Source organism: Pacificoceanicola algae, from assembly GCF_049341065.1.
GTDB lineage: Bacteria > Pseudomonadota > Alphaproteobacteria > Rhodobacterales > Rhodobacteraceae > Pacificoceanicola.
On record NZ_JBMPIX010000003.1, the window covers coordinates 374,669 to 467,882 of the forward strand.

General features: G+C 58.7%; 73 protein-coding genes, 2 tRNA genes, 3 pseudogenes and 1 other annotated feature (1 of these 79 only partly in view). Of the genes and pseudogenes, 41 read left to right on the forward strand and 37 right to left on the reverse strand.

The features are described 5' to 3' along the window. From ACOYQJ_RS06730 to ACOYQJ_RS06750, 5 genes are all read left to right on the forward strand, one after another. Positions 1–1,960: the 3' portion of a baseplate J/gp47 family protein gene (locus tag ACOYQJ_RS06730; protein ID WP_422905237.1), read on the forward strand. Its footprint begins 551 nt before the window's first position; the window shows 1,960 of its 2,511 coding nt (coding positions 552–2,511); its start codon lies off the left edge, out of view; its stop codon occupies positions 1,958–1,960. A gap of 1 nt (position 1,961) precedes the next feature. Continuing rightward, positions 1,962–4,997: a putative baseplate assembly protein gene (locus ACOYQJ_RS06735; protein WP_422905238.1), complete on the forward strand. Its 3,036-nt coding sequence runs from the start codon at positions 1,962–1,964 to the stop codon at positions 4,995–4,997. Continuing rightward, positions 4,990–7,209, forward strand: a complete 2,220-nt coding sequence (locus ACOYQJ_RS06740; RefSeq protein ID WP_422905239.1) for a hypothetical protein — start codon at positions 4,990–4,992, stop codon at positions 7,207–7,209. Before ACOYQJ_RS06735 ends, ACOYQJ_RS06740 begins: the two co-directional genes overlap by 8 nt. Further along, positions 7,206–10,907: a DUF6519 domain-containing protein gene (locus ACOYQJ_RS06745; RefSeq protein WP_422905240.1), complete on the forward strand. Its 3,702-nt coding sequence runs from the start codon at positions 7,206–7,208 to the stop codon at positions 10,905–10,907. Before ACOYQJ_RS06740 ends, ACOYQJ_RS06745 begins: the two co-directional genes overlap by 4 nt. A 435-nt stretch (positions 10,908–11,342) precedes the next feature. Further along, the gene (locus ACOYQJ_RS06750; RefSeq protein WP_422905241.1) at positions 11,343–12,107 is read left to right on the forward strand and encodes a LuxR family transcriptional regulator; all 765 of its coding nucleotides are present in this window, start codon (positions 11,343–11,345) and stop codon (positions 12,105–12,107) included. Positions 12,108–12,540: 433 nt separating this feature from the next. Here ACOYQJ_RS06750 and tsf read toward each other — a convergent pair whose 3' ends face one another. The 6 genes from tsf to purM form a co-directional block, all read right to left on the reverse strand. Next, positions 12,541–13,416: a translation elongation factor Ts gene (gene tsf / locus ACOYQJ_RS06755; RefSeq protein ID WP_422905242.1), complete on the reverse strand. Its 876-nt coding sequence runs from the start codon at positions 13,414–13,416 to the stop codon at positions 12,541–12,543. Between the two features lie 100 nt (positions 13,417–13,516). Continuing rightward, entirely contained in the window at positions 13,517–14,293 is a 777-nt protein-coding gene (rpsB, locus tag ACOYQJ_RS06760) for a 30S ribosomal protein S2 (protein ID WP_422905243.1), read from the reverse strand. A 177-nt stretch (positions 14,294–14,470) separates the two neighbouring features. Further along, entirely contained in the window at positions 14,471–15,769 is a 1,299-nt protein-coding gene (locus ACOYQJ_RS06765; RefSeq protein ID WP_422905244.1) for a HupE/UreJ family protein, read from the reverse strand. 74 nt (positions 15,770–15,843) lie between these two features. Continuing rightward, on the reverse strand, positions 15,844–17,001 hold the full coding sequence (gene rnd / locus ACOYQJ_RS06770; protein ID WP_422905245.1) for a ribonuclease D: 1,158 nt from the start codon (positions 16,999–17,001) through the stop codon (positions 15,844–15,846). Between the two features lie 80 nt (positions 17,002–17,081). Continuing rightward, on the reverse strand, positions 17,082–17,678 hold the full coding sequence (gene purN / locus ACOYQJ_RS06775) for a phosphoribosylglycinamide formyltransferase (RefSeq protein WP_422905246.1): 597 nt from the start codon (positions 17,676–17,678) through the stop codon (positions 17,082–17,084). Further along, the gene (gene purM / locus ACOYQJ_RS06780; RefSeq protein ID WP_422905247.1) at positions 17,675–18,721 is read right to left on the reverse strand and encodes a phosphoribosylformylglycinamidine cyclo-ligase; all 1,047 of its coding nucleotides are present in this window, start codon (positions 18,719–18,721) and stop codon (positions 17,675–17,677) included. The genes purN and purM overlap by 4 nt, the downstream gene beginning before the upstream one ends. Positions 18,722–18,825: 104 nt before the next feature. Between purM and ACOYQJ_RS06785 the strand changes: the two genes are divergently transcribed. The 3 genes from ACOYQJ_RS06785 (at position 18,826) to ACOYQJ_RS06795 (ending at position 20,540) form a co-directional block, all read left to right on the forward strand. Further along, positions 18,826–18,902: transfer RNA gene (locus ACOYQJ_RS06785), tRNA-Ile, on the forward strand. Positions 18,903–19,348: 446 nt separating this feature from the next. Further along, positions 19,349–19,759 carry a hypothetical protein gene (locus ACOYQJ_RS06790; RefSeq protein ID WP_422905248.1) on the forward strand — a complete coding sequence of 137 codons (411 nt, stop codon included), beginning with the start codon at positions 19,349–19,351 and terminating at the stop codon, positions 19,757–19,759. 238 nt (positions 19,760–19,997) lie between these two features. Continuing rightward, a complete protein-coding gene (locus tag ACOYQJ_RS06795; protein ID WP_422905249.1) occupies positions 19,998–20,540 on the forward strand; it encodes a uracil-DNA glycosylase family protein in 543 nt (180 codons plus the stop codon). Between the two features lie 263 nt (positions 20,541–20,803). On the opposite strand, the gene ACOYQJ_RS06800 is transcribed toward ACOYQJ_RS06795, so the two are convergent. Then, entirely contained in the window at positions 20,804–20,989 is a 186-nt protein-coding gene (locus ACOYQJ_RS06800; protein ID WP_422905250.1) for a hypothetical protein, read from the reverse strand. 423 nt (positions 20,990–21,412) lie between these two features. Between ACOYQJ_RS06800 and ACOYQJ_RS06805 the strand changes: the two genes are divergently transcribed. After that, a complete protein-coding gene (locus tag ACOYQJ_RS06805; RefSeq protein WP_422905251.1) occupies positions 21,413–22,300 on the forward strand; it encodes a viperin family antiviral radical SAM protein in 888 nt (295 codons plus the stop codon). Positions 22,301–22,502: 202 nt separating this feature from the next. Here ACOYQJ_RS06805 and ACOYQJ_RS06810 read toward each other — a convergent pair whose 3' ends face one another. From ACOYQJ_RS06810 to ACOYQJ_RS06825, 4 genes are all read right to left on the reverse strand, one after another. Further along, on the reverse strand, positions 22,503–23,534 hold the full coding sequence (locus ACOYQJ_RS06810; RefSeq protein WP_422905252.1) for a hypothetical protein: 1,032 nt from the start codon (positions 23,532–23,534) through the stop codon (positions 22,503–22,505). A 366-nt stretch (positions 23,535–23,900) separates the two neighbouring features. Beyond that, complete coding sequence (locus ACOYQJ_RS06815; RefSeq protein ID WP_422905253.1) at positions 23,901–24,767, reverse strand: SUMF1/EgtB/PvdO family nonheme iron enzyme; 867 nt, start codon at positions 24,765–24,767, stop codon at positions 23,901–23,903. Between the two features lie 13 nt (positions 24,768–24,780). Beyond that, positions 24,781–25,704 carry a LysR family transcriptional regulator gene (locus ACOYQJ_RS06820; protein WP_422905254.1) on the reverse strand — a complete coding sequence of 308 codons (924 nt, stop codon included), beginning with the start codon at positions 25,702–25,704 and terminating at the stop codon, positions 24,781–24,783. A gap of 98 nt (positions 25,705–25,802) precedes the next feature. Continuing rightward, positions 25,803–27,386: a sulfatase gene (locus ACOYQJ_RS06825; RefSeq protein WP_422905255.1), complete on the reverse strand. Its 1,584-nt coding sequence runs from the start codon at positions 27,384–27,386 to the stop codon at positions 25,803–25,805. A gap of 319 nt (positions 27,387–27,705) precedes the next feature. Between ACOYQJ_RS06825 and ACOYQJ_RS06830 the strand changes: the two genes are divergently transcribed. The 3 genes from ACOYQJ_RS06830 (at position 27,706) to ACOYQJ_RS06840 (ending at position 30,895) form a co-directional block, all read left to right on the forward strand. Continuing rightward, a complete protein-coding gene (locus ACOYQJ_RS06830) occupies positions 27,706–28,704 on the forward strand; it encodes a Bug family tripartite tricarboxylate transporter substrate binding protein (protein WP_422905256.1) in 999 nt (332 codons plus the stop codon). A gap of 138 nt (positions 28,705–28,842) precedes the next feature. Then, a complete protein-coding gene (locus tag ACOYQJ_RS06835) occupies positions 28,843–29,373 on the forward strand; it encodes a tripartite tricarboxylate transporter TctB family protein (RefSeq protein ID WP_422905257.1) in 531 nt (176 codons plus the stop codon). 13 nt (positions 29,374–29,386) lie between these two features. Beyond that, entirely contained in the window at positions 29,387–30,895 is a 1,509-nt protein-coding gene (locus ACOYQJ_RS06840) for a tripartite tricarboxylate transporter permease (RefSeq protein WP_422905258.1), read from the forward strand. 514 nt (positions 30,896–31,409) lie between these two features. Here the strand turns inward: ACOYQJ_RS06840 and ACOYQJ_RS06845 are convergent. From ACOYQJ_RS06845 to ACOYQJ_RS06855, 3 genes are read right to left on the reverse strand one after another with little or no spacing between them, the layout of a single operon-like run. After that, entirely contained in the window at positions 31,410–31,820 is a 411-nt protein-coding gene (locus ACOYQJ_RS06845) for a response regulator (protein ID WP_422905259.1), read from the reverse strand. 44 nt (positions 31,821–31,864) lie between these two features. Then, entirely contained in the window at positions 31,865–34,201 is a 2,337-nt protein-coding gene (locus tag ACOYQJ_RS06850; RefSeq protein ID WP_422905260.1) for an ATP-binding protein, read from the reverse strand. Further along, a complete protein-coding gene (locus tag ACOYQJ_RS06855) occupies positions 34,198–35,166 on the reverse strand; it encodes an ABC transporter substrate-binding protein (protein ID WP_422905261.1) in 969 nt (322 codons plus the stop codon). The genes ACOYQJ_RS06850 and ACOYQJ_RS06855 overlap by 4 nt, the downstream gene beginning before the upstream one ends. A gap of 197 nt (positions 35,167–35,363) precedes the next feature. Between ACOYQJ_RS06855 and ACOYQJ_RS06860 the strand changes: the two are divergent. After that, positions 35,364–35,756, forward strand: a pseudogene (locus ACOYQJ_RS06860) (IS5/IS1182 family transposase); the annotation flags it as partial. A gap of 11 nt (positions 35,757–35,767) precedes the next feature. Continuing rightward, positions 35,768–35,980, forward strand: a pseudogene (locus ACOYQJ_RS06865) (tyrosine-type recombinase/integrase); the annotation flags it as partial. 212 nt (positions 35,981–36,192) lie between these two features. On the opposite strand, the gene ACOYQJ_RS06870 reads toward ACOYQJ_RS06865, so the two are convergent. The 4 genes from ACOYQJ_RS06870 to ACOYQJ_RS06885 all read right to left on the reverse strand — a co-directional run bounded on the left by ACOYQJ_RS06870 (position 36,193) and on the right by ACOYQJ_RS06885 (position 41,044). Next, a complete protein-coding gene (locus ACOYQJ_RS06870; protein WP_422905262.1) occupies positions 36,193–37,050 on the reverse strand; it encodes a universal stress protein in 858 nt (285 codons plus the stop codon). 13 nt (positions 37,051–37,063) lie between these two features. Then, a complete protein-coding gene (locus tag ACOYQJ_RS06875; RefSeq protein ID WP_422905263.1) occupies positions 37,064–38,554 on the reverse strand; it encodes a SulP family inorganic anion transporter in 1,491 nt (496 codons plus the stop codon). A 66-nt stretch (positions 38,555–38,620) separates the two neighbouring features. Continuing rightward, positions 38,621–38,678: a sequence feature (sul1 is cis-regulatory element that is thought to sense ions involved in sulfur or methionine metabolism; They are found in Alphaproteobacteria), on the reverse strand. A 498-nt stretch (positions 38,679–39,176) separates the two neighbouring features. Then, positions 39,177–40,217 carry a hypothetical protein gene (locus ACOYQJ_RS06880; protein ID WP_422905264.1) on the reverse strand — a complete coding sequence of 347 codons (1,041 nt, stop codon included), beginning with the start codon at positions 40,215–40,217 and terminating at the stop codon, positions 39,177–39,179. Then, a complete protein-coding gene (locus tag ACOYQJ_RS06885; protein ID WP_422905265.1) occupies positions 40,214–41,044 on the reverse strand; it encodes a protein NO VEIN domain-containing protein in 831 nt (276 codons plus the stop codon). Before ACOYQJ_RS06885 ends, ACOYQJ_RS06880 begins: the two co-directional genes overlap by 4 nt. 173 nt (positions 41,045–41,217) lie before the next feature. On the opposite strand from ACOYQJ_RS06885, the gene hsdR reads away from it, so the two are divergent. The 8 genes from hsdR (at position 41,218) to ACOYQJ_RS06925 (ending at position 51,066) form a co-directional block, all read left to right on the forward strand. Next, positions 41,218–43,671 (forward strand): EcoAI/FtnUII family type I restriction enzme subunit R, encoded by a 2,454-nt coding sequence (gene hsdR, locus ACOYQJ_RS06890; RefSeq protein WP_422905266.1) that lies wholly within the window; start codon positions 41,218–41,220, stop codon positions 43,669–43,671. A gap of 2 nt (positions 43,672–43,673) precedes the next feature. Beyond that, the gene (locus tag ACOYQJ_RS06895) at positions 43,674–45,122 is read left to right on the forward strand and encodes a type I restriction-modification system subunit M (protein ID WP_422905267.1); all 1,449 of its coding nucleotides are present in this window, start codon (positions 43,674–43,676) and stop codon (positions 45,120–45,122) included. Then, positions 45,119–46,912, forward strand: a complete 1,794-nt coding sequence (locus ACOYQJ_RS06900) for a restriction endonuclease subunit S (RefSeq protein ID WP_422905268.1) — start codon at positions 45,119–45,121, stop codon at positions 46,910–46,912. The genes ACOYQJ_RS06895 and ACOYQJ_RS06900 overlap by 4 nt, the downstream gene beginning before the upstream one ends. Further along, the gene (locus ACOYQJ_RS06905) at positions 46,909–47,865 is read left to right on the forward strand and encodes a GIY-YIG nuclease family protein (protein ID WP_422905269.1); all 957 of its coding nucleotides are present in this window, start codon (positions 46,909–46,911) and stop codon (positions 47,863–47,865) included. The genes ACOYQJ_RS06900 and ACOYQJ_RS06905 overlap by 4 nt, the downstream gene beginning before the upstream one ends. Before the next feature lie 376 nt (positions 47,866–48,241). Continuing rightward, complete coding sequence (locus ACOYQJ_RS06910) at positions 48,242–48,604, forward strand: hypothetical protein (protein ID WP_422905270.1); 363 nt, start codon at positions 48,242–48,244, stop codon at positions 48,602–48,604. Between the two features lie 47 nt (positions 48,605–48,651). Continuing rightward, positions 48,652–49,062 (forward strand): hypothetical protein, encoded by a 411-nt coding sequence (locus tag ACOYQJ_RS06915; protein ID WP_422905271.1) that lies wholly within the window; start codon positions 48,652–48,654, stop codon positions 49,060–49,062. Between the two features lie 439 nt (positions 49,063–49,501). Further along, complete coding sequence (locus ACOYQJ_RS06920) at positions 49,502–49,681, forward strand: helix-turn-helix domain-containing protein (protein ID WP_422905272.1); 180 nt, start codon at positions 49,502–49,504, stop codon at positions 49,679–49,681. Between the two features lie 194 nt (positions 49,682–49,875). Continuing rightward, a complete protein-coding gene (locus ACOYQJ_RS06925) occupies positions 49,876–51,066 on the forward strand; it encodes a tyrosine-type recombinase/integrase (RefSeq protein ID WP_422905273.1) in 1,191 nt (396 codons plus the stop codon). Positions 51,067–51,429: 363 nt separating this feature from the next. Here ACOYQJ_RS06925 and ACOYQJ_RS06930 read toward each other — a convergent pair whose 3' ends face one another. The 10 genes from ACOYQJ_RS06930 to ACOYQJ_RS06975 all read right to left on the reverse strand — a co-directional run bounded on the left by ACOYQJ_RS06930 (position 51,430) and on the right by ACOYQJ_RS06975 (position 65,393). Next, the gene (locus ACOYQJ_RS06930) at positions 51,430–52,290 is read right to left on the reverse strand and encodes a HEAT repeat domain-containing protein (RefSeq protein WP_422905274.1); all 861 of its coding nucleotides are present in this window, start codon (positions 52,288–52,290) and stop codon (positions 51,430–51,432) included. Then, positions 52,290–53,753 (reverse strand): M28 family peptidase, encoded by a 1,464-nt coding sequence (locus ACOYQJ_RS06935; protein WP_422905275.1) that lies wholly within the window; start codon positions 53,751–53,753, stop codon positions 52,290–52,292. Before ACOYQJ_RS06935 ends, ACOYQJ_RS06930 begins: the two co-directional genes overlap by 1 nt. A 245-nt stretch (positions 53,754–53,998) precedes the next feature. Beyond that, positions 53,999–55,108 carry a trypsin-like serine peptidase gene (locus ACOYQJ_RS06940; protein WP_422905276.1) on the reverse strand — a complete coding sequence of 370 codons (1,110 nt, stop codon included), beginning with the start codon at positions 55,106–55,108 and terminating at the stop codon, positions 53,999–54,001. Beyond that, on the reverse strand, positions 55,105–57,348 hold the full coding sequence (locus ACOYQJ_RS06945; RefSeq protein WP_422905277.1) for a S8 family peptidase: 2,244 nt from the start codon (positions 57,346–57,348) through the stop codon (positions 55,105–55,107). Before ACOYQJ_RS06945 ends, ACOYQJ_RS06940 begins: the two co-directional genes overlap by 4 nt. 26 nt (positions 57,349–57,374) lie before the next feature. Next, a complete protein-coding gene (locus ACOYQJ_RS06950; protein WP_422905278.1) occupies positions 57,375–58,604 on the reverse strand; it encodes a matrixin family metalloprotease in 1,230 nt (409 codons plus the stop codon). 22 nt (positions 58,605–58,626) lie between these two features. Next, the gene (locus ACOYQJ_RS06955) at positions 58,627–60,246 is read right to left on the reverse strand and encodes an amidohydrolase family protein (protein WP_422905279.1); all 1,620 of its coding nucleotides are present in this window, start codon (positions 60,244–60,246) and stop codon (positions 58,627–58,629) included. Positions 60,247–60,591: 345 nt separating this feature from the next. After that, complete coding sequence (locus ACOYQJ_RS06960; protein WP_422905280.1) at positions 60,592–61,026, reverse strand: S8 family serine peptidase; 435 nt, start codon at positions 61,024–61,026, stop codon at positions 60,592–60,594. A gap of 108 nt (positions 61,027–61,134) precedes the next feature. Beyond that, positions 61,135–62,967 (reverse strand): S8 family peptidase, encoded by a 1,833-nt coding sequence (locus ACOYQJ_RS06965; protein ID WP_422905281.1) that lies wholly within the window; start codon positions 62,965–62,967, stop codon positions 61,135–61,137. 72 nt (positions 62,968–63,039) lie between these two features. Then, complete coding sequence (locus ACOYQJ_RS06970; protein ID WP_422905282.1) at positions 63,040–64,095, reverse strand: trypsin-like serine peptidase; 1,056 nt, start codon at positions 64,093–64,095, stop codon at positions 63,040–63,042. Between the two features lie 539 nt (positions 64,096–64,634). Continuing rightward, entirely contained in the window at positions 64,635–65,393 is a 759-nt protein-coding gene (locus ACOYQJ_RS06975; RefSeq protein ID WP_422905283.1) for an ABC transporter permease, read from the reverse strand. A gap of 101 nt (positions 65,394–65,494) precedes the next feature. Between ACOYQJ_RS06975 and ACOYQJ_RS06980 the strand changes: the two genes are divergently transcribed. The 5 genes from ACOYQJ_RS06980 (at position 65,495) to ACOYQJ_RS07000 (ending at position 71,167) form a co-directional block, all read left to right on the forward strand. Beyond that, positions 65,495–67,606 carry a 4Fe-4S binding protein gene (locus tag ACOYQJ_RS06980; RefSeq protein WP_422905284.1) on the forward strand — a complete coding sequence of 704 codons (2,112 nt, stop codon included), beginning with the start codon at positions 65,495–65,497 and terminating at the stop codon, positions 67,604–67,606. Continuing rightward, a complete protein-coding gene (locus tag ACOYQJ_RS06985) occupies positions 67,603–68,475 on the forward strand; it encodes an FAD:protein FMN transferase (RefSeq protein WP_422905285.1) in 873 nt (290 codons plus the stop codon). Before ACOYQJ_RS06980 ends, ACOYQJ_RS06985 begins: the two co-directional genes overlap by 4 nt. Positions 68,476–68,580: 105 nt before the next feature. Continuing rightward, positions 68,581–69,471 carry a PfkB family carbohydrate kinase gene (locus tag ACOYQJ_RS06990; protein ID WP_422905286.1) on the forward strand — a complete coding sequence of 297 codons (891 nt, stop codon included), beginning with the start codon at positions 68,581–68,583 and terminating at the stop codon, positions 69,469–69,471. Then, the gene (locus ACOYQJ_RS06995) at positions 69,471–70,394 is read left to right on the forward strand and encodes a pseudouridine-5'-phosphate glycosidase (protein WP_422905287.1); all 924 of its coding nucleotides are present in this window, start codon (positions 69,471–69,473) and stop codon (positions 70,392–70,394) included. Before ACOYQJ_RS06990 ends, ACOYQJ_RS06995 begins: the two co-directional genes overlap by 1 nt. Before the next feature lie 77 nt (positions 70,395–70,471). Further along, entirely contained in the window at positions 70,472–71,167 is a 696-nt protein-coding gene (locus ACOYQJ_RS07000) for a DUF502 domain-containing protein (RefSeq protein ID WP_422905288.1), read from the forward strand. A 69-nt stretch (positions 71,168–71,236) separates the two neighbouring features. Here ACOYQJ_RS07000 and ACOYQJ_RS07005 read toward each other — a convergent pair whose 3' ends face one another. From ACOYQJ_RS07005 to ACOYQJ_RS07015, 3 genes are read right to left on the reverse strand one after another with little or no spacing between them, the layout of a single operon-like run. Continuing rightward, positions 71,237–72,277 carry a patatin-like phospholipase family protein gene (locus ACOYQJ_RS07005; RefSeq protein ID WP_422905289.1) on the reverse strand — a complete coding sequence of 347 codons (1,041 nt, stop codon included), beginning with the start codon at positions 72,275–72,277 and terminating at the stop codon, positions 71,237–71,239. Continuing rightward, positions 72,270–72,608, reverse strand: coding sequence for a pentapeptide repeat-containing protein (locus ACOYQJ_RS07010; protein WP_422905290.1), 339 nt, complete (start codon positions 72,606–72,608; stop codon positions 72,270–72,272). Before ACOYQJ_RS07010 ends, ACOYQJ_RS07005 begins: the two co-directional genes overlap by 8 nt. Further along, positions 72,605–73,378 (reverse strand): 3-hydroxybutyrate dehydrogenase, encoded by a 774-nt coding sequence (locus ACOYQJ_RS07015; RefSeq protein ID WP_422905291.1) that lies wholly within the window; start codon positions 73,376–73,378, stop codon positions 72,605–72,607. The genes ACOYQJ_RS07010 and ACOYQJ_RS07015 overlap by 4 nt, the downstream gene beginning before the upstream one ends. Positions 73,379–73,715: 337 nt before the next feature. Here ACOYQJ_RS07015 and ACOYQJ_RS07020 point away from each other — a divergent pair, with 337 nt between their 5' ends. The 5 genes from ACOYQJ_RS07020 (at position 73,716) to ACOYQJ_RS07040 (ending at position 79,937) form a co-directional block, all read left to right on the forward strand. Next, on the forward strand, positions 73,716–75,536 hold the full coding sequence (locus ACOYQJ_RS07020) for an extracellular solute-binding protein (protein ID WP_422905292.1): 1,821 nt from the start codon (positions 73,716–73,718) through the stop codon (positions 75,534–75,536). Between the two features lie 31 nt (positions 75,537–75,567). Further along, complete coding sequence (locus ACOYQJ_RS07025; RefSeq protein ID WP_422905293.1) at positions 75,568–75,684, forward strand: putative periplasmic lipoprotein; 117 nt, start codon at positions 75,568–75,570, stop codon at positions 75,682–75,684. A gap of 124 nt (positions 75,685–75,808) precedes the next feature. Further along, a complete protein-coding gene (locus tag ACOYQJ_RS07030; RefSeq protein ID WP_422905294.1) occupies positions 75,809–76,501 on the forward strand; it encodes a response regulator in 693 nt (230 codons plus the stop codon). A gap of 45 nt (positions 76,502–76,546) precedes the next feature. Continuing rightward, the gene (locus tag ACOYQJ_RS07035; protein WP_422905295.1) at positions 76,547–77,722 is read left to right on the forward strand and encodes an FIST N-terminal domain-containing protein; all 1,176 of its coding nucleotides are present in this window, start codon (positions 76,547–76,549) and stop codon (positions 77,720–77,722) included. Between the two features lies 1 nt (position 77,723). Further along, positions 77,724–79,937 carry a hybrid sensor histidine kinase/response regulator gene (locus ACOYQJ_RS07040; protein ID WP_422905296.1) on the forward strand — a complete coding sequence of 738 codons (2,214 nt, stop codon included), beginning with the start codon at positions 77,724–77,726 and terminating at the stop codon, positions 79,935–79,937. A gap of 16 nt (positions 79,938–79,953) precedes the next feature. Here the strand turns inward: ACOYQJ_RS07040 and ACOYQJ_RS07045 are convergent, their stop codons facing one another. Continuing rightward, the gene (locus tag ACOYQJ_RS07045; RefSeq protein ID WP_422905297.1) at positions 79,954–80,232 is read right to left on the reverse strand and encodes a hypothetical protein; all 279 of its coding nucleotides are present in this window, start codon (positions 80,230–80,232) and stop codon (positions 79,954–79,956) included. A 249-nt stretch (positions 80,233–80,481) separates the two neighbouring features. Next, positions 80,482–81,774: an ATP-binding protein gene (locus ACOYQJ_RS07050; protein ID WP_422905298.1), complete on the reverse strand. Its 1,293-nt coding sequence runs from the start codon at positions 81,772–81,774 to the stop codon at positions 80,482–80,484. A gap of 58 nt (positions 81,775–81,832) precedes the next feature. Here ACOYQJ_RS07050 and ACOYQJ_RS07055 point away from each other — a divergent pair, with 58 nt between their 5' ends. The 4 genes from ACOYQJ_RS07055 (at position 81,833) to ACOYQJ_RS07070 (ending at position 85,618) form a co-directional block, all read left to right on the forward strand. After that, on the forward strand, positions 81,833–82,744 hold the full coding sequence (locus ACOYQJ_RS07055) for an MBL fold metallo-hydrolase (protein WP_422905323.1): 912 nt from the start codon (positions 81,833–81,835) through the stop codon (positions 82,742–82,744). Between the two features lie 80 nt (positions 82,745–82,824). Then, positions 82,825–82,899, forward strand: a tRNA-Asn gene (locus ACOYQJ_RS07060). 129 nt (positions 82,900–83,028) lie between these two features. Then, a complete protein-coding gene (locus ACOYQJ_RS07065) occupies positions 83,029–84,339 on the forward strand; it encodes a tyrosine-type recombinase/integrase (RefSeq protein ID WP_422905299.1) in 1,311 nt (436 codons plus the stop codon). Continuing rightward, positions 84,326–85,618 carry a hypothetical protein gene (locus tag ACOYQJ_RS07070; RefSeq protein WP_422905300.1) on the forward strand — a complete coding sequence of 431 codons (1,293 nt, stop codon included), beginning with the start codon at positions 84,326–84,328 and terminating at the stop codon, positions 85,616–85,618. Before ACOYQJ_RS07065 ends, ACOYQJ_RS07070 begins: the two co-directional genes overlap by 14 nt. A gap of 273 nt (positions 85,619–85,891) precedes the next feature. On the opposite strand, the gene ACOYQJ_RS07075 is transcribed toward ACOYQJ_RS07070, so the two are convergent. The 3 genes from ACOYQJ_RS07075 to ACOYQJ_RS07085 form a co-directional block, all read right to left on the reverse strand. Then, positions 85,892–86,923, reverse strand: a complete 1,032-nt coding sequence (locus tag ACOYQJ_RS07075; RefSeq protein WP_422905301.1) for a hypothetical protein — start codon at positions 86,921–86,923, stop codon at positions 85,892–85,894. A 524-nt stretch (positions 86,924–87,447) separates the two neighbouring features. Continuing rightward, entirely contained in the window at positions 87,448–88,290 is an 843-nt protein-coding gene (locus ACOYQJ_RS07080; protein WP_422905302.1) for an HNH endonuclease, read from the reverse strand. Positions 88,291–88,642: 352 nt separating this feature from the next. Next, positions 88,643–89,227 carry a hypothetical protein gene (locus tag ACOYQJ_RS07085; protein WP_422905303.1) on the reverse strand — a complete coding sequence of 195 codons (585 nt, stop codon included), beginning with the start codon at positions 89,225–89,227 and terminating at the stop codon, positions 88,643–88,645. A 425-nt stretch (positions 89,228–89,652) separates the two neighbouring features. Here ACOYQJ_RS07085 and ACOYQJ_RS07090 point away from each other — a divergent pair, with 425 nt between their 5' ends. From ACOYQJ_RS07090 to ACOYQJ_RS07110, 5 genes are all read left to right on the forward strand, one after another. Then, the gene (locus ACOYQJ_RS07090) at positions 89,653–89,883 is read left to right on the forward strand and encodes a hypothetical protein (protein ID WP_422905304.1); all 231 of its coding nucleotides are present in this window, start codon (positions 89,653–89,655) and stop codon (positions 89,881–89,883) included. Between the two features lie 2 nt (positions 89,884–89,885). Beyond that, positions 89,886–90,077, forward strand: coding sequence for a hypothetical protein (locus ACOYQJ_RS07095; RefSeq protein ID WP_422905305.1), 192 nt, complete (start codon positions 89,886–89,888; stop codon positions 90,075–90,077). A gap of 108 nt (positions 90,078–90,185) precedes the next feature. Beyond that, positions 90,186–91,418: a DUF6538 domain-containing protein gene (locus tag ACOYQJ_RS07100; protein ID WP_422905306.1), complete on the forward strand. Its 1,233-nt coding sequence runs from the start codon at positions 90,186–90,188 to the stop codon at positions 91,416–91,418. After that, positions 91,415–91,600, forward strand: coding sequence for a hypothetical protein (locus tag ACOYQJ_RS07105; protein WP_422905307.1), 186 nt, complete (start codon positions 91,415–91,417; stop codon positions 91,598–91,600). Before ACOYQJ_RS07100 ends, ACOYQJ_RS07105 begins: the two co-directional genes overlap by 4 nt. A gap of 318 nt (positions 91,601–91,918) precedes the next feature. After that, entirely contained in the window at positions 91,919–93,082 is a 1,164-nt protein-coding gene (locus ACOYQJ_RS07110) for a restriction endonuclease (RefSeq protein WP_422905308.1), read from the forward strand. Here ACOYQJ_RS07110 and ACOYQJ_RS07115 read toward each other — a convergent pair. Next, positions 93,074–93,214: pseudogene (locus ACOYQJ_RS07115) on the reverse strand (IS5/IS1182 family transposase); the annotation flags it as partial. The gene ACOYQJ_RS07110 and the pseudogene ACOYQJ_RS07115 sit on opposite strands and share 9 nt — an antisense overlap.

Below are 93,214 nucleotides of genomic sequence, written 5' to 3' on the forward strand. Positions count from 1 at the left end.
GCCCGGCTGGTCTGAGCGTAACCCGGCGGATCTGGGGGTGACGCTGGTAGAACTGCTGGCCGATGCAGCCGACAAGGTCAGCTGGATGCAGGACGCCATCGGCACCGAGGCGTTCTTTGAAAAGACCCGGTTCCGGCAATCTCTGGTGCGTCACGCGCGCTTGCTGGGCTATCGTCCGAATGAAGGCCGCAATGCCCGCTGTGCGGTGGCCGTGTCCGCGCATGAAGGTGTCGTTGCGCCGGTTCCGGCGATTGCCCGAGGCACCCGCTTTCTGACAGCACCAACGCAACCCGGGCCACCGCAGCCCGTGGTCCTTCCCCGCGATCCCGGGCTCTTCGAAGACTTGCTGGCGCGCGGCGCCATGATCTTTGAGGCGATGGAGGATTTGCCCACCCTGAACCACGCGCTCAACGGTGTTGCCCTGCATGATTGGGGCGACGAAGGATGTTGTCTGCCCATTGGCTCCACGCAGGCGCATCTGCGCAAGGCCCCCGGCGATCTTGGCCTGTCCAAAGGCGATTTGCTGATCCTTGAAGAGCGCATTCCCTTTGGTGGATCGCAGGATGACCCGCCCGATCCGACGCATCGGCAATTGGTGCGCCTGTCCACTGATCCGGTCGAACTCAAAGACCCGGTCTTTGATCTGGTTCTGACCGAGATCACCTGGTACGGCGCCGACGCGTTGCATTTTGCCCTGCCATTGGGGGAGGTGGATGGCCTGCCGCGCGCGGTCGCGCGGGGCAATATCCTTTTGGCAGACGAAGGTCGCACCGTCGATTATGCCCTCAAGGGCGGAGCAGCGGGCGAAGACGAATATGCCTCGGGCGGCGAAGACAAAAACGGGCTCTTGCCCGATGACGGCCCGGGCGCGGCGAAACGCTATCGGCTGGATGCCGCAAGCGTTGTCCGCGCGGCGCCGTTCCATCCCGAAAACGCCCGCATGGCGGGCGCCAGCACCGCGTTGCTTGATCCGGCGCCCGCCGTCGCGGCCGTGGCCTTGGCGGGCGAGGGCGAGTCTTGGGAAACGGTGCCCGACCTTCTGGCCTCCGACCGCTTTGCCGCCCATGTCGCGGTTGAGCCGGGGACGGCGGATGGCGCGGCCTATGTACGCTTTGGCGACGGGGTTCTGGGCCGGGCGCCAAGCACCGAGGACTTTACCGCCCGAATCCGTCACGGCGGCGGCCCGCGCGGCAACATTGGCGCCGAGGCGATTGCCCATGTGGTGACGGCGAATGGTGATGCAATCAAGGCGGTCAGCAACCCCTTGCCAGCCGTCGGCGGCACCGCGATGGAAAGCCGCCAGTCGGTGCAGATCGCGGCGCCGCAAGCCTTCCGTACGCTCAAGCGCGCCGTCACCGTTGAGGATTACGAAGAAGTTGCCGCGCGTCATCCTTGGGTCGCCCGCGCCTATGGCCGTCGGACATGGACCGGCAGTTGGTATACGATCACGCTGGCCGTGGATCTGGTTGGCGGCGGCAAGGTGGATCAAAGCTTTGAGGACGACCTGCGCGGTTTTATCGAAAGCCACCGTCTGGCGGGCCATGATCTCAATATCGTCTCGCCGGTCTTCGTGCCGCTGGACCTGATCTTTTTCGTCTGCGCGCAGCCCGATCATTACGCCGCCGATGTCACCGCTGATCTGCTTCAGTTGTTTTCCGATCGCCCCTTGGCCAATGGCCAGCTTGGGCTGTTCCACCCTGATCTGCTGAGCTTTGGCGGCGATGTAGCGCTGTCACCATTGATCGCGCGGGCGATGCGCGTCCCGGGCGTCGGCTGGATCAGCCTGCGCAACGAAGCGGGCGAAATCGTCGGGCGGTTTGCCCGCATGGACCAGCCCAGGGTCGACTATGGCGATGCCGCTGCGATCCCCATCGCTGCGGGTGAAATTGCGCGGCTCGACAACGATCCCAGCCGCCCCGAGATGGGCCGCATCCGCTTTGTCACCGAAGGAGGGCGCTGATATGGCCGACAAAGGCAGCCCGTCACCCTGCGGCGTGACCGACCACGACCCCAAGCGCCCTGACAACCGCCCCGGTCTGGATCAGATCGCCAATCGCATCACGCGGCACGGTCAAAGCTTTGACCGGATGACGTGGAACATTCCGCGTCAGAAGGGTCCCGGGGACCCTGCGAGCTATCCTCTGACCGCGCTGCGCACCCGCGATCTGGACGATCCGACGATCAGCCTGATCGATGCCTGGGCCATGGCCGCCGATGTGCTGTCGTTCTACTCGGAGCGTGTGGCCAACGAAGGCTATTTCGCCACCGCTACCCAGCGACGCAGCGTTCTCGAACTGGCGCGAATGATCGGCTATGAACTGTCGCCCGGCGTCGCCGCCTCGACCCATCTGGCCTTTCACGTCGAGGATGCGGATGACCCGTATCGCACCGTGGCCGTAGCCCCCGGCGTGCAGGCCATGTCGATCCCCGCGAAAAAGGACGAGCTGCCGCAGATTTTCGAAACGCTGGAAGAAATCACCGCGCGGGCGGAATGGAACGCCATCCATGCGCGCACGGAGCGCCCCCAGAACCTTGTGCTTTACACCAATCCGGACGATCCCGAGGATGCCCGCAACGGCACGCTTTATCTGTTTGATCTTGATGGCAGTTTCGGCCCCAATACGCTGGTCGATCCGGATCTTCTGACCTTGGAAGAAGGCGCCGATCTGACGGGCTATCACCCTTTGTCGCGGCGCATTGATCTGGCGGACGCGCTGGCGGATCGTATCGCCGACAGCCAGACAAATGACCAGATCTCCCCGGCAATCTACGCCTTGCCGGTGGACGAAATCTGCCTGACCGGGCTTGGTCTGAACCTCAAACCCGGCACCCGCGTGCTGGCTGTCGGGCAGGGCACAGGGGAAGTCACAGCCCTGCCTTTGCGCGTCGTTTCGGCCGAAGAAGACCGGCCCTTTGGTCTGACGCGCGTGGTTCTGACCAAGAATGGCAAACCGCCCGAAAAGGTGCGCAAATCGCCGTTCTTTACCTTCGCCTTTTTGCTGCCGGGGATCATGCCGGACAAAAAGGTGCCGCTGGACACCGCCCAGCTGCAAACCACGGTGCGCGGCAAAAGCTGGACGGGAGACGGGCTGTCGGCGCTGGTGCAATCGCAAAACTGGCAGCGCACCAAGGTGATGACGCTGCTTGCTGTTCTGCTGTTTCCCAAGCAGCCCAAGGACGACACGGACCTTGGCTTTTTCGCGATGCGCGACAGTGCCGGGTTCTTTGGAAATACCGCGCCGCTTTGGGATACGCTGGACTATGGCGAAGGCTCGAAAGGCCCGTACAAGAACAAGAATTGGGACAATGTTCTGGGCACCAACACGATCTGGATGGACGGTTTGCAGAACCTCTATTCCGGCGAGGCGCAGGCCTATCTTGAGCGCGAGATCAAGGAAATCCAGCCCGGTGGCTGGGCCATTCTGGAAAGCCCGAAGGGCGACACACTGGGGTTGCGCGTCACCCATGCCGCCGCTGAATCGCGGGCTGACTATGCCATCACCGGAAAGGCCATGGGCCTTGGCTTTGAAACCGCTGCGGGAAAGGAATTGGAGCTTGGCGACAGCAGCGATGCGACCATCTACAACAACTTCCGTTTTCGCGGCGCGCAGCTGTTCGCAGTCAGTCAGCACCTGCCACAGTCCGGTGTGCCGCTGTCGAAGGAACTGGAGCAGGCGAGCACCTCGGTCGAATTGGACGGGCTTTATCTCGATCTGGAACGCGGGCGCCCTGTCTCGATTTTCGGTGCCCGGCTGGACGCCGAGGGGATCAACGGGCGCGAAACCCAGATCATCCGGGAGATCCAGCATGTGGACGGTGTCACAAGGCTGCTTTTCGAGGGCGAAACGGCCTATCGCTATGACCGCACAACCGTGCGCATCAACGCCAACGTCGCCGCGGCAAGCCACGGCGAGCGCGTGCAAGAAGATCTCGGCTCGGGCGATGCGCGTCTGAGTTTCCAGACCTTCACCCTGTCCAAACCGCCCCTGACCTATGTCTCGGCGGTCAATGCCTCGGGGCGGGCCTCGACGCTGGAGATCCGCGTTGACGGCATCTTGTGGAGCGAGATCCCGGCGCTGGGGCAGGCGGGGCCAGAGGATGCGGTTTATGAGCTGCGCCAAAGCAATGACGGCAAGAGCCATGTCCGCTTTGGCGATGGGCGCACCGGGCGACGCCTGCCCACAGGTGAGCTGAACGTGACTGCCAGCTATCGCAGCGGGCTGGGTATCAGCGGCGAGGTCGGGGCCGAAGCGATCAGCCAGCTCAAGACCCGGCCGCTGGGCATCAAATCGGTGGTCAATCCATCGCCTGCTACCGGGTCAGGCGATCCTGAAACCCTTGAAAACGCACGCGTCAACGCTCCGGCGGCGGTCAAGACGCTGGGCAGGATCGTCTCGCTGACCGATTATCAGGACTTTGCCTTGAACTTTGCCGGGATCGGCAAGGCGCAGGTCCGGCAGCTTTGGTCTTTGCAGGACAAGGTCGTGCATCTGACCGTTGCCCCGGAAAACGACAGCGAACTCAGCGAAAGCGATACGCTGATCACCAATTTGAAAGAGGCGGTCGAAAAGGTTCGTGATCCGGCGCGCCCGGTGGTGATCCAGCCCTATACACGCCGTCTGTTCACTCTGACTGCGCGGCTCGATATTGATCCGGCCTATCTGCTCGCGGACGTCGAAAATGCCGCCCGCCTGCACCTTGAGACCAGCTTTGGCTATGACAGCCGCGATCTGGCCCAGCCGGTCAGCGCCGCCGAGGTGATCGCCGCGCTGCACGATGTGGCGGGCGTGGTCTCGGCCGATCTGGACAGTCTGGCGGTGCTTCTTGACGGCGCCAGCATGCCCACCGGAGAGGCCACGCCGGAAGCTGTTCTGGCTGTTCAGTCGGCGCGCGGCCCAGGGCAAAGCGGCGCGGGGCAGGGGTTTTCTCCGGCCGAGCTTTTGACCGTTCTGCCATCGGCGATCATTCTCACCACGAGGGAGGCCAGCGATGCATAACCGTTCCCCAGCCGATCTGTTCGCGCGCCTGCCGGGGCATTTCCGCATCCGCGACGCCGAGGTGGGCGATCCGCTTCAGGCGCTCATGGGGCTGCTCGGCGATGAGCTGAAGATCATCGAACAGGATCTGGACCAGCTATACGACAATTGGTTTATCGAGACCTGCGAGCCTTGGGTGCTGCCCTATATCGCCGATCTGGTCGGCGCGCGCCCGATGCGCGACATCGGCGAGGAACAGGCCGGGTTGCTGCGTGCCTATATCGCCAATGTGCTGCAATACCGACAGGCCAAAGGCACCGCTGCGGTGGTCGAACAGGTGGCGCGCGATGTCTCTGGCTGGGCGGTTGTCGCGGTGGAATTCTTTCAGCGCCTCGCCACCAGCCAGCATATGAACCACACGCGGGCGCAGGCGGTGGTGTTTCCCGACATTCGCAATTCCGGCCGCGTGCGCCACAGCCGCGCGCCGTTTTCCACCATGGCCCATAGCGCCGCGGCGGGCGCGCCTGAAGGCTGGGCTGGGCGGTACAACATTCCGCATCTGGGTCTGTTCATCTGGCGCCAGACGGCCCAGCCGATCTGGCCTGTCGAGGATGGCGCTGGCTATATCGGGGGGGCCATGCCGTTTCATCGCGCAGCCGAGGCGGGGTTGTTCCGCTTTGACCCCTTGGGGCGCGATCTGCCGTTGTTGAACCGCCCCGCGGCGGATCTGTCCGTCGCCGCGCGCATGACGCCGCGCACCGTCCCGGCTGCCATCGAACGGGCCGAGTTGGGCGAAGCGCTGGATGCGGCGCGCGATGTCGGCCTGTCCAAGGATGGCTGGTTCGAAACCTCTCCGCCGTTCCGGATCAGACTGGACGGGGCCGAGGTCGCGCCAGCAAAGATCTTTGGCTGCGATCTGAGCAAAAGCGGGGCAGGGGAGTACCGCCGCCCCAAGACCGCTGGCAATGTTCTGGTCGATCCGGTTCTTGGCCGTCTGTCCTTGCATGACGATGACGCGGGCAAAACGATTGAACTGGGATACGCCACCGCCTCCAGTTTCGATATCGGCGGCGGCGCTTATGACCGGCGCGAAAGCATGGCCCGCTGGAGCGATGCCTTTACCGCTGACAAGCAAGACCCGCCCTGGACCATTGGCGTGACGCAAATCGCGGGGCAGATCACCGATGAGCCTACGCAGGGCGGCCCGGTTGTTGGCACCCTCAGCGCGGCGATCGAGGCGTGGAACGCGCAGGCCACGCCGGGCGCGCGCGGCATCATCGTGGTGATGGACAATGCCACCTATGATCAGGCCCCCGGCGAGGACCGCACGATCGCGCTGCCGCAAGGCGCCAAACTGGCCATCACCGCCGCCGCATGGGCCAAGGTGGATACCGGCGGAGGCCAGTCACAACGCACCCCCGGCGAGGTTTTCCCGATCCACCGCCGCCCGCTGATCAAGGGCGAAATCATCGTCGAGGCCGCAGAGTCCGGACAGGAAACCGGTGGCACGCTGATCCTTGACGGGTTGGTGATCCAGCAGCCGGTCGCGCTGTCGCCAACTGGTGATCTGCACCATCTGGGCGTCTACAATTGCACCCTTGGCGCGCAGGGCGACCGGCTTGATCCCGCGATCACCTGCGCTGCGGGCAACCTTTCGGCCAGCGTGACCCTGCATCGCACCATCGCAGGGCCGATCGCTCTGGGCGAGATGACCGGCGCATTGTCGATTTCCCGCTCGATCATCGGCGAGGACCGGACAGCCGACGGCCAATTGCCCGCGGCTCCGGTGCTGAAGGCAGGGCGGATGGACGCCGACATCTCGGGCAGCACGCTTTTGGGCCACGCCTCCCTACGCAGCATCGAGGCCGAGAACAGTATTCTTCTGGGGCAGATCGCTCTGGAACATCGGCAACGGGGATGCGTGCGGTTTTGCTTTGCGCCGCGCGGCTCGGCCTTGCCCCGGCGCTATCGCTGCCGCCCCGAAGAAGGCGATCCAGCGACCATGCGCCCGGTTTTTGTGTCCACCCGGTTTCAGGATCAGGGCTTTGGCCGCCTGCGCATGATCACTCCGCCCGAAATTCTCGAGGGCGCCGAGGACGGGATGGAAATGGGCGTGGGCTTTGCCAATCGCGAGCCTGCACGCCGGGCCAATATCATTGATGCAATCGCAGAGTTTGCTCCTTTCGGGCTGGCTTCCGGCCTGATCTTTATAGACGTGGGAGATATGCCATGAGCGGCGACTATTCCAAGAACAGCTTTGACGGAAAGTCTGATTTCAGCCTTGTCCGGATGCAGCAGGGGCGGCTTTTTACCGATGCGGATTGGAACGAACAGGGTGACATCCTGCGCAGCGCGGAACGCGCCAGCGCCGCCGACCTGATCGGCCACGCCGGGTTTCCGCAGGATCATCCGGGCTTTGGCCTGACGCCGGACAATACGATCGGCGCGCTGATCATCGGGGCGGGCACCGGCTATGTCGAAGGTGTGCGGCACGAAAATGCCGCGCCCAAGCCCCTGATGATCAAGAAGCATTCCGGCAATGGCGCGGCCCGTAAATGGACCTTTGCCGGCCCCGAGGTGCTGAGCGACGGCGCGGTGGTATCGTTGAGTGCCGAAGGAGAGGCGCCGTTTTCCCGGCTTGGCTCCTTTGCCGAGGAGGGCGATGGCACCCTGACATTCAAGGCCGATCCAGCGCTGCCGGACAACACCACCGAAGTCTTCGCGCAGGTGACCTTTGAACGCCAGCCCTATGCGCCAAAATGGAAACAGCCCGCCGCCAACGACACCTATTTCGCCTTTCTGAAATCAACGGAAATGCCCTGCACGGCGCTGGACGAGCCTTCGCTGCGCGAGGTTGCCTTTGACGGGCCGGATACGGCCACGCGGGACCGCACCATCTGGCAGGTGCAGCTATATCGCCGGTCCTTGCTGAACTCGCGTGGGTTGACGGACGACGCGCTGACCTGCACAGCCATGGCAGGCGGTATTGATCCGGTTCTGGGGCGCCGTGCACCGGGAAAGCTGCGCGCGCGCGCCGAGGTATCGGCGCAGGACGCAGGGCCTTGCCGGTTGCCGCCAGCAGCAGGTTATCGCAGTCTGCTGAACCTGCTGTACCGCGTCGAAATCCACAACGGCGCCGCGCAGCGCTTCAAGTGGTCACGTGAAAACGCCATCCACCGGTTTCGCTATGGCAGCATCGACGGAACAGTCCTGATCTTTGAAAACACTGGTCGCGACGAACAAAGCGCACTTGCCGCGGAAAACTGGATCGAGATCCGCGATCAGGACATGATCCTTGCCGAAGAGCCGGGCTTTTTCGCCCATGTGTCAGAAGTGCAGGGCGGGCGCGTCACGCTGGATCAGGTGCTTGACCCCGTGACGCTTGACCCGCTGACCAATGGCGGCGCCCCTGATATCGACGCCCTGCCGCGTGCCGCCATCGCGACGCGCTGGGAAGGCGGTATACCGCAAAAGATCGATCCCGATGTCTGGCAGGATCTGGACAATGGCGTGCAGGTCAATTTCGCCAAAGGGCGTTTTCAGGAAGGCGATTACTGGACCATTCCGGCGCGCTCGGTGACGGGTGACGTGGAATGGCCGGTCCACGAGGACAGCAATGAGCCCGCGCTGCAACCGCCCGAAGGGCCGCGCCGCGACTATGCCGCGCTAGCCCGGCTGACCAAGTCAAACGCGGGCTGGACCTTGGCCGAGGATTGCCGCCCGATTTTCCCCAGCGCCGTCAACGCATTGAAATTCAACTATGTTGGCGGTGACGGGCAAGAGGCGATGCCAGACCCCTTGTCGCCCGCGACACGGGTGGCTCTGCCGTCTAACCTGACGGTCTCTGCCACCCGCGGCCATGCCCCCGTCGAAGGCGAATTGATCCGCTTTGCGATCACTGCCGGCGATGGTCGGTTCCAGAACGGCCAAAAGACCATGGAGGTGCGTACCAACGCGCAGGGATTGGCGGGCGTGTCGTGGTCGCTGGACGCCGGGACTTTCCGGCAGGTCGTCACCGCGCACCGGATCAATGCCGCAGGCGCCGCGACCCATGCCCCGATCTTTTTCACCGCCACGCTGTCGACCGCCGACCACACAAGCTTTGACCCCGGTTCGATCAATGCACTTGCCGGGGCCAATACGGTTCAGGAGGCGATTGAACGGCTCGCCGGATTGCAGCAAATCGGCTGTTCAACGCATTTCATCACGCCCGGGCCGGGTTGGGAAAAAGTGCTGGAGAATTTGAAACCGGGCAGCAACGCCAGCATCTGTTTCACCCCCGGAAACTACAGCCTCGCGCGGCCGGTGAAAATGACCGGGCTGGGGCAGCTCACCTTGCACAGTGGCGGGCCCGGGATCGCGAATATCATGATCGACCGCTCGGAATCGGCCCTTGAATTCATTCAATGCAAATCCGTCACCGTTCACGGGCTGACCGTTTCGACCCCGGCAGCCAACACAGCCGCAGCGGTCAAGAAAAACCGCCACGGCACGCTGGATTTCCAACAGTGCGAAACCGTCACAGTCGAAGGATGCACGCTCAGTTGTGGCGGTGGAACCTCGACCCAGCGCAGCTGTCTGCGGGTTCAGGGCAGGGCGGTTGGCAGTCAGGCGGCCCGCTCGGTCAGCATCCGGGGCAACACCCTGACCGTTGGCAATATGCAAGAGGCGATCCTTGTCACCGACGCCATCGACGTGGACATCGCAGACAACCAGATCCGCGCGAAACCCGGCGGATCGAGCAAACTTCCGATCGACGCCTTCCTTGGTGATCGCAAATGGGTTGTCAAAACCGTGCAAAGCCTCGTGGCGCGGCCGGTTCTGGGCAAGATACAGGTTGATAGCCCGGACAAGATGATCCGGTCCGGCCAATGGCGCGTCGGGTTCACAAGTCCTCTGCCGCAGGATCTGTGGGACGAGGCTGTGGCCAAGACGCCGCCCAGCAAGGTGCAAATGCGATCGCTTGCGACCTTTGACAGGTACGCTCAGGAACGTATCAAGGAAGTTGTTGAAAACGCAGAGCAATTCGAAGCGTTCAAGCGCAGCTTTGCCAAACTGCGCGAAAGCCTTGGCGGCAATGCCGATTTGCTCAAAGACCCCAAGGTGCGGCGGAGCCTGATCGTCACGAGCGAGCCCAGAGCCTACCGGTTCGACGACGGCGGGCGCGACAAGCGCAACACCGTGCTTGAGGCCAATGGCCAGCTGATCGCCTTTGATTCCCCGTTTTCGCAACGCGATTGGAACACGGCCCTGGCGCGCAGTCAGTTGGCGACCAAGGTGGTCAACTCTCAGGAATTGCTGGCGGTCACAATGCAACTGGCCGAACGCCTGCTGACCGACGAGGCGGCGCGCGCGCCCTTTGGATCGGTCAAGGCCTGGTTGGATCGCTTTCGCGTCAACCGGGTCAACATGGCGTTTCAGGGGATCATCTGCGGTGGACGCAGGCTGGATAACGTGGCCATCCACGGCAATGTCATCCGTGATTGTCAGATCGGCGCCCGGGTGGCCACCAGCGGCGACGATGACAAAACCTATTCGGCCCGCTCGATCCAGATCGAGCGCAACCGGATGGAACTGATGGCGCAAAGCGCAGAAGCCTACGCAGGATTTGGGCTGCTTGTCGGAAACGCCTTGTCAGTGCGAATTCTCGACAATGACATGGCGTTGTCGAGCCGTCCAAACTACACGAAGTATTTCTCGCAAGGGATTAGAATTTGGGGATTTATCGGAGAACAGATCAACGTTTCTCGCAATCGTATCGCCATGGCGACCATGGGCTTGCGGCTGAACCACAGCGCCCCCGAGACCGAGCCCAAGGGCGTATGGATCTTTGCAGAAAACATCATCAACGGGCCCAAAGGAACCGTGGCGCATAAGGTTACGCCCAGCCAGAACCTCAAAGCGCGCGAAAACGGGCTTTTCCTGCGATAGGCGCAACCCAAGGGATGAATTTCCTTTGGAGGATGGATGAGCTGTGATATCCTAAAAGCCTCAAATTTCGGCAAATGTTTGTTTGGTGCCGCACGGGTTCGAGTCCCCTTGAGAATAGCGAAGCGAGGCGGAGCAACCGGCTCGCTTCCCGCATTTCTGGGCAAGGGGTTATGATCCATAGCGCGACATTGTGGGCTGTAGCCAGACAGCCTCCACCTTAAGTCTTATAATCAGTATTATGTAAATAAAACTATGTCAGATGGATTGTATATTCTCTGAAGAACCGATTTTTCAGGTTCATATGACCCATTGAGCCATGAAAAGCGGTCATTGTCCCAAAGCCGATGCTAGACAGAGCCAAACCAACCGCTTAGCGTTCTTACCGCATTGATGAACTTAAAGAACGGCTTGGTCCGTGTATTGGAGAGCCAGAAAATGAAGGCCGAGTTGCGCGACTATCTGATCGAGCTGACGAATATGGATAGCGTCGAAGCGCTGTGGAGCGCGCATTGCGAACGTATGGCCACATATGGGTTCGATCGGCTGATTTATGGCTTCACAAACTTCCGGACGGAAAATTCACTCGGCGATCCAAATGATTTCGTTATCCTGACCAACCACACCCCAGCCTATCGCAAAGGCTTTGTCGAGGACGGCCTTTATCGCCATGCGCCGATGGTCAATTGGGCCATGACAAACGAAGGCCATTGCAGCTGGCGCGCGCTGGCTGAACAGATCACGGCTGGAAGCCTGTCTGAGAATGCCCGCAAGGTTGTTGAGTTCAACCTGTCCCACAAAGTGCACGCTGGCTATACGATCAGCTTCAAATCCGTCTCCAGCCGCGCCAAGGGCGCGATTTCCCTGACGACTCGGGCGGAAATGAACCAGGATCAGGCGGACGCGATCTGGGAAAAGGACGGTCAGGATATCATCCTGTTGAACAACATCGTTCACCTCAAGATCCTGACGCTTCCTGTTCCCTTGCAAAACCAGACCCTGACACCGCGCCAGCGCGAGGCGCTCGAATGGGTTGGCGATGGCAAAACCATGCAAGATATCGCGCAAATCATGGGACTTACGCAGGCTACGATCGAAAAACATCTTCGTCTTGCACGTGAAACCTTGAACGTGGAAACCACGGCGCAAGCGGTGGCCAAAGCGGCCTTTCACAACCAGATGTACATCATCGAAGCAAGGTAAAGCGCCCTGCCCCAAGGCATGGGCCTCTATTTACTTTTGATTGTAGATTTATCAGAAACACTCTGTCTGCGTGAATTCAGCGTGAAAAACGCTGAGTTTCCCTTAGGTCTGGAAAACCCCACTTTCGTTACGTACCGTCATTTGTCAAAGTACAGATGTTCCGTGAGTGGTGGCCTTAGGCCATGGAACGCAGAGACCGTATCCCGACGATTTTCGGGCTCTGAGGTTTCGTGCTGGTTCCGGCAGGGCAATTACCGCCTTGCTGGGCCAGCGTCCCTTCCGGGGTCCTCATCTCATCCCCAATGTCTCTTGGGGGCCCCGGATCCTACTTTGGTTGGTGCTTGCCTGTAACTTCACCAATCAAAAAAAGCCGTCCCTTTATGGGACGGCTTTCCTATTTTCAACAGTGACAGGGGTTTTACCCTTGTGTCCCTTAGCCCTGAGCGGCTTTGGCAACTTCGGCGGCAAAGTCTTCTTCGACCTTTTCGATGCCTTCACCAACCTGCATACGCACAAAACCGACGATTTCGGCGCCAGCTTCCTTGGCGGCCTGCTCGACGGTGATGTCGGGGTTCAGCGCGAATTGCTGCCCGGTCAGGGTCACTTCGGCGAGGAACTTTTTCATGCGGCCAACGATCATCTTTTCGATCACGGCGTCGGGCTTGCCCGATTCCTTGGCGATATCGATCTGGACCTGCTTTTCCTTTTCGACAACAGCCGGATCAAGGTCAGCTTCGGACAGAGCGGCTGGGTTGGCCGCTGCGATGTGCATGGCAACCTGACGGCCAAAGGCCTCGTCACCGCCCTTGAGCGCAACCAGCACACCGATCTGGCCCATGCCAGCGGTGGCTGCGTTGTGCACATAGGCCGCAACAACTTCGCCCTCGACAGTGGCCATACGGCGCACGGACATGTTTTCGCCGATGGTGGCGATCTTGTCGGTGATGACGTCGGACACGGTCTTGCCGCCCAGGTCAGCCGCTTTCAGCGCCTCGACATCGGACACGGTCAGAGCAACGTCGGCAATTCCGCCAACCATCTGCTGGAAGTCAGCATTCTTGGCAACAAAGTCGGTTTCCGAGTTCACTTCAACCGCGACACCTTTGCCACCTTCAACCTTGACGGCCACAAGGCCCTCGGCCGCAGTGCGGTCGGACTTCTTGGCGGCCTTGGCAAGACCCTTGGTACGCAGCCAGTCAACGGCGGCCTCGACGTTGCCGTCGGTTTCGACCAAGGCTTTCTTGGCATCCATCATGCCTGCGCCGGTCATTTCGCGCAGTTCTTTCACCTGTGCAGCTGTGATCGCCATGATTTGGCTCTCCTCGATATATAAGTGCGGATAAGGGGCGGCCCCGAAGGCCCGCCCGGACTATATCACGAAACAGATGTCGCGTGTGCGACAGCTGGAATTACTCGGCGGTAGCCTCGCCTGCCTCGGTCAGCAGCTCTTCGGTCGGGGCCTCTTCGAGCGCGCCAAGATCAACACCAGCGGCTTCCATCTGGCCGGTCATACCGTCCAGAGCAGCGCGCGAGGCCAGATCGCAATACAGGGCGATGGCACGGGCGGCGTCGTCGTTGCCGGGGATGATGTAGTCGATGCCATCGGGCGAGCAGTTGGTGTCGACGATCGCCACAACCGGGATGCCCAGCTTGTTGGCTTCGGCCACGGCCAGCGCTTCTTTTTTGACGTCGATGACGAACAGCATGTCCGGCACGCCGCCCATTTCGCGAATCCCGCCCAGCGAGGCTTCCAGCTTGAGCTGGTCACGCTCCATGCCCAGACGTTCTTTCTTGGTCAGGCCTTCGGCGCCCTGCTCCATCAGTTCGTCGATCTTCTTGAGACGGCTGATGGACTGCGACACGGTCTGCCAGTTGGTCAGCGTGCCACCGAGCCAGCGGTGGTTCATGTAATACTGTGCGCATTTCTCGGCCGCATCCGCGACGGGCTGAGCCGCCTGACGCTTGGTGCCGACAAACAGAACGCGGCCGCCTTTGGCGACGGTGTCGCGGATCGCTTTCAGAGCCTGATCCAGCAGCGGAACAGTCTGTGTCAGGTCCATGATGTGGATGCCGTTGCGCGCGCCATAGATGAACTCGCCCATGCGGGGGTTCCAACGCTGCGTCTGGTGGCCAAAGTGAACGCCAGCTTCAAGCAGCTGACGCATGGTGAACTCAGGAAGAGCCATGCCGTAAATCCTTTCCGGTTTCATATCCTCGGCGGGGGATCAAGGCGTCTGCCTCAACCGGTGGACGTTGGGGGATGTCTGTCCCAATGCCCGCCCCCGCCTGCGGGGTTCGTGCGCGAGCCTTTAGACTGCCTGTGTGGGGATGGCAAGGGGCAAAGTGCCCACGGCCTTGTCGGCTTACAAAAAGACGCGTTCGACGAACCAATAGGCCCCGATCACGGCAATCCCAAGCGAGGTCGGCACAGCGACGAACCGGCGATAGGCTTCGAGCCGGTCAAGGTAGGTGACCGACAGGAAACACAGCAGGCTGATAACGGCAAGTGGCCAGAAGAAGGTCGGCGCCCCTGCCCCCATGCTTTCGACAAAGCCGGGCCCGTTCAGCGCAAAGCTGAGGCCCACGAAACCCAGCACCAATATGCCATAAACGATTTGCCCGGTGCGAATATCTGCCTCGCCTTCATCGACGCGCTGTGCCAGCCAGACCAGCAGGAAGGCCAGCGAAATGACCGTCAGCTGGCCGATCTCGACGCCGATGTTGAACCCGATCAACGCCGGAAAGAACTGCGCCTTGGGCAGGCCGAATTCGCCCAGCACGCTGGCAAATCCCAGTCCGTGCAGCAGGCCAAACACAAAGATCACTGCCGGGCGCCATCTGTGCAGCTTGTCCGACACGATATTTTCTACAGCCACGTAGACGATCGAAGCGGCGATGATCGGTTCGACGATGGAAGCGGGAATGTTCACATAACCCAATGCACCCAAAGCCAAAGTGACCGTATGCGCCAGCGTGAAAGCCGAGATTTGCCATAGCAGCGGGCGCAGGTGCGTCGATAGAAAAAACAGCCCCAATACAAAAAGTATATGGTCCAACCCCTTGGGCAGGATGTGGTCAAATCCGACCGGGATATAAGAGGCAAACGTTGCCACGGCGCCCAGGGCTCCGCCGCCCTGAACGGCAATCGGGCCGCTGCTGTCGCCTGCCAGATAGCCGGTATAGCCGTCTTCGACTCCGACTTGCCTTAGCACCAGAGTACCATAGCGCGCGGGCCATTGCATCTCCACCGTTTCCGCACCGGCAGGAAGGTTGCCTTCAATGCCGAGCACCGTGTCGCGCGGCAAATCAAGATCCCCTATCGGCGGCACCGCTATATCCGTGACCTCGAGCGCAACAAGCGTGCCGTCGGCGCTGAGCCCCATGGCGGCAACAAACCCCGGCACCGCAGCGCGCAGACGACTGGCGATCTCCTCTGGCGGCAAGGCGCGCAGCGCGTCCACATCGCCCGAGGCTTCGCTTTCGTTGGTGTCCGAAAGTCCCTCAAGATCGACCCCGGCCAAAAGCGCCTCGGCGTTCAGCTCCAGCGACAGGGAGACCTTGCCATTCGCGGCGGTCAGATCTGCGATGGCCGGACGCACCTCATGCGAAAGGGCGGCCGAGACCGAGACTAACCAGATCAGGATTGCTCCGAAGACGCGCATGCTACTCTCCACATATTTTGATAGAGGAAAGTGATGCAAAGCACCGGATGTTCAAGGGAAAATCTTGAGGTCCCCTACAGTTCGATGACTTCGACGTTTTTCCCTTTGGCGGCAAGCGCGATTTTCCCCTCGCACAGTCGCAATGCGTCATCGCCAAAAACTTCACGCCGCCAGCCCGACAGCGCCGGGACATCGCGCAGCCCAGCGGCAATCGCATCGAGATCGGCGGCCGGGGCGATCAGCTTGGAGGCCACCCCCGAGCTTTCGGTCCGCGCCTTGAGCAACACCCGCAACAGATCGGCCAGCGCTGGGTTCACTTGCAGCTTTTCCCGGCTCAGATCGACCTCGGGCAGCTTGTCCTTTGGGCAGTTGAGGCCGTCCTGCACCGCCTTGAGGATACCTTCGGCAATCTCGCCTTTGCGGGCTTCGCGCAGCAGCAGGCGGGATCGACCGAGATCGCCCATGTTTTGCGGCTTGGTCGACGCCAGTTCGACCAGCGCGTCGTCTTTGAACACCCTGGTGCGCGGGATATTGCGGCTTTGGGCAAAATCCTCGCGGAAGGCGGCCAATTCGCGCACGATGGCAAGGAACTTGGGCGCATTGGAGCGGGTCCGAATCCGTTTCCACGCATCCTGAGGAAGCGAGATATAGGTCGCCGGGGTGGTCAGGGTGGCAAGCTCCTCGGCCACCCAGCGGGCGCGTCCGCTTTCGTCCAGCTTGCGGGCAAGAAATTCGTAGATCTGGCGCAGGTGGGTGACGTCGGCCAGCGCATAGGTCTTTTGCGCATCGGTCAGCGGGCGCCGCGACCAATCGGTAAAGCGCGAAGACTTGTCTACCTGCTGTTTGGCGATACGTTTCACAAGGGTTTCATAGCCCACCTGTTCGCCAAAGCCGCAGACCATGGCGGCCACCTGCGTGTCAAACAAGGGCGTGGGGATCACCTTGTAATCAATAAAGAAAATCTCAAGATCCTGCCGTGCGGCATGGAACACCTTGACCACGTTCTCATTGCGAAAGAGATCAATCAGCGGATCAAGCGACAGCCCGTCCACCAGCGGATCGACAAGCACCGCGTTGCTGTCATCCTTGCCCGGAAGCGCCAGTTGGATCAGGCAGAGTTTGGAATAATAGGTGCGTTCCCTCAGGAACTCGGTGTCGACGGTGACATAGGGCTGGTCTTTGGCTTTAGCGCAAAAGGCGGCCAGTTCTTCGGTCTTGGTGATGGTCTGCATGAGCAGGTGATCTTCCTCGTTTTTCTTGTCCCGCTGCGCCTCGTGCCCCGACCTTAGCCGATTTCACGCCCAAGGGAAATTTATTCGCCGGACAGCAAAACCGGAGTCTTGTCGCCCGCAGCAAAGCGGCGCAGAACCGCTGGATACAGCCGATGTTCCTGCACCAGAACGCGCGCTGCAAGGGTATCAGGCGTATCGCCCGGCATAACCGGCACCCGCGCCTGGCCAAGAATGGGGCCATCGTCCAGTTCCGGCGTGACCTCGTGCACGGTGCATCCGGCCTCGGCGTCGCCAGCCTCCAGCGCGCGCGCATGGGTGTGCAGGCCCTTGTATTTGGGCAAAAGCGAGGGGTGGATATTCAGCATCTTGCCCGCCCATGGCTGAACAAAACCCGCCGTCAGGACGCGCATGAATCCGGCAAGGCAGATGATATCAGGCGCATGTGGCGCCAGCGCCTGCTGGAGCGCGGCTTCAAACGCGGCGCGATCCTTGCCAAAGGGGCGATGATCGACGGAAAATGTGGTAATCCCCATTTCAGCGGCCTTTGTCAGACCGCCCGCGCACGGATCATTCGAGGCCACCACGATGGCGCGCGCCGGATGATCCCCGACCATGCTTTCCACCAGCTTGATCATGTTCGAGCCGCCGCCCGAAATCAGGATCGCGACGCGCTTCACGACAGCGCGCCCTCATAGGCCACACCTTCGCCGCCCGTCACTGTGCCAAGCGTAAAGACGCTTTCGCCAGCGTTTTGCAACTTGGCTTTCAAGGCGTCGGCCCGGTCCGCGCTGACCACGAGGATCATGCCGATCCCGCAGTTGAAGGTCTTGAGCATCTCGGCGCTTTCGATATTGCCGGTCGCTTGCATCCATTTGAACACCGGGGGCAGATCCCATGCGTCCAAATCAATGTTGGCGCCCATGCCTTCGGGCAGAACGCGCGGCAGGTTTTCGGTCAGGCCGCCGCCCGTGATATGGGCCAGCGCGTGCACGCCCCCTGCCCGCACGGCCCCCAGAGCGGATTTCACGTACAGCCGCGTCGGTGTCAGCAAGGCCGCCCCAAGCGAGCCGTCACCCCAAGGGCAATCGGCGTCCCAGCCAAGGCCCGAAATCTCGACCAGTTTGCGCACAAGGCTGTAGCCGTTGGAATGCACCCCGTCCGAGGCCAGCCCGAGCAAGACATCGCCCTCGGCCACACCCGCAGGCAGGTCAGAGCCGCGCTCCATCGCGCCCACGGCAAAGCCCGCAAGGTCAAAATCGCCCGCTGGGTACATGCCCGGCATCTCGGCTGTTTCGCCGCCGATCAGGGCGCATCCCGATTGCGCGCAACCCTCGGCGATGCCTTCGACCACACGCGCAGCAGTGTCGGTGTCCAGCTTGCCTGTGGCAAAGTAGTCAAGGAAGAACAGCGGCTCAGCGCCTTGGCACACCAGATCGTTGACGCACATGGCGACCAGATCGATGCCGACGCCGTCGACGTGGCCGGTGTCGATGGCGATGCGCAGTTTGGTGCCAACGCCATCGGTGGCCGCCACAAGGATCGGATCGCTATAGCCTGCCCCCTTCAGATCGAAGAGCGCGCCAAATCCCCCAAGGCCAGACATCACGCCCGGTCGGTTTGTCTTTTTCGCCGCCGGTTTGATCCGGTCCACAAGGGCATTGCCCGCGTCGATATCCACGCCGGCCTGCGCATAGGTCACTGGGGTTTTGGCTTCGCTCATCGGGACTCTCCTTGGCAATTGGCGCCGCGATAGCCCATTGTGAGCCTCCCTGCAATGTCCCTGCTTGACCTTGCAAGACTCTCTGATACTCAGTGCGCTACGGTGGGCCTGTAGCTCAATTGGTTAGAGCAGGGCGCTCATAACGCCTTGGTTGGGGGTTCGAGTCCCTCCGGGCCTACCAATAAAATAAGGGGTTTTTTACCTTCTCCAGAATGCGCCCAAGGTTCATTGAACCTTTCCATGCATTCTGGCGGGTGCCGCCCCCCCCAAGCGTGCAGCAACCAACTTCTTCTCGGCTTCGACAGCGTCGTTGTTTTTTTGCAGCCAAACCGCGGCAATTTTCCAGATCACCGCACGTGTGCAGCCCTCGCCAAGAGCGATGCCATCAGCATTTCCTCCTGCGTCGATGGCACAGTATGTGGTCCATCCTCGCAGGCATCAACAGGCAGCCAGATCATGGGTCCCCAACCCACCCTGGTGCTCTGCGCCAACGATCATGCCCCAGACTGGCAAACCCGACGCAGTACACGAGCGGCAAACAAGCAGTCCGGCCAAACAACCCAACCCCGGCCTTGACAACAAATAGCACTATCTACTATTTTCCACTCAAAGCAGGGAGGGAAGCTGATGAACCGATCAATCTCGATTTCCACCGACGTCTTCGCAACGATCTGGGCTCATCGAGTGGAAGGTGAGGAAACGGAAGACGCCATCTTGCGCCGTGTGCTTGGTTGCCAGTGCAACTCTGACGCTTCCTCGGTGAACGAAACTAATAGCGCTGCCAACGGCTACACAGATACCCGAAACGGTGTAACCTTCCCGCACGGATTCATTATTTTCAGAACCTACAAACGGAAAGAGTATTCCGCTACGGCGGAAGATGGGGCATGGAAACGCACCGACACCGGTGAAAGCTTTCCCTCATTAAACCAACTTAACGCGTCTATAACGGCTGGCAATGAAAACGTATGGAATGGAACCTGGAAATACAAGGACAGCGATGGCACCTACCATTCTATCGCCACACTAAGACGATAACGAGAGAGACAAATTTTGTAGAATCGGAAATAGGAAATAAGAGCAGCGTCTCGGCCTCCGTGTAACAATGGCTCATTCGGCCACATATCTATGCACCATCGGCCCAATGCCGCCGTTGGCCAGGATCGCCATTGCCGCAGCGTAGCTTCCCAATACCCGCCATTCGAGGCATTGTGCAGCATGGCTTGACTGTTGGAGGTCGGAAACGCGGACAAAAGAGACCAACCGGAGTGAAGTAATGTGCCTTGCAGGACCCGACTACCGCCTTGGGGATCAACATCCGGAGATCGCACTTATGGGTGCCTGCCCTGGAGCACAAGAAGAAGAACAAGGCAGGCCCTTCATCGGGGATGCAGGGACACACCTTGCTGCGATGATTCGGATCATCAGCGCTATAAGCCCTGCTAAGTTCCCCTCGGAGGACCGCGATGACTATACCTTGCTCAACGCACACCCACTGCCGCGCTATAAGGGCCAAGCTGGATATGATGGAAATACTGAACCGACAAGGCCTGAGGTCATGTGCGATGTAAACATCGTCAGGCTGAACCAACAACTCCTACAATCAGGCATTGTTCGTATTCTGTTGGCAGGGACAAAGCCGCAATGGCTTGCTGAAAGGCTCGTTGCCAATTTTCCAGAGATTGAGGTATTTGTGTGCGGCCATCCATCATCAAGTGCTTGGAATCGACGTTACGTTGGCCAACCTCGGGCGGAGAAAATCAGGCTATGGACCCAAGAAACCTACCAGATGGTACATCCATTTCGGGTCCATCGATAGAATCACTGCGCTCAAAATCATTGCCAAGACGGCCCAATGAGGACTTGGAGTAAAGCTTCGGGTCGCTGCAACGCGCCTCCTCGAAGGAGACATTCGCTGCGCGAGCAGAATCTGGCCAGGTTCGAAAATCACAGTTCGTGGCACAAAGCGGCTCCCTGCAAATAGGTTTTTCTTAGACGGTTTCCGCTTTCTGGCGGCTTGCGTTGCTACGGTTGATGAGGTGCTCGAATGCCAACTCGCGGCCAGAAGGTTATCGTGTGCTCCTATTCAGCCCGTCTTACGTCTCTTAACGCTCGGTTGATCGAATTTTCAGCATCTTCCAATTCTCGAACTACCCTCTTGATATCACGTTCAATATCAACATTTTCGGGCAGCGGCAGTTTCTTCAGTTTTCTTTTTGCATCATCAATGCTTGATAGCGCGTTCTTCAAACTTGTTTTCGTCGACATTTTACTTGCCTTTCATTCATAATGTACTGCTGTCTCGATGATTGATTTTCGCTACGGCTGCAATGGCCTCGAATCAGATCTGCGGCGGCGCGGCAGCCCCCACCTTAGCGCGCCAAGCCTGACGGCGTGACCGGCCCTGAGCTGCCATTGATCTGGAATGCCGCCGCTGCAGAGCAGCGTCACCGAACCGGTCATTCATGGATAGTGCAGCATTTGGAGCTGGCGGTTGATAGCAGAACGGGACTTCCCCACCGGTCCGGAGGGGAAGTCAAATGAGTGACCTGGATAGGCAGAACTTATGTCACAGGCAAGTCTTGCAGGCATTACAGAGCCCAAGATCAATTAAAATGTCCCGAGAATCCCACGTCTTTGCGCTGCCCGCATCTGCCATTTCTTCAAGCACACTTTTGCAAGGAGAGCGCAATGGAACTTCAACCTCAACTCGTGACGAATTGGCATGTTACAGAAGCCTGCAATTACCGTTGCAAATTTTGCTATGCGCATTGGTCCAAACCAAAGACTTCGGAACTTTGGCGCGATCATGCTGCGTGTAGGTCGCTGATATTGGAACTGGGCCGGTTTCTTTCACCTGAAAACCTGCTTTGGGAACAACGTTTTGCCCGCCGGCCGCGACTTAACATTGCCGGAGGTGAGCCGACGCTTTGGGCGGGCGAGCTCAGTCACGTGGTGGATCACGCCGTTGCAGCCGGGTTTGACGTGAGTTTGATAACCAATGGCAGCTGTCCCGAGACGCTGCGTAATATTGCATCAAGAATTTCAATGCTCGGTCTCAGTGTGGACTCCACCAATTGCGACGGGAATTTGGCGATCGGACGGGTGGATAGAAAGCGCGCGCAGATCGGCTCGGACGATCTTATCGACTTGGTTCGCGAATTGCGCACCACCAACCCTACACTGCAGATCAAGCTGAACACGGTCGTAAATGCGGTGAATGCCGAAGAAGATTTCTCGGCACTCATTTCCAAGATTGCGCCAGACCGTTGGAAGATCCTACGAATGCTGCCGTCTTACAATGACGAACTGACCGTGGATGAAGCGGCATTCGAAAGGTTTGTCAGCCGCCACTCCGCTTTCCAGCGCATCCTTTCCGTCGAGGATAACCCCTCGATGGTCCAGTCCTATCTTATGATCGATCCGCATGGTCGCTTCTTCCAGAACAGGCTGGACGGTAAGGGGTATTTCTACAGCGAACGCATTCTCGACATCGGAATTGAGGACGCGTTTGCGCAAATTCCATTCTCCATCAACAGGTTTCTTGCGCGCTACCAACCTCTGGAGAGCACGTCATGAAATACTCGACCAGCAGAGAGATTGAGAAAGAGGTACAATCGCGCGTACGAGAGGGCTGGCAGTATGTCCGAAAACGTAAACACGGGAGGCTGGTGTCACCGACTGGTGGCTTTGTAACGGTGCCAAGCACTCCCAGCGATCGCCGAGCTTTTCGCAACTTCCGGCGCGATGTGGAACGGGTTTTGAATGGGCCGGCAAATCGCTACACAGGCTGATTTGCCTCGCTCCAGCTCTCCTCAACCTCGGCCGCGGCGAGCAGAAACACCTTGTGCGCCTTGGTGGCGTTCTGCTTCCGCAGATACTCGTAGGACCGCGCGACAAAGGCACAATAGCACAGCCCCAAATCGAGCTGGTCGTGGAGGTCGGAGTTGGCTTTGCACACGTCTGAGGTTTCGCTGACGCGTTTGAGATCATTTCGCAACCTGTCCAGTGGTGGCACGTCTCTTCCACTTGCAACCTTTGACCATTCAATGCGCGCGGTTTCAGGATCCAAATGCGGAGAGAGCGCAGCGTAGAAGCCGCTTTTCGTTTCGTAGCGAAGTTCGCCTTGGGCCGTGTCCAGCCAACTTGCTAAAGCCAGCCGTGGGCCTCTGCGGGTGTCATCGCCACACGCAAGCTTCCGGAGCGACTGGACGCTCTTGGGCCTATCTGGCCCGGTTTCGATTAGCAAATTAAAGACAACGACGCTCACAACGTAAATATGTATCGGCGCCATGATAACCCGCAAATCGGCGCGGTTGGTTGTTTCAAGCAAGCTCGCACAGTCGTGGAAAAGCGGAGCAACGCGAGATTTCGGAGCACGGCGTAGTTCAGCAGCAAGCGCTTTCGGCCCACCGCAGGCAGCGACCCCCTGAAAGTGATCGGAGGCAACGACGGCATGTTCAATGGCCTTGAGCGTCCGCGCCCCCCTCGCGCGAAGTCCCGGTTCCGCGATTGACCATCTGCCGAGTTGGAGAACCTCTGAACGGACATCAAACGGGTTTGCGAAGGACAGTTGGTATTTGGCTTCAAGATTGCCGATGAACTTGCTGACAGATGCTTTTGTCGCCTTGCCCGTCTTGCGCATTCTGGTCCAGGACCTGTGCTGCGCTTCGTTGCCACCAACGCCCCCAACACGCGCTCCGAGCATGAAGTTCTTCAAAGACATCCCACCGATGTCGCAGTAGTCTTCCGGGTCGAGCAATAAACGTGCAAACCGCTCATTTTGATCGAAGGGAATCAGGGTTTGAGTCATTGTTGTCTGCGTAGCCTCGGGTTTTGATCGCTTGTCACCATAGATAGGTTTTCTATATGACAAGCGTTCGGTCTTCGTAAGCGTTTGCCGTGCGGGCTGCGATCTTAGAATGAGCTTGGCACATCGTGATTGGCAATTGCCCGATCGGCCCAGACCGGCCATTGCCAGCATCGTCAAGTGCTGCGGCGCATCGTCGCCAGACCGGACTTTCGCTGCGGCCGCATGGTCTATGCCACTCGCGAACTTTCCGCAGCCCAGAGCGAACGTAGACCAAACTTACTCCGACGCAGCGAAAAAATCTGGGAGATGACATTTGCGTTGTGGTGCGGCGCGGTCGGCCAATTGAACTGTGCTACCGCAAAGTCTTCATGGGTCCGCACTGTGGACGAGCCGGAACCCCGTGTGGCTGGCGGCCGTATCCGGGGCGCGTCCTGTTCGGGCGGCGATGCGATAGCGCCAGCAATAGCTGGGATGACACAGAAACGAGCCACCTTTCAAGAGCCTCTCGCCGTGCCGTTTTGCTTGCACATTGCGGGCCTTAGCCCTGGATTTCAGCGACGGGATCCGGTAGGGATCCGCGGTCCATTCCCAGACGTTTCCAGACGCGTTGCAAACCCCGGCGGAGTTCGGAAAAAACGCATCCACGGGGGCCGTGCCATAATACCCGTCGATACAGGTGTTCAAATCGGGGAAACGTCCCTGCCAGATGTTGCAGCAGGGGTCCTCGTCCGTCGGTTCATTGTCGCCCCAAGGATAGCGCCGTTCGTCCAGACCTCCGCGCGCGGCGTGTTCCCACTCCACCTCTGTCGGCAGTCGCCCCCCCGACCAGGCGGCAAAGGCCCGCGCGTCGTTCCACGAGACTTGCGTCACTGGATGGTCCTCCGGCGCGGCGGGCTCTTCGGGGCCCGACGGAAACCGCCAGTGCGCCCCACCGATCGCCCACCACCAGCCCGCCTTGTCGTAGCCGCCAAGAAGATCCGCGGCGTCCGGCCGGGACAGCAGCCCGCGAAAGACGTAGGACCATCCGATTTCTTCCGCTTCGGTCCGATATCCCGTCTCGGACACGAAGGTTGCAAAACGGGCGACGGAAACCGCGTGGCATTCCATGGAGAAGGCGCGCAGCGACGCGCGCCGGATGCTGCCTTCACCGTCGTCCGGAATGACCGGGTGTCGGGTGCCGGCCCAACTCTTGACAGCAGCGAAATGCGCGAGGGGGGGAGGTGTGTCGGGCATAGTGCGCTTTCCCTCACGTCTCTGGGGCCGCGAAGACCGGTAGAGACTGAACAAGCTCTTTCGCGTGGCTCTTCAGCGCCTCGGCGATGGGATGGTCGTGATTGGCCTTGAGTGTGGCGATCCCCGAGTCGAGTTGCCAGATCGGTTCGCTTGTCGCGTGAAGCCGGTATCCGCGTTCGCGCAGCCAGTGCCGCAGCAATGTCGGGACGGACATGACCATGCCATTCGTCCTGAGCAATTCCAGCCCCAGTTGCAGAGACGAGGTGGTCAGCGCAATCCGAGGCGGCGCAAGCTCGAGCTCGTAGAACCGGTTCTCCATGCTCGATTTCAGTTGCGGTTCAATCTGGAACAGGACCCACGACAGGTCCTCAAGTGCTTGCATTGGCATCTTCTCGGTGTCGGGAATGTCCGGAAGAACGCCGGGCCAATGCGCAACGCCATGTTCGATCCGACATAACCGCGTGACCTCTATCAAGGGGTCTTCGACCTTTTCAATTGCGGCGGTGATGACGAAATCCAGCTCTCCGTCCCGCAGCGCGCGGGCATGATCCTCGGCAGAGCCGGTTTGGATCTGGAACGAGGATTGCGGAAAGTCGCGCCAGAGGCGGCGCAGAATTTCCGGCATCAGTAGCAACTGGTATGTCAGCCCGCAGCCGATGCGAACGGCATCGTGAAAGCCGCGTTTTACGCTTTCGACGTCGCGGCAGGCGCGGTTATAGACGGCTTCCATTTCCTTGAGGTGCCGGTAAAGTACAAGCCCTTCCTCGGTCAATTTCATGCCGCGCGGCTGCCGCAAGAAGAGCTTTGTGCCAAAGGCCTCTTCGAGCGACGAGATGGTTCGTGTCAAGCTGGGCTGAGCAATGTGTAACGCGTTGGCGGCAGCCGTTATGTTGCCCAGTTCCGCGACTTTCAGAAAAACGACATGCTTGCGGTCCATGACAGGCCTTTGCTCGAGGACAGACACCGGGGAACCATAGCGCCCGGGCATCGATGTGGCCAGAAGCGATATCCTGCCATGAATCACCTTGCCGCCGCTCAGGTCGTCTCGGCAACGCGCTTGGGCGACTTGCGGTTTTGCGTCAGAAGGGTCGGCCCGGCGTCGCGCGGGACCGGCAGTCCAAGCCGGGCGTAGAGTTCGGCCGGCGCGTCATGGCGATGAAGATGTTCGCGCATTGCCAAGGTCAGTTCCAGTTCGATATCAGCATCGCGGAAGGGGCTTTCCTGTTTCGGATCGGCAGCGAGATCGTAGAGAACGGTTTCCGTGTCGAAGAACACCTTGGGTCCGAAGAACGGGTTGAAGGGGGACTTCTCCATCGCCGGGGTGCGCAACAGGCGCGCGCCCTTGGTGAAGTCGAACGGCGCGACAAGTTCGGCCTGCGCCAGTTCATCGACCTCGAACATGTAGTTCAAGGTTGTGGGCATGACGGTGTACTGAAACAGCCCCTCGGTCGTCACGTGTTCGGGGTAGAGCATGAAGACATGCCGCCCGTCGCAGACGTTCAACGCGCTGCCGAAGGTGCCGAAAATGACGGTGTCGCGCACGGGGTGGTCCTCGGCGAGCACGGGCAGAAGCGACTGCCCGGTGACCTCTTTCGGCACATCGCTCCCGTGAAATCCGAGGAAGGTGGGCATCAGGTCCGTCGTCTGGCTGAGGGCGTGCCGCCGCGTGCCGCCCTGATCGGCATGGTCGGGATGGTGGATGAACAGCGGGATATGGGCGATCTCTTCGTAGATCGGCATGCGGTTCTTGGCCCACCAGTCGTGTTCGCCCAGCAGGAACCCATGATCGGTCGAGACCACAAGCGCGGTGTCATCCCAAAGCCCGTGTTCGTCAAAATAGTCCAACAACCGGCCGAGTTGTTCGTCGCAAAAGGCCAGATTGGCGCGGTAATGCGCATTAAGCTCCTCGCATTCCTCGGGGCTTTCCTGAACGCGACCATAGGGCGGCCAGTCGAGCGCCGGGCCGTTGTAGTCGGTCGGGAAGTCTTCCTTGAAGCGCTCCGGCGCGTTGAAGGGCTCGTGAGGGTCGAAGGTCTCGATCTGCAGGAACCAGTCGTCCGAAGCGCGGTTCCGCGTCAAGAAATCGACGGCGGAGTCGAAGCACTTCGTAAGGGGATAGTCGCTTTCCTCCTTCAGGAACTGGCGGTTGATGATGTGATGGTACTGATCGACGCCGCGTGTCTCGCTGTATTGCAGCGGGTGGTATTGCTGCTTCAGCTTCGGCCAGTCCGGTGTGACATCGGCTTTCCAGGCATCGCCGTGCTGGCCACGCAGGTACTCATACGTGGTATAGCGCGTGTGGTAGGTCGCACCACCGTCCCGGAAGTACTGAAGGTGGTCGGTGATCAGGTGTGAATAGACACCGTCGGCTTCCAGGATTTCGGGGAAGGAGTTGTCGAACGGCTCCATCGGCCCCCAGGAGCGGTGCATGAAGCCCAGTCGCCCGGTCTGCATGTCGCGGCGGGCGGGGATGCAGGGCATCGACCCGACGTAGTGGTTGTCGAAGGTCACAGAGCGCGCCGCCAGGCGGTCGAAATTGGGCGTCTTGATAGACTTGGCCCCGTAGGGCCCAAGCGAGAGACGGTTCAGCGAGTCGAAGAGAACGAAGACGGTGCGCATGGGACCCTTTCCTTTGAATGACGGCGCCACATCGTGGCTTTGGATTCAGGGTAGCAAGCTATGAAATGCTTCAATAATATTGTTTTTATATACATCGATGCATTTCTGGCATCTCACGCCTTTACGTGCGTCGCGCGCAGATGACACCGGCTTAACAGGATGTGCCATGCCTAAAAGGTATTGATTTAGCGCAAAGTGATATTTGAAACGAAGACCCAGGCCTGCCAATAGTTGGGAATGTGGCGGCTGGAAGAGGAGATCTGGACCGCCAGGAAACCAGCATGACGCTCGAAACAGGCGTCCAAAGGGAGGAAACCAAATGCCGATCTTCAACCTAAAGACTGCCTTGTCCGGCCTGGCCTTCGCGGCTCTGGCCACCACTGCCCAGGCCGAGTTCCCTGAACGCGACATCGAGGTCATCTTTCCTTGGCCCCCCGGCGTGACGATGACATCCAGCCAGGTCATGGCCGAGGCGCTGAGCGAGGAACTGGGTGTCAACGTCACCGTGATCTCGACACCGGGCGGCACCGGCGTCAAAGCGATGCAGACGGCGCTGAACCGTCCCGCCGACGGCTATACCATCTTCGATGGCTGGGTCGCACCGATGGTGGTGCAATCTCTGCTGGGCAAGATCGATGCCGATCATACCGACTTCACCCCGCTCTACGCGCTGGGGGCGGTGCCGAATTCGATCATCGTGCGCGCCGACGACGACCGGTTTCCGGACCTGGAATCGCTGATCGCCTACATGAAGGATCATCCCGGCGATCTGCGCTACACCTCTGGTGCCTACGGGAACCTGCCTCATGTCGACATCGCCAATATGTTCAAGGCGACGGACACGGTGGCGCAGCACATTCCCTATGCGGGGCTGGAGGAAGCCCTGAAAGACATGCGCGGCGGCATCCTCGATTTCATGGCCGGCAATCCGGGCTTCGTGCGTGCCAACAGTGATCACGTGCGGGTGCTGGCGGCGCTGAGTGACCTGAAATCCGTCCAGGACATCTTTGGCGGGGTGCCACTGATCTCCGAGTCCAAGGCGCTGGACTATCCGCTGACCGGTCTCGCACCGATGGGCTGGAGCTGGTATGTCGTACCGAAGGGAACACCAGACGACCGAGTGCAGATCCTGCGAGAAGCGATGGCCGCCGCGCTCGAAAAGCCGGAAGTGCAGGAGTACTTCGACAGCATTGGCCGACCCCTGCTGGGCTATCCGCCCGAGGACTACATCGCGACCGTCGATGCCGTGCGCGAACAGCTTTCCACGGCGACGGATGCGATCGAATGGGAAGCTGAAAAGCTGAAGTCGACACGATAGCACGGCGACACCTCACCGCCGTTCAGACTGGTGGCCCGGCGGTCCTCCCGCGTCCGGGCCATCAGCATAGTCCGATCCCGGTCATCCGAACGCCGTTCGCGCGGCCTGATTTGAGATGATCAAGGCAGGAGTTCCGAAATGCCCCAATCTGATCCGCAACTCGAAACCGACGGTGAATCGCAGCCGACCGTCTGGTGCCATCTTCCGGCAATTTTTCTCGCCGCGCTCTGTGGCCTCATTTTCTACGAAGCGGCCACCACGCTGACCGAACAGGGCTATGCCTCCGGAACGCCGATCAGCAATGCCGCGCTCTATCCGCGCCTGCTGGCGGGTCTGCTTCTGGTCCTGCTTGTGGCGCAGGTCGTGTCGGACGTCCGGGCCCGTGGGCCGTCCGCCGGAGGCGAACCCGCAGCCACGCCCGATAAGGTCGGGCAGACGGGTTTGGCCGCACTGGGCATGTTCGCCTATGTCGCGCTGCTGCCCGTGCTGGGCTTTCTGCTGGCAACGCCGCTCTTCGTGCTGGCGCTGTTGCTCATGCTCGGCGACCGCAATCCGGTGACCCTTGCCGGGGTGACGCTGGCCATCACCGCGGGCTGCCTTCTCGTCTTTCAGGGCTTGTTCAACGTCAACCTTCCGCGCGGTCTCTTCGGGATCGCGCTGAATTTCTGAGACAGAGGCTATCATGGGCATCGACGCACTAATCGCAGGATGGGAACTCTTCGGCACACCGCTGGCGATCGCCATGACCGTTTTCGGCTGCTTTCTGGGACTGATCATCGGGGTCATGCCCGGGCTTGGCCCGCTCATGGGGATCATCTTGCTGTTGCCCGCGGTGTTCCACCTGCCGCCGGTCGCCGCCATGGGCGCGTTGATTGCCATCTTCGTCGGCGGCTCTTGCGGCGGTGCGGTCTCGGCCATCGTGTTGCGCATTCCGGGCACACCCATCGCGGCGGCGACGCTACTCGACGGCTACCCGATGGCGCAGAACGGCCGCGCGGGCGAAGCCATCGGTCTCGCGATCTCCGCCTCGGCCGTGGGCGGCATCATCGGCGGGATCATCCTTATCGCGCTCGCGCCGGTGCTGGCCGACTTCGCGCTGCGCTTCGGCCCGCCCGAGTATTTCGCGCTCACGTTGATGGGGCTGATCGCCATCGCCGTGGTCGGACGCGAGGCACCGCTCAAGGGGTTCATCACCGGCGTCCTTGGGCTTCTGATCGCGACGATCGGCACCGACGCGATGTCGAACGCCCAGCGGTTCACCTTCGGCTATTTCGAACTGTCCAGCGGGTTTCACATCGTGGCCATCGTGGTCGGCCTCTTCGCCGTCTCCGAGGTGCTCTTTCAGGTCCGGGGCGGCGGCCTGCTGGATGCGCCGACGGTGCCGCGCGTGCGGATCTCGCTGTTCTCGCTGGTCCTGCTCTTCAAGCACCCTGTGAACCTTGTGCGCTCCAGCGCCATCGGAACCTTCTTCGGCTCCCTGCCGGGTGCGGGCGGCGTCATCAGCGCCTTTAGTTCCTATGCTGTGGCCAAGGCACAGGCCCGCCCGGAAGAGCGCTATGGCGAAGGCGCGGAAGGCGGGGTCATCGCGACCGAAGCCGCCAACAACGCCTCCGCCGGCGGCACGCTGATCCCTACCATGGCGCTTGGCGTTCCGGGTGACGCTTCGGCGGCGGTGCTTATGAGTGCGCTGATCCTCTTTGGGTATTTCCCGGGCCCCGAATTATTCGAGCAGAACCTCGACGTCGCGGGCGGCATGTTCCTCGCCTATCTCTTTGCCAATCTCGCTCTGTTGGTGCTGGGTTTCCTTCTGACCCCGGTGTTCCTGTCGGTGCTGCGGCTGCGCAAGGTCCACCTGTTGCCGCTGGTCGTGATGCTAAGCGTCATGGGGACCTTCGCCTTGCAATCCTCGGTCTTCGATCTCTGGAGCATGCTCGGTTTCGGCGCCTTGGGGTACTTCCTGCGCCTCTACGGCTACCCTCTGGCGCCCATCGTGATCGGTGTGGTGCTCGGCCCGATCTGCGAGTCGAACTTCCGCCGCTCCCTGCTGATCTCGCGCGATGGCCTGTCGATTTTCTGGGAACGCGAGATCGCCTTCACGATCCTGTCGGTCACGGTGATCCTGGTCGTCTGGGGCTTGGCTGGTAAGGGCGTGTCGACATGGTTGAAGCGACAGTTCAGCCGTGTGCGGTAAACGGTGACTTCAGAAAATCCGCCAGCGATGATAATGTCCTTACGGCGTAGACTCTGTGTCCCAAGGTGGAGCGCAACTGTATATGCAGGCAATACATCCAAGCCGGTTCCCGCCATCTGGTGCGGCGAACGGCCTCTGCCTGACAACGCTGGTGAAACGTCGCGCTCGGCCCACACCGGCCATCGGGCAATCAGTTGCAGTGCTGCGACCGCAGCACATATTGCTGACATTCGCTGCATGCGCAAAGCTGTAGGCCGAGTTAACTTGACCTGTCTGAAATGTTTTGAGCGTTTCTTAAGTGAGTTTTCCCCTCGCTTATGCCGCTATTAGGATTGATCACGACGGATTGAATTATGTTGGGTAGAGCGTATCAGCGCCAAGTGATGAATATGGTCGCCTTGAATTATGGAATGCCAGGCGTCGGCGCTGGCGTCCGCAGACTGCTGAGAACCTGTGAAATGCGCGGAGTCTAACCGCCTGTCGTTGACGCATCCATCATGGTCAAGACCTGAAATCAAGTTGTCTTGCTCAACAGCTTTTTCTGCTCGGAGAGGAAAGCACCGAACTTTTCCATGCTGAAGGGCTTGAAAAAGCTTTGGCTTATAGTGAGGTCGCCAGCTTGGGCGATCAGCCGCGCTGCAATCGCGTTCGACGCTTCGCCCCCGGTCATCACACAAAACCTCATCCGCTTTGCATTTTCATGCCACGTGAGTTCACGGATGGCCTCGATCCCGTCCAGGTTGGGCATGTTGATATCGACGAGAACGAGGGCGCTGCCCGTTTCGTGCTCCACGGCGGTCAAGAGTTCCTTTCCGTCTCGGCAAAGAACAACGGTCCATCCTTCTTTCGTAGCCTTTCGGGCGAGCAGCTGCGCAAAATCGGCGTTATCGTCTGCAACGATCAGCGTAGGTGTGCTTTTTGACATTGGGTTGTTCCTTTGGCGCCGCTCCTGTCGGAGGGCGCGCTGTTTTAAGTTTCGTTGGGTCGCTTGTCGCGCAGAGCGCGTGCGACAGCCGCCAAGAAATCCAACCGGCTGAGTGGCTTCATCAGGCGGATGTCCGACGGCAGCAATCCGTTGCCATGAACCGTTGCTTCGGACGCATAGCCGGAAAGGAAAATGGCCTTGAGCGTGGGCTTTCTTGCGCGCAGTTCGCGGACCAGATTTGGCCCTTGAAGTGCGCCGGGCATCACAATGTCGGTGATGACCAGATCAAAGTCAGGGTCCTTTTCAAACACGGTCAGGGCCTCATCGCCAGAACAAGCGGTGGCCACGTCATATCCATTGCGACGCAGTGTTTTTTCCAGCGCTTCCAACACGTCTTTTTGATCATCGACGACGAGCAGGCGGTGGTTGCCCGGTGGGGCCTCTATCGCGGGCGTTGTTCCGCGCGCATCGTCGGCGTCGACTTGATGCACGGCCGGAAAGAACAGCTTGAACGTCGTCCCGACACCGACTTCGGAATAGACACGCACAGTGCCACGGGACTGGTTGACGAAGCCCTGCACCATGGACAGGCCAAGGCCAGTGCCGCCGTCGGGCCCCTTGGTCGAGAAGAAGGGTTCAAAGATCTTTTGCAGGATGTCCGGGGCGATACCCGTGCCGGTGTCGCTGACGGCGAGCATGACGTAGCGCCCGGGTGCGATTTCCTCTTCGCGGGTCTCAAGGTATTCTTGGTCGATCCGCAGGTTGGACGTTTCCAGCGTAATCTTGCCGCCGTCGGGCATTGCCTGCGCGGCGTTCATGACAAGGTTCAGGATCGCACTTTCGATGGACGCCCTGTCCGCATGGACGATCCAGAGGTTCGCCAGCAACGAACATTCGAGCCGTATCGTCGCCGGCAAGGTGCGAACGGCAATCTGTTCAGTGGATTTCACAAGGTCGTTCAGGTTCAACGGCTGTGGCTGGAGGGGCGCGCGCCGGGCAAAGGCCAGCATGTTGCGCGTCAGATCGGCCCCACGCTGGGCTGCATTGAGGGCACTTCGCATCATATCCGCCCGATCATCTCCCGGCGGCAAATTCAGTTCTTCGATAAGCAATTCGATATTGCCCATGATGACCGCCAAAAGATTGTTGAAGTCATGCGCGACGCCGCCGGTCAGACGCCCGATGCTCTCGTTCTTCTGCGCTTCCGCCGCGATGCGCCTTTGTTGTTCTTCCTTGGCGCGGCTGTCCTGCAATTCGGAAATGTCCTGCAAAGCCCCGAATACGCCGATGATTTGGCCGCTTGAATCCCGAAACGGGTGCCCGATCGAACGTGCCCAGATGTGACGATCCTTCGCTGTCTTGATCCGCGTCACGACGTCATAGGGCTCGCCGTATTCAAGACAGCAGTATAGCAGGGTTTCGACACGGCCCCGATCTTCTGGGTCGAGATAGTCGACGCCAGAATACGCGTTGGGCGCATCGCCTGGCGGCACGTCGAAAATTGGGCCGACCTCGTCGCTCCATTCAAAACTGTCAGCCCGTTTGTCATAGCGCCAGCCGCCGAAGCGCGCGACCTCGCCCGCCATGCCAAGCAACTCAGCCTGCTGTGCCAGCTTTGCGCGTTGCTCTTCCAAAGTTTCCGTCAGGGTGACGAGAGACCGCCCGAGCACGGCGATTTCGTCCAACCCGCGGCTGTCGATCCGGGCCTTGAGGTCGCCCTTGGCCATTTGCTCGGCGGCTGTCGTCATGCGCTTGATCCGACGCGTGACGATGGACCAGACGACCAGCAACAAGCCGACACACAGCGCCGCGATCAGTCCGACGACTGCGATCAGGTGCCGCGTGGTGAAATTCTGCGAGACCGTTCGCCAATCAGCCAAGTTGTATTCCACAAGAACGACGCCGCGCCCGGACGAAATCAATGCGCCGGGCTCCGGCGGCATTCGAAACGGGACGCCGACCCAGAACGCATCGGTTTCCGGATCGAACTGCGTGAAGTGCGCAATCTCCTGCTGCATCACCTCAAGCCGGTCGGCAAAACGCGACGCGGCGGTCTGCCCGACGCTTGATCCGCGCACGTTCAATTGGCTTGAGAACATGACCTTCAGTTCGTCGTCGATCATATATGCAGACCGGACAAGCGGGCTCAGGTTCAGGCGCTCCACGTGCCCACCGGCCTCTTCAAGCTGGCCGTTGCGCAAGGCGCCTTGCAGGACAACGGCGATCACCTCGGTAAACTCAAGCGCTTGCCGTTCTGCAATCGCAAAGACCTGCTTTTCTGTTTCACGTTGAAACAAGCCATAACCGACAAGCGCAACCACCATGCCCAACAAGAGCGTTGTTGCGGCCACCAAGGTCAGAATGGACCGCGCTATCGTCACTCTTCGACCGCTTCGACATATGTCGGGTTCGCCATCTGGCTGACATCGGGAACGGCGTTCAGAAAGCCCAGTTCGACCATCTTATGGGCGTGCTCCTCCAGCCTTGCAGTCAGCTTTGGGGTATTTCCTGACAACCAGGCAAGATTGGTCATGTGATCAATCAACTCCACGCCGTCAAAGGAAGCCAGAAACTCGTCGACGGTCATGCCCTGCCGCTCCGCGACGCGGCTGGCCGCGTCTGAGGGATTCTCCAGAAAATAATCATACGCCTTGAACCACCCATCCACAAAGGCCTGTAGCTGGCGTTGCTTGTCTTCGGAAAGGTGATCCGGCGTCAAAAGGACATCGAGGATTTCAAAGGGTATTTCCCGGCTGTCGAAAACGACGTTATGGCCGTCGCCCAGCAGCGCCGTCACAGTTGGCTCATAGGTCACAACCGCATCGACCCGCCCATCTTGGAAAGCAGCCTCGTGATTTTGCATGTCGAGCGGAACGAGGGTCACGTCGTCTTTCGTCAGGCCGCTTTCTTCCAGCGCCCTGCTCAGGACATAGCCCCCCAGTGCGCTGGCTTCGTAGCCGATACGGCGGCCGACAAGGTCTTGCATGGTGTCTGCGGGGGCCCCTGCGACAACCGCGTCACCGCCAGTGGAATGGTTGATCATAAGAACAACTTCCTGCCGAGGGTCGGCGGCTTGCAGCTCCAGCGCGTAGCCCAATGTGGTGCCCACGGCGTCCAGCGATCCTGTCTGGTAGACCACCATGAAATCCGATGGTGATCGGTAGTCGATCAACTCGATGGCGTGACCGTCATAGTAGCCGAGGTCTTCGGCAAGAAAGGCCATCTCATAGGGTGGCCATACCACCAATCCCACGCGGAACGGCGCGTCCTCATCCGAGCGACACCCCGCAACACCGAACGCGATTGACATGATCAACAAGGGTATCGGTATGCGCCAGAGCTGCATGAAAAGCCAAATCTCCCAACCAATAGATCGTCTGCTTTACACTCCAGTTGGCGCGCATGGCGCAGTCAACCTGAAATTGCAGATATCGCTGAAGTTTTTTTGAATGCCATCGCTATGACGCATGCTGCGGTCTTGATACAACAACCCTTCTCTTTTCTGGAACATGGCGGGTCCACCTTGGGATATTGAGGGCGTAGGTGGCCGAAGCATTGGAGCAGGTGGAAACCCTCACCGATCAGCGCCCGGACCTGGCCGTGGTTGACCGCGGCTATCGCGGCCATGGCGTGGAGAAAACAAGGGTGCTGATATCCGGCCAGCGTCGCGGCATGACGCCATCACTCCAGACCCTTCTGCGACGGCGCAGCGCGATCGAACCGGAGATCGGCCGCATGAAAACCGATGGTCGCCTTGCACGCTGCCCGCTGAAAGGCTCCGCTGGTGACGCGAAATTCGCCGTGCTGTGCGGCTGCGGTCACAACATTCGCAAGATACTTGCCCACCTCAGCGCTCTTTGCGCTGCCATCATCGCTTGGTTTCTGGCGGAACTCTTCTCGCCCGAACTGCGAAATCCGAGCCCTCAGAGCGCCTGATCGCGTTGTTCAAAGCCGACTGGGTAACATCGGTCGGCCTGGAGCCGAGCGCTTGCGGCACCCATTCCATGCGACGGACCAAGGTTGCGCAGATCTACAAGAAGACCGGCAACCTGCGTGCAGTCCAGCTGCTGCTGGGGCATACGAAGATGGACAGCACGGTGCGCTACCTCGGTGTCGACATCGAGGACGCGTTGTCCCCGTCGGAGGGGATCGACCTTTGATCAACTTTCCCGACCGGCACACCATGCGCCGGTCGGCCCTTTGCCGACTTTCAGGTTTTGATATTCGCCGCAGCGCAGCCCTCCGAGGCCGCCGTTCGCTTCATTTGCGCCCCACCCGGACTCGTTGATGCACCCGGCAAGTGTTGAAGCTCCCCCGCGGATACCGAGATGGCGGTACCAAATCGACAATTCATCAGGATCGTTCGTGCGCGTCATCGCATGATCAATACCGGCACCCGACAAGAGCGGATCATTTCCGTGGTCGTCGATCCGATCAGGAAAGAGCGGATGCGATTGTGGCCATAAGCCCCCATCACGAGCAATTCATACCGTTCTTGTGACGTCAGCCGCGACAGCACCTTTTCAGGTTCGCCATGCTCGATGATCGTGTCTGCCGCGATGCCGCCCGCCGCAAGCGTCGAGACAGCGCCATTGAGCGATTTCGCTATGTCGGCTGTTTCCTTGCCCGCAAAGACAAGCGCGACCTTCAGACCGGCAAAAAGCGGGCTGCGGGCGATAAAATCCACCGCCTTGAGCGAGGACGCCGCGCCATCAAAGGCCACGAGCACCTTTTCAATCGGCTTGAACGCTCGATTGGCGATGAAAACCGGCTTGTGGCTGGCGCGCACGATGCGTTCGAGGTTAGATCCCAGATGCTCTGTGGCATGGCCTGCGGCCTCGCCGCGTTTGCCCAGGACGATCATTTCGCCGGTTTCTTCCTTGGCTGTCACTGTCTCGACAAGGTCGCCCTGCCGCAGACGGGTTTCCACCTCGATGATGCCATCTCCCGCGATTATCGCCTTGGCATCCTCGAGAATGGCGCGGCCATGTGCATGAGAAAGCTTTGCACGCTCCGCGTCGAGTTCCGACAGCTGTTCGAGAAGCTCGCTGCGCGCGCCCAGCCGGATCGCGCCCGACAGATCTTGTTTCTCAGTTGCATTACGACGCCCCATGACGTGGTAAAGCTTGACCTTCCAGTCATTCTTGTTGGCAATCCAGGCCGCGTGATGGCACACGCTCTCGGAATATGCTGAGCCGTCGACGAGGGCGATAAGTGTTCTCGTTGTCATGGTCTGGTCCTCCTCAGTGTCCCATCAATTGATCCATCGCACCGGGCTTGTCATGGATGGCAAGCTTGTCGACAATGGTTTCGGACGCCTCATTCAGGCCAATGATCTCGACCTCTGCACCCTCGCGGCGGAATTTGAGCACGGCCATGTCAAGTGCCGCAACCGAAGAGATGTCCCAGATATGGGCGCGGCTCACGTCGATCGTCACCTTCTCGGGCGCTTCCTTGAAATCAAACGCTTTCATGAAATCCTCGGAGGACGCGAAGAACAGCTGCCCCTCGACGGTGTAGGTGCGGTGCGCGCCATCCGACGTGATCTCCGTGCGAACCCGGAAGAGTTGGGCGATTTTCCAGGCAAAGAAGATGCCCGACAGCAGCACGCCCACAAGAACCCCAATAGCGAGGTTGTGGGTGTAGATCACGAAAAACACCGTCGCCAGCATCACGATTGACGAGGAAGTCGGATGCTCGCGCAGGTTTTTGATCGACGACCAAGAGAACGTCCCGATCGAGACCATGATCATGATCGCGACGAGCGCCGCCATCGGGATGATCGCCACGATATCGCCGAGCACGACAACCATGATCAACAGGAAGACCCCGGCCGCAAAGGCCGACAGACGCCCGCGCCCGCCCGATTTAACGTTAATGATCGATTGGCCGATCATGGCACAGCCGGCCATGCCGCCGATGAAGCCGGTCGCGGTATTGGCGACACCCTGCCCGATACATTCCTGGTTCCGGTTCGAGGACGTATCGGTGAGATCGTCCACGATCTGCTGGGTCATCAGGCTTTCCAGAAGCCCAACAACCGCCACGGCGACCGAATAGGGGAAGATGATTGACAACGTCTCGACGTTGAGCGGGATGTCAGGGATCAGGAACACGGGCAACGTATCCGGAAGATCGCCCATGTCGCCAACGGTGCGCACGTCCCATCCCATAAGTACGGTCAGCACCGTCAGAACGATGATCGTCACAAGCGGAGACGGCACTGCCTTGGTCAGGCGCGGGAAGAGATAGATAATCGCCAGACCGCCCGCGACAAGCGCATAGGTCAACGGCGGAACTTTCGTCGGATCAAGCTCTGGCAACTGCGCCATGAAGATCAGGATCGCGAGCGCGTTCACAAAGCCGGTCATCACCGATTTCGACACGAAGCGCATCACATAGCCAAGCTTCAAAAGCCCCGCGCCGATCTGCAAGAGACCGGCGAGCACCGTCGCCGCGAGCAGGTATTCCAAGCCGTGATCTCGCACGAGCGTCACCATGAGCACGGCCGTCGCGGCAGTGGCCGCCGAGATCATGCCCGGTCGCCCGCCGGTGATCGCGATGATGACGGCAATGGAGAACGAGGCGTAAAGCCCCACCTTGGGGTCCACGCCGGCAATAATGGAAAAGGCAATGGCTTCGGGAATGAGTGCAAGTGCCACCACAAGCCCCGAGAGCAGATCGCCACGAATGTTATGCGTCCACTGACGCTGGTATTGAGAAAAAGAGATCATGAACAGTTCTGTATCCATAGGCCGCCAGCCGGTGCTTGCGGTCTTTGTCGATGTCATCTGTTGATGAGTTATCCGGCGGATAGGCGGCCGGAAGAGCCAGCCGGGAATTTCACCCGGCTCCTTGTTCGTTGGAGGCGCTTTATCAGGGTTTGTTCGAACATCCAATGTCGAAACTGAGTTGCAGACAGTGGGTGGATGGAGTCCCGAACTCGCTTTCGTTATGCGACACTGTCCCGGTGAGGTTTGAAAATTCTTGCTGCGCGCAATAGGCTTTGTTCTGAATCTGGAGCACCCCCTGCGCGGCTGCAGCGAAGGTCGGCTCTCCGCCCTGCCTGTCGAAGGTTGGCCCAAGAAATGTCATGCCAAAGTGCCCAACAGGGCTGGGACTGGCCCTCTGCGTCGCCAATCACGACGGTCGGCTCTGATCGAGCCGGCCTGGAAGATGGTCCTTGCTTGGCAACTGTCCCAAGCTCGCTTGTTGCGCATCGCTGCCGTTTGTGACGTGCGTTGCGAAGGTTCACTCATCGCCTTCCATGTCTGGCGGCGCGGGCTTGGCGGAGTGTTCTTTCGCGCCCTGCGCTGTAGGGTAGGAAATTTACTTTGAATGCTCGGAATCCGTCCATCACACTTCAGCCTGTCCGCCCCCACAAGCAGGGCATTTGCGCTGGAAGATGTCGGAGCCATTTGCGCCGTATCGTTTGCCACAATCGTGACACAGCAGCAAGTAGACGACCTGATTGTGATCGTTGCCCGGTTGGTCCGTCTTTTGCAGAACCTCTTGGCTGTTCCTATTGACGTAGCCGGGGCTCGTCGTCGCCGCATGGTCTTTGGGAGCAGCCTTTCGGCGTCGTCCGGCCTTCTTTATCGGTGGCCAAGTTGCACCCAGGATCCAGCCCTCCACAGCGGCATATCCTGCAATCGGTTCAGGTTCCGGCGGCTGAAAGGCTGCGCTCAGTGCGCCGGTGCCGTCTGCGTCCTGTAGCCATCGGGCAATCGCATAGGCGTCGTGTTGATCTTGGGTGCGGTCTTTGCGCGGGTAGTCGGCACTCCAGAGCCGGGGGTAGGCTTCGACGATGACAGATTTGCCGTCCGGCGGTGCCCAGCCGTCGAAAGGCCAGAAATGAAGGTCCGGTTGCGCGTGTCTGATATGCCTCAGCCACGGGATGCCAGCGTGGGTGGACTTCGCGACCGAGCCCTGCACGTCGAAGTGAAACACCGATTTGGCAGAGCCCGTCGCCTCTTCGGTCAGGCGCCGCCATGTGCGTTCACCACTTCGCGCGGCCCCATTGCCGACGCTGCCATCCCGGACGAAATCGACATAGGTATGGGGCGCATCGGTGGGCCAGTGGTCACAGAAATCTTCAAGGAAAGCGTCCCAGTCCGGGACCAGCCCATGCCGCTCGAAATAGCCGATCGGAAAGGAAAATCCGTGGTCGATGCCAACGATTGTCGAGGTATCGCGGCCAAGTTCTTCGGTCAGCCACTCGGCCAGACCTCGCCGGGTCCAGTATTTGCGCGGGCTTGGCGGGGGCAGCACCTCGACCGCCGGACCATCCTCCACGGTCTCAAAGACCCGCAGGCCTTTGAGGCTGCTCTCCGCCGTCTGTGCGCCAGAATAGTCGATGCCAATCGTGCGGCGAAACCTGCGGGCGTGGAGTGTCATTGGAACTTTGCCTCGTAACTCGTGGCTGTCAGCGAGACATGCGCCGCCAGCGGCGGACGCAACTCGAAGGCCTTGGGATCGCGCGCGAACTCATAGAGGCGGAACAGGTGCCAATGGTCACGCCGTTCCTCAGCCACCTCCAACTCGTTGCGCGAGATGTGGAAGGGCGTGCGCTCCCAGCCGTTGGTCGTCTTGACCTCGATCAGGCGGTCCTGTCCGTCAGGCGTGAAGCTGGCGATGTCGTAGCCCAGACCGTCGCCATCCTCCTTCGACACCCAGCGCACTCGGCGGGCCAGGTCGTTTCGGTCATGTTGGTTCAGCGTTGCACGCTCATGGCGAAAGACGCGTTCCTCGCCAGCGTATCCCAGGGCGCGGTTTCGCTCGTCACGCCCGGCGGCATCAAACCGGCGCGCGACGCGCTGCATCTGTTCCAGCTCATCGGGTGGAGGAGCATTGCGCAGGGTTGGTGCCACGCCGACAAAGATCGGTGCGGGCTCGGCCATCTGGTGCTGTAGCTTGCGATGAAGCGCGATCTCCCACTCCGGGTTGCGGGCCAGCCAGCGCGCGGCGGCCTCGGCCAATGACATCTGGAAGTTAAACCGCGGCGCATATCCTTTGATGATCGGCAGCCCAAGACCGCGCAGCGCCGCAGAAACGTTGCACATCTTGAACTCGATGGAGCCCCGGCTGCGGTTGATCTGCTCCTGCAAAGCGCGGTTCTGGGCCGCCTTGTTGTAGCGCCGCCCTGACAGCTCATCACTGAGCATCGAGAAATACGCCGATACAACCGCGTCGTTTTCCAGATCAGACCAATCACTCGTCTCCATAAGCACACGCTATGCGGTGGCAGTTGGCCTGTCATCCCGAAAACGCCGTCGGGCTGCCGAGGGTTGCCCGTGAAAAGTCTATATCTCTGCGCTGCGGACTTGCTTGTATTTCCGTTGGTTAGCAGAGTAGCGTCAGGCATTATTCTTTTGGTTGAGCAGTTCGGTAGGGCGATATGGACAAGCGGAGTTTGAGCGAACGCGATATCTGCACGAAGTTCATCACGCCCGCCCTGGTCACTGCCGGGTGGAACATCACCACCCAGATCCGCGAGGAGGTCAGCTTTACCAAGGGGCGGATCATCGTGCGCGGCAAGATGGTGAGCCGCGGCGAAGGCAAGCGCGCCGACTACATCCTTTCGGCCAAACCCAACATCCCGATCGCGATCATCGAGGCGAAGGACAACAAGCAGGCCGTTGGGGCGGGTATGCAGCAGGCGCTCGGCTATGCCGAAACCCTGGACATACCGTTTGTCTTCTCATCCAACGGCGATGGGTTTGTGTTCCACGACCGGACAGGAGCCTCCTCTGAGGTCGAACGGACCATAGGCTTGGACGAGTTCCCCAGTCCACAGGAGCTTTGGCGGCGGTATAAGGCCTGGAAGGGCCTGTCTGATGCCGCGGAGCAGGTAGCGCTGCAGGACTACCATGATGACGGGTCTGGCAAGGAACCGCGCTATTACCAGGTCAACGCCATCAATAAGACGATGGAAGCGATCGCCAAGGGGCAGGATCGTGCGCTGCTGGTCATGGCGACCGGGACGGGCAAAACCTACACGGCCTTCCAGATCATCTGGCGTTTTCGGCAGGCGTTTCCGGGCAAGCGTGTGCTGTTCCTGGCGGACCGAAACGTGCTGATCGACCAGACCATGGTCAACGATTTCCGTCCCTTCAGCGGCAAGATGGCCAAGCTTTCGACGCAGTCCAAGACCATCGAACGCCCCGACGGTACAAAGGAAAGCGTCACGCTTGCGCTCGACGGGAAACGTCGGATCGACTCGTCCTACGAAATCTACCTTGGCCTCTACCAGGCAATCACCGGGCCGAACGAGAGCCAGAAGATCTATCGCGAGTTCTCCAAGGACTTCTTCGACCTGATCATCATCGACGAGTGCCACCGGGGCAGCGCGTCGGCGGACTCGGCCTGGCGTGAGATCCTCGATCATTTCTCCTCGGCGGTGCAAATCGGTCTGACCGCGACGCCGAAGGAAACCGAATATGCCTCGAACATCGATTACTTTGGGCCGCCGGTCTACAGCTACACACTGAAACAGGGCATCCGCGACGGCTTCCTCGCGCCATACAAGGTCATCAAGGTTCACATCGACCGAGATGTGCAAGGATATCGCCCCGAAAAGGGGCAGCTGGATCGAGATGGCGAGGAGGTCGAGGACCGGATCTACAACGCCAAGGATTTCGACCGCACCCTGGTGTTGGACGACCGGACCAAGCTTGTCGCGCAAAAAGTCACAGAGTTCCTCCGTGAAAGCGGCGACCCGATGGCAAAGACCATTGTGTTCTGCGTGGATCAGGAACACGCCGCACGCATGCGGCAAGCGCTGATCAATGAGAATGCGGACCTTGTGGCCAAAAATGCGCGCTATGTCATGCGCATCACGGGAAACGACAAGGAAGGGATCGATCAACTCGGCAATTTCATTGACCCGGAAGCCCCCTATCCCGTGATCGTCACAACGTCCAAGTTGCTGTCCACCGGCGTCGACGCCCAGACCTGCCGCCTGATTGTTTTGGATCGGGAAGTCGGCTCTATGACTGAGTTCAAGCAGATCGTCGGGCGCGGCACGCGGGTCCACGAAGACACCCAAAAACTGTTCTTCACATTGATGGATTTCCGCGGAGCCTCAAGCCATTTTGCTGATCCCGACTTCGACGGCGAACCCGTTCAGATTTATCAACCGGGGCCGGATGATCCCGTCACCCCGCCCGATGAGACGCCGCCCAGCAACGATGATCCGTCGGTCCCGAATGACGTCGATGAGAACGAGACCATCCTGATTGACCCGAAAAACCAAACACTCACGGACGACACCAACACCGGGCCCCGCCCAAAGGTCTACATCGACGGCGTCGGCGCGGATATCGTCGCCGAACGTGTCGAATACCTCGATGAAAACGGCAAGCTCGTGACCGAGTCCCTGCGTGACTACACCCGCAAGGCCATGCGCCAGCGGTTTACCAGCCTTGATGACTTCCTGCGCCGTTGGAAGCAGGCGGAACGAAAACACGCCCTGATCGAAGAACTGGCCGAAGAAGGCCTGCCCCTTGAGGTGATCGCCGATGAACTCGGGCTTGACCTCGACCCCTTCGACCTGATCTGCCATGTCGCTTTCGACGCCAAGCCGTTGACCCGCAAAGAGCGCGCCGACAATGTCAAGAAACGCGATGTCTTCACGAAATACGGCCCCCAGGCCCGTGCCGTCCTCGAAGCATTGCTCGAGAAATACTCCGACGACGGCGTCATCAGCATCGACGACCCCAAGATCCTGAAAATCAATCCCTTCTCCGGCATGGGCACCGAGGTTGAACTGATCCGGGCTTTCGGTAAGAAACCGGACTACATCCGCGCCGTGCATGAAATGCAATCGGCGCTCTATGAAGAAAGTGCCTGAAAATGTCCGTCCGCAACCTCGTCAAATCCATCCAGGATATCATGCGCAAAGACACCGGCGTCGACGGTGACGCGCAGCGCATGTCCCAGCTTGTCTGGATGTTCTTCCTTAAGATCATGGACGACCAGGACGAGGCGCTGGAAATTACGCAAGACGACTACACCTCGCCCATCCCCGAGGACCTGCAATGGCGCACCTGGGCGGCCGACCCCGAGGGGATCACCGGCGACACGCTGCTGGCCTTCCTGAACGACGAACTCTTCCCACGCCTCAAACTTCTGTCGCCCCAGAAAGGCCCACGCGCCAAGGTCGTCCGCGACGTGTTCGAGGACGCCTACAACTACATGAAATCCGGCCAGCTGCTGCGGCAGGTGATCAACAAGATCAACGAGGTCGATTTCAACAACCTGACCGAGCGCCAGCACTTCGGCGACATCTACGAACAGCTGCTCAACGACCTGCAAAACGCGGGCAACGCGGGCGAATATTACACGCCCCGCGCCGTCACCGCCTTCATGGTCCAACAGATCGACCCGACCCCGGGCGAAGTGCTGTTTGACCCCGCCTGCGGCACCGGCGGCTTCCTCACCTGCGCCATGCGCCACATGCGCGACAAACACATCAAGCGCCCCGAGGACGAGACGCTGATGCAGGCCTCCCTGCGCGCGACCGAAAAGAAACCGCTGCCCCACATGCTCTGCGTCACCAACATGCTGCTGCACGGGGTCGAGGAGCCGTCCTGGGTCCGCCATGACAACACGCTCGCCCGCCCGCTGGTCAGCTGGGGACAAGCGGACAAGGTCGACATCGTCCTGACCAACCCGCCCTTCGGCGGCAAGGAAGAGGACGGGATCGAGAACAACTTCCCCACCTTCCGCACCCGCGAAACCGCCGACCTCTTTCTCGCCCTCATCATCCGCCTGCTGAAAAACACCGGCCGCGCCGCCGTGGTTCTGCCCGACGGTTCGCTCTTTGGCGAAGGGATCAAGACCCGGCTCAAGGAGCACCTGCTGGAGGAATGCAACCTGCACACCATCGTGCGGCTGCCGAACTCGGTCTTCAAACCCTATGCCTCCATCGGCACCAACCTGTTGTTCTTCGAAAAGGGCACGCCCACGCAGGAGATCTGGTTCTGGGAGCACCGCGTCCCCGAGACGCAGAAGGCCTATTCGATGACCAAGCCGATCCGGCTGGAGCATCTGGACGACTGCGCCGCATGGTGGGGCGGCGAGGCCCGCGAAGGGCGGCAGGAAAGCGAGCGCGCCTGGAAAGTGTCGATCGAGGAGATCCGCGAACGCGGCTTCAACCTCGACATCAAGAACCCGCATGTGGAGGCCGAGGACTGGGGCGACCCCGAGACCCTTTTGGGCGACCTAACCAAGGCCGAAGCCTCGGTCGACAGCCTGCGGGCAGAGTTGAAGGCCATACTGACCGAGGCACTGGCCCGATGAACGCCGAACGGTTTCTGGAGGTTTACGAGCAGATCAGCGAAGCGCCGGACGCCATCGCCCGGCTACGGCGGTTCGTGCTGGATTTGGCGGTGCGTGGGAAGCTGGTGGAGCAGGATGCGGGGGATGAGCCTGCTTCAGAACTATGGAAGAAATTCATCGGGATCAAAGCCGAGCTGATAAAAAGCAAAATGATCCGAAAGCCGAAGGCGTTAAAGCCCATTTCGGATGTTGAGGCGCTGTCCTATACTCCTTTTGGTTGGGAAACGCAGCGCTTGGGAAGCACTTCGATCCTGATTACCAAAGGAAGCACACCGACTTCCTACGGCCACGAATTCACCCAAGAGGGCGTAAACTTCCTAAAGGTCGAATCCATCCGGAATGATCGCGTCGACGCTTCAAGCATAACTGCTTTCATCTCGAACGAAACGCATGAGTTTTTGTCACGATCACAGCTTAAAGCTGGGGATATTCTTTTCTCCATCGCCGGAAGTATTGGGACATGCGCGGTCGTATCTGCTGACATTTTACCTGCCAACACAAACCAAGCTCTCGCGATTATTAGGGGAACAGCCACGGTTTTTAGCCCTGACTTTCTGCTCCTGCTGCTTCGTTCGTTTGTTTCAGATGCCGTCAAGGACAGGGCTCGTGGCGGCGCGATGAATAACGTCTCATTGGCTGACTTGCAGAACCTCGTTCTGCCCATCCCCCCTCTCGCCGAGCAGCATCGGATCGTTGCCAAGGTCGATGAACTCATGGCGCTTTGTGATCGGCTGGAGGAGGCCCGCAAGACGCGGGAGGAGGTGCGCGACAAGCTCACCGCCGCCAGCCTCGCCCGCCTGACCGCCCCCGAGACGACAGCACAAGCGGAGCCAGCAAAAGTGGGCACCGGTTTTGCGTCCGGCTCCGCGACCAGCGAAGATGACTTCCCCACCCACGCCGCCTTTGCCCTCGAGGCGCTCCCCGCCCTCACCACGCGCCCCGACCAGATCAAGACCCTCCGCCAAACCATCCTAAACCTCGCCGTCCGTGGCAAACTGGTGGAACAGGATGCGACGGATGAACCGGCGACTGAGTTGTTAGAGCAGATTGCCGAAGACCGTGAACGGCTTTTGAAAGCAGGTGAGATAAAGAAGCAAAAGCCAATCCTACCCTTGGACGACAGCGAGGTGCCCTACGAAGTCCCGGACACTTGGCAGTGGGCTCGTTTCAATGAGATCGCAGCGATCCAATCGAACTTGGTATCCCCCAAAGGCTACCCCGACATGCCGCACATCGCGCCGGACAACATCGAAGGTTGGACAGCAAGGCTTCTTCCTTATGTCTCAGTGAAAGAAGCTGGCGTGTTCAGTGGCAAGCACAGCTTCTCCGCTGGCTCTATCCTCTATTCCAAAATCCGCCCCAACCTCGCCAAGGTGACAATTGTCGATTTTGATGGCCTATGTAGCGCGGACATGTATCCGATCCGCGCGCACATTCACCGCGAGTTTTTGGTGAAGTTCATGATCACTCAAGCTTTTGTCGATCAATCCGTTTCTGAAGACAATCGCGTGGCCATGCCGAAAATCAACCAAGCGGCGCTGTCCAATATCATGATCCCAGTCCCACCCCTCGCCGAACAACACCGCATCGTGGCCAAGGTCGACGCCCTCATGGCGCTCTGCGACAACCTGGAGGCCGCCCTGACCATCACCGACACCACCTGCACGCGCCTTCTCGAGGCCCTCCTCCACGAGGCGCTGGCCCCGGCGCAGACGCAGACGCAGACGCAGACGCAAGAGGACGCCGCATGAGCACAGGGCTGCCAGACGGCAAACGCATCCGCATCCGCTCTTTCTACGGCTTCAGCCCCGAGGAAGACGGCTATGTCGGCTGGACCAAGGAAACCGACCGCGACGCCTATCTGCGCAAGCTGAGCGACGGCGATTTGATCATGATCTATGGCGCCAGCACATCCGAGACCGACCGGGCCGAACGATCCTACGTCCTGGGCTTTCTCCAGGTCGAGGCAAAGGCGATCCGCGACGCGGACAAGGCCTCGGACTTCGGCATGCAGCGCAAACGGGATCGCGGCTGGCTGGGCCGGTGGAGCCACGCGATCCCCGTCCGGCGGGCATGGCGCACAGATGAGAAAATGATGATCGGGCGGATTGCCTTCAACTCATACCGACCCGAGGCCGGGCAGGCGCTGGCGGTCCATGGCGCCGAACTGGACGATGCCGAGATCGCACAGGCCCTGAAGCTGAAGGTCCGCGAGGTGAACGTCTATGGCGAGCCGCCCCTGGCCGAGCCGGATGCGCCTGCTGTGCCCTTTGCCGAGGTCTTCAAACCCTCGCGCGCCTTTCCGGGCAGCAAGGGGAAACGGACGGCGACCTATGAGGACGGGGACACGTTTCTTTATCTTGCGGTGTTCGAGGGCGATGGGCACGCACTGCTCGACCGCAAGAAGTCGTTTGGGGACAAATCTGTTGCTATGAAGGTGGGCGTTACCAACAACCCGAAGCGGCGCTGCGCAGAACTGAATGCCGGAATTCCGCCGGCCGCGCGAGGCAAGTGGGCGATGCGATTGATTTCCCAACCTTTCCCCGACATGAAATCTGCCGAGAGTGTTGAACAGCTGTTCAAGAAGAGGTCGATCGACCGCCTCGAGAGTTTAGGACGGGAATTCTTCTGGGGTCGGGCAGAGGATGCGGAGGCGTTGTGCTGGTCGCTTCCGGGCATGGCACGATTTAGCGGGCACAAGTAGTCTCCTCAACTCATCCGTCCCAACCGTTTCCTACATCGCTTGAGTATAAAGGCGGTATTGGGGCTTTGGTCCCACGCTTCAGGAGCGTCCTGACCACTCCGCAACCGGCCCTGCCCTTGCAGTCTGGGCTACTTGATCCGCACAAGCGATTTGATGCGCTCGGCAGCGCGCCAAGCTCCATGAGTTTTCTCTTCCAAGTGGTATCACCAACCGCCGCAGAACTGCGGCAAATTTTTTTTGAGTAATTTCTTCGCCTCGAACTAAACCAGCCAACATCACCATTGCCAACACGCAGACGGGCACTGCGCAAGGCCTTTGAAGCCGGACAGATACCGGCCCCCATCAAAGAAGTCGGCAACAAAAAGGAGCCAGCCGCATGCCCCGTGATCTCTTCGCTGCTGTACCAGCAGCACAATTTGTTATTTCGAACGCATTTGCCCTCGAATGTGCCTCTCAACTGCTTGGCGGGATCAAAGCACAAAAACGCTTCCAGCGACTTGCCAGTGACCTTCTTGCCTCGCCCAACCTAACACGTCGGCTGACACGCGAACTGGATGCCTTGGACGACCTGCTCTCGTTGCGGCACGTGCACAATTCCGACCGCATCGAGGCAGCACATTTTTCAAACATTCAGCCAGATGATCCCGCCGTGGAAGAAGTCTGCATGTTGCTGGACGGTCTGCGCGAGGCGCGATCACTCGAACATCCTTCTCACGGCATGACGAACTCGAACCGGTGAGACTGAAAACTTTGGCAACTCGATATTCACGAACCAAGGAGACTATCATGGCAAACCAAATCAAAGATGTTGCTCATCAAGCTGTATTGGAATTCGCTGCATTGTGCAGCCTTTATCAGATCAAACGCGGGCTTTTGTCGTTCTCGGCTCGAACCAAGGCCGACCAATTCGTCGCCGAGATCCAAAGCCAAGGGCATTTCGAACCCGCGATTCTGGACAATGCCTCTGACCTACAACAGTGCCTGCAATGCGAAATCGAGGTATCCGGGGGCGCTCCGACCGCCGCGAGAAGCGATGAAGGTGATCTATTTTGGCTCGGAGGTTCGGCAGCCAGCCGGGAGCTTGCCGAACTCGAACGAAGCTTGGACAGTTACATCAGGCACTCGCGCTATGTCAGCCTTGCTCTTGAAGCCGAGGCGGCCATCGACCGTCGCCGTGCAAGGCTTTCAACGGATTGATATCGCTAAATATAGGCGGAAAGCTCAAAATCGCCTCCACTGGCAACTGCCACCTTTCTTGCAACAACACACCTGCGTCAAACCCCAGAACAGCTGGGGAGGTCCGGACAATGAAATGAGGCGAACTGCGTTAGAAATGTCCACCACGCCTCCCTGAAAACAAATATCTATTGGCCAAAAGTAAACGTAGCGAAACAAAGAAACACGGAAAAACGAAAATAAAATCATTGCGTTCATGCTTTGTCCCGGCGCATTAAAAGCCGGCACAATCAAGAACTGATGAGGGGCTGCGAAACCAGGCGTCTGTCTTGCTTAACTTCACAAGGCAAAGGCTTGCGCCGTTTTTCCAGACCTATGTGCAAGATGCACAAATCGCCCTGAATGGACGCAAACTGTTACCTCGGGCAGAAGCCCTTTCATCCGTATCATGGAGATCGATATGAACCCCATTTATACACCAGATCAACTCGCTGACCGGTGGAAGTGCTGTGCAAACACAGTTCGAAAAGCAATCGAATCCGGGGAACTTGCGGCCTTCCGCGTAGGGAGACTTCTAAGAATTCCGGAAGAATCTGTATTAGCGTTCGAGACGCGATTCACGGATAGCAAACACTGTTAGCGAGAATATCAATATCTCTGCTACCTAACAAACTCGGTTGAGGGACAAGATGACCTGATTGGTCTTCAAAATCCACTCCACTCAGACCGTATCAGGTATACAACTTCCAGGGCATTAAAATACGAACGTACTTCCCAGCCAACTCGGCTGGGAAACCAAATCTTGCATGCCATGGTTTTCAAAGGACAACTTCAATGCCTCCTTTCTCTGTTCAAAAGTACCGCGGTGGATACGCGGTCACATTCAACGATAATGATGGCGTCCGCCGGCGGTTCTCCCTGAAGGCGAAGACAAAAAAAGATGCGCTGCCAGAAGCTGCTGAAATCGTACAGGACTATTTCCGCAAACCAGCCAATGAAGTCAAGATTCAAGATCTTTGGGACCTCTATCTTGAATATCTTGGTACAAAGCCTTCGGCGGCGCGAATGCGTAGCGCCGGAACACTGCTTGAATACTTTCGACATTTCAAACCATTGCAGATTACGCAGAGTGTCGTTGAGGAGTATATAAAGGGTCGTGTTCACAAAATCACAGGAAAACCGGTTTCTCAGGAAACGTTGTGGTCAGAGCTCGGCCTCTTACGCGATCTTATTAGCTATGCACGTAAACGGCGGGTAATTGGGCAGGACGACATTCCCTACATTCCTCGCCCTTCCAAGCCTGCTCCTCGTGATCGTCCGCTGTCGAAAAACGAGGCTGCTGCGCTAATCAAGGAAGCAAAGCAAACTCCACACCTATTCGTCGCAATCCTTCTGCTTCTGGGTACAGCGGGACGGGTTTCCGCAGTTTTGGAGCTTGAATGGGATCGTGTAGATTTCAAAAGTCAGACGATTGACCTTCGGACGAACGCACAAGGAACGCGCAAGGGCCGAGCAAAAGTTCCGATGAATCCGTTCCTTCGCGATCAACTTCTCGAGTGGAAAGCGAAAACCAACTGTTCGTTTGTCGTTTCGTACAATGATCAAAGCGTCAGTAGTATCAGAACGTCATTTAAGAAGGCTGTAAAGCGAGCTGGTCTCAAAGACGTCCGCATACATGACCTTCGCCACACAGCCGCAGTGTGGATGTTGGAGGAAGGTTCGACAATTCAGAAAATCAGCCAATTCTTGGGTCATACGACGCTCGATCAAACGTTCAAGGTTTATGCTCGCTATCAGCCCGACTATCTTCGTCAGGAGGCCGATGCCCTTGACGTCGCGAACCTGGTCTCGACGGACAACGAGGATTTCGAACGTATGAAGCAGCGCAAAATGGTGTTCCACGACACCAGCGAGTATGCAGCTATCACCGTTTACAAACGCTGGCACCCAGAACTTGCACATTTCCTTAAGCATCATGCTGATGGCGTCATGCAGCAAATTCTGAGCTTGCAGGAAAAAATTTAGAACTGTGAATAAGGCTGTGCTCCATGTTTTCGACATGGCGCACAGCGTTCACTGAACCTTCACAGATGCGCCGAAAGGGATTACCTGCGTTGCCTCGCGCGCAAGCATGTTCTTAATGAGCTAAAATTCAAAGGATTAGCCGAAACATGATTTGCTCATAACGCCTTGGTTGGGGGTTCGAGTCCCTCCGGGCCTACCAAACCCATTGTTATTTCCGGATGTTTCGCTTGTCCGCTCCCTTGTTGAAAGCGCTTGATTGACATTGGCGCGTCGCGATCAAACAGTGGGGCACGAATGCCCCAGTGGCTGCGGCAACACCAAACAATTCGCCAGCTGCCGGATTTTCGTCAATGCTTAGGCGGTCTAGTTGCTCAAATGCGTCCGGTTCAAACCGGCGGCGCGGGAAACGGCTTCGCCTTTGGCAAGCCGCATCAAGGTGTCGCGCGTGTCTTGGGACGTTTCGCGCCGGGCGGCCTGCTCAATCAAGGTGCGCGCGTTGACGTTCTTGGTGCGGATCAGGCTGCGTGCCGCTTCGATCCGGACCGTTGCATCCGGGTCGCGCAACCCGTGCGTCACAAAGGTCTCAAAACTGTCGACCGCCGGCATTCCTGCCAGCGCGCTGAGCGCCGCACGACGAAACCCCGGGTCCGGTGCATTGGCGGCGATATGTTGCAATTGATCGACCGAGGCTGCGTTGCCGTTGTAGCTGAGCTGAACGATCTCGCGCACAGCGGTGGCCCGCTCGCTTGCGGTAGGCTGAACTGGCGGGCTGGTTGCTGCGGCCTGCGGCGTACCTTCGGCCATCTCGGCAGTCGGGACATCCCCATCGGCCTCGGCAACGACCCATATCTTGCGGATCTCCGGCGGCGTAGCGCTGTCATCATAGAACAAGACGACGGAGTTGGCTGAGATGATCCGGTTCAACGCCGCATCAACAGTCAGGCCGTCAAATTCAATTGCGCGACCCAGCTTCCCAAGCCGGGCGCTGAGTTTGACGTCAATGCCCGCCACCTCTCCTATCCGCTCAATGATCGCTGCGCGGGAGGTGCCGGACAGAACCTGCCCGCTCAGCAAGCCAGACTTGGCGTCAAATGCCAAATCAATGCCCTGCCCCGCCTTGGTGGCGGAGCTGTGCTGTGGCGCCTCTTGCGCCTGAACCGCCACGCCGATCAGCGTGGCGGCGAGAACCTTGACCACAAGGCCGTGCATCAAATAGCCCGCCATCAGCGGCGCAGGTGCGAACCACGATATTCCATGGACTTCGCACTGGCGACGATCGCCTTGTCGTTGGCCTTGTCCGTTCCGTTGACCGATGACGTGGTCTGGGCAAAGGTCAGCACCGCATGCGCTGCGGCATCGCCCATCTGGTCCAGCGCTTCCAGACTGATGTTGTCGAAGGTATCGCAGGCAAGGTGATAGCAGGGATCATATTGTTCGCCCGCCGTGCCACCATAAATCGCGACCTCTGCATCGGTCTTGATGCCTTCGGCGCCGGTGAACAGACCGCCGGCGGGGATTCCGACCTCAATGAACGGTCCGTAATCCGACCGACCGTCAAACGCGGTTGCCTCGACCTCAAGCCCCTGTTCGGCGAAATAATCCAGAAACACCTGTTCGGTATTGCCGGACCCGTTCGGACCTGCCGTGCCCGTGGCCGAGCCATCGCCGTCATAGACAAAGCGCACGAAGTTGGGCGAACCGATCATGTCGAAGTTCAAGTTGACGGCGATATCCTTGATGTCGCGCTTGCTCAGTTGCGAGACATAGAATTCCGAGCCGAGAAGACCCGCCTCTTCGGCGCCCCACCATGCAAACCGCACCTTGTTGCGCGGCTCGATCTCAAGCGCGGCCATTTGCAAGGCGATTTCCAGAATGGCGGCAGAACCGCTGCCGTTGTCCTGAATGCCCGGGCCTTCAGAGACCGAATCCAGGTGCGCGCCAACCACAACCACGCGATCGTCCCGCCCGGCGGGGGTTTCGGCGATGACATTGGCCGAAACGCGGTTTTCCGAGACCGCATCGACCTTCAGCCGTACTTCGATATCCACCTCGGGATCGTCATCACCCGAGGCAAGTTCCTCTCCGACAGCAAAGGCCGCGCCGACAATCGGAATGCTGAAGTCAGGGCCGCCAAGCGTGCCAAGGAAATTGTCCGTGCGTCCCGGTTGGCCTTCATTGAAGATCACCACGCCAACCGCGCCGGCGGCCTCGGCATTCGCGGCCTTCTCCGCAAAGGAACAACTGCCACGCTGGATGATCGCGATGTTGCCGGACACGAAATCGGCAAAGTCGGCAGCCTCGCATCCGCTGGTCGAGCTGTTGTCCGTCGCACCGGGTGGCAGCATGAGATCGACGCCCTGTGCAATAGCGGTCACGTCGCCCGATCCCGAATAGCTCATCGTCGCGAAACCGGCCAAACCGAAATAGTCGTAGGATGCGGGATTTGGCGCAATCTGTTCAAGAATGCCGATCGAAAGTTCCTGAAAGTAGGGATATTCAAACGGCTGGACCGTCACGTCATACCCTGCCCCGCTCATTTGCGTGGCGACATAGTTGACCGAGGCCAGATAGCCCGGACTGGAGGCTTCGCGAATACCGCCATTGGCGTCGGCAAAGCCTTGCAAGGCGGCCTGATGCACGCGGATACCTTCGACGGTCACGGCTTCTCGAAGGTCGCTGGAATCCACACCGGTTGCTGAAAAAACGGGATTACTGAGTACACATGAAAGTGCGATAACGGACGTGCCCATTAGGGTCGGACGTGACAACATTTCTCATCTCCCTGACTATATTTTGATTGAATAATTCAACCAGAATACTCGGAAAGGGTGTTTTCTCAAAATGAAATTTGGCAAGTCACCTTTGGATATGCGGACTGCGCCCAATTCGTTGCTGCCCCACCAGTGGCGCGATGGCGCGCCTTTCGATCACCTCAGAAAGGGCCCATCGTTTCGGTCAACCACGCCGTAATCGGAGCGGCCAGAACACCTCGGTTTTCCTTCCACGCGCTTTCGGGCGCTTCCTGAAACCCGAAATGGTGGATACCCACCAGTTGCCCCGAGAGATTGAGAATGGGCGCTCCGGATGAACCGCTGGCCGTATCGCAGGTATGGGTAAAATCGCTGTCTGGCGCGCGGCCTGTGACCGGGCTTTGCACGGCGGCGCAATCGATAAACGACACCTCCATTGGCAAATCTCCGGGGTGCTGAATGATCACCAAGGGCCCCTCTGGTTGCACCGGGTCTTGTGGCACGGTCACGGTGCCAAAGGCTTCGCCCGGGGATGCTGACAGATGCACCGCTGTGACATCATAGGCAAAGCTGGATTGTTCCGGCGCATAGCCTTTACACCTGAGTTGCGGGCCCATCGAAAGCCCGCCCACTTCGTTGCGGCGATAGCCAAAGACAGCCGTCATCGTCGCGCAGGATTCATCCGAGCGGATGCAGTGTTCGTTGGTCAGCAAAAGGTCAGGCGCGACAAGAAACCCGGTGCAGGTGCGGGGCACACCGCCATCAAAGAACGACAAAAACGCCACGGGACCAGAGAGCGCGCGGATTTCATCGGGCACTTCTGGCGCGGCGATCGGGTACAGCTGGTTTTCCCCGTGCGTGGAATAAAGCACCACTTCATCCTGCTGCACCGACAGGTTCGAAATCCGAACGGTTGTCTCGTCGGACAGCCGGTCCGGGGTGAACAGGGCCATCGTGACCTGACCATTGGGGATCAGCCCCGTCCAATAGCCATCCTCTGGCACCTCGATCAGGGGGATGATGAACTCCTGATCCAGTTCCGAAAACAGGTAAAGCTGTGCCGTTTCCGGCACCTGTGGCCCTTCGACCTGGATCAAAAGCCGCAGGTAATCTGTGTCCGGAATCTCGATCCCGTCTTTCCAGACCACCGGCAGATCATCCGAGCGTTCCTCCGGGCCAATCCGCAGGTCCAGATCCCGCACGCCGCCATCGATGCGCGATTCCAGAACCGGGATGTCCTGCGCATGGGCCGCGGCGCCCCAGACCAGCAGATACAGGCAGACCGCCCTCATCCCTGAAACAACGGTGAAGTATAGTCGCGGATCGCGCCGAACGGAAAGCTGACCACTTCCGGGACGCCGTCGACTGTTGTACGCACCTCGACCATGGGCGAGATCGTCGCCACAAGGCAGGAGGCGTCGCGCTCCAACGTGCCATAACGGCTGCCGTCCTCTTCGCCGACATGACGGAACAGGATGTGCCGGTCCTTGTCATCGTTGAAGGTCAGCCGGCGAATGTTCCACCACGATTGGAAGCGCTGATCAGGGTTGGGTGAACGACAAACAATCACGTCTGGAACATTCACCACTTGCCCGACAATGCGGCGCCCGTCGAACAGTTCGAACTGAGCGGAATTCAATGCGATTGCGCGTTTGACATTCAACCGCCCGGCCATGACCTTGCCGTTCAAGCCAGTAAAGAAATCTGCTGTATAGATCAGCCGGTCTTTCACCACCTTCGGGGCGATTTGTCCGCCAGCCGCCAACAGCGCCGGATCATCGCCGTAAATGAATTCGCCTGTGGAAAAGATCAGCGATGCAGTCGCCGTGACCTGCGGTGCGGCAAACGACGTGCCGGTCATCGCGGTAAACGCATTGTCTGAAGTGGTCGTCAGAATATCCACCGCTGGCGCGCCGATCTCAAACTTTGAGCTGGTGTTGCTACCGCGTGACCCGGAATGCCAGGGCGTGGGATTGTCCATGTCGTTGTCCAGACCGACAACCGTAATGACATTCTCCAGGGAATTGAGACAGGCGGGGATCAGGGGGCATCCGCCATTCAGCGGCTTGTTCTCGTTTCCGGCAGCCGCGACGATCAGCAACCGGCTTTCCTGAATACGCAGGGCGTTTTCCACTTCACCGCTGCCCTGAAAATCGGGCAGCAGACCAAAGCTCAGGTTCGCGACGCGGGCGCCGACCGGAATATCGGTCATGATCTGTTCGGCCAACCGGACAATCTGCCGATCCCGCGGCAGCGTCTTGTCAAACGAGATCATGTGGATGCGCGCATTTGGGTTGAGGCCAACAATCCCCTTGCCGTTCAAGGGCGATGCGATGACGCCGGCAACCGCCGCCCCATGTTCAGAAAGGCTCAGCCCCAGCGGGTCGATCTTGTCGCAATCCAGACTTAGCCCGGCCCCCTCCCCCTCCGCCGATGCCATGCGCGCGACGTGTTCGCCATCGGCAGGCGCGGCGGCCGCAACGGTCACCGTTTCGGGCGGGCCAAATATCTTGCCATCACTCATGATCAGCGGCGGCAGATCACAATGCGTTTTCGTCACCGCGCTGTCGATCACCACCACATCCACCGGGTGGCTTTGCTGTTCGGTCAGCGGTTCAAGCTGCGCAAAGGGGTGGTTGATCAGTTTGAAGAGGTCGATCTGCTCCACCACCAGAGGATCGTCGCTGATCCCGTACTCCTTGATGGTCCCTGTTGTGCGCAGATTGGACCGCAGCGTTTCCAGAGCAAAATCATTCAACGACCGGCTGCTGAATTGCCTTTGCCAAGCGGGCGAAAACACCTTGGTGGGATCGACAAAGGTCAGCACCTTGTCGGAAATCCGTGTCGAGGGCTGCAATCTGCGCAACAGGGTGGATTTTTCGTCCGGACGCAAGGCAATGCTGGCCTGCAATTGCAACTGCGGAACGGTCACGTTCACAAGCCCGCTGGGTGCCTTGATAATGGGTGGGTTGAAGCGCGCGATGACGTCTTCGCAGCTCCCTTTCCACGCCGAGCAGTCCATTCCCGGCTGGATTTCGAATTTGGACAGATCAAACCCGCTTGGCACCTGTATGCGAGTCAGCGTCGTGATCGACTGAAACTGGTAATCCGGCACCAAAAGCGTCGCGCCCAGCTTTGTGCGCCATTGTCCGGGACTGATGTTGTAGCCGCCCACATGGGTGGTCAGCGAGCGCAATTGCCGGTCTGACAAGGCGCTGCGGCTGCGACGACACAGATCAGGGTTCAGGTCGCACATCATCGCGTCAAGGCTTTGTGGAAAGAACGCCCCGTAGAACAGGTTTTCATCCCGCAGGACACGCTCCACAAAGGGGCTTTTGTCCATCGTCACCCTGCGCAGGGTCAGATTGCCCGAGTTGTAAAGCGACAGGTAAAGTGCCTCCATCTCGTTCGACAACTCGGTGGCGTTTTCGCTGTGGGAACGCCAGTCCATCACCAGATCGGGCAAACCGGACTGCGCGGCAACCTGGCCAGCGCCAAGGAAAACCGCAGAAATCATGGCAAAGAATTTCATACTCATTCTCCTTTTGCGAAAGAGTGTCATGGCGCTGTCCTCAGGATGGACACATTGGCCGTTCCTGCACCAAAGCCGTGCACCATGACATTGGCCATGCTCATGCCGCTGGGTACCTCGAATTCACACGTCTCGTCGGCGCCTTCGGTGTAGGGGCGGCAATCAAACCCCGCCAGCGAGACCAGCTTGTCAAAGCGCACGTAAAGATCCGGATCGCCCGTGCCCGACATGACGGCGCGAAACATGGAGCCTGGCACGACCGGGAAACTGCCGACCATCTCGATCTGATCCGCCGCCAGTTCAAACGGGCCAAGGGCCTCGGTCTTGGGGGCGTTGGAGCCGCCGCGCGGCTTGCAGATTGACGGATCGATGGAAAACCCCGGGGCCGGTCCATAAAGGCAGGCGATCCCGTTCTTGTCCTTTTCGGTCAACCGCAGGCTCCAATCGCCCCGGCCGTTGCATTGCGGATAGTGCATCACCGAAAACGCATCGTAATTCGTGACACCCCGCCAGTTGCCATCTTCAAAGCAGGTGCCCGCCTCTGGCCGGGTGTGTTCGTGCCGTCCGCCGACCACATGGCCCAGTTCATGGCGCAGAACGCCGCGCAAGGTCAGGGCTTGGTTGGGATCAAGGTTGAACGACGACGGATCAATCACAAGACTGCGTTCCGGGCGCCGATCGTTCGGGAAGAAGGCGGCGGCAAGGAACAGCCCGCCCGCATTCACCGGACGCACATCGAACAGCACACGCCCGTTGCCGGGATCGCAGTTCTGATCCTCGGACTGGATGTAGATAAAATCGAGATCGGCGACCGCCTCCCACGCCGCTGTGGCGGCCTGCATGTCGGTGACAACGGCGGAATGGCGGCTGCCAAAATCGCGGCTGACGCAATAGGTCAGCGCGCGGCGCTGCGCCGCCGACCAGATCTGATCCAGCCCGCCAACGGTGATGACCGAAAACTCTGGCACGTCGCTGGCGGGCTTTGGCGGCGCATTGGCGATGTTTTTCAGCCAGAATTCACGCAACAGTTTTTCATTCCGGATCGGCGTGTCGCCATTCACATAGTATTTTCCGGTCGCCTCGACGTAAGGCGTCTGATCGCGGAATTCTTCAAAGCTCAACGCGCTCAGGTTTTGCCGGGCGGTTTCCGCCAGATCGCCAAGCGCCTTGTTGCCCGCCTCCGGGTCCAACGCTTGCGCCTGCGCAAAGGTGGCGACAGTGCAGGCCGCCAGAATGGTCATGATAAAATGTCTCATCTTCAATCCTCCGTTCAAGCCGTCAGGATGGAAACAGCTCCTTGAAAATCGGGTGGTCTGCGTAGAATTCGGAAAGCCGCGCCTTCTGAGCGCCGCTTTCGGTCAGGCCAAGGTATCGCGCGGCGTTGCCCCCCATCACCGCCTGCAAACGATCGCCGGTAAAGCCAAGCTCATCCAGCGTGGCAACGACGTTCGCACTATAGGCTTGATGGCCGGGCATACGTCCGATCATCGACCAGTCCGAACCGTACATCATGCGCTCTTCAATCAGCGGAATACGGTCGATGATCTTGCGCATGTCAGTGATCACCCGGGCGCGATCCGGGTCATCCGGCAGGATCGCGACCGTCCAATAGCCAACGTCGAAATAGACATTGGGAAAATCGCCAAGCATACTTGTGACGGTGTCTTCCCAGTCTTTTTGCGCGGCATCGCTGGCCGGTCCGGATTGCTTGAACCTGCCAAAATGCGCGAGGTTCAGGCGCAGATCGCTGAATTCCGGACGCAACAGAACCTGCCGCCAGCCTTCGGGCGCAGCATAGGCACCGGTTCCCGGACCCGCGCCCATGGAATTGGCAGCGTGTGCCTTGATCGGCACCTCGTTCTCGATGCACCAGGTGTACAAACGCTCAAGTTCGTGATCGAGCGCGGCGCCCCCGCCCTTTGGCGCCCGCTTGGCCCATTTCGACACATCGGCGGTGTTACCGATGGGTTTGAAGCCCATGGGCGGGTAAACCTTGATCCCGGCAAAACCTCGTTCCAGCACCGCCCGTTTCACATTGCGCAAGGAATCCCAATCCGGGTGATCCTCGCGCTCGATCGCGGCGCGCAATGGGCAGAACGGCGCAAAGGGCAGAACCAGCGCATCCTGGAACCTGCTGGTGATGGCCGAGACAACCTCGATCTGATCGCCGACCGGTTCGACATCGTTTTCGGTCGTCTTGAACCAATAGGTGAAATCGACAATCGACGGGGAAAACACCCGGACCTGCTTGTCGCCGCCATACAGGCGCTGCATCTCGGCAAGGATGTCCCGGCGCGCGCGCGTCAACAGCCCGGCCCAGCGGATCGACTGCAAAAACGGCGATGGATAACGGTATTCTCTTTGCGTTCCGGTGCTGAGCGCACCGGGTGCCCCTTTGGCAAAGATTTGTTCAGCAAGGATGCGGGCCTGCTGCTCGGGCGTCTGAAGGCTCGAGCGCACCGAGAGCAATTCGACTTCGCGGGCGATGCGGTCAAGGATCCGGCTTTCTTCGGTTTGCGTGGCTGTCAGCCCGGCGGTGTTGGGCACTGCCCCGGCGGCAAATTCGGTCAGTGCAAGGGCGACATTCTCCTGATCCCGTTGCTCGATTTGACTGGTCGGGGTTGCCGCCGCGCCACCATTTATCTCAGCCAGTTCCTGCGCTGCGGTTGGGGTGTTTATCAGCAGAATGGTTTTCAGCAGCTTGAGAAAGGCAGTGCTGATCATGTCCGGATCAACCGGGCCATGCGGATCGCGCAAGAACGTCTGCTGTACAAAGCCAACCGCAGGAACGTCGCGCCCGTTGAAAAAATGGCTGTGGATATCGATCGTTCCGTCCACAAGGTCGGGCTGGAACCACTCTTTGACCTTGCTACACCCGCCCAGAGTGCTGGACAGCATCAATCCCCCGAGACCTCCAATTACGTTGCGCCTGTTTGCCATATGCATTTCCCTTGGAAGTAAGATTTTGAAAATCAGACACTTTTAGCACCAATGAAAAAAAACCTGGACGCCGGTCATTCTGAACCGGTCAGGGCACAGGGTCGACCGCTTGACCCAACGGTAGCAAGGATACCCCCTTAAATTGAGTGCGGAATACCCTACCCAACCTAAGGCATGATAGACCTCAGATTGACCCTGTGAAAAGATGCATGTGGCATGCACCCTTGAATCAAATCAGCGCAACCGGCTTGTCCGGCGCCGACAACACGTCAGGTGCAGTGAAGGATAATCAGCCGCTCAGGCTCAGTCGACCTTGGGCAATGGGATCAATTTGCTGGGATCTTCGACTGTGTCGGGCGACTTTGGCAGTTCCGGAATGCTGACCCTCTGGTTCGGCTCGGCATAAGACACCCCTTCGGTCGAGGAGAGCGCCTGAATGATGTCGTTCTGGATTGCCGGATAAGGGATTTCGATCAGGTAGATTTTCCCGTCCAACATCCGCGAAACCACCGTTCCGCCAATTTTCGCGATAATGTCCTGGGCCTGAGCTTCGGGCACACCATCGTTGAACCGTATGAGAATCTGTCCCGTCACGTCGCCTTCCTGTGTCACTGGATCAGCCGCCTGCGCCGCCGGATCCGTGGTCTGTGAGGTGCCTGTGTCCGCACAAGCCAAAACGCCGGTCGATGCCAGCGTCAGTACCAATGCAACAGTGCCCATAGGGTTCATGATCGTCATCAATTTTCTCCAAACCGGACACTACATCAGCCGAAACAGGCCGTAAATGAACGCTTTCGTCATCGGCACCGGCCCAAGCGGTACTCCGCTGGGCCGGTGCCTGTCACTTTAGTTGGAACTTGTGGTGCTCTGCCCCATCGGGTCAGTGCCAAGCTCTTCCTGACGGGCCGCCGGGCCCTGATCAGCCTCGGTCCGGTCTGCGGACATGGTCGAGGCTTCCGAGATCGACAGCTTGCCGCCCATCGAGCACGGGATGCCGCGCACCGTCAGTGTGCCGGAGTCCAGTTCCAGCGTCGCGCCGGTCACCCAGAGCTTCCAATAGATCGTGTGGCTGCCTTTGGGCAGGACGATGCTGAAGTCCGTGGAAATGTCGCGGTAGTCATCCTTGCCGCCGGCAAAGTTCATGCGGCGATAGGAACCCGTCCACATGACACTGGGGTTAGCCTGATTGTAGACGCCGGTGCGGACCAAGGTATTGCCCGACCCTTCGATCCGGTGCCCCGAGGTGTCGGTGGAAATATCGACGACCATCGGTTCGGTCAAAGTGAAGCTGACGCTCAGGATGTTGTCGTTCTTCGACACTTGCTTGCGGGCGGACCACATGAACTCATCATAAGCGATTTGGGTATGGGCCTTGGACTTGCAGACTTCGGGCTGCGGCTCCGGCGGGGGTGTGTCGCCCGGCTTCATCGCTTTGCCCAGATCAAGGCGCGCACCCGTCAGACTCGTGCCAGCCAGACCGGGGATGACTTCGGCGGTGTCCATCAGATGCTTTTTGATATCCAGATGGCTCATGCCCGGGTTTTGCGCCCAGACCAGTGCCGCGGCCCCGGCGACATGCGGGGTCGCCATGGATGTCCCGTTGAACGAGGAATATTGCCCGCCTGGTGTTGTCGACAGAATGCCGACGCCCGGCGCCCCCATATCAACGCTTGTTGCGCCGAAACTGGAAAAGCCCGCCTTGGCATCGCTTTGGTCTGTCGCCATCACCGCCAACACGTTATCGACGTTGTAGCTCGACGGGTAATGCGGGTTGGTGTCGTTGTTGGAGTTGCTGTTGCCCGCAGCGGCGACAAACAAGATACCCTCATTGTCAGCTGCACGGATGGCATCTTCCAACGCCCGGCTGAAACCGCCCCCGCCCCAGCTGTTGTTCATGATGTCGGCATCCATCTTGATCCCGTACTCGATGGCGCGGATAGCACCGGCCGTGCTGCCACTGCCCGAGGCCGAGAGGAACTTGAGCGCCATGATCTGCGTTTTCCAGTTCACACCGGCAACGCCAAGCGAGTTGTTGGTGACTGCGCCGATTGTACCCGCCACATGGGTGCCGTGCTGGTTGTCATCCATCGGATCGCCATTGGTCGCTGCGCCGACGAAATTTGCGCCAAAGACATCGTCGATCACGCCGTTGCCGTCGTCATCAATGCCGTTGGCCGGGATCTCACCGGGGTTCTTCCACATGTTCGCGGCCAGATCGGGGTGCCGATAATCAACACCCGAGTCGACCACCGCCACGATCAGATTGCCCGAGTCCTTGCCGATGTCCCAAGCGGCGGGCGCCTTGATCTTGGGCCAGGCCCATTGCTGCGGATAGTCGGGATCGTTCGGCGTCGCATCGGCACGCACCACATACACCGGTTCGATATAGGCGATGCCCGGCACATTCAGCGACCGCGTCGACAGGGCGCCGAATTCTGCATCTGGCGCTTCGATCACCAGCATGCCGACCTCCGGCAGAGTGTCGATGACGCGCACGCCGTCTGACAGCGACTGAATGCTGAACCTTGCCATGTCGGTGCCCGGCGATGTCTTGACGATAAACTGCCCGGGAACGACCTCAGGCTCGGTCTGGGATTCGAACGTCGCCTCTTGGGCATAGGCCAATCCCGCAGCGGAAATCACAGCCGCCGAAATGAGGAGTGAGATACGATGTTTCATCGCTTTTTCCTTTAAAATAAGTTGGTTGGTTAATCAGGGCCGCCTGAAATGGCGGCCCCTAAGTCGTCCGTTTCAGCACCCGATCGCGTTGCAAAGCGCGACGATGTTGTCAGTTGTGAAACGCGGCCCGTTAAAGGTCTTGCCAAAGCTTCCGGTGCAGCTTGTGTTGTCATAGCCGCTGACCACCGAGTTGACCCAGTTGCCACCGCGCCAGCTGCGCAGCCAGGGTCCGCCACTGGCGCCATAGGTCATGGAACAGCCCATGTTCAGAACCGAGGTGCCACCACAGCCCGACGACGGGTTAAAGCTTTCTGCGGCGCAAAGCTCCATCTTGTTGCCGCCACCGATGTTGCCGGGATAACCAAGCGCATGCAGCGACTGGGTGGTTCCCCAGTCCCATGACCGGCCAAGCCAGCCGGTGTAGAATGTCACCGGGCGGTTTTTGGAGTTGTTGCGAAGCTTGATGACACAAACGTCAGACTTGCGATCACCAACGTTGATCCAGCGGTTCAGGACGGTCGCGCTGGACCAGTTGAAGGTGCCGTAAGGCGCATTCCCGCTGTCATAAGCCGGTGCAAACTGAAAGCCACCGATCCAGCTGCCCGCAGAGCGGTCGTAGCAGCAGTGCGCGGCCGTCACGACCACATTGTTGGGGCTGACCACGGATGCCGTGCAGGATCCTTTACTGGTAAACAACTTGCCGACCGCGCGGCGTGGGTAATCCGTGCGGTACGGCGCTTCGCTGTATTGCGTGAAGGTGTCCTTGGTGCCAAGGATGCCGGGTTCGTCTTCGGCCCGCATCGCCGCTTCGCTCCAGGCGTCGGGGAAGGACTGTGCGGCCTCCTCGTCGGCGTTGGGATCAGGCATGCCAGGGCCTTCGGCCCCCGGTGACAGCAGATCGGGGTTCAGAATGGCCGGCTCCTGAACCGCCCGCGTCTGAAGACCCTCGCCCCGTGTTGCGTCCCAATCCAGCGGTTCAACCGCCATGCGCGCTTCGGGTGTATCCAGCGCAGAAACCGCGCTTTCGTCATTTTCGATCGTGATCGTCGATGTCTGTGCAAACACCGCCCCGCCCATGCAGACTGAACAGGTCAGCGCAAAAGCGAGTGTATGAAATCGTAAAAGCATTCCATATACCTCCGAGCTAAGGGTTGAGGCCATGAGAACGACTGAAAATTAATCGGCCTGATGGCCTTCGTTTTTTGAAGAATTGATAAAAATGGGTATTCGATAACAACCATAGGTGTATCATTGCGACCGCAACGGCTGTATGCGGGTATTCCATACTCGGGTGCGAGAGAGCCTGCATAGGCGAAAATTAGCGCAAGTTCAGGTTGATTTTCTGAATGCCCGACATCGACATGACCTTCCCCCTCACGCGCCCGACACTTGTTCGTTCGCACCGTTGCGACCGGAGTCATGGACCATGAAACTATAGCGAATAGGAAGGAATGTTCTGCAACTGCTTTTGATCAGACGACTTTTCAGCCGTCCAGATTGCAATCCTGAGGTGCAAGGCGCCGCGGACCTATGCGTTCCTTCCAGTCTCGGACAGATGAGAACCCGAAGTTACTTCGCTCTCGCCGATGGACAAACGGCATTCAACCAATAGGCGATTTCTGGCCGACAATAACTTGCGTCAACCTTTGATCGGAATAATCGAACCGTCAGGTCGCCCGCCAGGCATTGGCCCGCCGTTCCCAGCGCTGCACGATCATGTATTCGATCAGCAGCATCACAGCAGTGAAGCTGAGCGCATAGGCCAGCACCATCGCCGTGTCGAAAAGTTGAAAATAGAGGTGGATCTGAAAGCCGACGCCATTGGAGCGGCCCAGAAACTCGACCACCAGCACGATTTTCCAGATCACCGCCAACCCGTTGCGAGTGCTGGCGGCCACAAAGGGGCCAAGCTGCGGCCAGATGACATGCAGCAACCGTTTCGCCGGGCTCATCCTGTAGACCCGCGCCATGTCCGACACGCCGCGATCCATGGCGCGCACCCCTTCGCGGATCGTGACCGTGACCATGGCCGTCTTGTTCAGTGCGACCGCAAAGATGGCCGCGACTTCGTTCAAGCCAATCCACAGATAGCACAAGACGATAATCACCAGCGCAGGCAGGTTCAGCAGCACCGTCACCCAAGGATCGGCCCAGCGGTTCAACCGCGGTGCAAGCCCAAGAATGATGCCAAGAGCGCAGCCCACCGTCATCGCCGCAATAAACGCCATGATGACCCGCCACAACGTCCAGGACATATGCAGCCACAGTTTGCCCGAGGCGGCCTCTTGCGCAATGGCTGCGGCCACCAATGCCGGCGAAGGCAGGATCGACGGGTCGTCGCTGAAAAAGGCCGCCAGCGACCAGAACGCGACCAATGCGCCGATCGAAATCAATGTGACGTGTAAGGGCGCGCGTGAGGTATCCATGGTCTCTCCTTCGCACAAGGTTTAGCGCATTCCGCGCGCCGAGGGCCCTACAACAAAGGTCGCATATCCGACCCGGCAGAGCGCTCCTAATCTGCGCCACTATGGGAGTGAGAAACATCATTATCGCGGCGCTTGTCTGGCTGCTTGGCTGCGCGGTCGCTCAGGCCGAGCTTTTGCCGCGCGAAGCCATCGAAGCGCGCATTTATGCCCCGATGGCTTTGGGCGATCTGGACCCGGACAACGGCGTCTACGATTTGCTGAATTCGGGCGGCGCAAAAGCCGGTTACGTTTTTGAAACCGCGCCGCTTGCCCCCCTGCCCGGCTTTTCCGGCGCTCCGATCAACATGCTTGTGGTGCTCGACCTCGAAGGCCGTTTTCTTGACGTGCAACTGCTGGAACATAACGAGCCGATCTTTGTCTCGGGTCTGGGAGAAGCGCCGTTTCACGCCTTTATGGAGCAATACCAAGGCCATTCGATTTCTGACAGCCTGGTGGTCGGCACCCCCTATGGGAATAGCGCGGCGGGCTCCGGGTTGGTCTATCTCGACGGCGTGACCAAGGCGACGGCAAGCGTGCGGATCGCGCATGAATCCATTCTGGCCGCTGCCTTGCATGTGGCGCGCGAAAAGATGGGCGGCATTGCTGCCGGCCCGCCTGCCTTTCCCAACCCAGAGGTGGACGAGCCGCTGGAATGGCAGGCGCTTCTGGATCAGGGGCTGATCACCAACTACCAGGTCAGCAACGCCGAAGAGCAGGCGCTTTTCGCTGGCACCACATGGGAAGACGATGACCCCGAGGCGCAGGAAAACCCGGACGAGCCCTATCTTGATCTCTGGGTTGCCGATCTGGGACCGCGGTCCATTGCACGGGCCTTGCTGTCTGAAGACACCCTTGATGAGTTGGATCATTTCACCACCATCTCCGGCTTTGATGAACCCATTCTGGTGGTCGAAACCGCGCGCCATGGTCTGGTCTCTGAAAACTTCGTCCGCAACACAGCCCCCGATCTGATCGGTGCCGAACAGGGTGGATTTCCGGTGGCTTTGCGCGATGCGGATATTTTTGTGGAATTGTCCCAAGACGTGCCCGAGGCGCTGCGCGATGGAACCGCCATGATCCTGCGCACCGACCGTAGGCTGGGGTTTGATCCGGCCAGTGAATGGGCGATCTCGATCAAGGCGGTGCGCGAACATGGGATGTTCCAACCGCAGGTCGGATCTGTTACGTTAACCACGACGCATCAAACGCCCGAACGCTTTTTCACGCGCCCCGGCCAAGTGACCAAACTGTCGCCTTTTCAAGAGGCGGTGCGCAATCGCCAAGACGATATTATTCTTCTAGCGGTTTTTCTACTGTGTCTCATTCCCTTGCTTTTCCTGGGCCAATCCTGGCTGGCGGGACAGAAATTCTACACCCCGATGCGGTTAAGTATCCTTGCCTTTGTGCTTGGGTTCATTGGCTGGTGGGGTCAGGGGCAGCTGTCAATCGTCACCCCCTTGGCCAGCCTTCAGACGGCAGTTTCGGGCGGCTCGTTTGCCTTCCTTCTTTACGATCCTTACTCGCTCTTGCTTTGGGGCGCGACAATTGCGGGTTTTGTGCTTTGGGGGCGCGGGTTGTTCTGCGGATGGCTTTGCCCCTTTGGTGCTTTGCAAGAATTCGCGCATCATCTGGGGCGGCTGCTGCGCCTGCCCCGGATCGAGCCGTCGCGTCTTTGGGACCAACGACTGAAAAAGTTCAAATACGTGGCCTTGGCGGGCCTTGTCGCGGTCACCTTGTTCGCACCGCAGCACATGGACAAAGCCGCCGAGATCGAGCCCTTCAAGACCGCCATCACCACCTTTTTCCTGCGCGAATGGTACTATGCCCTATATGCAGCGTTCTGGCTTGGACTGGGCCTGTTCACCTTCAAGGGGTTCTGCCGCTACATGTGTCCGCTGGGGGCCTTGATGGCCATCGGTGGTGCGCTGCGCCTGCGCAAGTGGATTCCGCGCCGCGTGGAATGTGGATCGCCCTGCCAGCTTTGCCGGGTCAAATGCAACTATGGTGCCATCAAGCAAAGCGGCGCGATCCAGTACGATGAATGTTTCCAATGCCTCGACTGCGTGACCATCCACGACAGCGAAACTCAATGCGTACCTCTGATCCTGAAAGCCCGCGACACTAAGCGCGCGCCGCGCGTCACCGGTCATCCAAACGGGACCCCTGCCGAATGAAACGCCGCCGCTTCCTGACCCTCTCCGCCGCTTTCGCCTGCGCCCCCCGGTTTGCCCAAGCGGCAAGCTGGCGCGGGCAGGCCTTGGGGGCCGATGTCTCTGTCACCCTGCAAGGGCCGCGGCAAGAAATAGACGCCGCGCTGGCCACGATCCCCAAGACACTGGACCAGATCGAGGGCCTCTTCAGCCTGTACCGTCCGTCCTCCAGCCTATCGCGTCTCAATCGGACCGGAGCCCTTGCTGCGCCCGATCTTTTTGCCGCATTGATGGATCACGTCACCACGGCACACGATCTGACGGGCGGGCTGTTCGACCCCACGATTCAACCCTTGTGGCAGGCATTGGCGCTCGGCGAGGATCCCGATGCGGCGCGCGCTTTGATCGGTTGGGACCGGGTGACGCATTCGGCGCTTGGGGAAATCCGGCTGGCCCCCGGCCAACAAATGACATTGAATGGAATCGCACAGGGTTTTGCCACCGATCTGGTCAAAGCGGATTTGCTGGCCCGCGGCTTTGACAGCGCCTTGATCAATATTGGCGAGTTTGCCGCCATTGGCGGGCCTTTCCGGCTTGGCCTGTCTGATCCGGCTTTGGGCATGGTGGGGCACCGGGTTCTGGGCGACGGCGCCATCGCCACCTCAAGCCCCGGGTCCATGCAGTTGGGTGGCCAGTTCCACATCCTCGGACCGCAAGAACAATCCCCGCTTTGGTCGACCGTCAGCATCGAGGCCGCTAGCGCCACAATGGCCGATGCCCTGTCAACGGCTGCGGTTTTCATGCCCGTTGAAAGCCTTCGACACCTGAAAGCAAATGCACGGCTGACTCGGATCACCACCATCGACAGTCAGGGCAATTTGCGCACGATCTGAGGATATTGCCGCGCAAAGTGATGGATTGCGCGGGTTTTCATGCATGAAATCAGATAGCCTGACAGCAAGGCTTGCGCAGGGGGGCGGCTCGGGTGAAAAAGCGGCATGACACAAGCACCTGATATCCTTTGCATTGGCTCGGCCCTTTGGGATGTGATTGGCCGCACAGCCAGCCATATGCGGAGCGGGAGCGATGTGCCCGGACGCATCACCCGCGTGCCCGGCGGGGTCGCATTGAACATCGCCATGACATTGGCGCGCTTTGGACTGCGGCCCGCGCTGTTGTCGGCCCTTGGGCGCGACCCGGAAGGCGAAGAACTGATCCGCGAAGGCGAACGCCTTGGGCTGGTCATGGCGCATGTCTACCGTTCGGACGATTTACCGACGGACAGCTATATGGCGATCGAGGGCGCAAACGGGTTGATCGCTGCCATCGCCGATGCCCATTCCCTTGAAGCCGCCGGCGCGCGCATCCTCGCACCCGTTATCGAAGGCCCGCTGGGCAACCCGGAAACACCCTATATCGGGCAAATTGCGCTGGATGGAAACCTGACCGAAGCGCTGCTGTCCGAGATTGCGCAAAGCCCGGCTTTTTCAAGTGCTGATCTGCGCATTGCCCCGGCCTCGCCCGGCAAAGCCGAACGCCTGTCGCCCTTCCTCAAGGCGGGACGCGGTACGCTATACGTCAATCTCGAAGAGGCAGGGTTGCTGTGCCTCGCACAGTTCAAAAGCGCCCCCGAAGCCGCCGCCCGGCTGGTCGAACGCGGCGCCGCGCGGGCGATTGTCACCAATGGTGGCGAAACCTGCTGCGATGCCTCTGCCGACGGGTTGATTGCCGAACGCCCACCCGAAGTCCTTGTCACCCGCGTCACCGGCGCGGGCGATACTTTCATGGCCGCTCATATCGCCGCCGAACGCAAAGGTCTTAGCCGCACCGAAGCGCTGGATTTTGCCCTTGAAACCGCCGCTGCACATGTCTCAGGAGAGATTGCCTAATGACGATCTTCACCCCATCGCCCGAAGTTGCCACCGCTTTAGAGGCGAAAAAGCCCGTGGTCGCGCTGGAATCGACCATTATCACACACGGAATGCCCTGGCCGCAGAACCTCGAAATGGCGCAGAACGTCGAAGAGGTGATCCGCGAAAACGGAGCGACTCCGGCGACCATCGCTGTCATCAACGGAACTTTGCACGTCGGTTTGACCACCGAGCAGCTTGAACAGCTTGCCCAGGCCAAGGGCGTCGCCAAGCTGAGCCGCGCAGATATGGCGGTTTGCATGGCGCAGGGCGGCACCGGCGCCACCACGGTCGCCGCGACGATGATCGCCGCCCGGCTTGCCGGCATTGGTGTTTTTGCTACCGGTGGCATTGGCGGCGTGCACAAAGGCGCCGAGCACAGCTTTGACATCTCTGCCGATCTTCAGGAACTGGCGCAAAGCCAAGTGACCGTGGTGGCGGCTGGGGCCAAAGCGATTCTGGATCTGCCGAAAACCCTTGAGGTCCTGGAAACGCTGGGTGTGCCGACCGTCGCCTTTGGTCAGGACGCCCTGCCCGCTTTCTGGTCACGCTCGGCCGGGCACAAGGCGCCCCTGCGCATGGACAGCGCGGGTGAGATCGCCAAGGCGCAACTGATGCGTCAGGCGCTGGGCCTGCCGGGGGGGCAGCTGATCGCCAACCCGATCCCCGAGGCCGATGAAATCCCGCATGACATCATGGAGCCGATCATCGCGCGTGCAACTGCCGATGCCGAGACCCACGGCATGCGCGGCAAGGCCGTCACCCCCTACCTTTTGCAACGCATTTTTGAACTGACCGAAGGGCGTTCATTGACCGCAAACATCGCACTCGTACTCAACAATGCCCGGTTGGGGGCAGAAATTGCCCGTGAATTGTGCGCTTTGAGCGGTGAATGCACCTGATCCGCAGAACACCCATTGTAGCGCCGCAAAGCAGCGCTTAGCTATGAGGGAATTCTGCCAGCTGAGTACCGCCCTAAATGTCGACACCTTTTGATCAAGAACCCAAGCGACGGCGCCTGTTTTCCAGCCTGAGATCCAGCTTTCTGACCGGGCTGGTCGTGATCTTGCCTGTTGGCCTGACGATCTGGCTGGTTTGGAAGGTTTTCGGCTGGATCGACGGATTTGTGCTGCCTTTGGTGCCGGACAGGTTCAACCCGGAACAATACATCGGGATCAACCTGCGCGGCGTCGGCGTCATCTTTTTGCTGATGTTCACGATCGTTGTCGGCTGGATCGCCAAGGGGTTGATCGGGCGATCGATGATCCGCTTTGGCGAAGGCGTGGTCAACCGGACCCCGGTGGTGCGGTCAATCTATTCCGGGATCAAACAGATCGCCGAGACTGTCTTTGCTCAAAGCGAACGCAGCTTTGAGAAAGCCTGCCTGATCGAATACCCGCGCAAGGGGATTTGGGCGGTCGCCTTCATATCGACGGACACTCGCGGCGAAGTGGCCGAAAAAGCCCAGACCATGGGCGGTCTTGTCTCGGTCTTTGTGCCGACAACGCCGAACCCGACGTCCGGGTTCTTGCTGTTCTTCCCCAAGGAAGACGTGATTGAACTGGACATGACGATCGAAGATGCCGCCAAGCTGGTGATCTCGGCAGGGCTGGTCTATCCGAACGGCGAAAAGGCCAAGGTGGCCGTCGAGGCCCAATTGAAGAAGGCCTCATAGAGTTTCTATCCCCTGCACCTTGGGTAATGTCCGCAAGATACTGGGCCTTTTGAGAACGAAGGCGCCCCGTTAGCCAAACATAGCGCGAAGGTTCGCTGTCTGGCGCTTCCCGATATCATCGGCGAATTCGCTCAGAAAGTCACCCGCGGCCCGACGCCCGGCGGCTTTGAGTTGCGCGATCACGGTCGGCACGGGTACGACCTTGGTGGCCACGGACAGCTCGTTCATCAGCGCATCGTCCGCGATCATATGCACCCGCACGTCTTTCATTCGCCCCGGCTGCACCGCGCCGTCGGCCAGAAGCCGTTGCACGAATTCGATTGCCCGAAGTTCACGCAGTAGAGAAGAGTTGAAGCTTATCTCATTGATCCGGTTCTGAATTTCCGGCGGCGTAACGGGAATGGCCTCTCGGTAAAGCGGGTTGATGTTGACGACGATCAGGTCGTCGGGAAATTGCGGTTCAAAGAAAGGGAACAGCGCCGGGTTGCCGGTATAGCCGCCATCCCAGAATGCCTCGATCTCACCGCTTTCGGGGTCGGGCAGTTCAACCGCCTGAAACATCGTCGGCAGACAGGCCGAGGCAAGGATGGCGCTTGTGCTGATCTTGTCGCCGGTAAAAATGCGGATCTTGCCGCTACGCACCTGCGTCGCGCAGACGAAAAGCTCGGGGCCTTGATGCGTGCAGACCTTGTCAAAGTCGAATTTGTCGACGATGCGTTCCAGCGGATTGCGATAGGTCGGCCCCCAAGCGTAGGGTGAAAACATCCGCCCAATGGCCTCGCCCATGGCGTAGGGCACGGAATATTCCAGACTTTTGCTGACCATACCCGGATCAGGCAGCCAAGGATGCATCCAGGCGGGCAAAACGGCGTCATCCAGCGCGCCGATCTGTTCCCAAAGCCAATCGAGGTTTTCACGCGCGCCCTCGCGCCCCCCGGCAAGCATCCCCGCCTTGAGCGCCGCGCCGTTCAGGGCCCCTGCCGAGGTGCCAGAGATGGCCGCGATCTCGATCCCCTCTTCCTCAAGCAAGCGATCGAGCACACCCCAGGTAAAGGCGCCATGCGCGCCGCCACCCTGAAGGGCAAGATTTATGCGGACAGGATCAGCCATTTTTGGATTGCGCCTTGTATGCGGCGAACAGATCGCTGACCAAGACGCCGTCGATGGTCATGCCTGCAAGATTGGCGTTTGTGATCGTCAGCCCCTCAAGCGTGGCGGCGTCGATCATGGCACCTGACAGGTTCACGTTATGAAAGCGCGCCCCGCTGAGGTTGGCGTTGTCGAATGCCAGCCCGGTTCCGTTCACATCTTCGAAACGCGCACCCATCAGATGCGCGTCGCCAAAAAAGCTGTCCTTGAGGCTGACCCGCGTCAACCGCGAGCCGCACAAAAACATATTGTCGATCTCAAGCTTGTCGCGCCCGGCCTCTGGATTGCTCATAGCGCGGTCCAGCCGCCATCAACGGAAATCGTCGTGCCCGTGATTTGCGCCGCCGCCTCCGAGCACAAGAAAACCGCCGTGCCGCCCAGTTGCTCGACCGTGGCGAATTCCTTGGAGGGTTGGCGTTCCAGCATGACCTTCTTGATCACCTCTTCGCGGCCCATGTTGTATTTCTCCATGGTGGCGGGGATCTGCGCCTCGACCAGCGGGGTCAGAACGTAGCCGGGACAAATGGCGTTGGCGGTGATCGGCTCTTCGGCGGTTTCCAGCGCGGTGGTCTTTGTCAGGCCCACGATGCCATGTTTGGCGGCGATATAGGCGGATTTGAACGGAGAGGCGGTCAGCCCGTGCGCGCTGGAAATATTGACCACCCTGCCCCAACCGGCCTTGCGCATCATCGGCAAGGCGGCGGCGGTGGTATGAAAGGCCGAGCTGAGGTTGATCGCGATGATCGCGTCCCATTTCTCGGTCGGGAATTCATCAATCGGCGCGACGTATTGGATGCCTGCGTTGTTGATCAGGATATCGCAAGCGCCCGCCTTTTCGATCAGCGCGCGGCATTCGTCCGGCTTGGACATATCCGCCTTGATATACCGAACCTCGACGCCGTGCTTTTCTGCGATCTCTTTGGCAAGCGCGTGATCTTCGTCGTTGTTGGTGAACGAGTTGATGACGACCGACGCGCCTGCGCGGGCCATCTCATGCGCGATTCCCAGACCGATTCCCGAGTTTGATCCGGTGATTACGGCGGTTTTTCCCTTAAGTGTCATGGCAGGCTCCTTGAATGCTGCTTTGCAGCAAGACTAGACCTCCCGACCCGAAAGCAAAAGCGAAACCGCCAATATCCAAAGGCGTTCACGATTATTTAACCAAACGCCCGATGGCCTGACCATGGTGTGGATCACTGGAAACCGCCCAGAAAAAAACCCCGGCCGAAGCCGGGGTTAAGTCATTGAGGCAGGTTTCATACAGGCAAGAAACCTATCGAGCAGTGAGTTTGTTATAAGCAAATCGGCGCCCGAGTCCAAGCTAAAAGTTTGAAAAGGCGTAAAAGCCCCGGTACGGTCAGCGGTAATAAACAAAGAGCGGTAGAGGATTGTCTTCGAAATGTGTCTAAACTTTTTCCGAACGCTGGGTACGGCCACTTCGGTCGGTGCACTGATTCTCTCGGGCTCTTTGGCCTTGGCCGAACCGCAGCATGGCATAGCTATGTATGGCGACCCGCAACTGCCACCGGATTTTGTGTCGCTCCCCTATGCAAATCCCGATGCGCCGACCGGCGGAACCATCGTCACTGGCGAAGTTGGCAGCTTTGACAGCCTCAACCCGCACATCCTCAAAGGGTCAACGCCCTGGCAATTGCGTTTTTTGGCGTATGAGTCACTTATGGGCCGCAACTGGGATGAACCCTTTGCGCTTTACGGGCTTTTGGCCGAATCCATCGACATCGGCCCGAATCGAGACTGGGTGGAATTCACCCTGCGCCCCGAGGCGCGCTTCTCGGATGGCAGCCCGGTCACCGTCGAAGACGTGATGTGGAGCTATGAGACCCTCGGCACCCTGGGCCACCCCCGGTATCACGGTGTCTGGAACAAGATCGCCAGCATGGAACAGACCGGCGAACACAAGATTAAGTTCACCTTCAACGTCGAAGACCGCGAGTTGGCGCTGTTGGTCGGTATGCGCCCGATCATGAAAAAGGCACAGTGGGAGGGCAAGGATTTCACCCAATCCGGCCTCGACACCATTCCGATCACCTCTGCCCCCTATGTGATCGAAGATTTCGAAGCCGGCCGCTATGTCACCTTGAAACGCGACCCGGATTACTGGGGGCGCGATGTTCCCTATCGCAAGGGTACGAACAATCTGGATACCATCCGGCTGGAGTTCTTTTCCGACGGCGCTGCGCAATTCGAGGGGTTCAAGGCCGGTCTGCTGAATTCCAACCGCGAAACCAGCCCGGTCAAATGGGCGCAGCAGTATAACTTTCCCGCAGTTGAGTCCGGCAAGGTGGTCAAATCGGAAATCCCACACGCCCGCCCAACCGGGATCAGCGGTTTCGTGATGAACACCCGCCGTGACATCTTCAAGGACTGGCGCGTGCGCGAGGCGCTGATCACCGCCTTCAACTTTGAATATATCAACGAAACCGTCTCGGGGTCGCTGCAACCACGGATCACATCGTATTTTGGCAACTCGCTGCTTGGCATGCAGGAAGGCCCCGCCACCGGTCTGGTCGCCGAATTTCTCGCCCCTTTCAAGGACGAGCTGCTGCCCGGCGCGCTTGAAGGCTATACCCTGCCCAAAGGCGACGGCAGCGCCCGCAACCGCGCCAATCTGCGCAAGGCGCTGTCGCTGTTGGAGGAGGCAGGCTGGACCGTACAGGACGGCGTGCTGAAGAATGCCGAAGGACAACCCTTCACCTTTGATATCCTGCTTGGAGCGGGCGGCGGCGAAGATGATGCGATGATCGACATCTATGTCGAAGGCCTCAAACGCATGGGCATCGAACCCACAGTCACCAAGATCGACAGCGCCCAGTACAAGGAACGCACGAACGAGTTCGATTTCGACATGACCAGTTATCGCCGCGGCCTGTCTCTGTCTCCGGGCAACGAGCAGCTGCAATACTGGGCCTGCGATCAGGTCGATGTGCCCGGATCGCGCAACTGGATGGGCATGTGTTCCCCCGCCGCCGAAGCGATGATCGACAAGATGCTCAATTCCGAAAGCCGCGACGACTATATCGCTGCCGTGCGCGCGCTTGACCGTGTCCTGACCTCCGGGCGCTACGTGATCCCGATTCAGGACAGATTCGATGTCAGCCGCATCGCCCATGTCGCCGAATTGCACTACCCCGAGCGTATCCCCGCCTATGGCGATTGGATCGGATTCCAGCCTGATGTATGGTGGTGGGAGGACCAGTAAGGTCTTTCGAACAAGAATAAACGAGGCAGAGATGAAACGAGCAGTGGTGTTGATCGCGCTCACAGCGCTTCTTGGCGGGTGTGCAACCGTCGAAGGCGTGGGCGAGGATATCTCGCGCGGGGCGCAGCGCGTGTCGAGCTGGTTCTGACCATCAGCATGGGGCGGCCTTTGCGGAACGCCCCTTTTTTCCAGCGGCCCTTAGTACTTTTCGCCTAGTTCCTTTCGCGTCCCCCTCGCCTATGGTGGATCTACGAGGAGGAGAGGCAGAAACGATGAGTGACGCGGCACAGAAGTTTCCCGAAGACGGGTTGGGATCGGCGCTGGTTGTCGATGATCACCCGCTGTTTTGCGATGCGCTGACGCTGACGCTGCAATCCATCGCCGATTTTGAAGAAATCCGTAGCGCTGGCACATTGGAAAAGGCGCTCGAGGTCATCTCTCAGGATCCCGAAATCGGGCTGATCGTGCTGGACTTGAACTTGCCGGACGTAAACGGGCTGGATGGTTTGGTGCGCCTGCGCAATGCCGCGCCCAAGGCCTCGATCATCATTGCCTCGTCGATGGCGGAAAACTCGATGATCAGCCACGCGTTGAAGGCCGGGGCCGATGCCTTTGTCCCTAAGCATTCACAACGCTCGGTGTTTCGCCGCGCCTTCGAGGCGGTGGCCAAGGGGCAAGCCTTTGTTCCCGATGGCTATATCGACCCGCAGGCGGGCAAGGAACCAGCGCCCGACAATGCACTGGTGCGGCTGGCGTCCTTGACCAACCAGCAGGCGCGCATTCTGCATCTGATCTGCGAAGGCAAGCTCAACAAACAGATCGCTTATGACCTGTCGATCGCCGAAACCACGGTCAAGGCACATGTCACGGCCATCATGCGCAAGCTTGGCGTCCACAGCCGCACGCAGGCAGTTCTTGTGGCACAAGAGGCGCGTTTTAACCGGGTCTTGCCAACTGCCGAATAAGGCCGCATCCTGCCGCTCTAGCCCAATTCAACAAGGATCGCAGACTTGGACGGAGCACAAAACGGCTCCACGAGGGAGGAAACAGCCGCCGGGACCGCGTTGCGCGTCGCTCAGGCGTCTTGCACAGGGCCTGACAGAGCTGGCACCTTGGCAGCGCGTCTTGGTCCGGGACCATTTGCCTTGGTCTGTCTGTTTGCTTCTCCCGACGCGGATTTCGCGGCACTGACCCGCGACACCCACCGTGCCTTTGGCGGGGCGGACGTTATGGCCTGCACCACCGCCGGAGAATTGGGCGCACACGGCTATGAAGAAGGTCAGATCGTCGCCATCGGTTTTCCCGAGGCCAATTTTGCCGTGAATACTCTGGTGATCGACAACCTCAACAACCTGAACGAACAATCGCTGATCGACCGGTTGATCCAAAGCCGGATGGAGCTGAACCAGCGCGCCCCGGAAATGAGCTCGGAATTTGCCTTTCTAATGGTCGATGGTCTGTCACTGCGCGAGGAGCATCTGACCTCGGTTCTGACGGCCGGGCTTGGACCGACGCCGCTGTTTGGCGGCTCGGCCGGCGATGGCGCGAATTTCCATGCCACATGGCTGTCGCGCAATGGCACGGTTCGGCAGAACGCGGCGCTGGTGGCGCTGGTGCGTTCACGTTGCCCGGTGCGGGTGTTCAGTCTCGATCACCTTGTCCCGACCGCCACCCGGATGGTTGTCACCGCCGCCGATCCCGATCGCCGCATCGTGCGGGAAATCAACGCCGAACCCGCCGCGCAGGAATACGCCCGTCTGCTTGGAAAAGATCCAAACCAGCTGTCGCAGTTCACCTTCGCGGCGCATCCGGTGGTCGTGCGTTTGGGCGACAGCCACCATGTGCGTTCAATCCAGCGGGTGGATGAGAACGGCGATCTGGTGTTTTTCTCGGCCATCGACGAAGGCATGGTGCTGACCCTTGCCGACCATCAGGACATCGCCGCCCATCTGGATCAACGCCTGACCGCGCTGGGCACAGATGGCGCACCGGATCATATCATTGCCTGCGATTGCCTGCTGCGCCGCATCGAGGCCGGGGAAAACCAGAAGAACCGCGAAATCTCGGAGATATTGACCCGGCACCATGTGGTTGGATTTTCGACCTACGGCGAACAGATTGGATCGCTGCACGTCAATCAGACGCTGACCGGGGTCGCCATCTATCCCCCGCTTGAGGATACGTGACATGTCCTTGATCAACCCTGACGACTCGCTTGAACGGCAGAACGAGAAGCTGATCCAGATTGCTGATGCCCTGATGCGCCGGGTCGAGCATGGCGGCGCGCCCTCGGGCGCGGCCTATGAACAATTCGAACGCGCCGCGCTTTTGGAAAAGCGGGTCCGGGTGCGCACACTGGAGCTGGAACGCACGCTGGATCTGCTGCACGAATCCAACGCCCAGCTTGCTCAGGCCAACCAAGACACCGAGGCCGCCCGCCGCAACCTTGCCGATGCGATCGAGACGGTCTCTGAAGGTTTTGCCCTGTTTGATCCCGGCGACGTTTTGGTCATGTGCAATTCCCGTTTTTGCCGCGATTTCCGCGATACCGTGATTGATCTGCGCCCTGGCCTGCCCTTTCGCGGCTATGTCGAGCGGGTCAGCCGTTCGCGCTATCTGGCGATGCCGGCGGATCTGACGCCGGAAACCTGGTCGGAAAAGCGCATGCGCCGCCACAAGGACCGGCACGTGATGTTCAACGTCCAGCTGGCCAACGACCGCTGGCTGCAAGTTTCGGAACATCGCACCGCCAATGGCGGCACGGTGGTTTTGCAAACCGACGTCACCGACATTATCCGGCTGGAACGGCAGGAACGCACCAAGCTGCGGGACAAACAGACCCGGATGATCCGCGCGACGCTTGACCACCTCAATCAGGGCGTCTGCATCTTTGACGAAAACGCCCGTCTGGTGGGCTGGAATGACAAGATCGGAACCCTGCTGGCCCTGCCCGCCCGGCGAATGCATCTGGGTGCCTCGTTTTTCGCGCTGGTCGATCTGTTTGACGAAGACATCGTCTTTACCCGCGGGCTCGACCGCGAGGGCTTTCGTTATTGGGCGCGCAGCGATGGTCCGCGCGCCCAGATCAGCTTCGAGATCCGCCGCAACGGCACGATGACCTTGCAGATCTTTGGGCGAGGTATGCCCGACGGTGGCTTTGTGATTTCGGTCACGGATGTGACGGCCGAACGCGAAGCGGCGCAAAAACTGCATGAACTCAATGAGATCCTCGAACAGCGCGTGATGGAGCGGACGCTTGAGCTTGAGGATGCCCTGTCCGCCGCCGAGCGCGCCAATGCCTCAAAGACGCGGTTCGTCGCTGCCGCGAGTCACGATCTGTTGCAACCGCTTTCGGCGGCCAAGCTCTATATCGCCTCGCTGTCGGACCGCTGCACCTCGGCGCATGAAAGCTCGGTTCTGGCCAAGACCGAAAGCGCCCTGACCAGCGCCGAATCCCTGATCGACGCGCTGCTGGATATCTCCAAGCTGGATGGTGAAGGCATCAGTTTCGACATCCGCACCGTATCCCTGCACGACATACTGCGCCCACTGGTCGACGAGATGGAGGTGCTGGCCGCAAACAAGGGGTTGGAACTGCGCTATGTGGACTGCAATCTGAGCGTCGAAAGCGATGCAAGTTATCTGCGCCGGATCGTTCAGAACCTTCTTGCCAATGCCATCCGCTATACCGATCAGGGACGGGTTCTGGTCGGTGTGCGCCGCAACGGAGGCTCGGCCCGGGTTGAGGTCTGGGACACCGGTCCCGGCATCGCCGAGGACGATCAAAACGCGATTTTTGAGGAATTCCGACGGCTTGATACCAATGCGTCGGACAATGATGGGTTGGGTCTGGGTCTGGCGATTGTCGAGCGTGCCTGCGCCCGCCTTGGCCATCCGATTGGTCTGTGGTCACAGCCGGGACGCGGCAGTTGTTTCATGGTCAACCTGCCCATTGCAGGACAAGCCGCGCCATCGGGCAACAAGACCCCGCGTATGGTGCGTCCGATTTCGCTGGCGCAGGCCGGGATGATCACGCTCTTGGTCGAGAATGACCCGCAGATGCGGCGCGCCATTACGGTGCTGATGGAAAGTTGGGGTGTCCATGTGATCGAGGCCGAGGACGCGGATTCGGCCATTGCCCTTCTGGACGATCTTGAAATCACGCCAGATGCGCTGCTGCTGGATCATCAGCTTGGGCACGGTGCGACGGGGATCGACCTGTATCAAACCCTGAAGGCACGCTTTGGCCCTTTGACCTGTGCCATCGTATCGGCGGATCGCGCGCCAGAATTGGGTCAAACCTGCGCTGCGCTTGGCATCACGTTTCTGCAAAAACCGATTGATCGGCAGAAACTCAGCCACCTGCTGGAAACCGCCGCCGCCCGGATGACTCCGGCCTGACGGCGGCGTTCCCGTGTCACAACATGCCGCGACAGCGGCCCGGTGCCGCCGGAAGACCAATGCGGCTCGGGTTCACCACCAAGATCCAGCGTACCGGATATCCGGGCGCTTGCGTGCGGCGATAGGTACAACCGTTTGCCATGGTCTTGTAATCGCCGTTTGGAACCATCACGCTCTGCGTGCTGACATAGGGCGCGGCCTGCGCCAGCATCAGATCTTTCGGCGCGGGAACGTCCTGCGCTGTCAGGGATACGAGGCCAATGGCAGAAGCGGTTACAAGTGCGATGATGCTCATGGGGCTTTCCTTCGGAACAGGCCGGCCAAACCGGCAAACAGGCAAAAAGATCAAACCGCGTCAGGGTGCGGCGCTAACTCCAAACCCTGAAAGCGGCACTGATCGATTCCATGTCAGGTAAACGGCAGAAAGATGAACATCCTCTTTGATTTTAGAAAAAAGTTGGCAGCGTTGAGACGAAATCCACTCTGTATAGAGGATCAATATTAATTCATTTCAAGTCGTTGCGCGAGAAACCTAAATCATCACCTAAAGTGCTATCACAATGTCGGCTCGCAACCCGCCCAGTTTTTCGCTTTCCCCAAGCCGAAGTACTCCACCATGCGCCCGGGCGATGTCGGCCGCAATCGCAAGCCCAAGCCCGACGCCAGACCCCTTGTCCTGATTGCGCGCTGGATCAAGCCGCACAAAAGGTCTCTGCGCCTCTTCGCGCTTGTCGACGGGAATACCCGGCCCATCGTCTTCCACCCGAATGCGCAGCGATTTCGCGGTGATGACCACGGAAAGTTCACAGCGGGTACCGTATCGAATGGCATTCCCCACAAGATTTTCGACGGCGCGGCGCAGCGCGCGCGGCCGCAAGGGGTATTCCCCACCGCCCGAGATTTCCGCCAAAGACACGTTCTGCCCCGCCCTTTGGGCATTGTCCACGATCCCTTGAAGCAGCGCCACCGGGTCTGTCGACTCGACCGAGGCGGTTTCAGCGTCGCCACGCGCGAACTCCAGAAAGGCATCGACCAATTGTTGCATGTCATCGACATCGCGCTCCAGCGGTTCCCGGTCTTCATCGTCCAGCAGCGACAACCCCAACCGCATCCTTGTCAGCGGCGTGCGCAGATCATGGCTGACCCCGGACAGCATCATGGTGCGCTGTTCGATCTGACGTTCAATCCGGGCGCGCATATCCAGAAATGCGTGACCAGCGGCGCGCACCTCGATGGCCCCCGAGGGAGAATACGGCACGTTCCGCCCCCTGCCAAAGGCCTCTGACGCCTCTGCAAGCCGCGTGATCGGGCGTAATTGATTGCGCAGATAAACGTAGGCGATCAGCGTCATCAAGAGCCCGAAAACCACCATATTCACAAGCAGTTGGTGCGGATTCGTAGCGGAAACTCTGCCGCGACTGGCTTCAATCAGAAATACCTTGTCGCCGTGGTCGATATAAAGCCGAACATCGCGATCATCCGGCAGTTCGATGCGCTCAAGTCCGTCAATGCGCGCCCGCAGGGTTCGAATGACCACTATTCCGGTGAAATCGTACCACCGCCGCCTGTCGCTGTCCGGAACCGCAGTGGGTGCAATTTCGGTCAGCCGCAGATCCAACGCCTGAAACACTTCGGCACCGCGCGCGTTTTCTGCCACCGCAAGGTTTACGGCGCGCGCCAGTTCGCGGCTCAACTGAACGGACACACCTTCGAAATGGCGCTGGATAAACACCACAGACACCACCAGCTGCAACGTGACAACCGGCAGAACAAGGATAAGCGCGGCGCGGCCATAAAGGCTGCGGGGCATATAGCGTTTGAGCCATTGGAACGACATGCGCTAAACCTATCGCGGCGTGCGCGCCAGCACCATCGCCAAAAGGAGCCCTGCCGTGATCGATCCGCAACCCGATTTCCGCCCCGTCGCCGGCACCGCCGATGAGCTTTCTCCGGGCCTGCGCCGGGTGCTTGCGCCGAACCCCTCACCAATGACCTATCGCGGAACCAACACGTATCTATTGGGCTTCACGGATTTGGCGGTGATTGACCCTGGACCGGACAATCCTGTGCATCTGCAAGCGATCCTCGCCGCCGTTCAGCCCGGTCAGCAGATCACCCACATCCTTGTCACCCACGCCCATATCGATCACTCCCCACTCGCGCGCGCGCTTTCGGCCAGCACCGGCGCGCCGATTCTCGGCTTCGGATCTGCCGAGGCTGGACGCTCCGAAGCCATGACCCTGCTCGCTGCCGAAGGGTTGCTTGGCGGAGGCGAAGGCGTCGATCATGCCTTTGCCCCCGATATCACGCTGGCCCATGGCGAAACGGTCGAAGGCGCTGGATGGCAGGTGCGCGCCCTTCACACACCGGGCCACATGGCCAACCATCTCAGCTTTGCCTGGGGGGATATCCTGTTTTCCGGCGATCTGGTCATGGGATGGGCCAGCTCTCTGGTGTCACCGCCCGATGGCGATCTGACGGATTTCATGGCCTCGCTGCGAACCCTGAGCACCGAACGCTGGAGCACCTTCCACGCGGGCCACGGCGCGCCGGTAACCCAGCCAATGGACCGCATCGAGGCGCTGTTGAAGCATCGGCTTGGCCGCGAAGCATCGATATTGGAGCACTTGACTCAAGCTCCGGCAACCGCCGCCGAGTTGGCTGCAAAAATATATACCGATACCCCAACCGCACTGCTCGGCGCCGCGCAACGCAATGTCCTGAGCCATCTTATTGACATGACACAAAAAAGCTGGGTGGCGCCAGAAGGCCCGCTGTCCGCCAAAGCCCGATTTTCCCGACTTTGAAGCCGATTTCCGAAAAACCTGATTTTTGTAGAAAAAGCCTCTGGACGCCCGGATTCGAGGTTGCTATACGGCCCACGTGTTCCGGCGTAGCTCAGCGGTAGAGCAGTTGACTGTTAATCAATTGGTCGTAGGTTCGATCCCTACCGCCGGAGCCAAAATCCCCCGTAGTTTTGCTTGCAGGCCAAGTAAATAGGGGTTTTCTGGCAAAAAAGTGGACCCTTTTTGGACCCTTTGGGGTCAAAACCGGTACCCGTTTTGTCAAAATCGGACTAACAGTCATCCCCATGACGACCGATGATTCCGGCATGAAACTGCCACGCTATGTCCAACGTCGCCCCTCGGGGCTTCTGCGCTACCAACGCAATGTCCCCAAGGCCCTCGTGACGCGGTTGGGACGCAGCCATATCTATCGCAATCTGGGTCACAGCTATGATGAGATGATCCGCAAGCTGCCCAAGGCGCACAGCGAGGTTGAAGCGCTGTTCAAGCGTACGGAGGCCGAGACCAGTCGGGACAGAACGCTGGCCATTGTTGAGGCCAACTTCGGGTCAGATGCGGCGCAGATGCTGTCAGCGGACGTGATCGACGAGAACCTGGAATACGCCCTCTGGGACCTGCATCAGCAGCTTGAGGACGAGGTAGACGAAGCGGTGATGGCCAATCTGGTCTCCGCCTCTTTGCCCGCCGAGAAAATCACCTTGGACAAGGCGTTTGAGCTTTACGCCGATTACAAGGACGCACAACAAAACAAGAAGTTGCAGAACTCTCTTCACAAAACGCGCGAGGATCTGAGGGCCGCAATCGGCGCGGTCAAGCTGAGCAAACTGCCACTGTCGGAGCTCAAGCGTGAGGATGCCCTGAAGTACCGGGACAGTTTGTTGCAGCGGGTGTCACCGAATAGCGTCACGCGCTATATCAACATCGTCCGGGCGGTGGTGAACTTTGTGATCGACGAACGCGGTCTGATCATGAAAAACCCCTTCCACAATCTGCGGGTAAAGGGCGCCGGGAACACCGCCACGGACCGCCTCTCTCTGACGCCAGAGGAGGCCCTGTCCGGTCTCCATGCCATGGGTCCACGGAAAGACCTGAGGGCCATCTATGTGACACTCTGGGAGACAGGGGCACGCTTGGCGGAGATCACAGGACTGCAGGTGCAGGACGTCAATTTGCAAGACAGGTCGCTGCATATCCGCAGCAATGCCATTCGCGGCCTCAAGACAACCAGCAGCGCGCGGATTCTTCCGCTCTCGGACCGGGTCGTAGCGGCGCTGCAGGAGCTCAGGCAGGGCAAGGAGGAAGGCGATGCCATCTTTGAGCGCTACGGACGTCCGGGCGGCAATACGGCAGCGTCGGCACTGATGATGAAGCGCTTCCGCAAGGTGATCCCGGACCCGAAGAAGTCCCTGCACAGCCTGCGCCACAAGAAGAAAGACGATCTCAGGCGGGTTGGGTGCCCGGAGGAGATCAGCAAGGCAATTCTGGGTCACAGCAATGCCGAGGTGGCCGCGCGCTATGGCTCGGGCTACGGGCTGGACAGCCTGCGCGACTGGATGGACAAGGCCACCCAGGAGAAGCAGCTTGAGCGACAATAAGACCCCTGCCCGTCCCTTTGATCCGCACCGGCGACCGGCCACGCCCGCCCTTCGGGATCTGGTGCAGGAGGTTATGCAGCAACTCGAGGCATACGAGACGTGCCACGGCCTTCGGAAACGCAGGCGTTCGGTCCAAGCTCAGGCTACCCACGCCGAAACGGTCGCGGCCATTGTCTGCGATCTGATCTACCGCGAGCTTGAGCACCCCGGCGGCAGAGTGCACGTCAGCCAAAGCCATCAGGTGCTGCGCAAGGCGTCACGCTACAAGGGCAAGGCTATGGGTAAAACCCTGCCTGACGTGCTCAAGGTCCTGTCCGCCCCTGAGATGAACGTCATCCAGCTTGTGCCCGGAAAGCCCGGCTTCACCGGGAAAGATGAGGGTTGGACCTTTACGGTCAAAGGCAAGCAGACGGTCATGACTGCGGGCAGCAAGCTTCTGTCGCGCATCGCGTCGTTTGGCATATCCTTTGCGGATATCGGGCGCTCGGAAGGTGAGGAAATCCTTCTCCTGCGCGGCGCCAAGGACCGGAATGACCGCCCCGGCCCGCTCGTTGAGTACACGGATACCGAGGAAACCCTTCGACTGCGGCAAGACTTGAAGTGCATCAACGACTGGCTGCAACAGGCTGACATTGAATGCAATTATTCTAGTGTCAATTCCAAGGATCGCCGTCTGAGACGGATCTTCAACAACGCTGACTTCGGTCAGGGTGGCAGGCTTTACGGTGGCTTCTGGCAAGCCATGAGCGGCACAGAGCGCCTCAACAGCCTCTCGATTGAGGACGACAGCTGCGCGGAGCTGGACTACGGACAGACCGGCCTCCTGCTACTCTACGCTCAGGATGGTGAGGAGCCCCCCAAAGGCGATCTCTATGACCTGTCCGCCTACGGCATCCCGGAAACCTGTCGCCCCGGTGTGAAGAAAGTCCTCCAGGCTGCAATCAACGCCAGCAAGCCGCTGGACCGCTTGCCCCAAGGCAGCCGAAAAACCATCCCAAAGCGGATCACTCTGACAAGGCTGAAGGCGGCACTCCATCAACGGCACCCGGCCATCGCCCATCGCTTTGGCACCGGGGTCGGACTGACGCTGATGCGCAAAGAGGCCGATATCCTCGTGGACGTCTTGTTGGCCCTGAAGGACAGAAACATCACAGCCCTTCCCGTTCATGACGCTGTTCTCGTCAACGGAAACCATGATCAAGACGCGCAGGAGGTGATGATCCAGGTGTTCCGGAAACACACCGGGTTGGTGCCCGATGTCTCTATCACCTACCCTTAGAGATAACCATTAAGATACTGATTATTATAAATAATGATAAAGATGATCATGATCTTTAGGCCCCCTATTTATACCACCCCTCATTAATGGGACCCGTAGGGAAGGATCGGGCGCAGGCGGCCTAGCGCTGCCGGTCACGAGAAATACGTGCAACGACCGCTCCCAGCCCAAAGCTGTCCGTCATGTTGCGCAGTAAATCTAAGCTACGCGGACGAACCTGACATTGGCTTAGCAGGGCCATGTGACCGCATCGGTGAAACTTAACTCGATTATTTAATCTCTATGAGCCAGTTCGAACGCGCGTTCGTTCGTTGCATCGTTGATATATCCAGATAGTTCATGAAGCACTTGGTCGGTGTCATCTTCGCCCCAATTGTCACACATCTTAGCATGAGGGTTTGCCAAACCAGCGACCCAAGCTTCACTCAAGTTTTTGCATGATAAGATTAATCCCTGCGCTGGATGACTTGCTTCGCCTGAAAACAAGCCGTCAACAGACAGCAAACCTCCGACGTTTCCTTTACCTTCAAACTCGTAAGGATCGAGGATCAACATACCAATTGTCCCAAAGGTAGCCATCCAAACACAGCCGGTCATACAGCAATAATCTTCATATATTTTTTCAGTGTAGTAAGGCGTTATAGAGTTCTTGCCACCAGGAATTATTAGCTTGTTGACGATTGCGTATCCAAATGTGGGTCCCTCGTTAAACTGGCTGGACTTAAATGCTCCGCGCAATTTTTTTGAAATAGTTTCAGATGCCTGTTTGTGTGGTGAGTGGCCCGTGATCTCTTTGAATTTTCGGTAAGGAGCCGTTTCACTTATCCCGAATGCGACTTTTTTCCCTTCTGCGATTTGCCTATCAATGTCGATCTGTGACTCGAGGGCTCCTTCTTGAAGTTCAGACAATCGAAACTCGCCATCAACGATCTCTAAAGATTTAACTTCGACAAAAAACTTTTTTCCTTCACGCGTGTGGCATTCAAAATCTGGCGTTGCAACGCCCTGTCTCGTAGGCAGTCGTCGGGTCTTGAATTTGCTTGACAGATGAGAGTATGCAACGGCTTCGCCAAATATTTCATATGCTTGCGCTGAGGCGGTTGTATCTTGTATGCCGCGTTTTTTTGACAGCCTGTCCTTAAATTCTCCTAAAATTTTACGAAGGTCTTCGTCATCCGAGGCCTGCCGCTCCAACCCCTGGAGAAGAACTGAGTCTATCGAATCCAGACTGTAGTCGGATGATGTCCCTAAAAGTTCTCGTTTGCGCTTCAGGAAGACCGCAAATGCTGTGGCTTCTTCTGTCATTTTAGATCTCGATACACACTCTGATTTTGCGGATGAAATTGTTCGCGGACTTATACACCTTTGAGCCAAAAGGATCAAACTGCAAGGGGCAGAAGGGTTTAAACATTTTAGATTTTTTTATTCGAGGCCGGAAACTGGATATTATAACCCGTGGCAGAATTCTGATAAGCTGTGCTCAAACTTTCATCCGCCGCGCAAATCGCGTCTCGTGGTTGACCGGCAGGCGCCTTTCCACCTCCTACACTAACACCTAACCTTCATAACATGGGTAGTATAGCATTCCCGACCGGCAGGTTCGACGGCACGAACGGCAACTACCTGCGCAAAGCTACCGTTGCGCCTAATCACTGCGAAGGGCGCTCCCAGCCCACAAGAGACATTCGACCAAAAGCATGTCGCAGGTTCCGCTTGTGCAGGCAGGGCGGGAAGCCGATTTTCCCTTCTCGCCTTGCCCATTTTTGTAGCACGGAGGCAGGTTTCGTTGTCTGCAACTACAGCATAGACGAAGTATGACTTCTAATCGATTAGGTGAACACCCAACGCCAGTGATCAACAGCGTAATTCGGTGGAGTATCTGGTATTCGAAAGGCAGCTCGGGGTACAGTTCCTTCGCTTGCGAAAAAGCCTGATCGCCTATTATACTTTTCACAAAAATCATAGTTATGTTGAACTTTGCTAATGTTGCCGTTAGACAACAGTATTTCACTACCCTTATGAGAAACTTTTACTGCACCGGAACTTCCAACCATAACTTGTTTCAGAATAGAGAAGTCCCCGCCTTTCAACTCCCAATGAGAGTATATTTTCCTGGGTCCCATGCTGATCTTTAAATTAGGCCCCTTCAAAGTTGCATCCCAAATGTTCGTATCTAAAATCTCCAATACATTCTCTCTTAAAACCAAGGCGGGGGCACCCAACTTGTTTGGAAAAGTACCCGAAAAAACTGGAAGGCCCTCTGCCATAGCAACCCCGAACCAGCAGTTTTCTCCGAGTTCAACAATCGACAGCGGATAGCGATCATTTTCTGTGACAACGCAAGAGTTATCTCCAAACCTTATTTGATGACTGTGCTTTAGAATAAATCTATAGCTTGGATGGTTCCGGCCTCGCTTACAAAAAGGGGTTATTTGAGCTGATTTCACTTGGCCTTTTGAAATTCGACCAGCTGTCACTTCTTGGTGATGACTTGCACACAGCAATACCAAATTTGCAACTTCATGCGCCTTCACTTCAGAAAAAGGAACTATGTGCTCGTACTGAACGATCATGTCTCCACAGAAAACGCACCCAAATCCACAATTTTGCCTAACCTGTCTCTGTATTGGTTGAGGTATGTTTCTATTTGAGAGCGTAGGTTTATTGATCACTTCGCCACCTCCAATGCATCATCCATCTTTCCTTTTATTTATTTTGTAACATTTTCCCGCATCTGGTCAAACTCATGAAACCTGAAATTCCAAACTTTGATGTCACCACTTTGCTTGCTCCGGTGGATCGCTGCAAATCACACGAATTGGGGATTACGGCTGCCCACGTTTCGAGGGCCGAGGAAAACAGGTAACTTTGCAAAGCCCGCTCACTGCGCGTTGCTGACGCTCGCAGCCGTCAAAGTGAACGGCAAGTGACAGCTCTTCTATGACATTCCTGCAAGACGCAACATGACGCAGGCACCGACACGAAGGACGGAAAGCGGTTCCACACACTAAGACGTTCGGGCTGTTATTGCGCCTGATAATGCTCCCAGACAGCTTCCATATGGCGGCCAATAACGGCATCGAGATCGTCTTCATCATAAAGGTCAGGGTCGTCGTAGTCGTCACTCATCCCTTCGATCAGGGTAATATACCCAGGACCAGGAGACGTGGGCTCAGGCCCTTTACGATGCACCAAGGAAGACAGGAGGATGCCGTCCTCCTCATAGCTCTCTCTTGAAATCTTCCCCAGAATAGCTCCGATTTTCGCGCGATCAGGCGGGCTTTTCCAGTTCATATCCGCCATCTCCATCAACTCTCCGTAAAAGATTGTCGATCCATTCCTCGCAACACGCTCCAGCCCCTTGATAATTAAGGCCTTTCTCTGGATCCCCTTGTCAACCAGATCATGAACGTAATCAGCTGATATATAACGGTTTTTCCCTATTGAGATGACCGCAACATCTCCCTTTTTGACCTTCTTCGAGATCGCATTTGAGCTTTCGCCCAAGACCTCTGCGGCCAAGGAATTTGGCATGATCGCCACAGGCAATCCTTTCGTTAGGGCCTTCAACCACGCTGCAGTGTCGTCAAACTCTTTTGTGATTTGCATTCTTTTAACTCCTACACACAGCCTAAATGGGATAATTAGCAGCTGCCGCAATTGCAGTAGCTGAAATTTATGACACTGTAAATAGGTGTCACACGCTCCGCCCATTAGGCCTTTTGGGCGTTGGCAATGTCGTGACTGGACGAGCTGTGGGCTTCTCAGGAACTGGTTGCACCGTCTTTGCCGGTTTGTGAGGCTGCATTTCACCCCCCCGATCTTCATGCATTTGCACCTCCTGACGACCCTTCGCGCGGAAACTTTTGCCGATAGCGTCGGAAGACTAAGGCATGCCCGCTTCCTGCACTTAGGTGCCGTTCATGAATGGCGCAGCGTCGGTCCCGAAGCCGTGGTTACAACCAAATCTGCTCGCCCAAAAAACTGAGAAACTTCGGGCATCTATACAAACAAACCATCATGGAGATGTATAGATGTCTGTAACCTTCACGCTGCTTCTGGCGGCTGGGGTTGGCTTTCGGCTGACCACGGCTTGGGCGCTTCGGCGTCGTTTCGCGGTTGGCCTTTCGGTGCCTCCGATGCTGGCCAGCCTGCTCGTTGTCCTGTCCGCCTTGCCGGACTGGTTAAAGCCGCTGCCGTTCCCCTTTCCCTTCGCCTTCACTTTGGGGGCTCTGCTCCCCGACGTCCTGTTCCGGAGGGTCTAGGCATGCACAACACACCAAACCTTAAGCCTGGAATGCTGGTCGTCCTGCGGGCCTTTGATGACATCCCGGAGCACACCTTCGAGATCGACGAGGTCTTTGACGACTGTGTCAGCGGCTATTCCAGAACCGGCCCACTTGCCGGGGACTACGGCGAGCCTGACTTCACGATGATCCTGAGGGTCATCCGGGATTGACCCCGGAGAACGGCAAGGAACGTCCTTAATGAAGTAACTGGCTGTTCCCAATCACAAATTCCACAATCACCACCCAAACGGGGGCGAATGCCCCCGAAAGGAGGACCTATGTCCGCTCAAATCAAGTACGCCTACAAACACCGCCAAACCTGGCTGTACCGCCGGAACTACCCCAAGGACCTGCAGCCGATCCTCGGGCAAGCGCTCAAGCAATCGCTTCGGACTGGTGACGCCCGCGTGGCCAAGGCGCGGGTAGCTGAGGCCAACACGGCTTATGATCAGATAATCGCGGCGGCTGACCAGCAGATCAAGGGCACGAGCGCCGAGAGCATTGTCCAGGCACCCTGCGCTCGGTTTCGGCGGATCAGGCTGTCTGGTCGGGAAACCGTCGCTGAACTCGCCAAAACCTATCTTGGAGTTCGCGCCAAGGGCCTGCAGCCCAGCACCTACAAGGCGGTTCGCTATGGTCTGGGACTGTTTGTGTCCGTGTTTGGATCCCGGCAGATCGCCAGTCTGGATTCTCGGGACGGAGCTGACTATCTGCAACGGATATCCCTGTTGTGCCCCAACGTCGCCAAAGCGGCAGGCGCCAAGGGAGACAGCCTGACGCAACTGATCAAACGCTCGCAAGCAACCAGTCAGCGGATCACGCCTCAGACCCAGCAACGGATCTGGAAACAGGTGCGCCACTTCATGGATTGGTGTGTCGCCACGGGTCATCTGGAGCAGCATGACTTCGGCAGGCTGAACGTAGATCGCAAGCCTGAGGTTCTGAGCTACGCGGTGCCAACCGAGGCTGAGTTGACGGCTTTGATCAGCGCGAAGGAGCCGGTTATCACCCCCCTGCTCTACCTGTGCCTGCTGACGGGTCTGCGCTCTGGAGAAGCTTGTGGCCTCATGGCGGACGATCTCACGACCAAGGGCAACCTCGGCGTCTTTGTCAACGTCCGGCCCAACAGCCAGCGCCTGCTAAAATCCAAAGCGGCAGAACGTGAGGTGCCCCTGCATGACCAGCTTTTGCCGATCGTCCAGGCTCTGCCCAGTCACGGGCCTTTGTTCCCCTCGGTCAACGCGGACAAAGTGACAAAGAGGTTCACGCGGCTGCGCGGCAGGCTGGGCCTGACTGGACCCGGCTTGGTGTTCCACTCGACCCGCAAGTGGTTCATCACCCAATGTGAGCGCACTGGTGTGCCAGAGCACTTTACCGCCAGCCTTGTCGGGCATCAGACTGCCCGGTCGGAAAACAAGCTCACCTACGGGCTCTATTCCGCCGGGATCAGTGACAGTCAGAAACGCCAGATCGTTGATCAGGTGAGGTTGCCCGAAAGCTGTCTGCCATGACTGCCGACGGACCGATCCCCGACATCGACGCCTTTGAGGAGCGCGCAGCCATCATCGAGTACGATGGCAAGCTGCCCAGAAAGAAGGCCGAAGACCTAGCTGCGCAGGCCCAAGGGTTTCGGAACGCCGAGCACTACTGGCAATGGTTGGCCGACTACGTCCTGACCAGACGGTACCATTAACCCAAGAAACTCGCCCCGTCCGGTGCTCCTTCGTGGAGTATCGGGCGGGCTATGAGATTTTTTTTTTGCTTTAGGTTCAATGTGCGGGCAAGATAAAAAGACGAAACAGATAAATGATAAAGGCAAGAGCGTCCGTTTTGATCTGGAGAAAGACTTGATTTTATGTGGGTGAGCACTTGTAAGAACCCAAGATTATCCTAACAACAAAAATTGGGGTTCGCTACACCTGACCCAAAAAACAATCCGGGAAGACTCTGTTATGAATTCTGAGCGTTGACATCCAGAAATCTACGCCAAGCCAGACCCCGAGGAAAAAGATTGCTCCAAAATATAGATATAAAAAAATCGGTCAAATCAAAAATTGTGCCACTGCGCCCCATTTTGATTAAGACATATCATAAATGCTTCACAAAATATGGTGATTTTGATATATCGCCACTGAAAGAGGAGGCTATAAATATTGAACGCCACATCTTTAATCGTAAATTAAGTGATAAAGAGCGGAAGATTCTTTTTAATGAACTTGCACTTCTGATGTGGAAATTTACTAAAAGCTGGATAGATAGTGAAGTATTACCAGATGATCCAGTTATTTTTGAGCACTGGTGTGCTCAACAAATAAAATTGCAGGGTTGGGATGTCATAAACACGCGCGCGAGTGGCGATCAAGGCGTCGATGTGATCGCGAGTCGAGACACCATGACAGTATCAGTCCAATGCAAAAGATACTCAAAGCCAGTTGGCAATAAGGCAGTGCAAGAAGTCGTCTCTGGAAGGGTGTATTACTCTACAGTCTCGGCTTGTGTCATATCTACAGCCGGTTTCACGAATTCGGCGCTAGAGCTCGCCAGAGTGAGCCACGTCGAACTATTAGATGCGCAAGATATTTCACGATTTTCCAGATTATTTGGATTTGAGAATAAATCAAGAAGCATAGATTTTGGGCCAAGTGAACTTGAAAAATTCCTCATTCCAAATGTAATGAATGAAATGATTGAGTTAAGGTTTTCGTCACCTGCAGATATTGCGATCTGCCAACTAATGAAGTTTTCCTTGGACATTTCACCATCAGATGACCCTCTGAATTATGGGGATAGGTATCAATCCTTGCAGGCGGAAGTGAGAAATTTTCAGCCAAAACTTGTGGTTAAACTCGAAAATATATCAAGTGCAATCGATAGTTTGGATGAAGTTTTTTTAGAACTCAGTCGTTACGAACTTCTAGTGGCACCAAGCCTATGTGGATTCCTTTGTCTCAACTGTTCAATAGAAATACCTTCGGACCAAGAACATCCAAACCATTCCCATTTCGCCACATCGAGAAATACCAAAGTGCAAGAAGTGCTCCGCACGGGACGCTCTAAGGATCTCCCAATTTTTCAAATTTTTGACCACGCTACAGGTGAAGAAATTCAACATTCCTACAAAAATATACTGAAAAATGCGATGGTGGAAGCCAGCCTGGTAGCTAGGTCATGTTGACAAAAGGCTGACCCAAAGGCGGATGGACGTGATGTCTACAAAACCAAGGAAGCTCTCTGCGGTTTTGTCGTAGCGGGTTGCGACGCGACGGGCGTTCTTGAGCTTGTTGAAGCAGCGCTCGACCAGGTTGCG

Bases quoted from the DNA above. Each gene is read 5' to 3' on its own strand.
- ACOYQJ_RS06735 (WP_422905238.1), top strand. From the start codon at position 1,962: ATGGCCGACAAAGGCAGCCCGTCACCCTGCGGCGTGACCGACCACGAC.
- ACOYQJ_RS06740 (WP_422905239.1), top strand. From the start codon at position 4,990: ATGCATAACCGTTCCCCAGCCGATCTGTTCGCGCGCCTGCCGGGGCAT.
- ACOYQJ_RS06745 (WP_422905240.1), top strand. From the start codon at position 7,206: ATGAGCGGCGACTATTCCAAGAACAGCTTTGACGGAAAGTCTGATTTC.
- ACOYQJ_RS06750 (WP_422905241.1), top strand. From the start codon at position 11,343: ATGAAGGCCGAGTTGCGCGACTATCTGATCGAGCTGACGAATATGGAT.
- tsf (WP_422905242.1), bottom strand. From the start codon at position 13,416: ATGGCGATCACAGCTGCACAGGTGAAAGAACTGCGCGAAATGACCGGC.
- rpsB (WP_422905243.1), bottom strand. From the start codon at position 14,293: ATGGCTCTTCCTGAGTTCACCATGCGTCAGCTGCTTGAAGCTGGCGTT.
- ACOYQJ_RS06765 (WP_422905244.1), bottom strand. From the start codon at position 15,769: ATGCGCGTCTTCGGAGCAATCCTGATCTGGTTAGTCTCGGTCTCGGCC.
- rnd (WP_422905245.1), bottom strand. From the start codon at position 17,001: ATGCAGACCATCACCAAGACCGAAGAACTGGCCGCCTTTTGCGCTAAA.
- purM (WP_422905247.1), bottom strand. From the start codon at position 18,721: ATGAGCGAAGCCAAAACCCCAGTGACCTATGCGCAGGCCGGCGTGGAT.
- ACOYQJ_RS06790 (WP_422905248.1), top strand. From the start codon at position 19,349: ATGAACCGATCAATCTCGATTTCCACCGACGTCTTCGCAACGATCTGG.
- ACOYQJ_RS06795 (WP_422905249.1), top strand. From the start codon at position 19,998: ATGTGCCTTGCAGGACCCGACTACCGCCTTGGGGATCAACATCCGGAG.
- ACOYQJ_RS06800 (WP_422905250.1), bottom strand. From the start codon at position 20,989: ATGTCGACGAAAACAAGTTTGAAGAACGCGCTATCAAGCATTGATGAT.
- ACOYQJ_RS06805 (WP_422905251.1), top strand. From the start codon at position 21,413: ATGGAACTTCAACCTCAACTCGTGACGAATTGGCATGTTACAGAAGCC.
- ACOYQJ_RS06810 (WP_422905252.1), bottom strand. From the start codon at position 23,534: ATGACTCAAACCCTGATTCCCTTCGATCAAAATGAGCGGTTTGCACGT.
- ACOYQJ_RS06815 (WP_422905253.1), bottom strand. From the start codon at position 24,767: ATGCCCGACACACCTCCCCCCCTCGCGCATTTCGCTGCTGTCAAGAGT.
- ACOYQJ_RS06820 (WP_422905254.1), bottom strand. From the start codon at position 25,704: ATGGACCGCAAGCATGTCGTTTTTCTGAAAGTCGCGGAACTGGGCAAC.
- ACOYQJ_RS06825 (WP_422905255.1), bottom strand. From the start codon at position 27,386: ATGCGCACCGTCTTCGTTCTCTTCGACTCGCTGAACCGTCTCTCGCTT.
- ACOYQJ_RS06830 (WP_422905256.1), top strand. From the start codon at position 27,706: ATGCCGATCTTCAACCTAAAGACTGCCTTGTCCGGCCTGGCCTTCGCG.
- ACOYQJ_RS06835 (WP_422905257.1), top strand. From the start codon at position 28,843: ATGCCCCAATCTGATCCGCAACTCGAAACCGACGGTGAATCGCAGCCG.
- ACOYQJ_RS06840 (WP_422905258.1), top strand. From the start codon at position 29,387: ATGGGCATCGACGCACTAATCGCAGGATGGGAACTCTTCGGCACACCG.
- ACOYQJ_RS06845 (WP_422905259.1), bottom strand. From the start codon at position 31,820: ATGTCAAAAAGCACACCTACGCTGATCGTTGCAGACGATAACGCCGAT.
- ACOYQJ_RS06855 (WP_422905261.1), bottom strand. From the start codon at position 35,166: ATGCAGCTCTGGCGCATACCGATACCCTTGTTGATCATGTCAATCGCG.
- ACOYQJ_RS06870 (WP_422905262.1), bottom strand. From the start codon at position 37,050: ATGACAACGAGAACACTTATCGCCCTCGTCGACGGCTCAGCATATTCC.
- ACOYQJ_RS06875 (WP_422905263.1), bottom strand. From the start codon at position 38,554: ATGATCTCTTTTTCTCAATACCAGCGTCAGTGGACGCATAACATTCGT.
- ACOYQJ_RS06880 (WP_422905264.1), bottom strand. From the start codon at position 40,217: ATGACACTCCACGCCCGCAGGTTTCGCCGCACGATTGGCATCGACTAT.
- ACOYQJ_RS06885 (WP_422905265.1), bottom strand. From the start codon at position 41,044: ATGGAGACGAGTGATTGGTCTGATCTGGAAAACGACGCGGTTGTATCG.
- hsdR (WP_422905266.1), top strand. From the start codon at position 41,218: ATGGACAAGCGGAGTTTGAGCGAACGCGATATCTGCACGAAGTTCATC.
- ACOYQJ_RS06895 (WP_422905267.1), top strand. From the start codon at position 43,674: ATGTCCGTCCGCAACCTCGTCAAATCCATCCAGGATATCATGCGCAAA.
- ACOYQJ_RS06900 (WP_422905268.1), top strand. From the start codon at position 45,119: ATGAACGCCGAACGGTTTCTGGAGGTTTACGAGCAGATCAGCGAAGCG.
- ACOYQJ_RS06905 (WP_422905269.1), top strand. From the start codon at position 46,909: ATGAGCACAGGGCTGCCAGACGGCAAACGCATCCGCATCCGCTCTTTC.
- ACOYQJ_RS06910 (WP_422905270.1), top strand. From the start codon at position 48,242: ATGCCCCGTGATCTCTTCGCTGCTGTACCAGCAGCACAATTTGTTATT.
- ACOYQJ_RS06915 (WP_422905271.1), top strand. From the start codon at position 48,652: ATGGCAAACCAAATCAAAGATGTTGCTCATCAAGCTGTATTGGAATTC.
- ACOYQJ_RS06920 (WP_422905272.1), top strand. From the start codon at position 49,502: ATGAACCCCATTTATACACCAGATCAACTCGCTGACCGGTGGAAGTGC.
- ACOYQJ_RS06925 (WP_422905273.1), top strand. From the start codon at position 49,876: ATGCCTCCTTTCTCTGTTCAAAAGTACCGCGGTGGATACGCGGTCACA.
- ACOYQJ_RS06930 (WP_422905274.1), bottom strand. From the start codon at position 52,290: ATGGCGGGCTATTTGATGCACGGCCTTGTGGTCAAGGTTCTCGCCGCC.
- ACOYQJ_RS06940 (WP_422905276.1), bottom strand. From the start codon at position 55,108: ATGAGGGCGGTCTGCCTGTATCTGCTGGTCTGGGGCGCCGCGGCCCAT.
- ACOYQJ_RS06945 (WP_422905277.1), bottom strand. From the start codon at position 57,348: ATGAAATTCTTTGCCATGATTTCTGCGGTTTTCCTTGGCGCTGGCCAG.
- ACOYQJ_RS06950 (WP_422905278.1), bottom strand. From the start codon at position 58,604: ATGAGACATTTTATCATGACCATTCTGGCGGCCTGCACTGTCGCCACC.
- ACOYQJ_RS06955 (WP_422905279.1), bottom strand. From the start codon at position 60,246: ATGCTGTCCAGCACTCTGGGCGGGTGTAGCAAGGTCAAAGAGTGGTTC.
- ACOYQJ_RS06960 (WP_422905280.1), bottom strand. From the start codon at position 61,026: ATGACGATCATGAACCCTATGGGCACTGTTGCATTGGTACTGACGCTG.
- ACOYQJ_RS06965 (WP_422905281.1), bottom strand. From the start codon at position 62,967: ATGAAACATCGTATCTCACTCCTCATTTCGGCGGCTGTGATTTCCGCT.
- ACOYQJ_RS06970 (WP_422905282.1), bottom strand. From the start codon at position 64,095: ATGCTTTTACGATTTCATACACTCGCTTTTGCGCTGACCTGTTCAGTC.
- ACOYQJ_RS06975 (WP_422905283.1), bottom strand. From the start codon at position 65,393: ATGGATACCTCACGCGCGCCCTTACACGTCACATTGATTTCGATCGGC.
- ACOYQJ_RS06980 (WP_422905284.1), top strand. From the start codon at position 65,495: ATGGGAGTGAGAAACATCATTATCGCGGCGCTTGTCTGGCTGCTTGGC.
- ACOYQJ_RS06985 (WP_422905285.1), top strand. From the start codon at position 67,603: ATGAAACGCCGCCGCTTCCTGACCCTCTCCGCCGCTTTCGCCTGCGCC.
- ACOYQJ_RS06990 (WP_422905286.1), top strand. From the start codon at position 68,581: ATGACACAAGCACCTGATATCCTTTGCATTGGCTCGGCCCTTTGGGAT.
- ACOYQJ_RS06995 (WP_422905287.1), top strand. From the start codon at position 69,471: ATGACGATCTTCACCCCATCGCCCGAAGTTGCCACCGCTTTAGAGGCG.
- ACOYQJ_RS07000 (WP_422905288.1), top strand. From the start codon at position 70,472: ATGTCGACACCTTTTGATCAAGAACCCAAGCGACGGCGCCTGTTTTCC.
- ACOYQJ_RS07005 (WP_422905289.1), bottom strand. From the start codon at position 72,277: ATGGCTGATCCTGTCCGCATAAATCTTGCCCTTCAGGGTGGCGGCGCG.
- ACOYQJ_RS07010 (WP_422905290.1), bottom strand. From the start codon at position 72,608: ATGAGCAATCCAGAGGCCGGGCGCGACAAGCTTGAGATCGACAATATG.
- ACOYQJ_RS07015 (WP_422905291.1), bottom strand. From the start codon at position 73,378: ATGACACTTAAGGGAAAAACCGCCGTAATCACCGGATCAAACTCGGGA.
- ACOYQJ_RS07020 (WP_422905292.1), top strand. From the start codon at position 73,716: ATGTGTCTAAACTTTTTCCGAACGCTGGGTACGGCCACTTCGGTCGGT.
- ACOYQJ_RS07025 (WP_422905293.1), top strand. From the start codon at position 75,568: ATGAAACGAGCAGTGGTGTTGATCGCGCTCACAGCGCTTCTTGGCGGG.
- ACOYQJ_RS07030 (WP_422905294.1), top strand. From the start codon at position 75,809: ATGAGTGACGCGGCACAGAAGTTTCCCGAAGACGGGTTGGGATCGGCG.
- ACOYQJ_RS07040 (WP_422905296.1), top strand. From the start codon at position 77,724: ATGTCCTTGATCAACCCTGACGACTCGCTTGAACGGCAGAACGAGAAG.
- ACOYQJ_RS07045 (WP_422905297.1), bottom strand. From the start codon at position 80,232: ATGAGCATCATCGCACTTGTAACCGCTTCTGCCATTGGCCTCGTATCC.
- ACOYQJ_RS07050 (WP_422905298.1), bottom strand. From the start codon at position 81,774: ATGTCGTTCCAATGGCTCAAACGCTATATGCCCCGCAGCCTTTATGGC.
- ACOYQJ_RS07065 (WP_422905299.1), top strand. From the start codon at position 83,029: ATGACGACCGATGATTCCGGCATGAAACTGCCACGCTATGTCCAACGT.
- ACOYQJ_RS07075 (WP_422905301.1), bottom strand. From the start codon at position 86,923: ATGACAGAAGAAGCCACAGCATTTGCGGTCTTCCTGAAGCGCAAACGA.
- ACOYQJ_RS07085 (WP_422905303.1), bottom strand. From the start codon at position 89,227: ATGCAAATCACAAAAGAGTTTGACGACACTGCAGCGTGGTTGAAGGCC.
- ACOYQJ_RS07090 (WP_422905304.1), top strand. From the start codon at position 89,653: ATGTCTGTAACCTTCACGCTGCTTCTGGCGGCTGGGGTTGGCTTTCGG.
- ACOYQJ_RS07095 (WP_422905305.1), top strand. From the start codon at position 89,886: ATGCACAACACACCAAACCTTAAGCCTGGAATGCTGGTCGTCCTGCGG.
- ACOYQJ_RS07100 (WP_422905306.1), top strand. From the start codon at position 90,186: ATGTCCGCTCAAATCAAGTACGCCTACAAACACCGCCAAACCTGGCTG.
- ACOYQJ_RS07105 (WP_422905307.1), top strand. From the start codon at position 91,415: ATGACTGCCGACGGACCGATCCCCGACATCGACGCCTTTGAGGAGCGC.